Origin of the sequence: Bacteroides sp. AF34-31BH (assembly GCF_003602795.1) — a bacterium.
Lineage (GTDB): Bacteria > Bacteroidota > Bacteroidia > Bacteroidales > Bacteroidaceae > Bacteroides > Bacteroides uniformis.
In genome coordinates, this window is record NZ_QTLV01000001.1 from 12,244 (window position 1) to 127,586 (window position 115,343).

Genomic DNA, 115,343 nt, shown 5'->3' on the forward strand with positions numbered 1-115,343 from the left:
GCCAGTGGGAAAGGGATATAAAAAAATGCGGGTAGTCGGTGGACTGCCCGCAAATTAAAAATGTCAATAATTAGATTCCTTAAAAATAAGAGGAAAATAAAAGGTGTAATTAAATTACGCCTAAGTAAAGAAAAACATTCAATTATAGGGAAATATTATATGAATTAGGTAATTTTGCATATGGATTGAGGTTTGCCAAAAAACTTCTTTTATCGTTTGAAAATGACACACCGGACATACAGAAATGTACTATCAATCCAATAAACAAAGATTCTGTAATTTATATTCTGAAAATTAAGACTATGTACGAGCTTCAACAAGTAGGGGCACAGAGCTATTATATAAATTGTCCGGCTAAGATTGGCATTTATGCACAGTCGGAACGTGAAGTGTATCTGATAGACAGCGGCAACGATAAGGAGGCTGCAAAAAAGGTGCTGAAAATAGCGGATTCCAAAGGCTGGACTATTAGAGGGATTCTCAACACACACTCCAATGCCGACCATATAGGAGGTAATGCTTATGTTCAGAATAAAATTGGTTGCCCAGTATTCTGTGCTGGCATTGAAGCTGATTTCATTCGTTATCCGGTTCTTGAACCGTCATTTCTCTATGGCGGTTATCCATGCAAGGATTTGAGAAGTAAATTCCTAATGGCGAAAGAGTCCGTAGTCACAGATTTCTCCTCTCATGAATTTCCAAGTAAAATAGAGATAATTCCTCTTCCCGGACATTTCTTTGATATGGTTGGATTTCGAACTCCCGACAATACGGTATTTCTTGCCGATTGTGTAAGCAGTAGGGCAACATTGGAGAAATATGGTGTGACATTTATCTATGATGTCGCCGCCTATTTGGAAACGCTGACAAACATAGAAACTTTGAAAGCGGATATATTCATCCCTTCTCATGCTGACCCTTGCAATGATATCAGCGAACTTGCGGAAATAAACCGACAGAAGGTGTATGAGATAGAACAGATAATCAAAACAATATGTGCCACACCGAAAACAACTGATGACATTATCAGCGAGATATTCCGAATGTTTGGTCTGACAATGACTATTGAGCAATATGTGTTGGTGGGTTCTACGGTCAGGTCTTATCTGTCTTGGATGAAAGATAGAGGTGTGCTGGATTTTACTATTAATAATTCTGCACTGTTATGGCTGGATGCAGAATTATCATAATATATATAGTTGTTGCGATTGCGATAATGTTGTATTAGATGAACCATTTTCTTGATTTACGTCCAGATGTTCAGGGCAGATATTGTCTATGACGCTATTTTTCATAGTCAATCCAATTTATTCAGTTATTTTTTAGATTTCGCTATGGAAAATATACGACAAATGTAGTGTCTTCCTTTAATATAGTTATAATCTTTCTTACTGAAATATGGATATAATTACCTTTGCCTATTGAAATGATTAAAACGACTGTCCCGGCTGGGGGACTGCGTGAGAGGAAGATTTACATTTAGGAAACTGGGGAAAAGTGCCTGTTCTCTTTCGTCTTTTAGGGAACACTCCATGCGGATGGGAAAGGCAAGGGTGTTGTGAGCTTGCTTGCAATACGCTTGTGCGGGTTTCCAACGGCTCTTTTCACGAAATACAGTCAGCCATGCCACGGCACGGCTGGCGTTTCGGGGAATGTGCCAGTGGGAAAGGGATATAAAAAAATGCGGGTAGTCGGTGGACTGCCCGCAAGGTGGAAGAATGTAAAATGCTTGGATATAGATTGTTATGTAGTATTTAGTTACCGAAATCGTTACCTGTTTTGTTACCGATTGTGTTCATTATAAATCCCCGTTAGCATACTGGCGGTAATGCCGTTTTCAGGAGCGACAACAAAGGCAAATGTCTTGCGGGCGCAAGATAAGGTAACGGATTTTTTTATGCCAGCGGCGGCACAAACGTTTTGTAAATCGTAATTTATTGCCGGGAGTGGTAAAACGGGCAGAAGCTCCCCGTTTTCTTGAAGCCCCCGGTATTTTTTCAAAATGTCGTAAGGCGCATCAAGCAGTGGAAACGAGTATAGCAAGGTACTTTTAGACACATGAAAGCGCAGAAAACGTTTTTCACGGGAATGTGCCAAGATATTTTCTTTCCTAAGCCTGTTTATGTCACTGTATGCCATTCCCGTGTAGCACGAGAACAGGAAAATGTCACGGGCTTTACGCTGCCGGGACAGGGGCAGTTTCACTTTTGAAATCGCTGACAGTTCCTCACTTGTGAGGTATTCTTTACTGTATTCTATTTTAGATTGCTTAGCCATAACGCATTTATTTATTGAAAGGTGATACTTGTTGTTCGGGAAATAGCAGCCATGTTACATGGCTACCTCCTTGTAAATTTTCTCGATGCCGACAAACTTCTTGTCAAGCCCCTGCATATCGCTGCCTATCTTGCTGTTGGTGATGCGGGCGTAAATTTGCGTAGTTTCTATATTTGTGTGTCCCAGCATCTTGGACACCGTTTCAATGGGTACGCCCTTTGACAGCGTGGTGGTCGTGGCGAACGTGTGCCGGGCAAGGTGGAATGTCAGGTTCTTTTTAATACCGCAAATATCGGCAATCTCTTTCAAGTAGGCGTTTAGCTTCTGATTGCTGATTACGGGAAGTATCTTGCCGTCCGGCAGCTTGCCCTTGTACTTCTTCAAAATCATCTTGGGAATATCCAGCAAGGGGACATTCACGTCCGTGTTGGTCTTTACCCGCTTGGTGATTATCCAAAGGTTGCCGTCAAAGGACTTTTGGATATTCTCCTGCCGCAAGTTGGCAACATCGCTGTAAGCCAGACCGCAGAAACAGGAAAAGACGAACAAGTCCCTGACGTGTTCCAGCCGTTCGGAAACCATTTTCTTTTTAAGGATGATTTTTATCTCGTTCTCTGTCAGATAACCCCTGTCCACTTTTTCCAGTCGGATTTTGTAGCTGGCGAACGGGTCGCCCACCAGTATGCCGTTGTTGCGGGCAATGATGATGATGCGCTTGAAGAACTGCATGAACTTGGCGGTGGTATTGTAGCCGCACTTGCAGGCGGTACGCAGGTACAACTCAAAATCGGTAATGAACATCGGGCTTATCTCCTTTATGGATATGTCCGATACGTTGTACTTGCTGCGGATGAACTCGGCGAGGTGGCGGCGGGTCACTTCATACTTGCGGTAGGTCGCTATCGTCTTGGATATGCCCACAAGCTGCTTCACATCGTCATTGTGCTTTTGGAACAATGAAAGGATTGTTTCGTGGCTCTCGCTGTGTCCCAAGAACTCGTTCTTCACTTTCTCGGCGGTCACGTAGTTGTCACGCCGCTGCATTTCGTGGTAAATGGTGTTCAGGGAAGAACGTATGTCGTCCAAAAGGGCGTTTATCCTCCCGGCATCCCTGCCTTTGGCTTTGCCCGCAGCCGTGTTCCAGTTGTCGGGCTGGATGCTCTGTTTCGTGCTGAACTGGCAAAGTTTGCCGTCTATGGTGATGCGTGCCATAATCATAACCTCGCCGTTTTTCTTTTCAGAACCTTTCTTCAAATAAAAAAGAACCTTGAATGTCGATTTCATAACTCACTTTTTTTAGTTGCAAAATTAATTTTTACCTCTCGTTTTCGAGTTATGCAGACTGTGGACTAATCAAGTCATTATCAGGTCATTTGAGGACAAATCGTTACCGTTTTTGTCCGGTAAGGAATAGGTAACGATTTAGTAACGAAACTTTGTCTTTTACCGTACTTTTAAAGTCTTGGAAGCAGGACTTTCGGACAATAAAAAAAGCCACAAATCGTTGATTTGTAGCTTTTTGTCCGTTTGCTGACCATTTCTGTCCAGCACGTTCAGCGGAGAGACAGGGATTCGAACCCCGGGTGCCTCGCAGCACAACGGTTTTCAAGACCGCCGCAATCGACCACTCTGCCACCTCTCCAAAACTTCTTTTTCAGAAGTGCTTTTCTTTTAAAGCGGTGCAAAGATACAAATCATTTTTTATTCTACAAACTTTTCTGCACAAAAACAGAGCAATTATACCAAAATTCTTGTTTATACCCACTACGGAACGAACATAACGGCATTTAGGCTATTTGTTGAAATTTATCAAGGGCAAGACAGAGTTTTATAACTTACTGGCTATCAGTATATTTACAAAGAACCACATTCAGTATACGATTGAACCCTATTCAGTATACGACTGAATGGCATTCACTATACGACTGAATTAGGTTCAGAATACGACTGTTCCTTAAACCTACATCATTTGTAAATAATGCAGATTATTATTCGGTTCTTGTTTCAATTCATAAACCACATATAAAGAAAGTATTAACATCTCTACTCCCCCGGACATTCACTACCTAATAATAGTTATTTTATGCTGTTCAACATAAAAAGAGAAGTATCTCTTATAAAATTACGGAATTTATTCAGTATTTTTGTGCGCTCTAAAGGATAACATTATCTAACCTACTAACAAAAACAAATTTTATGGAATTGAACAAAACCTTTACCAACGGGCTTTGGAGCAAAGAAATCAATGTCAGTGATTTCGTCAGTAAAAACATCGCACCCTATACCGGAGATGCATCTTTCCTGCAGGGACCTACCGAACGTACCAAACGTATCTGGGACATCTGTCTGAAGGCTCTCGAAGAAGAAAGAAACAACAATGGCGTCCGTTCACTGGACAACACCACCGTATCTACCATCACTTCTCATAAAGCCGGGTATATTGATAAAGACAATGAACTTATTGTCGGTTTGCAGACTGACGAACTGTTGAAACGATCCATCAAACCTTTCGGAGGAATCAACGTGGTAGCAAAAGCATGCCGTGAAAACGGAGTGGAAGTGGACGATAAAGTAAAAGACATCTTCACCCATTACCGCAAAACACATAACGACGGCGTATTCGATGTATATACCGAAGAAATCCGTTCCTTCCGTTCATTGGGATTCCTGACCGGTCTTCCCGACAACTATGCTCGCGGACGTATCATCGGTGACTACCGTCGTCTGGCACTCTACGGTATCGACCGACTTGTCGAAGCCAAGCAAGAAGACTTGCGCAATCTGACAGGTCCCATGACCGAAGCCCGTATCCGTCTGCGTGAAGAAGTAGCAGAGCAAATCAAGGCCCTGAAAGACATCAAAGTGATGGGCGAATACTACGGACTCGACCTCAGCCGCCCCGCAACATCAGCGCAAGAAGCTGTGCAATGGGTATATATGGCTTATCTGGCTGCCGTGAAAGAACAAGACGGTGCTGCCATGTCATTGGGCAATGTATCTTCATTCCTCGACATCTTCATCGAGTATGATTTGGCTCACGGCAAGATTGACGAAACTTTTGCACAAGAACTGATAGACCAGTTCGTCATCAAGCTGCGCATGGTACGCCATCTGCGTATGCAGTCGTACAATGACATCTTTGCCGGAGACCCGACTTGGGTGACCGAAGCCATTGGCGGCCGTTTCAACGACGGACGTGTGAAAGTGACCAAAACCTCTTTCCGTTTTCTGCAAACCCTATACAATCTCGGTCCTTCTCCCGAACCAAACATGACGGTACTGTGGAGCCCGGAACTGCCGGAAGGTTTCAAGGATTTCTGTGCCAAAGTTTCCGTAGACACAAGCTCTATCCAATACGAGAACGATAACCTGATGCGCGAAGTACGCAACTGTGACGATTACGGTATTGCCTGCTGCGTATCTTACCAAGCCATCGGAAAGCAAATCCAGTTCTTCGGTGCACGTGCCAACCTAGCCAAGGCATTGCTGCTCGCCATCAACGGCGGACGTTGCGAAAATACCGGAACCGTCATGGTGAAAGGTATTCCCGTACTGACCGGCAACACGCTGAAATTCGAGGAAGTAATGGCCAACTACAAGAAGGTACTGACTGAAATTGCCCGCGTATACAACGAAGCCATGAACATTATCCACTACATGCACGATAAGTATTATTACGAAAAGGCTCAGATGGCATTCATCGATACCGACCCGCGCATCAATCTGGCTTACGGTGTGGCAGGACTTTCCATCGCCATCGATTCCCTCTCTGCCATCAAATATGCCAAAGTCACTGCCCGCCGTAATGACATTGGTCTGACAGAGGGTTTTGATATGGAAGGTTCTTTCCCTTGCTTTGGTAATAACGATGACCGTGTAGACCACCTCGGTGTGGATTTAGTATACTACTTCAGTGAAGAACTGAAGAAACTGCCCGTCTACAAAAATGCCCGCCCCACTCTTTCATTGCTGACCATCACATCCAACGTGATGTATGGCAAAAAGACAGGCGCTACTCCGGACGGACGCGCCAAAGGTGTTGCCTTTGCTCCGGGTGCCAATCCGATGCACGGACGTGACAAGAACGGTGCCATCGCCTCCTTGAGCTCTGTAGCCAAATTGCGTTACCGCGACTCGCAGGATGGTATCAGCAATACGTTCTCCATCGTCCCCAAATCACTGGGCCCGACACCGGAAGAACGTGTAGAGAACCTGGTAACCATGATGGACGGCTACTTCACCAAAGGTGCCCACCACTTGAACGTAAACGTACTGAACCGCGAAATGCTGGAAGATGCCATGGAACATCCCGAAAAGTATCCGCAACTCACCATCCGCGTTTCCGGCTATGCAGTGAACTTCGTGAAGTTGAGCCGCGAGCATCAGTTGGAAGTCATCAGCCGTTCATTCCACGAAAGGATGTAATATGATAAACATACACTCCTACGAAAGTATGGGAACATTCGACGGGCCGGGTCTCCGGCTCGTTGTTTTCCTGCAAGGATGTCCGTTCCGTTGTCTGTATTGTGCCAATCCGGATACGATTGATGTAAAAGGAGGCACTCCCACCACCCCAGAAGAAATCCTGCACATGGCTGTCAGCCAAAAAGCATTCTTCGGGAAAAAAGGAGGTATTACTTTCTCCGGCGGCGAGCCTACCCTGCAGGCAGAAGCGCTGATTCCCCTATTCAAGGAACTGAAGGTGAACGGCATCCATATCTGCCTGGATAGTAACGGAAGCATCTGGAATGAAAAGGTGGAAGAGCTCTTTAGCCTGACTGACCTCGTGCTGCTGGACATCAAGCAATTCAATCCCGAACGCCACCGCACGCTGACGGGACGGAGCAACGAACAGACACTCCGCACCGCTGCCTGGCTCGAAGAACATGAGCGCCCCTTCTGGCTGCGTTATGTACTGGTTCCCGGTTACAGCGATTCGGAAGAAGACATCCGCCTGCTGGGTGAAAATCTCGGCAAATACCGGCAGATACAACGGGTGGAAATACTTCCTTACCACCGTCTGGGCGTTCACAAATACGAAGTCATGGGATGGGATTACAAATTGAAAGAAGTGAAGGAAAATACTCCGGAACAACTGGAACGGGCAGAAAAACTGTTCAAAGAGTATTTCACGAATGTGATAACCAACTAAAACAGAAAAGCAAGGCTGTCCGGATATGATTCCAGACAGCCTTGCTTTTCATTTATAGGACAAGAATCCTATTCTTTCAAGTTATAGGTAATCTGCTGTACATCATCACTACTGCCACCCACCATAAAGACGAAATCACCAGGTTCTACCATATAATTCATCTCATTGTCATAGAATCCCAGTGCATCGTCAGTTATCTGAAAAGCTACAGTTTTGCTTTCACCCGCATTCAGATGAATTTTCCTGAAGCCCTTCAACTCCTTTATCGGGCGCGTAACAGACGCTACCTTATCCTGCACATACAACTGGACTACTTCCTCTCCTGCACACTTACCGGTATTAGTCACTTTTACCGACACCTCCGTATGGACGCCTGCATCCTTGCCCGGCAGCAGTTTCAAATCAGAATATCCAAAATCCGTATACGAAAGCCCATATCCGAAAGGATAGGCAGGCTCAGTGGAAGCATCGATATAGGATGCCTTATAAGTCTGTTGCAATGCGGTAGGACGACCGGTACTCTTATTCTGGTAATAAATGGGAATCTGCCCTACGTGTGCAGGAAATGTCATGGGCAATTTAGCCGAAGGATTATACTCTCCCCACAACACATTGCATATGGCATTGCCGGCCTCACTCCCCAGCCACCAAGTACACAGTACCGCATCAGCATGTTCCCTTATCTCATTGAAGATTACCGGACGCCCACACATGACAAGAGCAATGACAGGTTTTCCAGTCTTTGCCAGTTCCGACACCAGCTTCTGCTGCCCCTCGGGTATAGCTATATTCACTTTGGAAGCCTTCTCGCCACTCTGACCGAATCTCTCGCCTACCGCCACAACAATGACATCCGAAGCCTCAGCAGCCTGCAATGCTTCCTGCAGTCCGGTCAATTGATTGCTCTTCATATCATAGCCTTCAGCATAGTTCACCTCCAGTCCTTTCCGGACCAGTGCATCATACAAGGTCACCACTTTGCTCCGGTCCGTAGTGGCGGCCCAAGCGCCTGCCATATCGTATTGGGATTTTGAGAGTCCTCCTATCAAGGCTATCTTCCTCGTCTGCGCCGTCAACGGAAGTACGGATTCCCTATTCTCCAGCAATACAACGGAACGCTCGGCCATACGGAGCGAAGCATTGCGGACTTCGGGTGCATTGAGTATTCTGGCTGCTCTTTCCGGATTACAGTAGCGAAAAGGGTCCTCAAACAATCCCAACTCATATTTCTTCTCCAAAATACGCCGTACTGCATCATCAAGCACACTCTCCTTTACTTTCCCTTCTTGAACAAGCTCCTTCAGATAAGTCAAGTAGCAGGTACTTACCATCTCCATGTCCAGACCAGCATTCAGCGCTTTGGCTGCGGCATCTTTCTTGTCAGCAGCATAACGGTGGTTCACCAATTCCTCTACCGAATTATAATCGGACACAACAAATCCCTTAAATCCCCACTGCTCTCTCAATAGCCGGTTGAGCAAGAAATCATTGGCAGTACAAGGAATATTATTAAAATCATTGAAAGCACTCATCACGGTAGCTGCTCCTGCCTTTATGGCCGCCTTATAGGGAGGCATATAAAAATTGGCAAAGTGGCCCATTGACATATCCACACTATTATACTCCTTTCCTGCTATCGGTGCACCATATCCGGCAAAATGTTTCATACATGCCATGACAGTCGTCGTGTCTGCCAAATCGTCTCCTTGCAAGCCTCTGACACGCGCCTCCGCTACCCGAGAACCATAATAAGGGTCCTCACCGGCCCCTTCCATGACGCGTCCCCAACGTGCGTCCCACGAAATATCCACCATCGGGGCAAAAACCCAGTTCAAACCATCGGCGGCACTTTCCAAAGCATTGTAGCGTGCAGCTTCCTCAATCATGGCCAAATCAAAACTTGCAGCCTCGGCAAGAGGAAGCGGAAACCCGGTACGATAGCCGTGGATAACATCCAGTCCAAAAATTAAAGGAATACGCAAACGCGACTGCAGAGCAAGTTCTTGATAACGGCGTATGTCCTTTACTCCTATCACATTCAGCATAGAGCCCATTCTGCCCTGCCGTACGTATTCTTCCTTAGGAATATTTCCACCGTCGGGTCCGGTAAAATTCCCCCGGTAGGTGCATTGTGCAAGCTGGCCTATCTTTTCGTCCAGCGTCATCTGTTTCATCAAACCGGAGATAAATTTCTCCTTCTCCGTAGTCTGTGCCGAGGTAAAGGTGTTACCAAGTCCCCACAGACAAACCATCAATATTATTATCTTTTTCATAGCGCTATTCTTGTTTTGATATTTATTCTATCATAAGACAACAGTTGCCTTCAACGGCAAGTCAGCCGAAGAAGGACCTGCCAGAATCTCAAAAGCCCCCTTTTCCACTACAAACCGATGTGATTCCACATCATAGTAGGCAAAGGCTTCCTCATCCAGCAATATCCGGATGCGCTTGGTTTCCCCCTTCTTCAAGTAAACCTTATCGTAGCCTTTCAACTCCTTCAATGGACGCGGAACAGAACATTCCACATCCCGCACATATACCTGAGCCGCTTCTGCAGCATCCATCTTTCCGGTATTCTTGATGTCGAAGCTTACCGTAACCCGGTTTCCACCCGTCTTCTCAACACTCAGATTACTGTATTCAAAACTACTGTATGACAATCCATACCCAAAAGGATAGAGTGGCTGCTTTCCGTTCCGTTCATATCCCCTATAACCTACGAAAACGCCTTCGGCATACTGCACCCGTTTATGAGGTACATTGCGATTGTCATAATAATTACCATATACCGGATTATCTTCCCATTTTTCCTCGATGCTGACTGGTAGTTTGCCACTTGGCGAAAGCTTGCCCGTAATGATTTCGGCAAGGGCCTTTCCACCCTCCTGCCCCGGATACCATGCCATCAAAATAGCTTGTACACTCTGCCCCCAATTGCGGAAATCTATTCCACCTCCGGCATTCACCACCACAGCCACATTATCATGAAGTGAAGCCACTTTATTAATGAGATATTCCTGCCCGTATGACAATGCAAACGGACGGTCGAACCCTTCACCTTCTGTACTGCTGTTGAACCCGGCACATACAATAACATTCCTGGCATGCTTCAGTGAAGAGGCCAAACGCTCCTCATCCATCATTCCTGCCTGGAAACTGACAGTCGCCTCACCCACATTATCAAAATATTCAATACGCAACCGGTATATCTCCCCTGCACTGACCTGCATAAATGCACTGCGGGTACTGAATGAATGGTTCCCCCAATCTCCGGTAATCAGCTTATCGTTTACAAACAGACGGTATCCGTCATCGCCAGCCAGCTGGAACTTGACAGTTCCATCCTTGTCAGCCTTGTAAACTCCCGTCCAACGGGCAGAAAACTGATCTACCGGCATGCCGTCGAACGGTGCACCGTATTTCCAGGCATAGTCTATGGCAGGCTCTATAGCAGCCTGAAAGAGTTCTCCGGTAAGATTACGAGTATTATAATATTCGCTCTTAAAACCGTTTTGCGTAAAACTGTCATCCGTATAAATCTGTTGGGACATATCCTTATAAAGAAGGCTGTCAGACAGCAGTTCTATCTGTCTGCCGCCCTTCAACTGAACCATACCGTCATAGAGCGACACTACCGAATAAGGGGTGACAAATCCGCTTCCCCCTCCTGTGGGAATAATATCGGCATTAGGCCCGATTACCAATGTTCTACCGTTCCGGTAAGGCAACGTACCGTTATCATTTTTCAATAACACTACTCCTTCCCTCGCCAAGTCAAGTGCAATTTCCTTAGACTGTGCATTGTCTTTATCGATAGATTTATCTTCTCTCGGAGTATCAAGTGCTCCAAAAGCAATCAATGTCTGGAGTATATGCCGGACTTTGGCGTCAATGGTCTCTTCCTTCACGATACCATTCTCTATTGCCGGAATAAGAATCTCCCTGGTCATGAATTTACCGACGGGCATTTCCAAATCCAACCCTCCATTAGCGGCTCCCACACCGGAATATACAGATGTCCAGTCAGACATCAGGATACCTTTAAATCCCCACTGCTTGCGCAGTACATCAATGTTCAGCCAGCTGTTTTCGGTGGCATGCACCCCGTTCAGCGGATTATAGCTATCCATGACCGCTCCTACTCCTGCTTCCTGCACAGCTTTTCGGAACGCGGGAAAATAAATTTCCTGCAACGTGCGTTCATCCACATCCGAGCTGGCATGATGCCTGCTCCACTCCTGGTTATTGGCTGCAAAATGCTTCACCGTAGCCATGACTCCCTCTTCCTGCACTCCCAGAATATATTCTTTGGCTGTTTCGCCCGTCAGATAAGGGTCTTCACCAAAATACTCATAGTTTCGCCCGCATAGAGGAGAACGGTAGATATTGACTCCGGGCCCCAACAGAATACTTACCCCACGGGCCTTTGCATCCCGGGCCAAACCATGTCCCAGTTCTCTAGCCAACTTACGGTTCCATGTCGAAGCCGACAAGATACCACAAGGATACAGGGTACTTTGAGTATTGTTACGTATGCCTTGCGGACCATCGGCCATCCTGATTTCGGGTATGCCAAGCCGGGGCACAGCCCGGATATAAAAAGATTTGGGACCGGAAATGTAATCGATTTTTTCTTCCAGAGTCATTTGAGAAACCAACTCCCTGGCACGCTGCTCCGCCTGGGGAGTAATACACACTTGTGCTTTTGCCGTGATTGCACAACAAAGCAATAGCCCGCTTAAGGCTACTTTCTTTTTAATCTTCATTTTGTCTATTTTACTACGTGTTTGTTATATTGCCGGGCATGTCCCGACCTACTTTCTTTCTTCTCAACCAATAAAAAACCGTGTCCCTTCATCCACCAACGAAGAAACACGGCCGAAAGTTATTAAGAAAATTCTGAATCTACAAGAAAGTGAACAAAAACATGTCTGTCCTGCCATCAATAAGTAAGACGTATGCCGGCCTGCAACGTAAAGTTACACGGGTTCTCCTTGCGTATAGTCTGTATCGACGAACCGTCATCAAAGAAATAGGATACTCCCGGTTCCACATACAAGCCAACCCTATTGCTTATGTTATACTGGGCACCGACAGCACCCATGACAGAAAGCTGTACCGGTTTCACAGTCTCACTCTCAGTACCAATCTTGCCATACACACATTTTTCAATGGCACCCCCCGCCGAAACATACATCGTAAAGTTCTTTGTATCCACAAAGTTCCAGTTGGCCCGTACCGGAATGCCAATATAATGCAGCTTCTGGCTTATCTTTTCCGAGCTGCCCTCATACCTTACGTCAGAAGCAAGATAGGTATACGTCAGCCCGCTTTCCACAGAGAAACCCTTCGCCAAGTTTTTCCGCACCGAAACACCGAAACTGAGCGGTTGTTTATGGTCTATATCCGCAATTTTCTTTTCGCGTCTTTGCAGATAGGGCATACCATCCTTAAAAACCAGTTCCTGCCCGTCGGGAATAGTAACAATGCCATTGGCCGTAGAGGATAAATCTACGTTACCGCCATAAATAGGACTTCCAGGCATGTAGTCCGACATCACATTCGCTTCCCCTTCATTCGCCAATGAAAAACCTCCCGTATTTCCTACGGACAAGCCAACCGCCCATCCTTTAGTATCCCTACCAGAACTGTTTTTTTCCGGAAGATGCAGTTTGTCCCGGCCTGACGGACGATAGCGGTCTTCCCTTATTCTCTCCGGTTCCTCTGCCTGCATTGTAGTTTCATGGTCTGTATCTTCCACTACCGGTTCTTCCGCCTGCTGCCCAATACCGACAGCCTCATCTGTAGTTTCAACCGGCAACATTTCCTCCTGCTGTTCATCGCCAACCGATATTCTGATATGTTGTGCAACCAAAGGGCGACTTGCCTCCCTATTGGGTGCCGATGCATTTCCATGTGCCCGATAGGCAGGCTCTATGGAATTAGTCCGTACGGCAGGTACCGTCTGTTCCGGCAAGACGTCCGGAGCCACAGCCAAAGCAGGCACTGACGTATGCCGCATTTCATTCCCTACCGGACTCTGCAACAGCCACAGACTGACGGACGAAACCGCCACCAGCAACACAGCTGCCGCGGCCACCGCCCAGCGACGGAAAGGTATCATCCTATGCGGTCCGGTTATCGGAGCTCCGGAAACGGACAATTCCTTCTCCAACCGCTCCCATCCGGCAACCGGCAGCGGTTCGGAATAGTCTTCCAGCTTGTCCTTTATCTTTTTCAACCACAATTCATCTTCCATACGTTCCTTCATTTAATCATTTCTTTTCATCCACTCACGTACTTTTGCCGCTAAAGTCGCTTTAGCACGCGTCAACTGCGAGGCAGAGGATTTTTCATTAATTCCCAATAGTCGAGCAATCTCCTTATGGGATTTCTCTTCAAAGATATATAAGTTGAATACGGTACGATAGCCGGCAGGCAATTCACTGATAAACTGCATCAGTACCTTTTGAGGAATGACATCTATTGACGAACCTTCCGGTTCCTCATAAGCTTCGGGTGCATTCTCCAAGGCCGATGACTGATTCATCACATCATTTTTCCGCAAATACTGCAACACCGTATTCACCATTACGCGTTCCATCCATGCCCGCAGAGAACCCTCTCCCCGCCAAGTGAACTTATCGAAAGAATCAAAAAGTTTCAGAAAACCGTCATGCATCAGGTCTTGGGCAGTCTCCCGGTCACCTGCATAACGGAGGCATACGCTGAGCATGCGTCCCGCATAGCGCTCATACAGTTCTTTGCGGGCAAGATTGTCTCCTTGCCTACAGCGTTCTGCCAATTCCTGTTCTTCCATTCTCTCTTTTAACACGTGTTTACCCTATAAATGCAATCGGCGCAAAAATACTGCATCAGGCAGAGAAGAAAATCATACTTTTATTTCTTTAACAGTATACTACGCAGTATTTAGCTTTTCACCGCATTTTCTGAATACAAAAATAAGTTTTAAACAGAAAAAGAGCTAAAACCTACCACTTATGAAGAAACTGAGAATGACATTGGCAGCATCCATGCTTTTATTCCTGACTGCCATTGTATTGCAATCATGCCTGGACGATTGGGATGACAAATATGACACTTTGTTCGCCGTAGGTACGGTAAAGGTCATCGAAGGAAAAGACTACTATTTCTCACTGGACGAAGGCAGTAAACTATATCCCAGTGACACAACCTATGTTCACGACTATGCCGTAATAGACGGCCAGAGGGCTTTCATCTACTTCCGCGAACTGGAAGAGAAACTTCCAGGCTACGAATATAATGCCCAAATAAAGCACATCGAAAACATTCTGACCAAAGACATCTACTCCATGCCTGCCGAAAAGGCAGACAGTATCGGAGACGACAACATCAACGCCACGGATTTATGGATTACGGGCGAGTATCTGAACATCAAATATCAATTCTACCACAGCAACAACGAAGATAAGAAGCACATGCTGAACCTGGTCATCAATGAAGCATCCACCGGCGAAAACGACAAACCGGATTACGTCAATCTCGAATTCCGCCACAATGCCTACAATGACAGCCAGCTCACGCTGGGCACCGGACTGGCCTCCTTCAAGCTGGACAATATAGCGGAACAACTGAAAGAGAAAAAAGGGCTGAACATCCGTGTCAAAAGTCTATATGACGGTGAACGGTTCATGACCATAGACATTAAAAAAGAAAACAACTAAATCTCCTGAAAACACATCTTTCAACATCTCAATGAGAAGCGGAGTGACATTTCAATATGTTGCTCCGCTTTATTTTTCCATATCCCGCTTAAATTCATCTTTTTCTTTGTCTATCCACCGGGAAACCCCTACATTTGTAAGAATTTTCACAATAGCAAACATTAAAACGGTCCAAAGGATATGAAATACATACTGGGAACAGTAATTGCAATACTCTGCTCGTTCACCTGCACAGACACCCTATATGGAAAATCTCCCGCAACAGACGTCGACGATATTCTGATAATCAATACTTATACAGAAGCCAATCCCTGGAGTAATGATTTCATCACCTCCATTGTGAACATGGCATCACAGAACAGCCACATCGGAGTATACACCGCACACATGAAAATGCTGACACTTGACGAGGAAAATAAACTGGAGACATTCAAAGAGAGCTTGTTCAAGAGTTACAAGAACCCTAAACTTATCGTGCTTATCGGATGCGGAAGTTTCATCATGTGCGATGAACTGAACCGGCAGTGGCCCGATATCCCCATGATATTATGTGGTGAGAGGGATTATACCGGTCCTAAGGAAACAATGATACGCGAGCACGCCCTGCCCCGCACAGAGCGTATTCCCATCAGTGACCTACAGAAGAAGTACAATCTGACCTTAATGCAATCCAGTGTATACCTGAACGAGAACCTGCAACTCATGAAGCAACTCATCCCCAAAATGGATAAGGTCATGTATATAGGGGATGAAACATACATCTGCCAGCAGAACGACTATGACTTGTCCGAGATTATCCGTGAAAAGTATCCGGAGTTGGATTACCAGTTCCTTAGTGCGAAAGACATCCGAACGGACAGCCTTTTCAATATACTGAACCACGTGAATCCCCATACTACCGGAGTCATCTTTTCATCCTGGCTGTACAAGAGCTCTCCCCATGACAATATCATGAGGAGTAATTCCCACCGGGTCATCTCTACCGCCCCCATCCCTTTGTTTTCGCTAAGGGCCATCGGTATTGAAGAAGAAGGGGGGATTGTAGGCGGCTACATTTACAACAAAGAGAAATATAATGCCCGGCTACTAGAAACCATCCACAAGATATTGGATGGTACCCCGGCACGCAACATCTCGTTATACTATCCCGACGACGGAGCCCCCGTATTCAACTATAAATCCCTTCTGCAGCGTGACCTGAATCCGAAGCTATGCCCCAAGGGTACCATATTCTACAACATGCCTCCCACCTTCTGGGAGAAGTACGAATATGTCATTATCAGTATCACTGCCGCAATCATAACTCTGCTGTTCTTTTTCCAATATCTCCGCCTACAGTCACTGAGTAGAATTAAAAGATTACAGCAGCAACAACTGGACAGCAATCTCAAATACCGAAATCTGATAAACAACATGCCCATCCTATACATGTATGAGAAACTTATAAAAGATGAAAAAGGGCGCATTACTGACACCTTATATATAGATGTCAACAATTTCTTCGAAGACAGATTTATCATGCGCAAAGAGGCTGTCGGCAAGCGGGGAAGCGAATTATTTCCCGAATCCATGAACGAGTTCCTCCATTTCATGAATATTGCATTGAAGGAGAAACGTTCCGTAACTTTCCCCTATTATTACAAGAAGATAGACACTTTCTACGACATTGTAGTCAAGGCAAGCGACAATGGCGAATACATGCACGTCTTCTGCGTTGACAGCACCGAGTTGCACCACACCCAAATACAGTTGAGGTCGACAAACCGGAAACTTTCCATGGCACTCGACGTTGCCAACATCGTACCATGGAAATGGAACCTCCGGACACACACCATACTCTGCGATGTCAACAAGCCGATAGAGCTCAGCAATAATGCCGGTATCATGGACGATGAACAGCTGTCCGTACCCGACAGCCAGTATTTCTCCAAAATACACAAGGAAGACCTGGAAAAAGTGAAACAAGCCTATACAGACCTGATTGAGGGACGTATCCAGAAAGTCAAGGAGGAATACCGCGTCATCAATCATGCCGACGGACACAAACACTTCGACTGGGTGGAGGCCCAGGCCGCCGTAGAAACCTACGACGAGAACAATAAGCCGCTGACCCTGGTGGGCTCTTCGCTGGTTATCACCGAACGGAAAAAGATGGAGACGGAACTGGTTTCCGCCAAGAACCGTGCGGAAGAGTCGAATAAACTGAAATCCGCATTCCTCGCCAACATGAGCCATGAAATCCGTACGCCGCTCAATGCCATTGTGGGATTCTCCGGAATATTGGCTTCCACCGAAGAGGAGGAAGAAAAACAAGAATACGTCAGCATCATTGAGAACAACAATACTTTGCTGCTGCAACTCATCAGTGACATTCTGGACTTGTCAAAGATAGAAGCAGGCACAATGGAATTCATTGATACGGATTTTGAATTGAACAAAGTGATGAGAGAGCTGGAAAGTTCGCTCTGCCTGAAGCTATCGCCCGAAAAGAATGTCACCCTCTCCTTTGAGCCCGGACTGCCCGAATGCCACATTCATTCCGAGCGTAACCGCTTGTCTCAACTCGTCATCAATCTGGTGACCAATGCCATCAAGTTTACCCAAGAAGGCAGTATCCGTTTTGGCTACAAGCTGCAAGACGACAAGATGCTTTATTTCTACGTATCCGATACGGGATGCGGTATCCCCGAAGACAAACAAGAGAGCATATTCGGCCGCTTTGTCAAGCTCAATAATTTTGCCCAAGGCACCGGACTGGGATTATCCATCTGCCAGATGTTGGTACAGCACATGGGAGGCAATATCGGACTGACTTCCAAGCCCGGCGAAGGCTCTACCTTCTGGTTCACCCTCCCCTATGTGCCGGCAAGCCGCATCCGGCAGGCAGAAAGCAAGACCGAACCTATAAAAGTAAAAAAGCAGAAAATCACCGTCTTGGTTGCCGAAGACCATGACAGCAACTTCCGGTTGATTGAGTCCATCCTACGAAAAGACTACAATCTGATACATGCGTGGAATGGTCAGGAAGCCGTGAATATGTTCAGGGAATACGACCCGCAGCTTATTTTGATGGACATCAACATGCCGGTGATGAATGGTTACGAAGCGACCAGGGAAATACGCAAATACTCTACACAAGTCCCCATCATAGCCGTCACCGCCTTTGCCTATGCTTCTGATGAACAGCAGGTCATGGAAAACGGCTTCGACGCATATATGGCTAAACCTATCAATGCCAATCAGCTGAGGACACAAATATCAGCTATACTGAAGCAGCATATTATCTTTATGTAAAAAACATCCGGACGGAAGAAGCATGCCAACGTCCGGATGGCGAGTATCAGAATTCATTGTTCAGGCAAGTCAGCCTCAACGAACCGTTGAACGCTTCGGCAGACAATCGCGTCCTGACCTGCACCTGCACGCTGCCCTTCGGCTGGACATCAAAATAATTGTCGCTATACACACTTTCATTGTCGGCAACGGACAAGCATACGGCACGGGCAAACTTGTCTGCCGAAACCATCACTTCATATCCACCTTCAATGGAACGGACTTCAGTCTGCAAATCCACCTTCGGATAATCCATATCCTTCTGCTTGCCCAGACAGTAGTTGTTATGGTACACCCTGCCCGATTTGTCCGTATAGTCTACACGGACATATACCGTTCCTCTATCTGCCCCCTCCAGCAACTTGGCAAGCGGTGCGGAAAAACAGACACGGCTGTCATTACCGGAGATGCCGACAGACTTGCCCCAGTGATGAACCACGGTTCCGTCGAACTGGCAGACCTGAAGCTGCAGCCGGCCGGAAGTATTCTCCAAGCGGTCGGACACTGCATATACTATCAAATCATCCCCCTCCACTACCGAAGAAATCAGGATGTCATCATAGGCCTTGCGAACATAATAGTGCTGCGCCTTCCAGCGTCCGTAATAGTCACGGCTCGCCCAGGAAGCTACGGGCCAACAGTCGTTGTGCTGCCAGAAAAGCGTCCCCATATTATACGGCATCTGGCGGCGGTGCGACTCGATGGCCGTCTTGATGGCATCTCCCTGCAGCACATGGTTCATATAAAGGAATGCCCGGAAATCACGCGGTTTTTTATATTCATTCAACAGGTAAGTCTCAATCAGCCCGTTGGCATGGTCGCCACCACGCTGATGGGACATCATCACCTCGGAACGTATATCCCAGTCTTCGGGGTAAGGAGCATAACGCTTGACGGACTCGAACTCTGGAAAAGACTGAAAACCGTACTCGCTGAAAAAGCGGGATTTCTCGCTGTCATAATCAGAAATGGGTGCTTTACCATGCCAGACACTCCAATAGTGACGGTCCCCGTCAGTAGTACCGGACATCTCTCCCTCGAATGCAAAAGGAGAAGAAGGCCAATAGAAGGTTCCGGGTGCATACTCCCTGACCACCCCGGGTAAGGTGACATGATACTGCTGCCGGTACTGTGCCCAAATCTTGTCGGCATATTCCTTGTTCTGCCGTTCTATCTCGCGCTTCCAGCCCCAGCCCAGCCAGGCATCCTGGCATTCATTATTTCCACACCACAAAGCAATGCAGGCATGATTGCGCAAACGTTTCACATTGTCCACCGCCTCCTGGTGGATATTATCGAGTAGGGCGCCTTCTGCCGGATACATGCTGCAGGCAAACATGAAGTCCTGCCAAATCATGATTCCATACTCATCACACAAATCATAGAAAACATCGTTCTCATAGATACCTCCACCCCAGACGCGTAACATATTCATGTTTACACCGGCGGCATCGAGAATCGTCTTTTTATAATTCTCGGGAGTGACGCGCGGCAGGAAGTTATCCGAAGGGATGTAATTGGCTCCTTTGGCAAAAACCGGACGCCCGTTCAGCTCTATATAGAAAGTATGCCCGTCCTTATCCGGCTGATGCACCACCTTCAAAGAGCGTATGCCCACCCTTTCGGTTTTAGAGTCCAACAATTCCCCACCTGCAATGATATCCGTACGGAAACGATAAAGAAAAGGCTCCCCCAGTCCATTACTCCACCACAGCTTCGGCTTGTGAAGGACGAAATCAACGGTCACCCGATTGGTGCCTCGCTTCAAATCCGCTTGCCACTCGCCAAGCACTCTTCCAGTAACCTCATCCGTTATCGTGACCAGCACTCCGTCCATATCCTTATCGGCATCCAGCTCCACATATCCGGCAATCACGGCCCTGCCTGCACCGACTTCCTTCTGCTCGATAAACACATCGTTGATTCTCAAATCGCTCCAAGCCCTGATATACACCGGACGCCAGATGCCGGAGGTAACCAGACGCGGCCCCCAGTCCCAGCCATAATGATAACCTGCCTTACGGGCAAAAATGCTTATCTTCTTGTTGAACAAGCCCCCGTTTTCAGACTGGTCATTGGATGCCGGATACTGGTAGGGAAGTGCATCCCATTTGGGGACGTCTATCTTTATCGGCGAATGGAAGTACACCTTCAGTATATTATTCTCCTCCCTGATGTACTGCCTGATGGGGATAGACCAGCGGCGAAACATATTGTCCGCTTTCAGTATACATTCATCATTCAAATAAACGTCAGCGTAAGTATCCAGCCCCTCGAACACAAGCTCCATATTCTCTTTCCGCATCATGCCGGCAGCAAGAGTAAAGCAAGTTTCATAAACCCAGTCTTCCTTGTCAATCCATTGCAATCCCCGTTCGTTCAACCGGAAAAACGGGTCTTCAATAATCTTGTTCTGCAGTAAGTCCGTGTGGACTACTCCCGGAACTGTAGCCGGATACCAATTGGTCAGTCTCGCCTGCCGGAATTTCCAGCCTTCATGAAGGTTCTTTACCACTGTTTTTAGTTTCATACGAGTGTGTTTCATAGCTTTCTTTGACTACTCTAAATTATGGATAGACAAAAATACGACATTCAAAGGATAGTTTATAATATCTTCTTAACGAAACATGATACAATCCCGTACACACCTACCGGGTCAGCGTCGCTGCACATCTGCTGCAGTGTGACTGCAAACGTGTTGCAGCGCTACTGCATATATGCTGCAGTGACACTGCATATGTGTTGCAGCGCCACTGCAAAGCTGAATGCAGTAGTACTGCAAAAAGCATGCACTTGCTTTGCAGTGGCAATGCATTATCCCATCGCCTTATTATGAAAGGAGATGTCATCCAGCTTTCATTATCTATAATTAATTTACAAAGGCGTAGTTTCCAAGTCTTTCAAAGTAAACGGAGGACAAGCAAAAAAGGTCTACAAATCATAGATTTGTAGACCTTTACCCGCTAGTTTTTCATCTTATTCAGAACTGTTGCGGAGAGAGGGGGATTCGAACCCCCGATACCCTTTAGGGGTATACACGCTTTCCAGGCGTGCCTCTTCAACCACTCGAGCACCTCTCCTTGTTCGGGGCGCAAAAGTAAGGGAAGTTTTTGGAATTACCAAATGTTCGGGCAAATAATATTAAAAGTCCGTTCAAGCAACCAATGCCGGAACGGACTTTCAACACTCAATAAAACATACTTATCATTACCGTGATCTGACTTCCCGTCTCATGAATATGACATACGAAAGGGCAAAACAGATAACAGTAGCTGCAATCAGTCCGGTGAGCTGCGGCCACACCACCAAAAGACTCTGTCCCAATGGCAGCGGGCTGGGAATGGCCCCCTGAACCTGCTCCATAGTAAGCGGCCCTAAACTTCTGACGGAAGGCATCAGCAGCGTTGTGGTCGCCTCATTGAACAGTTCGCTAGGTGCCAGGCGCATCAGACCGAGAATAAATTTCTGGTAACTGACTATCTGATAAGGAGATGCCAGCTGCGAAGGGCTCAACGCCTTGGCAACCAGGTTGACAATCATCGTATAGAACACGCTGAAAAACAACCATACCGCCACCGAAGCCAATGCCGAGGTGGCCGCCTGACGGAAACAAAGCGAAAACAGAATGGCCAGATTCAGCCAGAATGCCACATAGAACACACTGATTATGAGAAAGAATACAATCCTCCAAAATTCTTCTGCTGTGGGAGGAATACCTATCGCTATCAACCCACAGCCCATTACGAGGAATCCCAGTACAAACAGCATTATACCTATCACAATCAATGCAGCCACGAACTTGGCATTGATAATGCAATCACGATGAACGGGCTGTGACAGCATACGGCTCAACGTCCCCTTGTTCTGTTCCGAATTTATAGCATCGAATCCCAGCGCAATCCCCAACAACGGCCCCAGAAAGTTGATAAACTGCACAAAAGAAGGCAATGTGCCGTCCGAGGCTGTGAACAACTTCAAGAAAAGGAACGAACCGTCCGGGTCATTGGGCTTGATGGCGGCACCGATGTTGGTAAGCGAGGTATAGAGTGAGCCCATGCACGTAAGCAAAATGATTCCCATCAAGATAATGAACCGCCAACTTTTCACATGGTCGGATATTTCCTTGTTGACGACTACCCAAAAAGGATAATTGACTTTATTCATGCCTTTCCCCTCCTTCCTCCATATAATGGTTATAAATATCAGACAATTCCTGATGCTTGTCCTTCAAATCAGACATATCAATCAAGGTGACCAGCTTCCCGCTGTTGAACAGTCCCACGCGGTCGCAAACTTTCTGCACCTGGTCCAGGTGGTGGGAAGAGAACAAGACGGTCAGTCCCTCCTTCCGGCTCAACTGCCTGATGAGCTCGATGAACTCCTGAACACCGGCAGGGTCTATTCCCGAAGTAGGTTCATCCAGGATTATAATTTCCGGATTTTTGATAAGCACGTCCGCCAGTCCCAATCGCTGGCGCATACCGCGCGAATATTTCCCGGTCTTCTTTTTCATCTGTCCGGCAAGCCCCACATGCTCCATCAGCTCCAGCGCCCTGACTTTCGCTTCGGCATCCGAAATGCCATTGAGACGCGCAGTATATATAAGGTTTTCCGGACCGGTCATGTCATCATAAAACCCCACATCTTCGGGCAGATAGCCTATTTTCCGCTTTACCTCGATAGGATGCCTGGTAGAGTCGATACCGCAAATCTCCACAGAGCCGGAAGTGGGTTCCGTCAGTCCCAGCATCATCAGGATGGTAGTTGACTTGCCGGCGCCGTTTGGCCCCAATAATCCGAAAATCTCCCCTTTACGAATAGTCAGGCAAATGCGGTCTACGGCAGTGAAGCGCCCATACTGCTTGGTCAAGTCTGTCAATGCAATCACTCGCTCGTCCATGCTCACCTCCTTCCATATTTACGGAACAGATAGCATACGGCACCTATGGCAACGATTATTATCAAAACGCCCACCCATCCCCATATCATCGGGGTTTTCACGGCAATGCGGAATTGGGCGTCTGTATTCACTTCAGGAGTTTTGGCCGTCATGGTAGCCACATAATCTCCGGGCAATGCCTTTTTGGATGCTTTCATGGTAGCTACGACATTGGCCGTTTCCCCCGCCTTCAGCATATCAATCTTCGAAGGCTCAAAAGACACTTCCCAGTCCACGGGCTTATTGGCAGAAAGCTGGATATCTTTCAACAATGAAGAACCGGTATTCCGGACCACCAACTCGATACGCTTCACATCTCCTGCTGTGATTTCGGTACTCAACAATCCTCTGGGCGTGGACAATTCCATCTCGTAGGAACCCGTGACAACAACTTCCAGCTCCAAGTCGGCAGAAGTCGTACCAGTAGCCGCACGTACCGGAATCTTGTAATTACCGGCTTCCACATTGGCGGGAGGGACAATCTCTATACTCACATTCTGGCTGCTGTTCGCTTCCACCTGGGCAGAAGTGGCCTGCTTATAGTTGGGCTTGAACACGACACTCCAGCCTCTGGGGGCATTGGCCATCAGCGCATACAGCTGCTGGTCGGCCGTCTGGTTTTTCAAAGTGGCATTGAAGGTAAAGGTGGACTTGGAATTGCCCTGCATATTGGGCTGGTCGGTAGTGAACTCGGTCTGGTAAGTTCCTTTCTGGGCCACGACCACCTCCAGCGGCAGTTTGGTTTCTCCGGCAAATACTGTGAAATGATAACTTCCTTTATTTACTTTTAGAGGAACTTCCACTTTCAAATTGAACGTTTTCTTTTCCTGGGGCAGTACAGAAAGCTGGCTGAGGGTCCAGCCGCCTGACTTGATTTCATGCTTCCAACTGCCCCGCAATCCGCTGACCGAGAGATTTGCATTTGTAACCCCGTCCGTGTTGTTAATCAAATCAATGCTGTAATCAATGGACGCTCCGGGCGTCACGGAAATTTTTGTGTAAGGAGTGTACAGAATTATGCTTCCAGATTCATCGGCATGTACACGATTTAAGGGAAAGGCTCCCAACAAAATAACTAACAATAAAATACAATTTGTTCTCATAGTCATAAAAAAGTTCTTATGGTTGTTTAATTATGAATATTTTCCCAATTTGTGCGTTGCAAAAATAAAAGATAGCTATATTAGTAGCTGTTAAAAGAAACAAAAGAATATAATTGCGGACACAATATACCCTGCGATGACCTGCTTTTCTTATCTTTGCGATTCCTATTGATACAAACGAATACCATACCGACATGAGAATCCCTGAAATACGCTTACAGAACCAGCAACTGTCCACTCCACTCTTCGGCCACCCGAAAGAGCTGGTCTCCTGGATGGGCGCCATGCAGGCACAAGACTATACAATGGTGAAATGGGCCGTAGGTATGCGGCTGAAGTCACCGGGAATTCAAGCCGTGGAAAAAGCCCTGCATCAAGGGGAAATACTGAGAACCCACATAATGCGTCCCACATGGCACCTGGTAGCAGCAGAAGACATTCGTTGGATGCTGAAACTCTCTGCACAACGCATCAAATCCGCCAATGATTCTTATGCAAAAGGACATGGTCTGGAAATCACGGAACAGCAATATGACAGAAGCCATACCGTACTCGGGAATATCCTCAGCGGGAAGCGAAGCCTGACGAAACAAGAGATTGCGGAACATTTTGAACGTTCGGGACTGCTTGCAGACAACTACCACATGACCCGCTTTATGTCGCGTGCCGAAGTCGAAGGTATTGTGTGCAGCGGAGAATGCCGTGGACGACAACACACCTATGCCCTTCTGGACGAAAGAGTTCCACCTACCCCCGAACTGACGAAAGAAGAAGCGCTGGCCCGTCTGGCTACAGCCTATTTCCGCAGCCATGCCCCCGCTACCCTGCAAGACTTCTCCTGGTGGTCCGGTTTGCCTTTAACGGAAGCAAGGCAATCTATTTCTCTGATAGAACCGAAACTGATGTCCGAACAATGGAACAGCCAGACATGGTACATCCATGACTCCTGCCGGACATCTGGAAAGGCAACCGGCAACCTGCACCTTCTTCCCCCCTACGACGAATACCTGATAGGATACAAGGACCGGACGGACGTCCTACCCAAAGAGGACTATTCCAAAGCTTTCACCAACAACGGATTGTTCTTTCCGGTACTTCTCTATAAGGGGCATGTAGTAGGAAATTGGAACAAGGCGTCCAAGAAAAAAGAAATCTTCCCGGAGCATTCGCTTTTCCGGAAAGACATCTGCCTGAAAGAGGAGTTGCTGAACCAGGCTAAAGAAAAGTACGTCCGATTCCTAATACATTAAAGGCGGTCATCGAAGATTTTCATTGAAGAATCTCTCTATTTTGCCGAATGGAATTACCTCTATATTGTCATACAAGTCTACATGGTTTGCACCGGGAATAATCAGCAGTTCCTTATTATCACCCTGCAACTTTTTAAAAGCATCTTCACTGAAATAACGTGAATGGGCCTTCTCACCGTGCAGCATCAACACTGCACTACGGATTTCATCACTATATGAAAGGATAGGCATATTGATGAACGAAAGCGGTGAAGTCTTGTTCCATCCGTGGTTAGAGTTGAGTGACCGCTTATGATAGCCGCGCGGTGTTTTATAATAGGCATGGTAGTCCTTCACAAATTGTGGAGCATCGGCAGGTAACGGGTCCACTACACCCCCTCCAAGAGCAAATGTACCGTTTCTATAATCCTCCGTACGCTGAGCATTAAGCTGGCGCCGCAATTCGTGCCGTGCATCGGCATTCATAGAATCGAAATAACCGTTAGCATTGACCCGGCTCATGTCGTACATGGTTGCCGTAACTGTAGCCTTGATGCGGGTATCGATAGCCGCTGCATTAAGCGCCATGCCTCCCCATCCACAAATACCGAGAATGCCGATGCGCTCTGCATCTACATCGTCACGGGTGGAAAGATAATCGACCGCTGCACTGAAATCTTCCGTATTGATGTCCGGCGAAGCCACATAACGGGGCTGGCCACTACTTTCCCCCGTATAGGATGGATCGAAAGCAATCGTCAAGAATCCACGTTCTGCCAATGTCTGCGCATACAAGCCCGAAGCTTGTTCCTTCACGGCACCAAACGGACCACTGATGGCAATGGCAGGCAATCTACCCGTCACATTCTTGGGTACATACAAATCGGCAGCAAGTGTAATGCCGTAACGGTTGTGGAAAGTTATCTTCTTATGGTTTACTTTATCACTCTGTGGAAATGTCTTGTCCCACTCCTGAATCAGATTCAAATTCTCTTCCATAAATTTATTATCATTATTAGGATTATTTTCTGTTGCAGACAAATGTCCTGCAGCACAAAGGCTAATAACCATCGCCGCACATATGTTTTTTACCATGTTCTTCATCTCTACTTCTTTAAGTTTCCGGTTGGAAATTCATTTCTTAATCCATTGCTTGACAGTTTCCCGGCTCGCCCCATTCAGCAGCCTGCCTTTTCCCCAGTTTATGCCGGGATAATTCGTCTGCAATTCCTTTTCTGCATTAGAGATACTGCTGCTTCCCGAAGTGGCGAATAGAATAATTGTTTTACCTGCAAAATCACCGCTTTCTATAAATGTATTGATTATTCTTGGAGCCAAATTCCACCAGATAGGAAAACCTATATAAATGGTATCATACTCCGCGAGACTCCCCAATTTAGAATACAATGCAGGACGTGATTTGGAATCCGACATCTCCACACTGCTGCGCGAAGCTTTGTCGTGCCAGTCCAAATCAGCAGCCGTGTACTTTTTCGCAGGCTGTATTTCGTAGAGGGTCCCATCAACAGCTTCTGCCACCAACTTGGCAGCCCTTGCCGTTGTTCCCGTTGCCGAGAAATAAGCTACCAGTGTCTTACCACCTTTTTTCTGTGCGTTAACAGTAATAGACAACAGCATAACTGCCATCATAAACAACACCAATCTTTTCATACGATATATTATTTAGTTGAAACATATAAATCCAATTGTTATAGCGATACAAAAGTAGCGGGTATTATTTATTATATAGGTATCCAGATTACTGATTATATAACCCGAATTACTGATAGATGTCCGAGAAGAGAAATAAAAAATCCCGTAAAATCAAGGTTTTACGGGATTTGTCATACTTTGAATCCTTTTTGTCTTTGGATTTCTGCGAAGAGACAGGGAACGATTAACATTTAATTTCCCTATTCATTATCAGTATCTTACCAAAAGCCTCTGCTCCTATGACACCGAATAATTCACCGCAAATATGCTGCAACTTTCTTCCTGTTACACTCTTACTTTTACAAAGGTAGTAAAAAAATGGCATAAATACAAATCAAACGCTTGATTTAACGAACATAACTTTTATAATTTTCTTCCAATAACAATTGCAATTTTAGAAAGAGGATAAAGAAACTTACCACCTATAACAGTATAAGCTATCCCCTTTTCATCACGTAACTTTTGCAAAGTTCTGCTTGATATATGCAACACGCCACATACCTGTTCACCAGTCATATAAACCTCATTGGCGATAGGAACAGGCAAATCTTGAAATTCAAGTACCTCTTTAGAACATTTCTTAAGTATTCTCATCATCATTATGTACTCTTCTGACTGCTTTGTGATTACTCCATCCATATGTTATCTTGCTTTTTGAGTTAATACTCTGACCAAATCACTCTCTTTATACATATATTTGCCACCTATAAAAGAACACGGAATAATTCCGTATTCCCTATAGCTTTGCAAAGTTCGTTTGGAGATATTCAAAGCCAAGCAAACCTCCTGGGCATCCATTCATTTTTCCTTTTCAACAATTCCAAATTTCTTTTTAACAGCTTCAATCTGTGTGAATAAATCCTCAACCTGCTGTTTTAACCGTAAATACGCATTTTTCTCAATTACAACTAACTCCATAATAAATTTGATTTATGATTTTACTATTTGTGAAGCAAAGTAAAGCACATTTCCACATCCGACAAAACTTCCGGAATCAAAGTCACCCATTGGCGTACATTGTCCCCTAAAACATACCCTGAAATATTGTCATGTCATTTCTTTCCCCATATTTACTCAAAGTAAAAACTTTCAGAATCCCGATATAAAGGTGAAAGGCACATCACCGACATCCGCCGGCAATGCGCCTTCCAACCCTCACTTGTTTTCCGTTATCCCTTATATCCTTATACTTTTACTGTTCCGTAAAACTACTTTTTCCTTTATCTCCACCTTCTGCCGTGTATCGGAAAATTGCTCGCGCAACAGTTTTCCGACCAGTTTCTTTGCTCTGTCCTGCATCTCGTCATAAACATTCCATCTGTTCCGGCCCAGTAATGCTCTTTCTATCCTTTCAAATTTCTCATAGAAACTGAAATTATCAGGATACTCATCCATCAGTCCGTCCCTCGGATAACCCTTGTCCATGATATGAAGCAAGGTCATCCGGTCATAGTTATCCACGCTCTGGAACAGGCCAAGCCCCTTCTCATTGTCCGGCAGCCGGGCATAATTCTCCCACGTGAGTGAAAGGTCATACACCTCTGTCTGTACGCTTTTAAGAGCCGATTTATCAAGGAAGGCATCCGGTGGAATCTTCTCCAATAGTAACAGGGTATCGTTATCATCATAACAGAGGTTTATCTTCCCCGCCATCAGCGAAGGCCATCCCCGAAGTTCATACACGGTCAGCGACTTTCCTTCAAAGTCCGGCTCAAAGAAACATCTCTCGATATTCTCCTCCATAAAGGCCCCATATTGGTGGTTCCCTTCATAGTTCCGGCTGAAAAGAAGCCCCCCTTATCCGTTTCAACGCCCGTATAGAACTTGTTCCCGTGCCTCAAATCATCCAGCATATCAGCCACCACTACGGGTGATAACTTTATTTCCTCCCACATTTCCGGAGTGAGCCGGCGGGTATAGGTATCATCCTTCGAGAACGGTTCTGTTTCATTTCACAGGCAATACACCACTTCCGACAGACGCTGGAATCTCTGTAACATAATCCCATGACTACATATACACTGCCGTCTTTTAGCGTTCCATTCTGTTCATTTTCCATATATCAAAGAGTTAAATGTTCATACTCTGTTTTTTCTTTTTAAACGGTATCCCCGTCTTCACTTCCGGCGGCGGGAACCGGGCATTATCCGGTCGCGCAACCGGCGGCGAGACAATCCATCGCTCATTGAGAAGCGGCGCACAGACCAGTCGCAAGTCTCCCAGCCTGTTGAACTTTCTCAGTGTGGGTGCCATGTCGCACCGCTTCGTGCAAATCCCGTATCGGAATATATCCGGTGAGGCGGTCTTGCAGTCCCCGATTTCCGCCCGAAATTTCGCGTCCAACGGTGCCACCTCATGGAGTCTTAATTCCTTTGGTTTTCGTTTCTCGTCCAAAAAGTGTACGGTCAAATCGTTCAAAAACTCTTCATGCGTTCCGACAGCCAACATATCAGCAAGCGGCTACGGCTGCATATCATGTGTGAAATCCACGAGGCTATCTGCCGCCTTCGCTATGGCGGCGAGCCCGTGGACTGACCTGCCAACCCCACACCTGAATATCCATCTTAAAAAAGTCGGGCAATCCCTATGCGGCTGCCCGGATTTTCAATATTTTTCCATACCTCTTTCACTCAATATGATTGTCTATTCATGCCAGTTCTACACATAGTCCAACACGATGGTCGAGGAAGAGAGGCCGCTCCGCATGACCATCTTATCCACCGTGATCGGAGTAATCACGTAATCATATTGACAATAGTGTGGAACCCACCCTAAGCATTCACCCTACCTGATGTAACGACCAGTATCAAGTCGATAGTACTCTCTCTGTTTTTTATCAACTCATCAACGGCTTCCCACACTTCCTCCCCCATGGCACCGATAATCGGATAGGCTTTCTTTCGGATGCGTTCCCATTGCTACTTTGCGGTATTCACTAGGGCTTACACCATAATGTTTCCTGAATACTTCCCTAAAATATTTTGCATCACTGAATCCGGTTGCATCCGCAACTTCTATTATCGTGCACCTTTCCTGGATTAGCAGGTTTGCCGCATGTTGCAGGCGGATGGAACGGATGTAGTCGGCCGGTGCGTATCCTGTCAATGTCTTGAGCTTGTTGAAGAAACTCGAACGGCTCATGTGCTGGATTTCACAGAGGGTGTCCACGTTGAAATCAGGACTGGTAATATGTTCCATAACACATTCTCTCACGGTGGCAATGAATTTCCAGTCCAATGCGTTACTGCATCCTTCAGGTAACGGGCCGGTACCAGATTTTAGTCCGGCATATGTTTTTCGGAGCAATATCCGGTTGCGCAGTATGCTCCTGATGTTCGCCTTGAGCACATTCACACTGAACGGCTTGGTTATATATGCATCGGCTCCCTTGTCCAACCCCTTGAGCATATTTTTCTCATCGCTGAGTGCCGTTAGCAGGATGACCGGAATATGAGAGGTTTCAATGTCCGACTTGATGGCTGCACATAGTTCATCACCGCCCATCTCCGGCATCATGACATCCGAAAGGATCAGGTCCGGGTTATATTCCCTTGCCACGACCAACGCGTCGCGTCCGTTTGTGCATGATTGGACGTGGTAGTCCTGTCCCAAGAGTCTCTCAATGTATCCCCGCAAGTCATCGTTGTCCTCCACTACAAGAATACGTGATGAACTTTTGCCATTTTTCATCGTTTCCATCCGCAGTTCGGCAGAACACGTTTCCGGTTGTGGCGGGGCTGCATCTTCCGTCTTTGCCACTGTTATGAAACGTGCCTTGCGCAAATGCCTGTTTCCCATGGGGAATGTAACACGTACACAGGTACCTTCCCCTTCCGTGCTTGATATAATGATCCTTCCCTTATGCAAACGTACCAGTTTGCAGACCAGCATCAGGCCGATTCCGCTTCCCGGCACTTTCTGATTAACGGCATTGCTGCCCCTGAAAAACCTTCCGCCCAGATATTTCCTCTCCCCGGCGGGAATTCCAATCCCCGTATCACTTACCTCTATGCTCCATGTATTCTGTTCAGTGTAGGCACAAACATGGACATTACCATTTCGGGGGGTATATTTCAAGGCATTTGACAATAGATTCTTCAATATGGAATCCATTTTGTCCCTGTCAAACCAGACATTCATAAAAGGGAACTTACTTTCACATGAGAGGTTGACATTTTTCTGTGACGCATATGTCCGGAAAGTTTCGCAAGTACTTTCCAGGTAGCTGTGCAGCTCATATTCGCCAACATATAATTGTGAGGTGTAAACGTCCGCCCTTTCGAAATTGATCAGGTCGGTAACCAATTGCAGGAGGTTATTCACGCTTCTCAAGGCCACTCCCACGTTATCCGTCCCTTCCTCTTTTACCTGCTGCCTTTCCACCACTTCTTCCAAAGGAGCTTTTATCAGAGTGAGGGGGGTACGGATATCATGGGCGGTATTTATGAAGAAGCGTGTCTTTTCCTCCGATAGCCTTTTTTGTCTGCGCAACATGACGATCCTAACTGCTATTGTAACGGCTGATATGGCAAGAAGTGCATATCCCGCTATGGCCCATGCGCTCGCCCATGGTGGACGGGCGACAACCACTTCAATACTTTTCTCCTCATAAACTTTGTATTTTTCTTCGTTGGATATGGCACAGATATGCAGGATGTACTTGCCTGGGGAAAGACCGGTGACCTGTATCTGCCCGTCCTGCAACGGGTGGCTCCAGCCGTTATAGGCGCCTTCCAATTTCCATGAGTACAGAATGTTTGAAGGATAATCATAGTTAATGGATATTGCTTCCAGGGAGAAGCTGCTCTGGTCATAAGCCAGTTCAAGTCTGTAATTACCGGCAATGTCCTTTTTTAACGGCGATCCTTCCTCACCAGGATAGACCGGACGTGAAGAAACGGTAAAATCCCTCAGGAGCATCTGTGAGAACTGTGGAACGGGAATCTGCAAGTCAACCGGGAATATGACGATGCCATCATTGCTTCCGAACACAAGACTGTCCCCATACTGGGTTGAAGCGCCGGCATTGAAGCATACGCTCATCAATCCTTGTTCCGCCGTCCAGTTTTGGAAAGTCCGGTCTTCATACAGGAAAGTAACTATGCTGTTTTCCGTACCGAGCAGCAAGCTGCCATCCGGTCTTGGAATGACAATATAAATGTTATCAGAGACAAGGGCACAGTTTTCCATGTGGTACTGGTGTATAAATTTATCGTTTGCACCGTCATATACAAGCAGTCCCGCTCCTCTAGTCCCCACATATAGTGTGCTGTCCGCAGCTTGGTACAAAGTACTGACATGGACTGTCTCGACCGGGAAATCTATGCGACGGTAATCTCCCCGGAGCTTGTCCAGCAGGTATAATCCCATAGTTGTACCTACCCAGATGCGTTCCGCGTCCTTTTCCAGTATGGCGGTAATGGACCCCAGTCCCGGGTAGAGTCGTATGTCACCGCTTTCAGGGTTGATGCGTTTGAGATTACAGTATCCGCCTGACCATATATCCCCTCCGGAGTCCTTTATTATGTCACTGATATATTGGTCAGGGCTTATTCCTGCCAGGGAGGAAGGTGAGATGTATTCCACCGTGCCTTTCTTCTTGTCAATCCTGTATATACCTGATGTATACCCACCTGCCCAGATAATGCCGGGTAATACCTCACAGAGGCTCAGGAAGATATTATTGTCATCGCCTTTCAAGTGCTCGGAACTGCTAAGGAAGGAAGTCCACTGACCGGTTGCGCTGTGAAGCAGGCTGATCCCGTTGCTGGTGGCGAACCACAGGTCACCCTCGCCGTCCCGGACTACATCATGGACCTGGTTATTGGCCAGCGAACTGTTGTTGCCCGGTGAATGCTTGAGCCATTTGTAACTTCTGTAACGGTCGTTGCGTATTGTAATCCCGGTAGGATAATTGGCCATCCATATCCGTCCGTCCCCGTCCACATAAATATCATTGATGTTGTTCCCGTTCATACCGTTATAATTGCTGTAGTCGGCGGTTATATAAGGCCGGGCGGAGAGAGAATCAACGTCAATCTTGTATACTCCCCTGCCTCCCGTGGCTACCAGCAGTTGCCGCTTTCCAAAGGGGGTGATTCGTTTGATTGCCACGTTCTGTAGCGGACCGTCCGCGATGATGGTTGAAGTCGTGTTCATTCCGTATGCTATAATTCCTTCCTTGAAGGTTCCTATGAACAGTTGCTTTGAATCTTCGTGGAAATAAAGCTCACTTACCGGTATACGGATACTGTCAGTATATGTTCCGGCCACAGTTTCCAGGACACCTTCCTTTTCTATGGTTTGCAGTAACCCGTTTGATGTCCCTATAAAAAAGTTTGTACTGTCGGTCTGCGTGATTGCAGTAATATCGTCCGGGGCAGGAGAATCTATTCTGTCCGTAGTACCTGCGCGGGTATCATAGCGTACAATACTGTCGCCATGGCAGAGCCAAATACGGTCATTACTATCCATATAGGTACAATTGACGGTGCCTGATGTTACGTCATCCTGCAGATCGCTAAGCTTGTAGGTCATAACAAAACGGTCACGGGCGGTGTCGTACCGGAATATGCGTCCTTTTCTACCCACAACCCACAGCCTGTGCCTGCTGTCGGTATATAGCCAGTTCAGGTTGATTTGCGGCGCCACCTCCATACTTCCGTCAAAGACGGCATAATGTTTAATCTTGCTTCCGTCATAACGGTCTATCCCTTCCTGGGTAAGGAACCACATGTACCCGTGCCCGCCTTTCTGGATGCGAAAAATTCTCCGGTTGCTTAGTCCGTCCTCTATGCCCAGGTATTTATAAATTTGACCCTTGCAGGTAGTAAAAGTGGCTATTAGTAAAGGGAACAGAAAAAGCGCCCTCTTTAAAATCTGAAAGTATGTCATTTGTAGTAAAAGTGTGTTAAGTTAAATGTTACCCGCAAAAATAATAAAAATAGTTTAAATTTAAAAAGGCAATGCAAGTTAGTCATTGCCTTTTATAATGCGGATATCAGTTGGCCCGATTTCAGAAAAGATATAACATGCTTAAAAATGACATCAACCTGTCATACTGTTTGGGGGACCGAACTTCTTACTTGATTTAATGAAATACTGTCAGATATCCACCCTTTCTTGGGTCTTCCTGCTACCGTAGGCACCTGCAATACAGCACAATACCGCTCCGGAGAGAATTGCAAGGAACGAAATCAGTGCGGACCTCGCTGCGGCATCCGTTGCCTTATCGGCAGCCACGAGTGCCTCATGCTTGATTTCTTTCCATTCCTGTGCGGCTTTCTTCAGGGTCACCTCCAGTTTGTCTATCTGTTTGCCGGCTTCCATACGTGCATTTTCCAGCAAGTTCATATATTGGTCAATAGTTTTATTTGCTTCCGCTTTTGACATATTGGTGTTGTTTGCTATAGCTTTAGCCAAATCATTCCGGTCTATATTTTTGCTGATACTTTCTGTACGTTGTTTCAACCGGTCAAGGAAACTGTCAATGCTCTCATCCGCTTGTTGTGGGGAACGTACTATTTTTTTTACGGACGCTTCCAGGTCATCCTTCACTTCCGCCAGTTGCTTCTGCAGGTAATCCGGCTGAAGTTCCTTCACATCGCTTTTTAGAAGTGCGGTACGGATATTCTGCGGTATATTCCCTTCTTTCAGGGTTGCATTAAAATCGATTTTTCCGAACAGCTCCTTTGCGTCTTCAGATAATGCGGCAACTCCGTTTCCAACGGTATCACCTGTTCCAGACAAAACGCTGCCCGTAACGGACGAGACCGCTCCAAGAGTATTCACCGTCATTTTTGCCGCACCGACAGCCAGAAAAGTTCCCAGTACCACAGCCACAATCAGTGTGGTCGCCCAGACCAGAAATCCGTGTATCATTCCGTCCATACCGGCCAGTTTCCCGGCCACAAAGCCTCCTGCAGCCATGCCGGCAACCAGAATGATAGCGGATCCGATTCCAACAGCAGTGCCGATGCCCGCAACCGGGTGATCTGATAATGGATCAAACATAAACAAACCAATACTTGAATTTAAAATAGACAGTAACACGGATATTGCCAATACAGTCATGACACCGCCGAAAACACTGCCCCAGGACACTCTACCCTTCAGTCCTGCGAAACTTAATTTTTTCATAATTGTCAGGTTTTTAATTAATACTATGATTTGTATCTCTATAAAAAAACAGCATTGAAAGAATATTTGTTTGATGAATATTTGTCATTTCAACAGATATTTGTGTTAAAAAACGCATGTATATATAAAGTTATATTTGATGCCGTTATATATAAATCCAAGAATTTGCACCTTATATATCTATGATGTGCTTTCACTGCCAATACAGGCTTCTGGCACCATCCGACTTCTTAAATAGATGTTAAATCCATTTCTATTTTTCGAACCATCCTTTTTAACGGGCTGTTTTTTAAACAAAGGTTATGACAAAGTAATTCATTAGATTATGCACAGTCATAACTACACAACAGACAGTACAACGTGTGTGACATATTTATTGTATCACTATTAATTTATTTAATTATGAAAAAATCTATCTTTGTTTTAGCACTAAGCATGAGTATTCTTACCATGCATGCGCAAAATGACCGTACGGCCCTTGAAGGCACACGCCCTGGTGACAACTGGTCTATTGAACTGAAAGCTGGTGCTGTAACCCCTTTGACTCACAGCTCCTTCTTAAAAAATGCCCGACCGGCCTTCGGATTCGGAATCGGAAAACAACTTACTCCTATATTCGGTCTAGGTATTCAAGGTATGGGATATGTAAATACCTCAGCCAGCAAAACTGCATTTGATGCTTCCGAAGTGAGCTTACTCGGTAAAGTCAACCTGATGAATCTCTTTGGAGGTTATATGGGCGAACCACGCATTTTTGAAATCGAGACTCTGACAGGTATCGGCTGGCTACATTACTATCAGAATGGCCCCGGTGATACAAATTCCTGGTCTACACGCCTTGGTCTAAACTTGAACTTCAACCTAGGTGAGGAAAAAGCATGGACACTCGGTATCAAACCAGCTATCGTATATGATATGCAAGGAGACTTCAGCAAAACTAAAAGCCGTTTCAACGCCAACAATGCCACTTTTGAACTGACTGCCGGACTGACCTACCATTTCATGTGTAGCAACGGCTCACATCATTTCACAACAGTGAAGCCTTACGACCCAGTAGAAGTAGGCGAGCTAAATAATGCAGTCAACCGTCTGCGATCACAACTGAGCGACAAGGACATGCAACTGAGCAATGCCGTACAACAGGCCAACAACTTACAAAAGGAGCTGGCAGATTGCAGAACCCAAGCTGCCAACATAGAAACCGTGGTAAAAACCAACCGCATTCCAGAATCCATCATTACCTTCAGACAAGGAAAGTCCGTGGTTGATGCTTCCCAACTGCCTAATGTGGAACGTGTAGCCATTTACATGAAAAAACATCCTGAAGCTAAAGTCGTCATCAAAGGATATGCCTCTCCCGAAGGTAACCTCGCTTTCAATGAGAAACTGGCAAAAGCACGTGCTCAAGCTGTGAAGTCCATACTTGTAAAAAAATACAAGATTAACGACACCCGCATTACCGCCGAAGGACAAGGAATCGGTGATATGTTCTCCGAACCGGACTGGAACCGTGTCAGCATTTGTACTATCGAAGAAGGCAAATAATCTACTACCGTAAACGGAAAGCAAATTTCAATAAAACGGCTTTCCCATTTCTCACTCCCCCCTTACTTCACTCCTGTTTCTCAACAGGAAGAAAGTAAGGGGGAATTAACAAAATATATTATGGACTTACATTCAGGTTTACCCTATTGGATCGTCAGAAATTCCCTATTGGACTATTTCCACCCTTTGGAGGATGATCTGTCAACAGATATCGTCATCGTAGGTTCGGGTATAACAGGCGCTTTGATGGCACACGAATTGTGTCGTGCCGGAATAGAATGTTGCGTGATTGACAAACGCAGCATCGCAACCGGAAGCTCTGCTGCAAGTACCGCTTTACTACAATATGAAATAGACGTACCCCTCTGCCGGATGGCAAAAATCATCAGCGAAGAAAATGCAGCAACCGCCTATCATGCATGCCTGCAATCCATTTCTGATATAAAGAAAGTACTAAAGGAAACAGATGTCGATGCCGGATTTGAGCAATTGCCCAGCGTCTTTTATGCCAGCTGCTCGGCAGACAACAAACTTCTGGAACAAGAATACGAAATACGGCAAAAGCATGAATTGCCGGTCAATCTGCTCAAGAAACAAGAAATCAGAAAACGATATAAGGTGAAAGTGCCCGGCAATGCCCTGGTGAATGAAACATCCGCACAGATGGATGCCTACAGAGCTGCAACCGGACTGCTCACCTATCATATGAAGGAGAACGGTCTGAAGGTCTTTACCCATACCAACATAAAGAAGTGCACTGAAACATCTGATGGCTGTATCATGATAACAGACAAAGGAAATAAAATTAAGTGCGGATATGTAATCGTAGCCACCGGATTTGAGGCCGGACAATTCCTTCCCAAAAAAATTATGGATTTGACTTCTACTTATGCACTCATATCACATCCGGTAGCCCCCGAATATCTCTGGCCGGAACATTGCCTGATCTGGGAAACAGCCGATCCATATCTTTATATCCGTACCACCGACGGAAACCGTATTATTGTAGGTGGTGAGGATGAAAAGTTCAGCGATCCAGAGCACCGTGACTCACTACTCAGAAAGAAAATCCGTATTTTGGAGAGAAAAGTCAGAAAACTATTCCCCGATATCCCTTTCAAAACAGAAATGGCATGGTGCGGTACCTTCAGTAGCACCAAAGACGGACTACCTTTCATCGGCAATTGGCCCGGCAAGGAACGAATATTTTTCGATCTGGGATATGGCGGAAACGGAATCACTTTCAGCATGATCGGAGCGCAAATAATTTGTCATAAGCTGCAAGATATTAAAGATGAACGTAGTCACGTTTTCGGCTATGATAGAATCGAAAAATATTGGTAAGACAGACAAGAAGAAAATACCTCTCTCTCTGTGCATTCTTTTAGGTACGGATTTCACGGTTTTAATTTACCCTGTGTAATCCGTGCCTAAAATATTATCATAATGACAAGTCTCATATACTTTTGACATTACCTTTGTATACTCCTATACAAACATCCCAAAACAAAAATAAATCGGTCACTTCTATCAACCAACACATTTTTATTTTGGGATATTCCTATCTATTCAGCATAAACAGCTATGTGACCATCAATACCTTTCAAGACCGGTCCCCAGCCACTGTGCCATACGAGGCTTACCATAAAAGTAATAGAACAACAATCCTACCCAACTGGTCAAAACTACCAGGATAATGGCTATTAACCTTCTTTCCGCCGGCGCATGAATACGCCATATCTCTAGAGCAGCTTTGATAGTTAAGACCAATCCTATAATCCATATTACAAATCCAATCATAATTCTTCTTTATATAAGATATTACTACTAACAGAATGATATATAAAAAAATCAATCAAGTTTTTTACTTGCTTCTTTTTTTACATCTTCATACCCTTCCTTTATTTCTGCCTTGGCCTTTTCAGCTCCTTGTTTGACATCTTTCTTCGCACCTTTCAATGCGTCCTTTACAGCATCAGCGCCATCTTGAACTTTATCGGCTACCTTATCCACTACAACTTTTCCGGTATCCTCCACTTTTTCCTTAGCTTCATCTAACAGGTCTTCCGTCTGACCGGTTATCTTATGAAAAACGTTACATACTTTTTCCTTCAATTTCTTGGCTTTTGAAGTACGTGAGAAACGATAAGCCAGAGTACCGATGACCGTACCTATTCCCAGGCCGATCCATAAACTAGAATTTCTATTTTCCATAATTAAGTTGGTTTTAAACGATTAAAATAATTAAAGTTCAATCTTCTTTCTGTTATAAGACAGAGAAGCGATCCCGATAATAATGTACCATAAAAAATACATAAACTATTTTTTAAAGCAACACACTCAGTTCTGAAATTTACATGTAAATATATAGATAGATATATCATCCGCTTATTTCCAATATAAAGGCATATCCTGCGATCCTTTATTTTATTATCACTTTACCTACCTGCGGGAACTTGAAAAGAAATAAACTATTGCCCCGATGACAGAACTGGCTATTAGCCTGACCCGCAAATCAAAACTTAGACTTTTCATGGCTGTAGATTTTAATAATGAAACAATCCTGATATTTTATCCTTTCGTAACAATGCAGGTTCAGTCAGTTACGACAATGTAATATACCACTTGCTCCTTTCTCTACAAACTGGCAATTCAAATGTAACCAACTTTAATCCCTGCCATATACTAAAAACACAGCATTAAAAAAAATGGTTCGAGGCATAAAAACGGAATTAACATCATTTTTTGCTTTATAAAAAATTGAGAAAAGCGCTCGTATATTAACATCAAAAGTCTTTGTATATGTAACAATATATAGCAAACAAATGTAAGCAAACGTTTGTTATTTCCATTAAAAGGAGATCATTCTTCTTTTAAATAAATATTTTATTAACTAAATGCCTTAATTATGAAAAAATTATTCTTGCTGGCCATGATTGCATTGGCATCTGTGGGCATAAATGCCCAAACAGTTAAAGGTGAAGGCTCTTTGATGGGCAACATCGGTTATCAAACGAACTATGAGAGGTTCGGTTTGGGAGTACAAGGACGTTACGCGATAGCGAATAATCTCCGGATTGCTCCGGATGTAACGTTCTACTTTCCTAAAGACAAAGTTACCGGACTGGATGTAAGCGTGAATTTCCATTATGTATTCAACTTTAAAGAAGACGGCCAAGGATTTTCGGTCTATCCCCTTGCAGGTATCGGCATGCAGAACAACTTCTATGGCAAAAAGAGTGTTGAGATAGACGGGAAAGAAATGGAAATGGACCGGAGCAACTCTACCAAATTCGCTTTCAATTTGGGAGGAGGTATCACATTACCCATCTCCGAACGGAGTTATCTGAATGCAGAAGCCAGGTTTATGTTTGCCAAAGATGACAATGTGGCAATCATGCTGGGATATGGATACAGATTCTAAAAAGCCAGCACGCTGATAATCTAATTGTTTTTCAAATAATAAACACCTTTATCAGGCATTTACAGTGTCATTTTACCGTTAAGTAAAATGACACTGTATCTTAAGTAACACATCGCTCACGCTCTATATTACCTGCTCTTCCATTACACAAATTCAATGCAGAATGACGGGGTCCTGGTCTACCCCATAATCTTCCGGTTTATAATATCTATCTTTGGAAGGAGTCGCCAAAAAACAACTATTTCCCAACACATCACAAATAGCAGGATACACTTTTCCTCGGGGCGTTCTCAACAGTAAGATACAATATTCGTCCTTAACAACATATCCCAGCTGGAAGGAAGTTCTATCCGGGCTTTTAAGCATCCTGCTATGTATTTCGGGTTCCCCTCCTGCAAAGAGCAAATCCAGTTCTACCACACCATCTTTTGCCAAATCCAACTTTAACAAATTACGATACGGAGAAGCAAACACAGCTCCCAAAACGTACCACTGCAAGCTATCCACTGCCTGTAAACCACCTGTTGCCTGCTCCGGTGCGGACAGCACATCACATCTTTTTTCCCTTATGCGTTGCATCAGGGAGAAATCGAAAGGACTTAACAAGTGAGAATTTCTCATTGCACAATTCACAAACGAAAAATTCCCCTCCACATCATTCTTTATAGCCTCAGGGCCGACATCAAAGATTCTATAACCCTGTTTTGCCACTTCGATGATACAGTTCGACATCTTCGCTTGAAACGGAGTCGCCGCCTTATGGTCCCGATAGAGGAAAGAAGTCCCGAAATCCGACAAATAGGAATAGAAGATGTTCTTGTCCAGCACCAACGTAGGATTCCTGTCTGCCGCAACCACAATGCCACGGTCCACCGTGTCATAATACACCTCGTTAAAAATGAAAAAGCCATCCGCTTCCACACGTATCCCTTCCGTAGAACGGAAACCTTTCAACCCCAAGTCCAGACCGCCAGTGGTGTGCATGGAGAGAATATGCAGGTTATTCAAAATATGTCCTGCCGACTTTGTCACGAGTCCATACTTCGTACTGTATATAAAGGTATTGGAAATCTTACAGTCACAGCAGGCTTGGTCTATATAGATACCATATACCTCTTCGTTGGACGAAATGCCTTGTATGGTCACATTGTCTATTTTGGTGTCACTGCTTCCCGTTCCTCTGAAGTCGTCGGTAACGCCGATGCGGATATGTGTGTTGCGCCCCTTAAACAGACTGATGTATTTCAGGGAAACCAGCTGCTTTAAACCGTTGACCATAATCCCGTTGTCCACGTTAGAACAGTCGAACATTCCTCCTTCGACATAAGAGAAGCGCCGATGAGTAACATCGGGCGTTGTCATCTCCGAATAACCGACTTTCAACAGTGCTTCCATCGGTAAATCGGTCTTTATCAGCGCATTTTTATCAAAGAGGATGTTCACGTTCTTCGTATAGTCGTAGGGAAGGACAACGGGTTCCGACAGATTATATATGCCGGCGGGGAAATACAATGTCTTCCCGTAACTTCTCGTTACAAGTTCATTCAGTTCAGAGCCTATCACAGCCCCATCGTTCCGAATGCCATGCTTAATGACAGAAACAATGTCACTTCCCTGCCCCACTCGCTTTCCCGCCCGGAGCGGCAGGAAAGCATACAGCAGAAAGCCACAAAGAATAATCAAACCATATTTCTTTTCTTTCATGATTCCATTTCTTCAGATTAAAAAAACTACTCAGCTTTGAACACCTTCGTCTGGACATCACGGCTGTTAGGACCGACCATCACTTGAAACTCACCCGGATCATACCCGTATTGCAAATCCGAATGGTAGTATTTCAAGTCCTCTTCTGTCAACGTGAACACCACTTCTCGCTTTTCCCCTTTCTTCAAGAAGATGCGCCGAAAAGCTTTCAGTTCCTTGACGGGACGTGCCACCTCAGCCATCACATCACGCAGATAGAGCTGTACGATTTCCGTACCGTCACAAGTACCGGAATTGGTGACCTCCACAGAAACCGCCAGTTCTCCGTTCTTGGGAAGGCATTCCGAACCAAGCCGTATATCGCCATACTCAAAAGTCGTATAGCTCAGCCCGAACCCGAAAGGATAAAGCGGTTCATTACTTTGGTCAATATAGTTACTCTGGTAGCGGTTGAACACCCCATCTTGCGGATCGGGGCGACTGGCACTCAAATGGTTATAGTATAACGGCATCTGTCCTACGGCACGTGGGAAACTGGTAGTGAGCTTTCCGGCAGGCACGGCGTGCCCAAACAATACATCGGCTATGGCATCGCCCGCCTCACTGCCCGCAAACCATACGTTCAGTATAGCAGGAACATGTGCCGTTTCCCAATTAAGCACCAACGGACGTCCCGTAAACAATAACAGCACCACCGGCTTTCCCGTCTTCACCAGTTCTTTCAGTAACGCTTGTTGCGCATCCGGCAGTTCCAGTTCCGTACGTGAGGCCGATTCACCCGACATATCCGCACACTCACCCAAAGCGGCAACAATCACATCCGCACGGGCAGCCACCTGCAACGCCTCCCGAAGTAATTTCCCATTGTCTCCACGCTCCAAAGGACGGAAGCCGACGGCGCCTTTCTCCATTTCCTCCTCGTAATAGATATTGCTGCCTTTGGCATGAAAGACTTCGCCCCTGCCCTTCATCGCGTCGCGCATCCCATCGAGCAAGGAACGGTGGTCGGAAGGAACACAAGTCAGACTCCACATGCCGCACATATTGTTGCGGGCATCGGCCATAGGTCCTATCAGCGCTACCTTCTTATCCACAGAAAGAGGAAGCAGACTTCCCTCGTTCTTCATCAACACGAAGGTTTCACGTGCCACCTCACGCGCTTCCTTGCGGTGCTCGGGCGTAAAGATTTCCTTCTCCGCACGTACCGTGTCGCAGTATTTGTAGGGGTCATCAAAAAGTCCCATTCTATACTTAGTCTCAAGCACCCTACGACAGGCACGGTCAATATCAGCTTCAGAAATGAGTCCTTCCTCCAATGCCGACTCCAAAGTATCCAGAAAACCGGCGGTTACCATATCCATGTCCGTTCCTGCCTTCAGAGCAAGCACGGAAGCCTCTTTCTTGTCGGCCACGCCGTAAGTTTTCATCTCTCCGATGGAATAATAATCGGTAACGACCATACCGCCAAATCCCCACTCGTTACGAAGAAGATCGGTCAGCAGCCACTTATTGGCAGTGGCAGGAATGCCATCCACAAGGTTGAACGCGCTCATCACGCTCCCCACACCCGCCTCAACGGCTGCTTTATAGGGAGCCAGATAATTGTTGTACATGCTCAATCTGCTCATGTCCACCGTATTATAATCACGTCCCGCCTCGGAAGCACCATACAGTGCAAAATGCTTGACACAGGCCAGTATTTCATTATTAGCCTTCATAGCATCGCCCTGATAGCCATGTACGTATGCCCTCGCCATCAAAGCGCCCAAGTAAGGGTCTTCACCGTTCCCCTCGGCAATGCGTCCCCAACGGGCATCGCGGCAGATATCCACCATCGGACTGAAATTCCAGCAGATTCCATCGGCACTGGCCTCAGTAGCCGCTACGCGTGTCATCCGTCGGATGGCGACAGTGTCCCAGCTACACGACATGGCAAGCGGTATGGGAAATATTGTCTCATAACCGTGTATGACATCCGCTCCTACAATCAAGGGAATCTTCAAACGGGTTTCCTCCACGGCAATACGTTGCATCTCTCTGATTTTCCGTACTCCCTTCACATTGAAGAAGCCCGTGATTTCCTGCTTCCGTATCATTTCCGTGAGTTCGCCGTTCATCACCGTACCAGTCACTAAATCGCCTCCCGAGGGCAGGTTCAACTGGCCCAGTTTCTCCCGTACAGTCATCCGGTCCATCAGTCCGGTCACAAAACCGTCCATCTCCGTGCTATCCTTTCCCCCAAACGAAGAACAAGCCTGCAGGAAGCATGCAAGCAGTACAACTGCAAAATATCCAACTTTCATATTTCTAATATTTTAATGGTTCACCTCTTCCAGATACAATATCCGACTGGCATAATCACTCATTTTATCTGCATCCATCCTATGTTCTCCGGGAATCTCCAGTCCGTGGCTCATCAGGAAAGAGCCACTCAGTACCTTTCCTTCAAAGGCAAGAGGAATATTGTCAATGCGGTTCAGCTCACGAATACGGTACTGTTTCCCCGCATCCAATCCTGCCATCCTGACACGCGGCAACTGCCGATTGACAAACTGTTCCAGCTTCCACCAATAGAAGACGGCTTTCGACTTATCTTCGCTGGCATACAACAGTGAGGCTACCCCCTGTCCGTCATACGGTGACACCAGCCGATAAAGTTCACCGAACTGCACCACCGGACGAATCTCTTTGTAAGCAGCAATCGCCTCACGGCAAAGATTCTTCTCTTCATCCGTCATATTCCGGGGTTGTATCTCCATACCGAGCCTTCCGCTCATTGCCACATCAATGCGATATTTCAAGGGCAAGCTGCGATGCGTCTGATGGTTGGGCGCAGCGCTGATATGCGCTCCCATAGCGATAGCAGGAAAGAAATAGGACGTTCCCCACTGGATATAAACGCGTTGCAAGGCATCTGTATTATCGCTGGTCCAGAATTCATCAAAATAGGGCAAATAGCCATAATTGACACGACCGCCTCCACTGGCACACGCCTGAATCGTCACATCAGGATATTTTCTACGGATACGTCGGCACACATCCTCAAATCCCTGATGATAAAGAATACTCAGATGGCTTTGCTCGTCCTTGTCCAAATGGACAGAACCGTGGTTCAGCACCGGCATATTGGCATCCCACTTGATATATTCTATTTCCGGATAACGGGCCAGCAAGGTATCCACCGTATAAAAAATGAAATCCCGCACCTGGGGGTTGGTAAGGTCAAGCACCGCCTGCGTGCCACCGCGCGCCGTAATGAAGTCTTGTCCGGGGACTTTCATCACCCAGTCGGGATGCTTCTCGTATAGTTCGCTGCGTGTGTTAATCATTTCGGGTTCAATCCAGATGCCGAAACCGATATTATGTTTCGCGGCATCACGCAATAGTCCGGCAATGCCGTCAGGCAGTTTCTTCGGGTTCACCACCCAGTCCCCCAGCCCGGCGTTGTCAATATCACGCGGATGCTTGTCGCCAAACCAGCCATCATCCATCACAAAGAGTTCGCCTCCCATCAAGGCTATGTCTGCCATCATCTGCTCCATATCCTTCTGATTAATGTCGAAATAAACACCTTCCCAACTGTTCAGCAGTATCTTGCGGGGCTTGTCTCCATTGGCCAGTTTATGTTTCCGTCCCCATTTATGGAAATTACGGCTTGCGCCGCCCAATCCCTCTTCCGAGTAGGTGAGCGCCAACGGGGGAGTACGGAATACCTCGCCTTTTTTCAGCCTGAAGGAAGCACCTTCCTCATCCATACCGGCAAAGAAGTGGTGATAATCGCCGTCATCCGTATTGATTTTCAGCCTATAGTCACCGGTATAGCAAAGGGCTGCGCCGATAGTACGCCCTGTGTTTTCCTGTGGTTTCCCGTCCAGCGAAAACATTACTTCGGCATGAGCAGTATGCGAATTGCGTACGCCATCGATATTCTTTATCAGCCTGATGCCGGGTTTTAAAGGTTCCTGAAGCAACCTTGCCTCGTTGCCCCACCCGCCGTAGAGGCTGGAAAGCCACACATCGCCTCTGCGGAGAGGAAGATAAGACGAAGCAAATTGAAGGAGCGTTACCGGAGTCTTCTCCGAATGGCTGAATTCAGTCCAGGTTTCAATCACATCCACATCCCGATATGCCTTGTAGCAGAGATTGACGTAGAAGGGATAAACACAATCCTTCAGTTTCACAAGGGTGAGCACAGCATCCGGCTCTTGCCTCACTTCCACATCCTGCACATAAAGCCGGGTGGCTATCACCCCATCGGCATGTCTGACACGGAGAGCGGATTCACCGGGCCATCCGATTCCATAAGAAGGATAAGCAACATGATGGCACGTACCTGCCACATTCATCTGCCGCAAATCATCCTCCGATAATCCGGTTCCGTAGTAGAGATACCTTAGTTCGCCTCCTACCGGAGCATCAAGCACCAATGCGAAGGAAGGGGTGGACACAACAATCTGCCCGGCGGCAGCGGGCAGTGCAGCCAACAACAGTCCTGCCAGACAGAGCCACAAAATATTTTTCAAATTTTCCATACCAATAATCTATAAACCAATTCATATCAATCAAGTCCCGAACAATGCGGCTCCCTGGCGTCACATTCAAGAAAGCATCATCGCAAAGTGTCGAATATCGCCTCGGCTATCTTTCGCATGCCTCGGTCGTCAGGGTGGGCAATAATAAACTCCTTGGTCACGGTATAAGGCTTTCCTTCCACATCATAGAGGGTATCGCCCACCTTGGGACGCGAATCATACAGACGGTCTATCCAGTCAATCGGAATAAAGGAAATACCGTGGGTACGGGCGGCATGAATAATGGCACGCTCCTTCTCGGCATCTTCCCAAAAGCAACCGGTGATGACCACCCTGCCCGCTTTCTGTTTGCAATATTCCACCAGGCGGAGAATGCCCGGACGGAACGCCTGCTTATCCTGCACATTCTCACCCAGACGAATCACGATAAGGTCTTTGCCGCGAACAGCCGAACCTATCAATGAATCAATATCGCACGTCAGATTGCGTTCCCAGTAAGCGATGTTGAGCGGGGTAACCACCGTGCCGGGATGTTCTGCGCAGAGCAGCTTCTGCAACTGGTGGCAATAGTCGTTCTCTTCCTTCGAAGCTGCCATGCCCCACTCCGAGAACCATTCGATATCAGCCTTATATTCATGCCGTGTAATGGAATTTCCCAGGCAAAGCACTTTAAGGGAAGCGCCGCCCGGTTTAGACTTCTTATTGTTTTCTCCCGAAGCGGGAAGACAGATTACGGCCATGATACAGGCCAGTAACAAATGTTTCATACTCTTGCTTGATAAAAATTAAAATTCATTCACCGTCTCTTTACCGTCCAGCCAGGCAGCCATGTTCAGCACCAGCAAGTTCCAGTTCTGGAAGCCCTTGTTGAGGATGGGCTCGCCGTTGTCGGGCATGTAATATTCGTGCAGCGCACCAAAACGCTCATAGTCGCGTCCCAGCAGCAACACGGTCTTCTCCGCCAACTCCCGGGCATCTTCCGTATAGCCGTAGCGGAGCAGTCCCCGGAAAACAAAGTAGTTGACGCATATCCATACTGGTCCTTGCCAGGAAGAAGGATTGCCGCTGGCACGCACGTCGTACATTTTCTCCAATGGAGAAAGGGAACGCACACCTGCCGCCGCATTGAACAAACGGGAATCGCGATATTGCCGTTCCACGATTTCGCGCGCCTGCTCGGGAGTGGCTATTCCTGCCCACAACGCCATGAAGCCGCTCCACACACTGAAACGTTGTATCAGGCAGTCGTAAGTACGGGGTTGTCCGGTGTGGTAATGAAAGCCCGGCGCAGCGGGCTTTTCCACCGGAAGCAGGTTAAGGTCTACACTGTAGTAGAAGCCGTCGCGAGGGTCCCAGCAATGCTTGCGGATATTTTCTTTCAGTTCCTCCGCTTCGCGGGTGAACCGATTTTCCAGATCGGGCATGCGGAGCTGTCTTGCCAGGTAAGCCATGGCAAGCAGTTCCCTATACATCAAGGCATTGAGGAAGATGGAGCCCGAGCTTCCGTGAGGACGATAGAAGGTACTGGGGTCATTGTCCACGCCAATCATTTCATCGTTTTCCCAATAGAGCAATCCGGTGGCCTTGTGGCGATGGTAGTTAAGGTACTTGCCCACAAACGTCTGCAAGTTATAAAATCCCTCACGCAGCCATTCGGCGTCACCGCCCGTCTGTTCCACTACGAAAGCAGCGTGCTGCGCCAGGACGGGTTTATGCATATTGGTCTTCCAAGGATTGATTTTCTGCAGCAACTGCCAGCGCTCTTCCGTATTGTCAAAAATGCAAATGGGAATCCATCCGTCGCCTCCGCCATAGCTGAGGAAGTTGAGAATACAGCCTTTCTCGTAGGCAATCAGTTCCTCACGGTCGTCACTGGTGCCGTTTTCCACGATGATTTGCCGCAGGGCTATGTCGCTCAGCCACGAATCCCAGTCCCACAACTGGTTGGCATACTGCCCGCTACCGGGCACGAGGAAAGGATACTTCAATGCACCGACCGGTTGCCGGTACATGCCCTTCATATTCTTATAAATATGCTGCCGGCATATCGCTTTGTATTTTTTCAGGTTGCCGGCATTCCTTTCGGGTAATTGCGCCGTCAATGAAACGCTAACCACAAGCCCGAAGCACAAAAACAGTATCTTCTTCATATATTTCAAAACACCTGTTGATTTTTCATCTTAATCCCTTCTTCTCCAAGGCTGCAATCAACTCGGCAGGCACGTCCGTCTGAATCATCCGCACAGTGGGGAATATGTCAAACAGTTCGTCAAGTTGCCTGTCATCCAGCGCATATTCGGGTATGGCCTGGTCGAGCACCCACAGCAGGCAGACGGAGGGAATCATGCCCAACTCTACCGAATCGCCCAAAGAGGGGCTTCTGCCTTCTGTGGCATACGATGTCTGTACGAAGAACGTACGCGGCAATCCCTCCAGCAACTTGTGCCCTCCTACCCAAGGATAGACGTTGGCATCCTCCACCACACCGAGCACCTCACGGGTACCCTCTTCCACGCCACTGTAGAAGAATACGGCTTCCATCATACCCGTCCGGCACACCACGTCCGCCACTTTCCCGAAGATACCTTGTCCGGTACATTTGTCGATGTCCACATACGCCCGTCCGCGTACGGCGGTCAGATACTCTTCCAATGTGGGCATCTTCTCATCGGTGGGTTTTCCGGCACGGTCTTTCAGGTTGTACTGCAGGATTTCGTCATAGGTCATGTCGGCAATCCGGCCTTGTCCGGTGGTAGTGGCGTCGATGGTCTCGTCGTGACATACCACGAGAACACCATCTTTTGTATGCCTGACGTCGCACTCCAGAATTTCAGCGCCGGCGGCCACGGCAGCCTCTATCGCACTGAGAGAATTCTCGGGAATGGTCTTGTCCTGCGTATGCGCCCGGTGGGCCATGACCCACACCTTCTTGTACGAGGGGTCTTTGAACCGCCGCATGGCAACGCTGAGCGCCGGCAAGTCGCAGACATGTATACCGGCAGTCAATGTTCCGGTTGCCGTCTGCGCCTTGATGGTGTAATCCCCCTCCTTGGCATAGGCGTGCGTCAGGAGTCCGTCGTTCCTGCCCGTTTCCACGGTTCCGTCTCCGAAATCCACCGTCATCTCCATGTCCGGAGCAACGTTGTCCAGCTTTATCTTTACTACCTCATGCAACATGGCATACTCACTTACCGATATGCGGGGTGTTTGTGTCTCTACTTCCTTTTTCGCTCCCTGGCAAGCCGTCAGAAGAACCAGCAGAAGGCCGATGCACAGATTCATTTTCTTGTTATAGCTCATATTTTATCTCTATAAAGGAATTTCTACCTGTTTTTCCATCAATATTTCCGGTAAGGTTCCGTCATCATGTGCAGGGTTTGCGGAATCCATACCTTGTAGCGGCCTTTCGGGGCCCAGTCGTTGCCCGCAGAGGCAAAGTCACAGAAGCGTACGGGCTTGGCCGTCTTGTTGGCGGCATCTTCCAGGTCGGTGCCCAGCACAGCGGGAACTTCCAACGTAATCCAGGCAAATGAACCGGACATATTCTCGTGTACTGCGGCCTGCACCACACCCCGCTCATCGCTCTTGATGACGGCACACTCATCCACATCGCCGTCGTCGAAACGGCTGTCGCGAGCAAATACCAGCGGACCGCGCACCACTGCCTGGTGGTTATGGCTCTCCACAACTTTGGTTTGAAGGTCGAATTCCAATGTCACTTCATCGCCTCGCTTCCATATACGGTCCAGGCAGAGATAACCGCCCAGGTGCAGCACTTCCTGCTCTTGCCCGTTGACAAAGGCCTTCGCCCCGTCTACCTGCGAAGGGATGCGCAAGGAGAGTTTAAAGCGTTCGTCCCTCTGCGGTTCCACTCCGATGCTTACCTTTCCGTTTACGGGATAACCGGTCTCCACCTTCAGGGCCACTGCATTCTTCCTGCCCGTCTTCACCGTAGCTTCCATCGGCACATAGAGATTGAGGAATATACCGTCTTCTTTGGTCGCCACCGCCATCTTCGGAATCAGGGCGAATCCCCGGGGACCATTGGCATTGCAGCAGTTGATGTGCATGCCGCATTGCTCCTCACCCGGCTGTCTGCGTCCTTCCAACGGACTGTACTTGGAAATCTGTCCTCCGTCGTGTTTCATCGAGGCGAACAAGGCATTGTACATCGTCCGTTCAAACTCCTCGACGTAGAGCGGATTGCCCGTGTCGCGCCACAAACGGCTGCAGAACTGCATGTAGGTGAACGTCACGCAAGTCTCCATCGTATGATAAGCCGGCAGAGTCTGCTTGTCCTTGCCTCCATACCAGCACTCGAAGGCCGCACCCGAACCGGCAATGTTTATCTCGTCGCGCCGGATACTCCCGGCCGTACGCTCGGCGGCTTCCTTGTAAAGAGGGTCGTCCAGCACACGCCCCAGTTCTATCAGACCTTCGTAGCAGGACATCATCTCGTAAGCCTTCTGCCCGTTTTCGAACGACCACCACGATGCCGGATAAGCCGAACGTCGCGATACCGGCACATCTTTCAGCGCTTTGGCTATGAGTTGCGAACTGCCCTCCCGCTCGATGCCCGCCACGATGCTTTTGGCAAAGTCGAGGTAGCGTCTCTCGCGGGTAATGTCATACAGATAGACCACCGGTTCCAGGATGGAACAACTTGCCATGCCAAAGTAATTGCCGGTACGGGCAATGTCGACGTGCTGTTCGTGCAACTGCTTCATCAGGTAATCCACCGAACGCATAGCGGTCTGCAATGCCGCCTTGTCGCCGGTCAGGCGATAGTATGCCACCAAGGCAAGTGCCGAATATTTCCTGCCCCAGATGTCCCAGTTGGTCAGCCGGGCTTCGGGACTGTAGTTGCCTATGTAGCCTTCCGGAGTCTGGGTCTGCATGAAACTCCGCACGCCGGTCTTTATCTGCTCCAGCAACGCAGGGTCCTTGCAATACTCGTAAGACGAAATGGCCCCCAGCAGCCACTTCCCAAAGAATTCGGACTGCCAAAGGCTTGTCTCCCCGCGATGACGGAAAGGCTCTACCAGATGCTCCACATCCTGCGATTTCACCCGCTGCTCGATGCAGGTATGGATGCGTCCGCCTACAAAACCGCCAATGCGGATGTCCTCTACCCTGCTCTCCTGCCCCAGAACCGGCAAAGAGGCCCAGGCACACAGTCCTAACAACAATACTCTATAATTCATCGTATATCCATATTTTGATAATATCCATAAAAAACATGCAAGTGCAAACAGTCTTTTTGTCTGAATTTATATACATGCAATCCAGCATTCCACAAACAACTAAGTATCAACCATTTACGTATTATCCTATCTCAGTCGTATACTTAGGGTATCTCAGTCGTATAGTGAGATAACCTAAGTATACGACTGAGGTACCCTCATTATACGACCTTGCCTGAAAACAATCCATCTTGTAATCTTTTTATACCTTATTCCCAAAAAAGACGAAGTGCATATAAAAAAGACAAATCTCCCCCCGCAATCTTTTCCGGAGAACAGAATACGGAAGGAGATTCTTACTGTTTGCATCCAATCATCATCCTGCCTTATCAATATCCGGGGTTTTGTTCAATCACCCCGCCCGACTCGGTAATCACTTTCGGCGGAATGGGGAACAATACCATGTGGTCCTTGGCTGCGGTACATCCGCGATTTCTGGCAAACTCGATGTATTTACCGAAGCGTATCAGGTCCTGACGACGCCAGCCTTCCATAAAGAGCTCGCGCCCTCTTTCCATCAGTAGGAATTCTTTAAACTTCTCCTTGCTGGATTGTATATCTGCCGGAATGGTATGCGTGACGCCCACACGGTCGGTAATCTGTTTCAGATAGCCCAGTGCCTTGTCCGTAGGTCCGTTCAGCTCGTTCTCTATTTCGGCCAGAGAGAGGAGTACGTCCGCATAACGGAAAGCCACGATATGCGTATTGCCACTGGCATACTTCTCCGGGGCCACCAAATACTTCACCGGAATGGCGCCCTGCTGGATACGGTCATCGCTTGCACCACCTCCTCCTGGACGGGTATAAAGTGTACCGTCCGCATCCTTATAAGAATCGGCAATCACTTCCAAACGGGCATCCGCCTTGTCATACGTGTCATAGAAATCCCATGGCATCAGATAGCCTCCCCAGCGATGAGTCGGACAAGCTTTGTGCTCGAAATTCTTGCCGAAAGTGATGCAATTGGGCGGGAAAAGATAATAAGCATACTCATTTCCGGCCAGTTCTCCACCCGGAACGGCCCATACCGTCTCATCATTCATTTCATTGGAGAAAACATCCTTATAGTCTTCAGAAAGCGTATACCCCATCGTCTTCATACTCTCGGCATAAGGTAACGCCTTGTCATATTGGTGGTCGTTCATATATGCTTTCATCAGCAGCATAGTGGCAATCCCTTTATTCACGCGACCCCAATTTTCCGTACCATTCGTTTTGTCATAAAGATACGGCAATGCCTCCTGCAAGTCGCTTACCATGCGATTGAAATAGACTTCTTTCGTAGGACGCGGCGTATAAACGATGTTGCTCAATCCCTCCGGTTCAAGCACACATGATACCGGTCCATACAAATCATAAAAGCAGAACATCAACCAAGCACGCAAAGTCTTTACCTCGGCAATCTTCTGTGCTTTTGCCGCTTCCGGCAGGCCGCCGACTTTCTCCAGCTGATCCAGAATGAATGTACAACGGGTAATATTACGGCTAATGGAGTATGTTCCGTAGGTATCCCATGCACCGGACCAATTGAATTTATAAGTCTGGTTGCTCTGGTGCATCATTTCGTCCGAAGTGAATTCCGAGTAAGCCCACCAGCCGTCACCGGAGGCGTAGATGGGCATGGTCCAACCATCGTTAGAGCCATCATACACACCACCGGAATTGGCCTTGAAATTGGCATACATGCCTATTACCAATGCATCTATGTCTTCCACCGTCTGTGGGAAGTTTGAATTTGTCAGGCTCGAAAATACTTTTTGGTCCAAGTCGCATGAGTGGAGCATCACACCCATGCACAAGGCAACCGCCCAACTGATTATCTTTTTTGTTTTCATCTCTTCTTGGTATTTTAGTTTAGAAATTAATGTTAACACCCAATACGACTGTAAACGGAATGGGGAACGGTGCGCAGTTGATTTCCATTTCCGGGTCCAGACCCTCGTAATTGGTCAGCATCAACGTATTCTGCAAATCCACGAATACGGAAGCATCCGAAGCAATCTTGTTTCTCTTCAGGAACTTCTCAGGCAGCATATAAGTCAGCTTGATATCCTTGAAACGCCAGAAGTGTACGTTCTTCAGCGTAAAGTCATGCGTACCGGTCTTGTTGTTTCCGCCAGTCACATCCGCAGCAATGCCCGGATACCAACCGGTAGGGTTGTAGGAGGTCCATACGTCTTTCACGCGTACACTGGTATTATCGTCTCCGATACCTCTGAAGTTCCAGGAGTCGTATGCTTTTTTGCCCAGCACACCATACGTATCAATATCCAGCATCCAGTTTCTGAAGCGCAGGCTGGCACCCAGACCGAAGTTGGCTTTCGGGTCCCAAGTACCCAATTTCACGATATCGCCGTCATCCATCACACCGTCACCGTTGACATCTACATACTTCAGGTTACCCGGTTTGGCATCCGGCTGAAGCACTTTGCCATTAGAGGTGTAGGCTTGTATCTCTTCCAAAGAATGGAAGATACCGTTCGTCTTCCAGCCATAAATCGGGCTGATATCATCTTTTTCATCCAACCAAGGAGAAATAGCCACTTCGGGATTGCGTTCCACCCATTTGGAACGATTGTGGGATACATTGGCATAAGCTGTCAATGTCCAGTCCTTCTTGTCTATGATAGTACCTTTCAATGCCACTTCGATACCCTTGCTTCGGGTAGAACCTACATTCTTGGCTATATTGCCCACCATGCCGGTCACAGGAAGCGGAGTGAAATTGAGCAAGTCCTTGGCTGTGCGCACGTAGTAATCTACACTACCGGTCAGACGGTCATCGAAGAATCCAAAATCGATACCGGCATTTACCGTGATGTCCGTTTCCCACTTCAAATCAGGATTACCCTGCTCCTTCTGAATAATACCCTTATGATAAACCCCGCCGAAATAGTAATAATCTCCCGACCATGCGTTGCCATACGTAGTCAGCGGATAAGTACCGCCGGTCAAGATACTTTCATTACCCGATGTACCGTAACCGGCTCTCAATTTCAGGAAACTCAAGACATCAAAGTCTTTCATGAATTTCTCTTCAGAGATAATCCATGCTGCAGAGGCACCGGGAAACCATCCCCACTTGTGATTATCGGCAAATACGGAAGAGCCGTCGTTACGGAGCGTAACTCCCAAAATGTAACGGTTCTTAAACGTATAGTTCAGACGGCCGAAGAAAGAAAGCTTGTTACGCCAAGTCTTCCACGAGCCCAAATTGGTCCTCTCAAGATCGGATGTAGAACCAATGTTGTTATTCTCATACACGTCCGTAGGGAAATTGTACCCCATCACGTTGTGAGATCTGGAAGTAGTAACGTAATATCCCGTACCCACAACTGCATTCAAGTGATGACCGTTAGCGATATCCTTGTCGAAGGTCAGATACTCTTCAATACCGTAGTTATCGTTGAATGCATTGGAGAAACCACCATAGTTATCCTCTACTTGTGCAGGCAGTTTACCTTTGGTAGAACCGAAAATCTCACGATTCTCGTCTGTCTTGTCCACACTCAACTGTACATTTGCTTTGAGCCACGGCAGGAATTTCACTTCCAGATTGGGCGAAAACATCAAACGTTTTGTCACCGTCTGGTTCTTGATATGAAACCAAGTAGCAGGGTTAGGTGTCAGAGGAGAAATAGAGGTAGTCAACTTTCCCTCCTCATCATACAGCGGCATATTTGATGGAAAGAAAATGGCTGCATTGGTCTGTACCGCTTCATTACGGTTCATCCGCGTATGTCCTGATGACGGATTGTTTGAAGACAAATGCGAATACATACTTGCCACATTCAGAGTAACGTACTTATTGAAATTGGCCTCAAAATTGAAGCGGCCGCTGAAACGCTGCAAATCACTGATTTTCAGAATAGAATTCTGATCATAGTAATTAAACGAAGCATAGAATTTAAACTTCTCCGAACCGGCATTAATGGCCACATTATGATTATGAATAAAACCGGTACGCGTAATTTCGTCCACATGGTCGTAAGTCTTTGCATTGCGTATCTCTTCAGCCGTAAACGCTTCCGCCCATCCCGATGCAGGAGCAGGTTCCGGCCCGTAAGGGAAGAAATTGCCACGATAAAGAAAATTCTCCATTCTGGAAAGGTTGACATTAGTCATATACTCTTGAGCATTAAGCACATCATAGTACTTCTTGATACCCTGCACGGAAAAAGAGCCATTGTACGAAATACGAGGCTTCCCGGCCTGACCTTTCTTAGTTGTAATCAAAATCACACCATTAGCGGCAGACGAACCGTAAATGGCAGCTGCACTGGCATCCTTCATCACGTCGATGGAAAGGATGTCATTGGGGTTCAGTGTAGCCAGCGGGCTTCGGTCGGATCCATCGTGCAAGCTCGGCAAATTTGGACCTCCGCTGGAAGCCTTGTTTCCGGTACTGCTTATCACTACCCCGTCAATGACGTAAAGCGGAGAATTCGAACCGTTGGGAGAAAGTTTTCCACGAATGTTCACACTCATTCCCGAACCGGGCTGTGCAGAGTTCTGCGTAATAGTAAGACCGGCCACCTTGCCTTGCAGCAGATTGTCGGCACTTACCGCATTGGGCGCTTCAAGCTCCTCGGACTTTACGGAAGAGATGGCACCCGTCACCGAGCGCTTCAATTGTGAACCATATCCCACAACCACCACTTCTTCCAGCAACTCGGCATCGTCCTGAAGAACGACGGTATATTCCGACTTCGAGTCTACCGGAAAAGCATATGTCTTGAAACCGATAAACGACACCTCTATCACCTGCCCTGCTCCGGCAGAAATCGTAAAGCGTCCGTCTATATCCGTTATCACACCCGACGTAGTGCCTTTCACTATCACGTTGGCACCAATGACCGGTTCACCGGTCTTGTCTTTCACCACTCCGGTCACATTCTTCTTTTGTTGTACCACTTCCGTTCCATCTGCTGGAGGATTTACTGCTTCTGCGTGTAAGCCCTGAACCGAACCGAATGAGAACAGTCCTACCATTCCCACCATCTGGAGAAAACGGCGGCCACGGTATGTTCCGTTCAGGATTGTGCTTACCAAAAGCGTTTCATGCTTTTTCATAATACGAATGTATTTAAGAATTAATTAAAAAAAATTTTGCTGCAAACTTACCTGCAAAAAAGATTAAAAAAGGATAATTGCTCTTCAAAAAAGGCAAATATCCGCTCATTCATGCGTTTTGAACAGTTTGTTTTCATCCTTCACCACCTTCACCTTTTCCCTCAACCTGCCTATCCACAAGCTTTTCCGGTGAAACCGGTTTTACCCTATGCCGCTTTCCCGATGAAACCTCTTTTCTTCGCACTTCCAATTCCCGACAACTCCAAAAACATCTGCAGTTCAAATCTGTTTCACTATAATATAACTATGTATAAATCAACAGATAATTACTGCAAAATTCTGCAATAGTTTTGCAGTAACACTGCAACCATACTTGCAGTAACGCTGCAATAGTTTTGCAGTGACGCTGCAACAGTTTTGCAGTGGCGCTGCAACTAACTTGCAGTAGCGCTGCAACCAATTTGCAATGATGCTGCAAATCGGTTACAGTGAAGTTCGCCGCCGGCAATTGACAACTCCCGAAACATAAACGCGAGAGCGAACACAGAATTAAACCGGTTTCACCGGAAAAGCCTATGAATAGAGGGATTGAAGGAAAAGGTGAAGGAAGTGAAGAATAAAAAAAACGCTTTTATTCCATTTGGTTTACTCAAGTTTCACAAGCTCACTTCCGTAGCAGACTACGAATACCTTGTCAACATAAGAAGTCGGGCTTGCGAAACTTAAAGGCAGGCTATCGTTTGCATTTTACTAAAAAAGCAATCCGAAAACGGGATTAAAAGACACCCCCTATTTACCGGTACGTTGAACCACCTCCTGATACAACCGGTCGAAAGCAGGTTTCAGATGGCAGCTTCCGGTCTTTACACCCGGCTGGAATCCGTTCTGGTTGTAAGTGGCGTCTATTTTCTTCATCAATACCTGGAGGGCCTTGGCATGAGAAGCGGCTTTCTCCAGTTCCGTCTTTTTGCCGTCACACTGTGCCGCCAACATGCACAGCACTTCTCTTCCAAATTCACCCAGCAACTTAAACTGCATCAGCCAAGGACTTATTTCCTTGATTAATGCCGGATTTTCATCGGAAGCCAGCAGCAGGTCGGCAGAAGCAATCATACGTTCGCATTCCTCGGTTACAGCCGATGCAGCGGCGACCTCCCGCTTTCCTTCGCGGCAATAAGCATCCAGCAACCGTTCCAAAGCAGGACGAATCTGTTCTGACTCTTCACGACGGAAATCATGTTCGTTCCCGCCAAGGTCGGAATTGTGTGAGGCAAAGACCTGAAGAGCTGCGGCATGGCCGGGCATCAGGTACCGGACAGCTCTTCTCCACGATGCATCACTCTTGTAGGCATCCATGTTCCAAGCATAATCGGCTATACTGAAAAGGGCGATTTTTGAAGCCTCGGCATGTTCCATAGGGTTGGATATAAAAGCACTTATATCGTCATCGATATCTGTCCCATTGCCATAGACAGCCCCCAGCAAAAGGCGGTCGCGCACATAGTCGGACACGGGGAAATTCCACCAAATGAATGCTTTGCGCTTCAACAGCGGATTGACAAACTGCATCGTAGGCTTATCAATACAAGCCACCACTTTATCGCCCGTCCACAAGATGCCTATGTCCGGATGAAGCTTGCCGCCCAGCGTCGCGAGATAACCTCCCTCGAGCTTAGTCCACAGACGGTTGTACTCCGTAGGACACATCAGCAACGGAGCAACATCCCCTTTCACTTTGACGAAGTTATGATAAATATCATTCAACAGCTCCACCTGCTTCTCCGCCGATGTCCCTTCGCCGGAAATATCATCAAAGAAAACGGCAAAGGCCCTTATCCCCAAACGATACATGCTTTCGAACTTTTCCATCAACAAATCACGGTCTTCCGTATTCCAGCGAATGTCCTTTCCCGGATGGATAGCCCAATAGAAAAGCACTTCGTTCCGCCGCGCACATTCCACCAGTTCTTTCAGCTGTTCGGCTTCCTGAGCAGGATAGGGCTTGCGCCAGTTGGGCGAACTGTGGTAAGGGTCGTCCTTAGGACCGTAAATATAGATATTCATCTTGTTGCGGCCATAGAAATCAAGCTGCGACAAGCGTGCTTCCCGGCTCCAGGGAACGCCATAGAAACCTTCCACCACACCACGGTAGGGTACGTCGGGATAATCCGTCACCTCCACCAACGGCAGTTTGGGCAATGCAATCAGTTGGACCAGCGTCTGCACACCGTAAAAAACCCCTCTACGGTCGGCACCGGCAACAACAATACCTTCCTTGTCTATCTTCAGATAATAACCCTCTGCCTGTTTAGGGATACGTGCAGCATACTTCCTCACAGACTTATCCCCCTTCATACCGATACAAACGGAAAAATCGGCAGTCACCGCAGCATCCGGAAAAAGACCGGCCAACAACTGCTCCGCCGCACTTCCCCGCAAAGTGGCTCCTACCTGCAAACTATATCTTGCAGGGATAAAAACAGAATCCTCACTTCCCACATATTTCTGCGGAGTGGGCTGGAGGTGAAAACCCTGCGCATCGGCTTCCGCCCATGAACAGAGAAACAAGATGCACAAAAGCAATACCATGTTTTTCATCAATACCATATTTTTTTAAGATTCATACTCACAGCAGAAGCACACGCAACTGCCGGATGCAAAATAAGGGCATTTTCCATGGAAAAAAGAAGAAATTCCGACCGAAAAAGGAGAATTTCCGCATCCATAAGGCAACTTCCGTGCCGATTTCAATCATCATTCGCATGTGGCGTCCCCGACGGCTTGCGCAACAGCGTATCCTGCCTTTGCGGACATCCCAGTATCGGAATACCGTCTTTGTCCCACTCCACCTTCTGCATACAGACTTCATACTTCTCTAAAGAAATGAACATATCTTCCAAGTCCTTACGCACCTTATACAGATAGTAATACTCCGTCTCGTCCGGCGAGGGTATGAAACAGACGATGCTGGGAGCATAGAGTTTATCGGTGGTGTTCGAGCTGAATACCGGAACCGGGCACTTCTTCCATGAAGCGGAATCAAGCAAATCGGCAGAAGCATCGGCCATCAGCATGCCTTCACAATAATAAGGGGTCCAACGGCCACTGGCAGCATAATAGAGCAGAATCTTGTCTTGACGAAGCGACCTGAACACCTGAGGACACTCATTCACATAAATCGGATAAGCCGTGCGGTTGCCGTCAATACCTACCCACTGGCACTCCCACTCATATTCGGGCCTCGATATCAGCACGCGCTCCGAAGACAAAGTCCAGGGATTCTCCATTTCGGCAATATAGATACACTGGTTTTCTTCATAAACCCTGCGGGAAGGCCAGCCGCACCACACCAGATACAAACGGCCGTCCTGCTGGAATACCGTAGAGAACATGGCCACATGATTCTCCTTATCGGTGTCAATGCGCCCTTTCAGCCTGAACGTACCCTTCAGCGGATCGGGCGAATCATTCTCCAGCACATAGATACAACGATTATCCAGGTTATTGTCATTCCCGGTGAAATAAACATACCATTTGGAATCAATGTAGTGCAATTCGGCATCATCTATGTTTCCGACAGAAGGATCGGCAGAACTCCACACATTCTTGAATTCTTTCTCCTTGAGCAAAGTGGCATCCTCAGCCGCACGCAGGTATATACCCGACATCCACCCCTGGATGCAATAATACATACCGTGATGAAACAAGACATGACACCCCAGAAAACCGGTAGAAATAGGATTGACATAGCACTGCAAAGAGTCTACTCCGTCCACGTTTTCAGAACGCTTTCCCGAATGGCAGGAACTGAACCACCCGACAAGCAAACAAAGAAAAGCACACTTGATTCTCACCATACGGAAATCATTTAATTTAAGGTATATATACTCAAACAGAAATATCCTGCGACTATTTCCGTTTGGCTCCAAATCTTCCAAAGCCGTCGCAAAGTAATGGATTTTATTCTTAAGAAAAAGCAGCTGAAACAAAATTCGCCTTTTTTGGTCAGTTTTTATCCTTTCATAAAGACGAATTGGAGCACCTTTGCCCAAATTCCGCACGACAGACGGAAACAACTATAATTTATAAACAACAGATTGTTATGAGAATGAAAAAATTGGCGTTAGCATGTGCTTTGGCATTAGGCCTGCAAGCCCCCTCCCTCGCCCAATGGAAACCGGCAGGCGACAGAATAAAGACGGAATGGGGAGAGAAACTGGACCCTGCCAACGTTCTGCCGGAATATCCGCGCCCGATGATGGAACGAAAAGAATGGAAAAACCTGAACGGACTGTGGGACTATGCCATCCGCCCGTGTGGAGAAGCAGAACCGAAAACCTACGACGGCGAGATATTGGTGCCCTTCGCCGTAGAATCATCGCTATCAGGAGTAGGCGTGCACTTGGAAGACAGTCAGGAATTGTGGTATACACGGCAATTTGAAGTACCTGCCGGATGGAAAGGGAAAAGAGTACTGCTGCATTTCGGTGCCGTAGACTGGAGAGCCCATGTGTGGGTGAACAACACCAGCGTAGGCAAGCACGAAGGTGGTTATACCCCTTTCTGCTTCGACATCACCGATGCACTGCAAAAAGGAAGCAACAAACTGACCGTACGTGTATGGGACCCCACCAACAATGGTCCGCAACCCGTAGGAAAACAAGCCAACCGCCCGCAAGGCATCTGGTATACAGCCGTCTCAGGCATCTGGCAGACTGTGTGGCTCGAACCGGTAAACGAAAACCATATAGCCTCCATGAAAATCACACCCGACATCGACCTCAACCGGCTGCGGATTGAAGCCCGGACCGGTGAAGGCGAATGGAAAAAAGGATACCGTCTGGAAGCGGAAGTATATGACAACGGCAAACTTGTAGCCTCGGGAGCAGCCATCCGTGGGGAGGCCATAGACATCACCATACCCGGAGAAGTAAAGCTGTGGTCGCCCGACACACCTTTCTTATATACACTCAAAGTACGTCTGAAACAAAACAGCACGGAAACGGATGCGGTGGACAGCTATGCAGCCATGAGAAAGTTCTCGTCCAAGCGCGACGCAAGCGGTGTGATGAGAATGCAACTGAACAACCGCGACCTGTTCCAGTTCGGCCCGCTGGACCAGGGCTGGTGGCCCGACGGCCTCTATACCGCCCCCACGGACGAGGCTCTGATTTACGACATACAGAAGACGAAAGACTTCGGCTTCAACATGATTCGCAAGCATGTAAAAGTGGAACCCGCACGCTGGTACGCACACTGTGACCGGATAGGCATCATCGTATGGCAAGACATGCCCAACGGCGACAAAATGCACGAATGGAACCAACGTGACTACTTCACCGGTGCCGACCTGACCCGCACTCCGCAATCGGAAGCCATTTACTTCAAGGAATGGAAAGAGATTATGGATTACCTCTACTCCTACCCCTGCATCGGCGTATGGGTACCCTTCAATGAGGGATGGGGACAGTTTAAAACAGAAGAAACAGCCAACCTGACCAAACAATATGACGGCACCCGACTGGTGAACGCTGCCAGCGGTGGCAACCATTATACATGCGGTGACATGCTGGACATACACAGCTATCCGGGTCCCGAACCGTTTCTGTATGATGCCCGACGGGCCAACGTGATAGGAGAATACGGCGGTATAGGCTATGTAGTGAAAGGGCACGTATGGGAGGCCGACCGCAACTGGGGATATATCCGGTTCAATACCTCAAAAGAAGTAACCGACGAATACGTGAAATATGCGCAAGAATTGAAGAAACTCGCCCTGAAAGGTTTCACCGGTGCGGTATATACACAGACCTCGGACGTAGAAATCGAAGTGAACGGCCTGATGACGTATGACCGTAAAGTAATTAAAGTGGACGAAAAGCGTATCAGGGAAATCAACCTGGAAATTTGCAATTCTCTCAAATAAATTCTATTTTCGCCATCACTATGAAAAGACTGTTTCTCATATTGTGCTTTCTTATCGGAATATCCGGTTATCCGGCCACTGCTGCCGAAATATTATCGGTAAGGAGGCTCAATGTGGAAAACGGTCTTTCATACAATACCGCCACTTGTTGCCTGCAAGACAGCTACGGCTTCATCTGGATCGGTACGGAAAACGGCCTGAACCGCTACGACGGCTGCAACAATCGGATATACCGCAGCAGCAACCATAAGCACTCCTTGGGCAACAGCCACATAAAAACACTTGCAGAACTAGACCAAGAGTTGTGGGTAGGAACCGAAAACGGCATCTATATCTACCGCCATGCCTCGGATGATTTCTCACACTTCGACATCACCACACAATTCGGCGTCATCATCAGCAGCGAAATACGAAAAATAGTCAAGACACACAACGGCCTCATGTGGATAGCCACCATAGGCCAAGGGCTCTTTATCTACAATCCCCAAACAAACACAATGAAACAGGATTGCGTATGGAACTCCTTCATCAACGACATCTGCGAAGACGAGGACGGCCGTGTCTATGTACTTTCGCGCCAGAAAGGATTGATGATATATGATGAAGACGGAAACCGGAAACCCGCCGACACCCCCTTGGCCGAAATTGCCGAAGGCACCGGAATAAACTTCCTGCAATGTATCGGCGGCAACCTCTGGTTCAACCAAGGCAGCAAGCTGTACTGCTACCAGAAACTGCTGGGAAAAACCGAAGTGTATGAAACAAACGGAAAACGGTTCGGAACCATCTTCTGCCTCATCAAGTATAGAGAGAAAAGCCTGCTGATAGGAACAGACAAAGGAATTTTTGCCCTGCAACTGCCACAATGCACCTTCGAAGAAATCAATCTGCCCACCAGCTTCCTGAACATCAAGCAACCGCATATCAATGACCTTATGTGCGACAACGAGGGCAACTTCTGGATAATGACCAACTACAATGGAGTGGAAATCATCAACAACCAGCTGAAACGCTTTGAATTTTATACCATTCCCACCACAAACACACAACCGGAAACCGGAAGGACTGAAATAAGAGCCTTCTATGAAGACAATCAGAAGAAAATATGGCTGGGCACCGATAAAGGCTTGTGGATATTCGACCCTGCCAGCAAGAACCTCGAAGAATACCGACCTGAAAACATGCCGCCACACCGGCCTGACATCTGCTGCCTGCTGCCAAGCAAGGAAGATCTGTGGATAGGTACTTACAAAGAGGGCATCTACAGACTGAACATGAACACCGGAAAATGGAAAAACTACCGCCACTCACAACAAACGCCACATACAATACCCAGCAACGACGTATTAAGTCTGTATCAAGGACATGATGGAACCATATACGTAGGCACAAATATCGGCCTATGCCGATACCGTGCAGAAACTGACAATTTTCTGCCTATCATCCAAGTGGGGGCAATGACAGCGGTAACGGACATTCTGGAAGATTCACATCAACACCTCTGGATAGCCACCTCAAACAGCGGGGTTTTCAAGATGATAAACCTCAATGCGGAAAGCACTGTGTGGAATCATTATAAAAAGACAAATCAGAATACCAACAGCATTATCAGCAATTCCATCACAAGTCTGTTCGAAGACAAAGACGACCGGATGTGGTTCGGCACCAATGAATCGGGCATATGCCGTTTTTCCGAAGCAACCGGACATTTCTCAACCCTTCTTCCCGGCAGCCGGACACCGCTGACCGGCAACATGGCATGTGCCATCAGGCAAGACCGCGACGGAGATTTATGGGTGTCGAGCAATAACGGTATTTACCAGATTCCCCAAGATAACCGAAAAGATATCAGGCAGTTCACGATGAACGATGGCCTGCAAAGCAATCAATTCCTGCCCAAGGCATCGCTGCTCTCTTCAGACAACAAACTCTATTTCGGCGGTATCAACGGATTCAATATCCTGACCCCCGAAGACATTAAGAACAATCCATATATTCCTCCCGTATACATCATGGAGATAGGCTTCCCCCACATGAGCGACAAGGAGGGACAAACCGACTTTGGCAATGCACTCTATATGCGGAAAGAAATACGGTTGCCGTACGAATACAACACTTTTTCCCTACGGTTCGTGGCCCTCAGCTATGAAGAGCCGCTTAAAAACCAGTACAAATACCGCCTGAAGGGTGCCGACAAAGAATGGATTGCCAATACCTCCAGCCACTCGGCGTCCTACACTCACCTGCCGCCCGGAGAATATGAATTCCAAGTGAAAGGAGCCAATAATGACGGCTTGTGGAACGACCGGACGGCTTCGCTGCGCATCATCATCACTCCCCCGTGGTGGCTGAGCATACCGGCCTACATAACTTATGCGCTGGCACTCTTTTTCATCATCGGATATATCACCTATCGCTGGAGGATGCACGTCAAACGCAAGTACCATCAAATGATGGAAGACTTCCGCATCACACAAGACAAGGAAATCTACAAACAGAAGATAAGTTTCTTCATCAATCTGGTACATGAAATACGTACCCCACTCAGTCTGATATGCCTGCCACTAGAGAAATTGCGCGACGGGAAGATAGAGGAACATGGCAAACATCTCACCCTGATTGAGAAAAACGTCAGCTATCTGCTCGAAATCACCAACCAGCTTCTTGATTTTCAAAAGATAGAGAACAAAAAAATGAAGCTCGACCTGAAAAGACATGATATAAATGCAATCATAAAAGACATCGCCGAACAATTTAAAGATGCGGCATCCATCAAAGGCCTTGAGCTCTTCGTCAGCCTACCTGCACCCGAAATGGAAGCCATAGTTGACAATGACATCATCCGTAAAATCATGGTCAACCTGATGAGCAATGCACTGAAGTATGCCGCATCAATGATTGAACTGAGCCTGAAGGAATCTGACGGGCACATTGTCATTTGTGTCAGCAACGACGGTCCCCGGATTCCCGAAGGACAAAAGGAAAAGATATTCCAAATCTTCTATCAAATACCGGATGATAAAAAACAAATGCCAGGAACCGGTATCGGACTTGCTTTCTCCAAATCACTGGCAGAATCCCACCAAGGCACTCTGTCCGTAGAGAACCTGCCGTCGAGCGGATGTTCGTTCATCCTCTCACTACCCCTGAAGAGAGCTACGGAAAAACTTCCGGAAACGGAAAGCCATCCGGAAAGCGAAGGGTTTGAACCGGACCTGCCCCAGACAAAGAACAAACGCCACACCGTGCTGATTGTAGAAGACAACATCGAATTGCAGAATGAAATACGGGAAGCACTGGAACAATGGTATAAGGTATATACTGCCGGCAACGGAAAGGAAGCGCTGGAAAAACTTGAAACGAATGATGCCACAGACGTTATCGTCAGCGACGTCATGATGCCCGAGATGGACGGTATAGAGATGTGCCGCCACATCAAGACGAACCTTACTTACTCACACATCCCCATCATCCTATTGACAGCCAAGACCAATCTGGAATCAAAGACAGAAGGCATGGAGAACGGTGCGGAGGTATATATGGAAAAGCCGTTCAGCATCAAGCAACTGCACAACCAGATAGAAAATCTGCTGAAATTGCGTTTGGCCTTCCACGAGCTGATGCTCCGTTCGGCAGGAACCACACACGAAACGCCTATATCGGAATATATTCAGTCCGAATGCGACATCACCTTCATGAAAGAGGTGGATACTGCCCTTACAAAACATCTGGACGAGGAAAGTTTCTCCGTAGACAATCTGGCCGATGCCATGAATATGAGCCGCACGAATTTCTACCGGAAATTAAAAATGCTGACCGGAATGGCTCCCAATATCTATATCAAGAACTTCAGGCTCAACCAGGCAGCCGAACTGCTTGCCCAGAACATGCGCATCAACGAAGTGATGTTGCGCGTAGGATTCATGGCCCCATCCTACTTTGCCAAATGCTTCAAAGCCAAATTCGGCAAACTGCCCAAAGAATATCAAAACACCATCAACAAGCAAGAATGAGGAATCTGCTTGTGAAAAAACAAATATACATTGATATGAAACCACTATCACAGAAGCTCCGGAAAACCGGCTTATCCCTCCTTTGGGGCACAACAGTGTGGCTGTTCTGGAGGATAGTCTATCCGGGCCACCTCCAATACCACGAGCAATACCAACTTTTTTTGTTCGACATGGAATATTGGAAAGAAAGAATCGCCATCCCCGGCGGAATGGCCGACTATATAAGCGAATTCCTGGTGCAGTTTTATTATCATACGTGGATGGGTGCCACTATGCTGGCACTCTTGTTCATAGGGCTGCAACTCCTGACATGGAAATTAGCAAAAAGACAAGGAACACCGGAAGTGTATTACCCGTTGAGTTTCCTACCGGCAATAGCCGTATGGCACTTTATGTGTGACGAAAACGCCATGTTGTCGTTTGTGGTGGCCCTGCTGATGACATTGGTTGCCAACTATTTCTACACCTTCCTGCACACCAAATGGAAACGTGCGATGTACGTGCTGGTATGTTTCCCTGTCCTTCTTTGGATGGCGGGAGCAACACATCTCATCTTTATGGGCTGGATTATCATCAGCGAACTGCACACCTGCTTCAAAAAAAGGAAATTCCTCCAAGGAATCGGAATCGTGGTAGGGATGTTCGCATTGAAAGCCACCTGCACGCTATTGATAAGCATGCAAGTGCAGAACCCCATCTACCAGCTAAGCGGATTTCTCGGCTACTACCGTTTCCCTGCGGTGATTCCCCGGATGGAAATGACAATCATCCTTCTGTTCACCGTGCTCCCCTATCTGCTGGCCCGGCTCCCCCGGACGCACAAGCATGTATCTCTATATATGGCCTTACAGAGCATGGCATTAGTAGCAATAAGTTATCCCTATATTCTTTCAAGCTGCAATTTTGATAAGGAAGAGGCAATGGAGTACAATCAATTGGCAAGAAACCGGCAGTGGAACCAAATCATAGGAAAAGCGGAAAACAAGTCCCCGGTTTCCCCGCTCAGCGTAACTTGCCTGAATCTGGCTCTGAGCAAGACCGGACAACTGGGCAACCGAATGTTCGAGTTCTACCAGAATGGGACGGAAGGCCTGATAGCCAAGTTCCAGCGAAACTTCGTCACTCCGCTTCCTACGGGCGAAGTATTATACCATCTGGGGATGATTAACGACGCACAGCGTTTTGCCTTCGAAGCCATGGAAGCCATTCCCAACTTCCGCAAAAGCGGGCGCTGCCTCAAACGGCTGGCCGAAACAAACCTGATTAACGGACAGTATGAAGTGGCGGCCAAATACCTGCGTATTTTAAGCAAGACACTGTTTTATAAAGACTGGGCAAAAAACACGATGACCTATCTATACAATGAAGAGAAAATCGACGCACACCCGGAATGGGGACGGTTGAGACAAATGCGGTATACAGAGAACTTCCTGTCCGGAAGCCACGAAACGGATATCCTGCTGGCACGCTTGTATGAACAAAACCCGCAGAACCGGACGGCTCTTGAATACCTGCTGGCATATACACTGCAAAAACGCGACCTGAAAGGCTTCATGAATTACTATCCTTCAGACGCAAATATCAATCATGAACCCATTCCGCGCAGTTACCAGGAAGCGCTGGCATATATATGGGGACAGACTCACAAGGATTTCCGGGACATACCTTGGAAACTGTCTCCGCAAGTAATGCAGGATTGCAAAGATTTCATGCGGATTTACACATCACAACCGAATGGGCGGCAAATACTGCAAACTCTGTATACCGGCACATTCTGGCATTATCTGTTATTTCAAAAATAGGATAAAGAATGAAGAAGCATTTGATTTGCATACTATCGGTATGGTTGCTGACAACCTGCAGCCATCCGGTAAACAATCCGGAGAAGACGGAAGAATGGCCGGAAATCTATCCCGACTACATAGGAGTGACAATACCCGCCACCATTGCTCCGATGAATTTCGACTACATCGGCGGAAAACACGACCGCATAGACGTAATCGTAACGGGAAGCAAATTCGGAGAAATACACGTAAATGCCCGGACAGCCTCCTTTCCGGAGGACGAATGGCACAAACTCCTGGAATCCAACAAGGGAGACAGTCTGTTGTTTACAGTATCTGTCAAGAACGAAAACAAATGGAAGCAGTACCGCCCTTTCTCCATGTATGTCAGTGACGCTCCCATAGACTATGGAGTGGTATACCGCAAAGTCATTCCGGGATATGAAGTATATAGCAAAATGGGTATTTACGAACGGAACCTTTCATCCTTTGAAGAACGCGTTTTGCTGGAAAATGCGATGGTACCGGGCATGTGCCTGAACTGCCATGCCTTCAACCGGACAAATCCCGGTCACCTAAGTCTGCATATACGCGGACAGCACGGTGCAACCCTCATGCAGATAGAGGGAAACCGCGAACTTCTGGATACCAAGACAGATTCCACACTCTCCGCTTGTGTCTATCCCTATTGGCATCCGGAAGGAAAATACATAGCCTATTCGGTAAACCGGACCACACAGTCCTTCCACACAGCCAAGGTTGAACGCATCGAAGTGATGGACATGGCCTCGGACATATTAGTATACCAACCGGAAACGCACGAACTGCTGCTTTCTCCCCTACTGCAGAAAAAAGAAGTTTTTGAAACCTTCCCCGCATTCTCGGCAGATGGAAAGAAACTGTATTTCTGCTCGGCAGCGGGTAAACCGATGCCCGAGAAATACGATGAGATACGCTATAGCCTTTGCTGCATAGACTTCAATCCGGACAACGGCACGTTCGGTGAACGGGTAGACACGCTGATAAATGCAGAAGACCTGAAAAAGAGCGTTTCCTTTCCACGTCCTTCATACGACGGGAAATACATCATGTTCACATTATCCGACTATGGGAACTTCTCCATCTGGCACAAGGAAGCAGACCTATGGCTGCTGAACCTGCAGGACGGTACCATGCACGCCATTGAAGAAGCAAACAGCACCAATACGGAAAGCTACCACAGCTGGAGCAGCAACTCACGCTGGTTCATATTCAGCAGCCGACGTGACGACGGGCTATATACCCGCCTCTATCTGGCATACATAGAACCGGACGGCCGCGTATGCAAACCTTTCATGTTGCCTCAGGAGAAACCGCTGGAATATTACGATTGGCTGATTTACTCTTACAATGTACCAGAGTTTACAAACAAACCGATACAGCCGGAACCCCGTAAGATAGAAAATGAAATCGTATCAAATAAGCGTGTAAAGGTAAAAATACGTAAATAGCGGTATTACCATTATTGACTGGAATGCAAAACAAGGGCCTCCAGTTGTCAAGCCTCACGTACTTCAACTACTTTCGTTGCTACCGCATATTCATCTGGGAAAATTTTGCTTCCCATTTCATTAGCCCATGCTTTAGTGAACTCTGCACCTGCGTAGACAATAATAGCAGAATAATAAATCCATGTAATAAAAACAACCATGAATGCCGCTGCACCATAGATAGTTCCTACATTCGCAATTCCGATGTAAAAGGATATTCCCCATTGCCCTACCAACAATAATAGCGTTGTCACTACAGCTCCAATAAAAACATCCTTACTTTTTATTTTTGCATCAGGCAGAACCTTAAAAATCAATACAAAAATAATAACTGTAACACCTATGTTTAATATTTGTCCCACAACTTTCACAATAAACCCTGCCACTTCCGGATAGCTGGCCATAAACTTATTGCTCAAGTCTCCAATAATATTGGTTATACTAAATGTTATCAGAAGCACGAAAGCAAATACCAAAATTATCGAGAATGAAAGTAACCGATTCTGAATATATTTCAGCCAACTCTTCTTTGGCACGGCCTTTATTCCCCAAATCGAATTTAAGGAACTTTGTATTTCTGCAAAAATGGTAGTAGCACCAAATATAGAAATTCCCAGGCTAACAATAGCTGCAGATGCGGAAGAGTCCGTTCTTTCTGCATTTTCTATAATTAAGCGAAGTGCCCCAATTACCTCCGCTCCCACTATCGGTTCCCACTGAATATACAACTGATTAGCCAAATCCATATGCAAAGCTACCCCAATAGTAACTAAAAGAGAAAGAAAGGGGATAATTGAAAATAGTGTCGCATAAGCTAACGATCCGCTTAATCTAGTGACACTATCATCAATAAACCCTTGTCCGGTATCCTTTACAATCTTGATTAATAAGGATAGGCTTAACTTTTTCTTTCCTATGAATTGTTCCGTCATCTCATGCTTTTTTTACCCAAACAGCAAGATTACGCGCATCCACAGAGAACTCTCCATTTCCTTCTTTATCCAAAGTTACTTCATCCGGAATACTTCCGGTAATTTCGCACCACACTTCACCCGCATGTTCTTTCCCTAAACACATCGTTTTACTTCCCGCTTCATCATTCGAGATTAAAAATACCAAGCCTGAGTTAACATGTTCCCCATCTCCTGTACGAATAAAGCCTACGGTTGATGGATGGTCGAAATAATCAACTTGATCACCATACGCATACTTTTTCCTTGCATTCAATAGAATATCTATAATTTTAGTATGTGGCGATTTTTCTCCTTTCACCCCATAATAATCACCATAGAACAAACAGGGATAACCATCCTTCAGCAGAAAAATAAGACCATATGCCAATGGCTTGAACCAATCTTCAACCTGTGATTCCAAAGAACTTCCATGCTGCGAATCATGATTATCAACAAAAGTCACAGCAAGTTCACAATGGTGCTCCACTAAAGTATTCTTCAGAATATTCCGTAAATCATAATCTTTTCCTTCTTGTGATGCCTGAAACATATTATAATGTAACGGAACATCAAACAAGTTAACTTTATGCCCTACTGCTTCCAGATAATTATCCAATGTTTCCAAGTCACCGTTCCAATATTCTCCCACAGCATAGAAGTCATCACCTCTCTCACTTCTTACCGTATCCAGAAACTGTGCAACGAACTGATCTTTCATATGCTTAATTGCATCCAAACGCATTCCATCAAGATCAAGTTCATTTGAAACCCATTTGCCCCAACGATTCAGTTCGGCGACAACCTCAGGGTGATCTAGGTCAATATCATTACATAAAAGAAAATCGTAATTGCCATTCTCTCCATCTACACCATCACTCCAGGCTTTTCCTTCTCCTTGAATCTGAAATATACCACTTCGCTTTCGAGCATCATCAAATCCAGTCCCGGAAAAATGATAATAATGCCACTTAAAATCCGAATATTTATCTTTACGTCCATGAAAGCTATATCCGGTCCATCCTTGTATTTCATAAGATTTCCCCAAAGCTTTATTTCTTTGATCAGGATCTACTTCCACCACCATAAACTTTTCCGTAAAATCACCACCTGCTTTATGATTCAAAACGACATCCAGATATACAGCAATCTTATTTTTGTGAAGTTCATCAATCATCTCCTTCAATTCATCTTTCGTCCCGTATTTAGTCCTCACAGTTCCTTTTTGTTCAAACTCACCCAAATCATACAAATCATAAGTAGCATATCCTTCATCCTGCTGTTCATCTGCTTTATATGCAGGTGGTATCCAGATCGCTGTCACACCAATTTCATGTAGATGCGACGCATCCTCTTTCAACTGTTTCCACAACTTTCCGTCATTCGTAAGATTCCACTCAAAATACTGCATCATTACTCCATTTTCCATAACTATTTAATTTAAAATTGATGAGTAACTTAACAAAATAAATAATAAGATGGTTCCCACTATAAATGTAAATTATAGTTTAGTAAGAAAAAAGTATAACACAACATCACATTAAGCATTATAAAAACGCCTCCAAGGTTTTTAACCATCTCCAATAGAGTAATAAAAATTATCTTAATGTTTCTTTTCATATATATAATTTACTTGATTATGAATAGGATTTTTCCTTTATCCGTTTGTTTTTACATCATCCAAAATCAAGGATATTCCATAAAATGTTTAATTAAAAAATTTCCAGTTATGTTAGAAAGAGAAATCTGGGGAAATACTTTAGAAGACTGGGGTATTTCCATACTTATTATTTTAGGAACAATTGTTTTGATGAAGTTAATATCATTCTTCAGCAGAAAAGTACTCAATCCATTTATCACCCGTACCAATAATCGGCTGGATGATATAATTTATTATTCTTTAGAATCGCCCGTCAAGTTTGCAATTATGTTATTAGGTATTTGGATAGCTATTCACAGGCTTGTTTCTCCGGATAGTTTTGTAAAAGTAATAGATAATGCTTACAAGATACTGATTATTCTGGATATCACATGGATATTTGCCCGATTATCCAGTAGTTTATTGCAAATCTACTGGGGACGACAATCGGATGGACAAAACAACAAAATGATGCCCATTATCAGACGGACAATACTGGTCATTGTGTGGATAATCGGTCTTGTAATGGCCTTAAGTAATATTGGAGTCAATATTGGTGCATTATTAGGTACTCTGGGTATTGGAGGTATCGCATTTGCCTTAGCAGCCCAAGACACTGTAAAAAATGTGTTCGGCGCTTTCACTATATTGACAGATAAGCCTTTCAACATAGGTGATACGATTCGCGTGGATAATATCGAAGGTACTGTGATTGATGTTGGAGTTCGAAGTACAAAAATCATGGACTACAATAAACGTATCATCACTTTCCCTAATTATAAAGTTACAGATGCTTCTATCATAAATATCTCTTCCGAACCGATGCGTCGAGTCGTCTTGAAACTTGGATTGACATACAACACAACATCCGAAAAAATGAAAGAAGCTTTAAATATACTGAAAGCCATTCCTAAAAGAATAGAAAATGTATCTTCCAAACCATCAGATACCACAGCTGTTTTTACAGAATACACAGACTCTGCACTGAATATCATGTACATATATTTTATAGAAAAACAGGGAGATATTTTAATGGTAACTTCAAATGTAAATATGGAGATTCTAGACTCATTCAATAAAGCAGGCATTGATTTCGCATTCCCAACACGAACGATTTACGTTGAAAAGGATGAATTGGCTGATTTGGCAAAAGAGAAAAAATAGTACGCACACTTTATCCTCAAATCACCCCACTAATATAAATCCAATGTAACAAAAAAAATCCCGACGGTATATAATGATTTCTATACCGCCGGGATAATACAGATACTTTTTCAATTCTATCACACTCATACCACACCAATACTCAACCCATATCTACCTTATTTACAATCATCTGAAAAAGACTCAAGTACCTTTTTCGCCATTTCAACCCGTTTCTTTAAATACATGCAGACAGTTTCCCATCGATAATAAGGAAAACGGGAAGTTGAAACAGGAAGTGTCATTTCTTTTTCATTCAAAAGAAATGACACCCATATTTCTCGAGCCTTGTCATGATAAAAAATCCACTGTACATTAGCAGCCATCGGAGCAATCTCATAATCTTTCCAATATTTAGATACAGAATCAGGAACAACAACTTTAACATCCGTTCCTTCTATACCCATTAATGCTACAAAAGGAATAACTGTCTCTGCATGAGCAAAACGAAAGTTCGCCCTGGTATCCGACTTGCCCTTTATCACTTCATCAGCTGAATGAATAAATTCTGATAGCAGAGGCCATGCAATTGCAACAGGCAACATTCGCCCAATCGGCGAAGAACTTTTACTCATATATTGTCGCAAATTCTGAGTCTGCCAGTAATTATCCCATTCACCTATTGTGAAAAGACCATCCAAATTTATCGGAGTACCTGTATCTGGTAGTATGGCAGCAATGGAGAATAAAGCCATGACAAATTCCTCTGCCTCCTTATCTGTTTCCTGTCCTGATTCCAGAAAGAAGTTTTCCATAACAGAAGCAGAAGAAATCTTTCGTCGCACAAAAGTCTCGTATATAGGACGCCAATCACCATTTTCTTTATAATCAACATAAGATTGGTTTAAATCGAAGAAACGAAGAATATCATTATATTGCTTCCCTTCATTGCGTTGTATGTGTAAAGAAGAATTAAACTCTACCATACAAGCAAGAAATGCATCCATACTATGTATACAACGGGGAACATATGTCGCAATTGCCTGCACTTTGACAGAATCACTGAATAACTGTGGATAGCGTTCTATCATACGTCTGGCAATACCCCGTTGTTCCTCCTCTCCCACTACTGATAACTTCCCCCATTGTCCGTCAAAAGTTTCCGATAGATTCTGTATTGTAGAAAGCAAGGTTACCCCTCCTGATGTTAGCCTATTTTCCCGCTGAGCCAATTCCAGAATCTCCTTCACTCTATTCAAAGCCTTTCCTGAAGTTGGAAAACGCGCTCCATGTCTTCCCAAATGGTTAACATAAAACGGAACCATACTATCCTGAAAAAAAACAAACGAGTCTTTCACAATAGGATACGGCATGGCTGTCCCCGCGTATTGTTGTATCCTATCCTGTCCCCATAAGATGGAAACGGGGCAAAACATAAAAATTCCAATTAACAATAATCCTTTCATATCATAAATCTTATATGTGTAGATTATAACGATGAAAGAAGGATTATGTTTACTTATAAACGACTCTGAGAGAATTCAATACCATAGTATGAAGGCATCTTCGGTTGTTATACATCTTCAGCCAACGGCCATCAGAAAGAACGATATATGGAGTTATATCATTTATTATCAAAATATTAAGCCACAACTTTTATCTATTACAAGTTTGAAATATTGACTGCACGGCATAGTTACTTAGCAATAAAACACTACATGGGATAAACATATAAATAGTACTAATATAGCCAGCCAGCCTATTATTAAAATGAAAATTGTTGTTAAATCCTTTTTTTACACCCAAACCATTTTCTTACACAACATGTTTTTTTTCAAAACGGGACCGATGGTTTTCCGTCTGATATGATTCCTCAAACCATCTGTCCCAACAATATTATTTTAACTAAAACTTAATATTATGTATTTTATTTGGTACATTATCATTGGAATCGTTGCCGGACTCATAGCCGGCAAGATTATGAGAGGAGGCGGTTTCGGACTTCTCATTAACCTACTCGTAGGTATTGTAGGTGGCGTATTGGGTGGCTGGGTATTCGGCTTGTTGGGAATTACTACCACAGGCCTTCTGGGTAGCCTTTTCACCTCTGTTATCGGTGCAGTCCTATTATTGTGGATCATATCCTTCTTTCGTCATCCCAAGAGAACTGATATTTAAATTTTTATTAACCTAAACCCTTTTTGATTATGGAAACTAGTAAATCTAACTTTTTGATTGGGCTGGCAATAGGTTCGGCCATCGGAGCACTTGCTCAACGTTTTTCACGTACGGCAAAAGCCAAGATGCTAAAAAAGAAAATTCATAATGCCATGGCAAAGATTGCCGATCGCGCTGAAAGCCTTACAGAAACCGTGAGAGACAAAGCACTGGATGCAAGTACCAAAACCGCCGACAAGGTTGCAGATGCGACCTTTGACGTTGCCGAAAAGGCTGACACTCTGAAAAGTAAAGTCCATGCAGCTGCTTTAGAAGCCAAAAAATAGGCTACTATAACAAACAACTAAAATTACGGGATGTATTTTCAATGCTTCCCGATCCATTTCACCTGAATTAATGATTAATGAATATGAAATGGAACAATAAATGCCAATATACTCCCGCATCCCTGCGGGAAAAGAGTTATGAAGAACTGTACACGCTATGCCTGTCCGCCTATACAGAGGGCCGTACGGATGAGAGGAATAAAAGCTTGGAAGCGTATAGACTCAGGTGCAGCTGTCTGTTCGGAAACAAATGTATGGACTCTTCCCTTTCCGTGGGAGTGCGGAAAAGGATATGCGACGGAAATTGTCATTATATAAAGAAATATATGTCTGAACTGGACAAACTGGAGGAATAAAATTCATTTTCTCCGATCCTTTCTCATTTATATCTCTACCGACAACTTTACCCTCTTGACTTGATTGGACAAACCTCTTCCGGTCTGTACATACGGCCCGGCAAGGATATTCCTATCTTTAATATACAGATGTACATCTAAAATTAACCTGAATTATTAACTTAAAAATGAATCTGTTATGTTTTACCATGTAAAAGATCTTCAGTTCAATGCCCGTGTATCACAGCCGGATCCTCGTTTTGCTCGTGTGATGCTTGAGGCATTCGGAGGGGCCAACGGTGAGTTGAAATCCGCTCTACAGTACTTTGTACAGGCATTCAGTTGCCATAACCCCTACCCTGACAAATATGACATGCTCATGGATATTGCCACTGAGGAATTCGGCCATCTTGAAATCGTAGGTGCAACCATCCAGATGCTCCTCGGACCAGTAAACGGAGAAATGAAGGATGTATTGGAAGATACTCCTCTGCGTACCATGATGGGAGGAAAAGCAGGCAAAGAGGATCTTATCCACCAAGCCTTCACCAATCCTGCGTTTCTGGTAACAGCTCCCGGTAGTCCCGTACTGACCGATAGCAACGGGAACCCATGGTGTGCCACCTATGTATCGGCCAATGCTGACCTGACAGTGGACCTGCGTTCCAACATGGCGGGTGAAGCACGTGCCAAGATAGGTTACGAAAACCTTATCCCACTTACGGATGACCCACTTGTAAAAGAAACGCTCACATTCCTTATGACTCGCGAAGTGACCCATTTTCAACAGTTTGAGGCCGCTCTGGAAACTATTCAGCCTAACTTTCCTCCGGGAGTATTCCAAACATCCCCCCGATACAGTAACCTTTATTTTAATGATTCCAAAGGAAAGGAAGCCCGCGGACCATGGAACGAAGGCAAAAGTACGAGGCTCAAAGAAGAATGGCAATATATTGAGAATCCACTGGAGGAAGTCAGAAGTACTGACGGACTACTTCAACGTAAACCTAAAGGCACCAAACGTACGGAAAAGGAAGTACGCCAGACAGATGAAAAACTAGCCAAGGAACGGAGCAGCGAGATACTCTCCCATATCCCTAAAGGAGAAATGCGTTGGTGTGAATATGGAAATGCTAAGAACGGAAACAAATAAGACTTCCAGTTCTACTATTGTTTAACTTAAAAACTAAATTTTATGACAACAAAGAACGAAAAAAAACAGATGGAAGCAAAGGGTGGCAAAAAGTGTACCCAAAGCAAAGCTAAAGAAAGTAAGCCTGCTGCTTCAAACAAAAAATCGGAAAAGAAATAACTTGATCTTCCGACAGTATGAAGTCTAAATCTTCATCCCGGTGGAGAACTGGTTTCTCCACCGGAAATCCTAAAGCATATTGTATAACAAGCAAAAATAGAGAACTATATGAAAAAGATAATGTTTATCACACTGACAATTTTATTTGCACTGTCCGCATCATCCTGTCGGGACAAAAAAGAACAGAACCGGACAGAACAGCAGATTGAAAATGCAAAAGAAAACGTAAATGACGCATTAGACAAGGCCTCTAACAAAATAGAGGATGGTGCCGACAAAGTTAAAGATGCCTGGAAAGAAACCAAGAAAGACGTGCAACAAGGTACAGAAAAGGTAAAAAAAGAAATAAAAAAGGATTATAACAAAGCTAAAGATGAAGTAAAAAAGCAGCTTGATTAAGACTGCCATATAAGCCTTTATATCTCGATTTACTATCTCTCATTTAATTTATACAGGTATGAATATTCTTGCTATTTGGGTCGTTGGAATAGTTCTGACTATAAGATGCGCCTGGGAAATAGGTTGCCTGAGAATACCGAAAGAAAAAAAACTTATGGCAATCCTGCTGGTAGTCCTTACAAGCTGGATAGGAGCATTCCTCTATACTTTCTTCTTTAAAGAGAAGGTAGGAGCATGGCTAAACAGGTAATGACGAAAACCAAATTGGTAAGATATTCGGGTGTTTAAAGTTCTAATAAGAAAAGGACAGTGCGTGATGCATAGTCCTTTTGAAAATATGGCAAAAAAAGAATACTTGGATATGTTTATTTGATACAGTTTTAAGTTGTTATTTGACTGTAAACAGATTAAAAAGAATACACATGAAGTGTACACTGCGGGGGCGTAAAATAAACTGTGTCATGCGGCGTTTTCTTCCAAGCTCATCGGTCGGGGATCGGCCAGCGCCAAGGGGGTGCACCAGCACTCCCGACGAGCGTAAAGTTACAACAATTTAAATCTGTCTCCAAACTTTATCGCTAATTGTTGTGCGATGGCCGCCCGGTTGGCTATGGGCATGGTCCATTTCTTACGTATGTTGCGGTAAGCGAGATAAACCAACTTTTCAAGGGCGGTGTCGTTAGGGAACACGCCCTTGTTTTTTGTCACTTTCCGCACTTGGCGGTGATAGCCCTCGACTGTATTCGTGGTATAAATCATACGTCGTATATCCGACGTAAACTGGAAGTATTCAGTAAGCCTTTCCCAGTTATCCTGCCAAGACTTGATAACGATAGGGTATTTCTCACCCCATTTTTCTTCCAGATTAAGAAGTCCTGTCGCAGCGGATTCCTTATTTACCGCACCATAGACATGTTTCAGATCCCTCATGAACTCTTTTTGGTGCTTGCTGCCGACATACTTGACGGAGTTACGTATCTGATGGAAAATACAGAGCTGGACAATAGTATCAGGAAACACACTTTGGATAGCATCTGGGAAGCCTTTCAATCCGTCAACACAAGCTATGAGTATGTCACAGACACCACGGGTCTGCAAGTCTGTCAATACATTCAGCCAGAAGTTAGCGCCCTCATTCTTAGAGATATACATCCCTAACAGATCCTTATGTCCCTCGCTGTCCAGAGCCAGTACATTGTAAATCGCACGGGTTACGGCACAGCCTCTCTCGTCCATTACCTTATAATGGATGGCATCCATCCAGACTATCGGATAAACGCTCTCTAGGCTACGGGAACGCCATGCCTTTATTTCCGGAAGTACACGATCGGTGATGGCGCTAATCGTCTCGGCAGACACACGATTACCCAAGTTCTCCTCCATCCAGTCACTTATCTCACGTGTGCTGTTTCCCAAAGCATAAAGTCCGATGATGCGCTCTGCAACACCTTCCGCAAGAATGGTTTCACGCTTCTTTTCCAGAACCTTTCCTTTTGCCGCACTCCAGAATTCCGGAAGAATTGTTTTCTTCACTGAAGCATCAACCCGCACTCCATTCACTGTAATTCTCATCATTATCGGAGCCTCACCGTTCCGATTCAATTTCGTCCTACGAATGTAGAACAATAGACAAAATGTTGTTCTTTCCATCTTACTTGTTTTTTAATCACAAAACTAAATTTCCAAGAGCAACAAGTAAAGACACAAAACACTGATAAACAATCAATTATTTACTTAACAGGTGTACCTAACATTGAAGGTAATCAAGTACACCGAATAGTACACCGAAAGAATGCTTTGATATGCTTATTTTTGCTATGCACCAAAAACAAAAATCCCCGTAAAGTATTAATTTACAGGGATTTTCTTTGTTTTGCAATTCTTTTCAGCGGAGAGACAGGGATTCGAACCCCGGGTGCCTCGCAGCACAACGGTTTTCAAGACCGCCGCAATCGACCACTCTGCCACCTCTCCTAAAACTTCCTTTTCGGGAAGTGCTTTCCTCTTTAAAGCGGTGCAAAGGTACAAATCATTTTTAATTCTGCAAACTTCCTTTCTCTTTTTTCATGAATTAATAGTACTTTTGCACCATGATATATCCGCAGAACTTTGAACAGAAAATAGGTTTCGACCAAATACGCCAATTGCTGAAAGAAAAATGCCTCAGTACACTTGGCGAAGAACGGGTGATGGACATGGCATTCTCCGACCACTTTGGAGAGGTAGAGGAGCGTTTGGACCAAGTCACTGAATTTGTACGCATACTCCAAGAAGAAGACAACTTCCCGGCACAATACTTTTTTGATGTACGCCCGTCACTGAAACGCATACGCGTGGAAGGCATGTATCTGGATGAACAAGAGCTCTTTGACCTACGCCGTTCACTGGAAACCATACGTGATATTGTACGTTTCCTACAGAAAAGCGACGATGATGAGGAAGAGGGCGCTTCCCCCTACCCTTGTCTGAAAAGATTGGCAGGAGACATCACCGTTTTCCCACAGCTCATAGCAAAAATAAACGGCATCCTCTCTCCTTACGGAAAAATCAAGGACAATGCCTCTACAGAGTTGGCACGCATCCGCCGGGAACTGGCAAGTACTATGGGAAGTATCTCCCGCTCACTGAACAGTATTCTACGAAATGCCCAGTCCGAGGGCGTTGTGGACAAAGATGTAACGCCCACCATGCGTGACGGCCGTCTGGTCATTCCCGTTGCACCAGCACTGAAACGGAAAATACGCGGTATTGTACACGACGAGTCGGCCAGTGGTAAAACCGTATTCATCGAGCCTGCCGAAGTAGTGGAAGCCAACAATCGCATACGAGAACTTGAAGGTGACGAACGCAGAGAAATTATCCGCATCCTGACGGACTTCTCCAACCAGCTGCGCCCCTCCATCTCCGACGTACTGCTATCATACGAGTTCCTTGCCGAAATAGACTTCATACGTGCCAAAGCATTGTTTGCCGAGCAAATATCCGGACTGAAACCGGCTCTCGAAAACAAACAACTGCTGGACTGGACAATGGCGGTACACCCACTCTTGCAACTTTCTCTCGCCAAACATGGCAAAAAAGTCGTACCGCTTGACATCGAACTGAATGAAAAGCAACGTATCCTCATTATCTCCGGTCCGAACGCAGGCGGCAAGTCTGTCTGCCTAAAGACAGTAGGCTTATTACAATACATGCTGCAATCCGGACTACTCATCCCGATGCACGAACGCAGTCATGCCGGAATATTCAGCAGCATATTCATTGACATCGGTGACGAGCAGTCCATTGAAGATGATTTGAGTACCTACTCCTCCCACCTTACGAACATGAAAATCATGATGAAAAACTGCAATGAACGGAGCCTCATCCTGATTGATGAATTCGGTGGTGGAACAGAACCCCAGATAGGAGGCGCCATCGCCGAAGCCGTATTGAAACGCTTCAACCAAAAACAGACGTTCGGTGTCATCACCACACACTACCAGAACCTGAAGCATTTTGCCGAAGACCACGAAGGTGTAGTGAATGGCGCCATGCTCTACGACCGCCATCTGATGCAGGCACTGTTCCAACTACAGATAGGCAATCCGGGCAGTTCGTTCGCTGTGGAGATTGCCCGCAAGATAGGTCTGCCGGAAGATGTCATCGCCGATGCCTCGGAAATTGTGGGCAGCGAATACATCAACGCCGATAAGTACCTGCAGGACATTGTGCGCGACAAACGCTATTGGGAAGGCAAACGCCAGACAATACGCCAGCGTGAAAAGCACATGGAAGAGACCATCGAGCGTTATCAGACCGAAATCGAAGATTTGCAGAAATCCCGGAAGGATATTCTGCGCAAAGCGAAAGAAGAGGTGGAGCAACTGATGCAGGAAGCCAATGCACGCATCGAGAACACCATACGCTCCATCAAAGAAGCCCAGGCAGAAAAAGAAAAGACACGCCAGGCCCGCCAGGAGTTGACGGACTTCCGCGAATCAATGGAAGCGCTTGCCAACAAGGAACTGGAAGAAAAAATTGCCCGCAAGATGGAAAAGCTGAAAGAAAAGCAGAACCGGAAAAAGGAAAAGAAAGCAGGCAATGGAAAAGAGAACGGACCGTCTGCCCAGGCTTTGGCAGAACAGCAGGCGCGGAAAGAAGCGGAACGCCTCGCGGCAATCGTCCCCGGCTGCAACGTCAGAATAAAGGGACAGACCTCTGTGGGCGAGGTAATGGAAGTGAACGGCAAGAATGCGATTATCGCGTTCGGCAGCATCAAGACTACCGTCAAGCTGGACAGGCTGGAACGCACCAACGCGCAGCCCAAACAAGCTGACGTGTCCGCCAAAAGCACTTTCATCAGCGTCCAGACCCAAGACAGCATGTATGAGAAGAAACTACATTTCAAGCAAGACATTGATGTCCGTGGCATGCGTGGCGACGAAGCGCTGCAAGCCGTCACCTATTTCATTGATGATGCTATCCTCGTCGGCATGTCGCGTGTGCGTATCCTTCACGGAACAGGAACGGGTATCCTGCGCACGCTTATCCGCCAATATCTGGAAACCGTTCCCGGAGTGCGCCACTTTGCCGACGAACATATACAGTTCGGCGGAGCAGGCATTACCGTAGTAGACTTGAGTTAATGGATAATTGACAGTTGATAATTAAATCATAAATCTGAAATCATAAATCTGAAATATATGAAATCAATCAAAGAACTCTACCGTATCGGTACCGGTCCATCCAGTAGCCACACTATGGGGCCGCGCAAGGCAGCTCAGATATTCCTGGAAAGGCATCCCGAAGCAGCCGCCTTCCAAGTAACCCTATACGGAAGCCTCGCCGCTACCGGCAAGGGGCACATGACCAATGTTGCCATCACCGAGACACTGCAACCCGCAGCACCGGTAGAAATAATCTGGGAGCCCAAAATATTCCTGCCCTTCCATCCCAACGGTATGAAATTCGTCTCTTTGGACAGCGAAGGCAAGGAGACCGACCAATGGACCGTATTCAGCGTCGGCGGCGGTGCCCTGGCAGAAGAGAATGATGGAGCATCATCCGTAAACACCCCGGATGTATACGAAATGAACAGTATGACCGAAATACTGCAATGGTGTGAACGTACCGGAAAAAGTTACTGGGAGTACGTCAAGGAATGCGAGGAAAGCGACATTTGGGATTACCTGCAGGAGGTATGGAAAACCATGCAGGCTGCCGTAAAACGGGGATTGGATAGTGAAGGAGTCTTGCCCGGCCCTCTGAATCTGCGCCGAAAGGCTTCTACCTATTATATACGTGCCAGTGGCTACAAGGCTTCCCTCCAGTCGCGCGGACTGGTATTTGCCTATGCCTTGGCAGTAAGTGAAGAAAATGCGTCAGGTGGGGTCATTGTCACTGCACCTACCTGCGGTTCGTGTGGCATTGTACCGGCAGTGCTCTATCATCTGCAAAAAAGCCGGGAGTTCAGCGACACACGCATACTTCGTGCCCTTGCCACAGCCGGACTGATAGGAAACATCGTGAAGACCAACGCTTCCATTTCGGGAGCGGAAGCCGGATGCCAAGCAGAGGTAGGTGTAGCATGTTCCATGGCATCAGCCGCAGCCAACCAATTGTTTGGAGGCAGTCCGGCACAAATAGAATATGCCGCCGAAATGGGATTGGAGCATCATTTGGGTATGACCTGCGACCCAGTTTGCGGACTGGTACAAATCCCGTGCATCGAACGTAATGCCTACGCCGCCGCACGCGCCTTGGATGCCAACCTTTACTCCTCCTTCACCGACGGCATGCACCGCGTGTCATTCGACAAAGTGGTGGAAGTCATGAAAGAAACCGGAAACGACCTGCCCTCCCTCTACAAAGAAACCAGCGAAGGAGGACTGGCGAAGGATTATAAGCCGATGTAGTTAAGGATAAGGGATTAAGGATTAAGGGATTAAGTTTTCAATATGATTGCACAACACTAATGTCCTTAATCCCTTATCCTTAACTCTTCTCTAATCAAGTTTTACCGGCCAATGCGTATCATCCCTATTACCGCTCACATCTTTTGTCTGTAGCAAGCCGCCTTCTTCCGAATAGAACAATTGATACTCTGCATTTCCCTTTTCAACTTCAATGACAAACTGCATAGGCACTACCGGATACTCCAAAAGAACAATCTCCTCTATCTTCCAACCGGCATACTCACTGGCGCTGAAAGAGGTCTGTACTGTTCCCGGAAGATTATTCCAAAGCAATTCGGTTTCCGTCAGTTGCCATTCCGCCTGATTATTGAACCATACATCCTTTTCCTGCCCATCCACTTTACAATCTGCAACGAAATAGCCCCCTTTCTGTTCCCATTCCACATGGATTGCGGAAGGGTATTTGGACTTCAATGCTTGTGACATTGCTTCGGGCACTTTGACATCATCCTTGTCGTCATCATCACTGCATGCACCAAGTGCCAAGGCGGCGATGAACATCATCGCCAACATTTGAATCTTTATTCTCATCATTTCTCTATAAAGTTTAGGTTAATAGTTACTGGAGAATCAATCGTCCATGCTGACGAACTTTCCCTTTTTGTTGAACTTCAAAGAGTAGTCATTACCCAATTCAATTTCCACACCGGTACGTCCGCGTTCGATTTTAGTAATAATCTCTCTCGGGAAGTTAGCCTTCACATACTCCTTTACCGGAACCGGAATCAATGCTTCGGGAACAGCGGACTTCTTGCAATCCACTTCCAACCAATTTCCTTTCTTGTCGAAGTCTATTTCCGTACGGTCTGTCAACAGCACTTCATATTTTTTAGTCTGCAATATTTCACTTTCAATCTTGATGTGTGAAATGTGCGGTTTCGAGAAATACTGGTTGATAAAATTGCGTGCCGTCAGCGGAAGCTGCTTGGCATCCTGAGTGATAACATCACCGGCAAAGGCAAACTGAACAGCTACAAGAGCCAACACAAGAATAGACAATACTTTCTTCATAATCGTTATTTTTTAATGTTACTAATAAATTTCATATCATTCACACTGCAAATAACGGTAGAGAATTAGGAAAGATTTGGGAATAACCGCAGTTAACGATAAATTTTACTTTCTTTAACCAGACGGAAGGTATGCATACCGTCCTGCCATTCATACGTGAGCCTCAATGAAGACGACAACGCAATGGAACGCGCTATGGCAAGCCCCAGTCCGGTGGAGTCCTTCTTGCCATCCATGCCATGATAGAAACGCCGGAACAACTTCTCTCCATCCAAAGGGGCATCCCCCGTATTCCTGATGACCAGAGAAGCGGGAGTAGTAAACACCTGCAACTCTCCCCCTTCCCTATTGTGCAGCAACGAGTTCTTCACCAGATTGGAAACCAGTATTTGCGCCAGCGAATGGTTGCAACGGATGATAAAAGGCTGCTCCTCCCGTTTTCGTATCAGTCTCACCTGCTTATGTTCATAGATATCCATCAGGTCGGGCAAGAGTTCATCCAATATCTCATCCACCGAAACATCTTCCATCTCGGTATACTGCCCGTTCTCTATACGGGAAAGCAACAGCAGGGACTTGTTCAGTTTTACGGCACGCCCCAGCGTGGCATATATCTCGTCCAGCTGCTCCATTTGCTGTTCCGTCATCCCTTCACTCTCAGCCAGCAGTTCCACTTTTCCCCTCACGATGGCAAGCGGTGTCTGCAACTCATGCGAGGCATTCTCGATGAACTGCTTCTGCTCCTCGTATGCCTTGTAGCTGCGGTTGCCCATATCCAATGCAGCATCGCTCAACTGGCGGAACTCCCGTATCTTCGTCGGGTTGTCCAATGGAGGCGCCTCCTTGCCGGGCTGAATGCAGTGCAGCCAGTCAAGCAACCTATGTAACGGACGGAACACTCCCTTCAGCACCAACTGGATGCCGATGGAAGTACAGATGAGAAACAACAGGAACAGCGCTCCCAGATACCAAAGCATAGCCTCCACCATGTCATCCCGCTCCAAAATGGAAATCATCAGTTTCAACTCATAATATTGCCCGTCGGGCATACGGAAAGCGGTACACATGACACGTACCGGTTCGTCTTCATCCTCCAGTTCGATATAAACCGTAGCATCATAGAACACTTGTCTGTAATGCCGCCCTTCCTCTTCGGATATAGGGGTGAACTTATAGAAAGACATCAACGAGCCTTCCGTTTCGAGTATCGAGGGGTCGTGAAGCGCACTCTCCATCAATATCTCACCGTAATTCTCCAACGTATCGTCCGTCTCATCCACCACCTCGTCAATGATTGCGTAATAGAACAGCACACCCCACACTGCCATCAACAGAAACAGCAGCAATGCAAGTTTGCGGTAGGTGTAGCTCAGCAGCTTCATCGTTCGGAGAGTTTGTAGCCGAATCCATAGACAGCCTTTAATTCTATGGTAGCCTCAGCTTGTTTCAATTTCTTACGCAGATTCTTCACTTGCGAGTAGATAAAATCCAACGAATCCGCCTGGTCTATATTGTCTCCCCACACCGACTCGGCAAGGCTCATTTTATTGATGACCCGGCCGGGGTTGACTACAAAATAATAAAGCAGGTCGAACTCCTTGCGGTTCAGCTGCAAGGGTTTTCCGTTTATCTCTACCTGCCGTTTGTCGGGGTAGAGCAAAAGATTTCCAAGGGTGACGGTCACATCTCCCTTCGCCTGCCGCCGACGTATCAATGACTTGACACGTGCATTGAGTTCTGCCAGATGGAAAGGCTTTGTAAGGTAATCGTCGGCTCCCAGTTCCAGCCCGTCCACCTTGTCGTCCAGCGAGTCTTTGGCCGAGATAATAAGCACACTGTCACTGCGGTGCAGCCGTTTCAGCTCACGCAGCAAGTCCAGACCGCTCCCGCCAGGCAACATGATATCCAGCAGAATGCAGTCGTAATCGTAGTCATTGATTTTATCCAATGCCGAAAAATAGTCGGCAGCGGTCTCTACAACAAACTTTTCTTTCAAGAGCGAAGTGCGGATGGTTTCCCGCAAATCTTGCTCATCTTCTACAATCAGGATTTTCATACCGGCAAAGATGGTCTACAAAACTGGAAACAATCTGGAAAACTATCCACTAATCAATGCTGTCTGTCTGATAGTCCTCCATCAGTTCTTCTTTTGCCATGGAGATTTTCCCGTCAGCCGTAATGGTCAGTCTGATGGGAACATAAAGGTCGGATTGCGGATAGCAGACGCTGGCCGCGTATATGATTCCTTGCGGAGTGGTCTTGTCATAGACCAGCCCCTCAAGAATAGAGTACTTCATGAACTTGGCATCCACCAACGAAGCAAAATTATCTTTGGTGAACACTTTATCCACCACCTGCTTCCCGCCGCACGTGATGCGCAAGGTGATACGGTTATCCACAAATTTCTCCCCCTGCTCGTTTTTCACTATCGGCAGAGATTCATCCGGCCGGCGCACTACAGAAGACTGATACTCTTTTCCCTTATACGTAAAGGATGTTTTTACATCGGACACCTGCATGCGCTGTGGGCCGGCAATTTCTGTACTATCCTGCATCAATACCTGCGTACCGTCTTTCTTATTCTTGTCTTGCGACGAACAAGCAGTGAAGAAAATGACCGATGCACACACTAAAATATAGACTATATTCTTCATCGTTCTGTTTTTTAGTAGTTGACCGGACAAAAATAGTACAAATTGAATGCAATAGAAAATTTATTTTCTTTTAGATTCCATTTTTGCTTTTCTATCCTGCACTTTCTTGCTGTATGCAGCATATTGTTCTTCCGTCATAATCTTCCGGAGTTGTGAATCATAAGCAATACGGGCAGTCTTCATCTCTTCACGCTTCTTTTCCATCTCCGCTTTTTTCTGCGCGCGTTGCTCATCCGTCAATTGATGGCGCTTACCATCTCTCTTATGATGCTTGTGTGCTTTGGCACGATGCATCGGCATATCTCCCATTTTCTCAACCAATGCCAGATTTGCCTCCAGCAGTTGTTGTTTCTGCATATCGTTCAAGGAGTACTCTTTCACCATCCGTTCCGTCATGCGCTCGGCACGGACTTTCGGTTCGGGCATTTTATCACTGTGGCGGGCATGTTGTGCCATTGCCATGCCACCCATCAGGAAGGCGGCCATCCATATCAGAACTATTCTTTTCATCATTTTTCTCTTTTTTTAATTAATACCTTATGTTAGTTATACCTATTGTGTTGCAACGTATCTATGACAAAAACAAAAGCGGGAAGTTTAACCGCAACTTCCCGCTTTAACATAATAAATGAGGTTGAAAAGAATATTAAGGTTCGTCCAGATACTGTACGATAAGACTCACCTGCTTCGGCATGAATGTCCGTGTCCTTACATTGTACCCGGTATGCGCCAAGGCTTCATACAGTTCGTGATTCCGTTTTATCCACCGCGTCAGGGTGCGGATGGCGCAACGTGCAGTAGCATTGGGGCAATAGAGGCATGCCAAATCTTTCTTTTTATAAGTCGTGATACGAAAGCCATTTTCTGTTTCCATAGCAGTTTGTCTGATTTTTAAATGATTGATGTAAAGATACGATATTCAAAAGGCGAAGTCAAGTATTTCAAGGAGAATATGAACCTTTTTCTGAGAAAGTTCATATTCTCCTTATTTACAGAATGTTTATCCTAACGGATTTTCTCCCTGGTCGCCATCGGAACCGCCGCCATCCGGATTTGGTTTGGAGCTACCCCCGCCAGAAACGGTGCCGTTGCCCGACCAATCCATCTTCTCTACGCTGGCGCGGGTCAGCATATCCTTAAAGTAGAAGCCCGGGGTGAAGATAATCTTGCGGCGATAAATCGTGCTTGCCTTCACATCTTCCAGCTTGTCCTGGCTCTTGGCGTTGATGCCGGGACGGAAACAGCCGAACTCACCCAGCTGTACCGAAAATCCCTTGTTGATATCCATATTCAAGGTGTCGATCAATCCGTCCAGCACCAACTTCACCACACCGCGAGGCGCCATGCCTATCTTGGAAACCTCGTCGCATAAATCCTTAAAACCTACCACACCCAAAGTTTTCATCTGCGCCACGTACTTTTCCGTTTTTGTCTCGTCAAAACCGAATACTCTCTTTTTTACTTCATAATTCAAAGCCATAGTTTTTTAATTTTAAATTGATTAATAAAAGTCGGTCTTGTTCGCTCGTCAGTCTGCAAAACCAGTTTCTTTGTGACCACGATGCAAAGATACAACGGGCAGAAAACGGGGTGGTGCTTTAACGGAGGTTTAAGGAGGTTTTCGTAGGATAAAAAAGGATATTGGAGAAAAAGAAAGGAACTGATAGACAATGACTAAGAAATTTTATTCCTTAATCATACATTGTTTTTATCCTTTACGGCATCTTTAATTGACAGCGTAAAAAAGTTCAAGTTCTTTTCTCTCTGAATTTGCGCTTGCAAACTCCAAACTCTTTTTTCCAAAAAATGGATAGTGGTAGTTTCGTGAGCCGACAGGACATAGGGCAATGCACCTTCCACATGAAATACATTGACCTTCATCTGTCTTTATGGGGTTCTCCGACGCAATGGCACGTGTCGGGCACTCTTCCTGAATAGGACGGCACGCCTACGACCAACAATTCATCGCGTCCCAATCTCAAACCGGGGGATTAAAACATTACTCGTAATGTCATGTTGGATATTATCGGCGTGCAGCTGCTTGACGATACCCTGCACGATGGCTTTGGTAGTAAATGTAGCACTGAAAAAAACAGAATGGACTTTATGTATCTCCATAAATCTTAATTTATCCGATTAAATTTCTAATAACCGTAAATTTATTGGTATCCGTTCAAGGTCAGGCAGAAGAAGTCACTGTCATCATACGGATAATCGTATTCGATGGGGAGTTCTTCTTTCTCTATTTTCTTGAATCCGGCTTTCTCATAAAACAGATGTGCTCTGTCCGTATTCTTGGGGGTGTCGAGAATGATTTGCCTCCAGCTTTTTCAATATGCGGAATAACAGCCCTTTATCCATATTGAGCTCACGGGATATGTCCTTTGCATTTCGATTCGGATGCAAATACACATCTTGAATTTTACCTCTTTCTGGCATACACCACACTCGGCCCCATCCCATGCCTCATCAGCACCCCTTCTTCTATAAACCTATTCAAATCGACAACCGCCTGCTTATAACTACGTCCTGCCAGCCGTGCATACTGGGAGCGATTGATGCAGGGATACTGCTGCAAATACTCATCCAGCAACTGCCAGCGCTGCTCCACGCCCAACGCCTCATCGGCAGACGAAGCAGGCACCGATGCCGATTGCGGACAACGCTCCAACTGCATCTTACCTTTCAAATCCTTATAGAACTCCCTGCCCAGACGGAAATTCAACCCGCGCAAAGCGATGGAGGCAGCACGAAGCTCTTTCTTGTCCGTCGCCTGGCGGGTACAACTCAAAGAGGGGGTGAAGTAACCCAGTTCGCCCAGCTCCACCGTCCAGCCATTGGCAAGGCAGTCGCGCAACTCGTCCATAAAGCCTGCCATCGCTCCTTCCAGCAGGCTGCGGCTGAGGCTGGTGAAAAGATGTACACGCTCGATAAATTCCTTGCGGTCGATGGTGCCCTTGGGGACAAAGCGGGCATAAAGGGATTGTTGCTCGCCGGTCTGGCGGACGTCGGGTTTCTCGAAAAGGTCGTAATACGCACTCATATATATTCTGTTTTTAAATGGTCCTGCAATTCCGTCATTTCTTCTTCCACGGCATTAAGGAGAAGAAATGCTATTCTTTAATCATTCTACCATGGAGAAAATATCATTCCACCACGGAAGAAAAATCGTTCCACCATGGTGGAACGATTTTTTCCACACGATGGAACGATTTAATAGTAGCATACAAATATACTAATCGAAAGGAGGAAAAACAAGAAAATTCCCATAAAAAACATATCTTTACGCTGGAAATGAAACATATAAAAAATACACACCAAACTCACTTTAGAGTCATGAAGAAAATATATCCCCAAAAATGGTTGGAACTGCATCCGTACAAGCAGACAAACAGCGTTGACCAGTACTACGTCGGCATTGCAAACGAAATCCACAAAAGACTTTACTCTTCAACGATAGCCGACGCCTTCGAAGAAGAGGAAAACATACGCTATACAAGCCTCTGCCTCGCCGCATGGTTTGAGGACGTCATCTCCCAGACCGGCATCTGGCAGGCATTCACTGCCGAGTGCCGGAAGCGATACGGAGCCTATCTGCCCTTCTACCCCATCAAAGGCGATTATTTTCCGGATGAAATCAATCTGGAGGACATACGCTTTCTGCTTTGGCACCATATACAATATCTGTGCCGGGGAATAAGCGCCATCAACCCCGAGAATCCCGGAATAGAGCAGACTGCACAAGAGATATACGGACTGCTTGCAGAGGAATACGAAACCGCTCCCGAAAATGAAAGGATGCAGGAATTTCTATACCACTCTGCCATGGGAGAAGAAGACTTCTTCCGCTACCGGGAGATACTGGATTGGTTTCACTACCAATGCTACTTCAACATCGAAAATGTCGCCCAATGCCGGGACGAAGCTGAACGGTTGCAGGATGATGAAAAGATTACTCCCGAAATGGCAGAGACCCTCATATATGCCACACGCACCTCACTGACGTTCAAAGGCCGCCGCAACCTGCTGTCGCTGACCTCACCGGAATGGCTGGCTCTCATCGGAAAAGCCCATCCCGAACATCAGCTTTGGGGCAAAGTGAAGGCACGGGAAAACAGTTGCTATCTGCTGGAGAAAGAAGACGATGAATTTCTGTACGTCAAAGATTTGTGCAGTGAGGACGAAGGCGAATTCAAGATAACCAAGAAGTCCTTGAACCTTTCGGCCATCCGTAGCCGAGAGGCAGGGAAAAGCACCCTTATCTGCGAACTGATTTATTTTGGCAACGCATGGTGGCAGTGCGGCATGCTTCTCGAAAACAAGTACGACCAGAAAATGGCAGAATATGTGGACGACTTGACGAAACAGAAAGAAAAGACGAATGAAAAGGCTACATTCCATGATTTCATAAAAGCATCCGGCGGGAAATCTTTTGTATTCTGCCAATCGCAAGAGGAAATCTCTGATTTTCTGCTGAACAAGATGGGATACGGCTTGAAAGAAGACCTGGACATACCACGCATACATACAGAAACCGGAGCCATGCTGATGGCCAACCCGCACACCGGCCTACATATCCAATTCAAGCTGTGCGAATGCATCAAATCTCCGGACAACCCCAATTATAATAAGGAGGAAGCAGAGAAAAACGCCATTATGTTCATCGTCAACCCAGACATTATCCCCTACCAATTGAGTTGCATCCTGCAAGACGAAGGCATGCTTCCGGATGCTTATCTGAACAGTTTGCAAAGAAAAGAATACGGGCAAGAGTTCATACGCAAGAATGCACACTTCCTGACTGATTATTTCCATTATCGGTGTCGGGAGAAAGACTTTGATTAGTTGAAAATGGGGGGTGAATACCACTTTTGACACATTTCCAACTACCAATTATCATAGTGCTTTCCAGAACTTCTGGAAATCCTTATACCGTCCGTAGCACACTAACTGGTCGCCGGCTTGTATCTGGTCATTTTCCGGCAGTTCGTTCAGTACATTGTGTTCCACATACGAGACGCCCAGGCAATTCTTCAAAGTCTCGGCACGTTTCAAGGCGAGCATCTTCAGGCCAAACTCCTTATCGAGATTCAATTCATTGGCATAATAGCCAATGAACTTGTCCGGAACGGTGAACTTGACTACATAATAATCCGGTGCCACGCGGAAGGTCTCCATATCGGCACCGAATTCCAGCAACTGTACCAGTCCGCGTGCGGCATCCTCCTCGGGAGTAAGAATGCGTTCCAGCTCAAAAGCCTCGAGCACGGAACGGTGGACAGCGTCAATGGCGCGGGCATAGATATGCTGCACCTTCTTCTGCTTCAGCAAAGCCACTACACGGATGGATGCACCGAAATTCTCGCCGATGGCAACAATCACCACATCCACACTGTTCAGCGGCAACACGGACAAGGCCTGCTCGTCCGTAGCGTCGATGACAAAGGCTGTGGCAATCTTTTCCTTCAGACTATCCACCCGGCCGACGCTCACGTCCGCACCTATCACTTCGTGCCCCAGTGCAGAAAGCTCTTCTGCCAGCACGTGACCATAATTCCCTAAACCGATAATAATATACTTCATCTTATTTAATTGATTATAATCTGACCACTCGGATACTGATACTTCGTATGCTTCTTCTGCTTGATGATGCCAAGCATCAGCGTAATTAGTCCCACACGCCCCACAAACATCAGCAGTGCCACCAACAGCTTGCTGTCGTCTCCCAACCGTGGGGTAAGGTTCAAACTGGCCCCCACCGTGCTCAATGCCGACACACACTCGAAGGTAATGGCCAAAAGCGACGTACCCGGCTCCAGCATACTGATGATGAAAACAAACAGCAACAAGACGCCGAACGACATCACCACCGTGGCATTGGAACGACGGATGGAATCATGTGACAGCTCACGGCCAAACACCTCTACCCGTTCCGTGCCGCGCAACACAGCCACCAGATTCAGCACCACTACCGCAAAGGCATTTACCTTGATACCGCCTGCCGTAGACTGTGAACCGCCTCCCACCCACATCAGAAACAGATATATAAGCAATGTCTGTACCCCCAAGCCTGCCAAGTCCACACTGGTAAAGCCTGCCGTACGGGGACACGTGGCATTGAAAAACGCCTGCGTCCACTTGTCGGCCACCGACATGCCGGCGAAGGCGGCATTCCACTCAAAGACAGCAATGCCCACCGTGCCCAGTACCAGCAGCAGGAAGGTGACTATCAGTACAATCTTTGTATTCAGGTTGTACAGATGGTAAAAACGCTTGCCGTCCCAATGCCACGTACGCAGAAAGTGCCACAGACGACGCAGATGGTAAAGAATAATATCCTTGAAATTCACCAGTATGGGGAAACCGATCCCCCCCAGAATAATCAGCAGAGATATATAGATGAAGAACGGGTTGTGCCCCGTCATCACCAACGGATTACCCAGATTTCCGGGCAACGTGGAGAATCCCGCATTGCAGAAAGCGGAAATGGCATGAAAAGCGGAAAAGGCCAGCTCTTCTTGAAGGTCCATCCCCATCGTCCCGTGGATGTCTCCCCAGATAGCAAGCATCCCTATTCCTTCAATCACCAGCGTAAAGGCCAGAATATAGACCAGGGTGGAGAGCAAGGAATTCAAGGAATTGGAACTCACCATGTCGCGCACCACCAACTGATTGTACAACGAGGTATTACCCATGAAGAACATGGCAAAGAAGCTCGTCAGTGTCATCACTCCCAGACCGCCTATCTGAATCAGCAGAATGATTACCACAAAACCGGTCGGGGTAAAAGTGGACGCCACATCGACAGACGTCAGCCCCGTGACGCACACCGCACTGGTGGATATGAACAGCGAGTCGACCCACGATATGCCGTTCATCGTGCAGCGCGGCAACATCAACAGCCCCGTGCCTATCATTATGATTATCAGGAAACTTGCAGCCAGAATAAGCGAAGGGTTCGTACGCCGCCCCAACAACCGTACCAGCCCGTTGGAAAGGCTGAAAAAGGAAAACACCAGCAGCAGGACAAGATGATAGGCCTTGCCATGCAGAAATTCCCAGAACTGCAAGATGGCGCCCTCCTCCTCCGGACGATGGAAAATGACCGGGATAAGGGTCAGATAGAGCAGAATGGTCAGTATCCAGGTGAGCTTACTGAAGGTGCGCCGGGTATCCTTGTATTCCAGCAAAATACGAAGGGTGACATCTACCAGAAAAACAATCCACACCCCATGGTACAAGCGTTGGAGCTGATGCGCCTCGACCTCTGAAATCGTAAAGCCATGCTCATAGACCACGCCGACAATCAGCAGGATGGAGGCCAAATAAGTGATGGAAGTCATTACTCCCACTGTCATCCGTACGTAAGGGTGAATCCATTTATTTTGATACAAAAGGAATTTATGATAAATCTTCATAAATGCATCGATTAATGAAACGCGGCAAACTTAGACAAATATACCTTGATATACAAAAAACAAAAGGAAAAAGAAATTAGTTCAAAAATAATAGCTACATTTGGGCATTGAATTATTAATAATTTTAACCACTATGAGCAACAAAAAGAAAAGATTCATTCTCCCGGAAGAGGAAATCCCACAGTACTGGTATAACATACAAGCCGATATGGTGAACAAGCCCATGCCACCGCTTCACCCCGGCACCAAGCAACCGCTGAAAGCAGAAGACTTGTATCCGATCTTTGCCGAGGAACTCTGCCGCCAGGAACTGAATCAGACCGACACGTGGATTGAAATCCCCGAAGAGGTCCGCGAAATGTACAAATACTACCGCAGCACTCCGCTGGTGCGCGCTTATGGATTGGAGAAAGCGCTCGGCACACCGGCACATATCTACTTCAAGAACGAGAGCGTCAGCCCGATGGGCTCGCACAAGCTGAACTCCGCCATCCCGCAGGCATACTATTGCAAGCAGGAGGGAGTGACTAACGTGACCACCGAAACCGGTGCCGGACAATGGGGAGCTTCCCTGGCATATGCCGCCCGCCTCTTCGGACTGGAAGCCGCTGTCTATCAGGTAAAAATCAGTTACGAGCAAAAGCCCTACCGCCGCAGCATCATGCAGACATTCGGTGCGCAGGTTACCCCGTCTCCCTCCATGTCTACCCGCGCCGGAAAAGATATACTGACCGCCCATCCCAACTATCAGGGCTCGCTGGGAACAGCCATTTCCGAAGCTATAGAGCTGGCACAGACCACTCCCAACTGCAAATATACCCTCGGCTCCGTATTGAGCCACGTGGCCCTGCACCAGACCGTCATCGGACTGGAAGCCGAAAAGCAGATGGAAATGGCGGGTGAATATCCCGACACCGTCATCGCCTGCTTCGGAGGAGGTTCCAACTTTGGCGGTATCGCCTTCCCCTTCATGCGCCACAACATCCTCGAAGGAAAGAAAACACGCTTTGTCGCCGCCGAACCTGCTTCATGTCCGAAGCTGACACGCGGCAAATTCCAATACGACTTCGGAGACGAGGCCGGATACACTCCGTTGCTGCCCATGTTTACACTGGGACACAACTTTGCCCCTGCCAATATCCATGCCGGCGGCCTACGCTATCACGGTGCAGGTGTCATCGTATCACAACTGCTGAAAGACGGTTATATGGAAGCGGTGGACATCAAGCAGCTCGAATCATTCGACGCCGGTTGTCTGTTTGCGCAAGCAGAGGGCATCATCCCCGCCCCCGAGTCCTGCCATGCCATTGCCGCCACCATCCGCGAAGCAAACAAATGCAAGGAAACGGGTGAAGAGAAGGTGATTCTGTTCAACCTTTCCGGTCACGGACTTATCGACATGGCATCCTACGACAAGTATTTGTCCGGCGATTTAGTGAATTACGAGCTGACGGATGCCGACATCCAGAAGAATCTGGACGAGATAGGCAATCTGGCTTAATAGATATTCGCCATACTGACAAGCGGTTCATAGAGTTTCTCTATGTCCTGCGAGTCCATCTCAATCTGTACCTGGTCCCCCGGAATCAAACGAGTTCCCGTGGGGACCAGATTTTTTCCATCCCGATGTACATTGATGATGGCGCAACGTTCCGGCAGGGACAGTTCGTCCACCAGTTTCCCGTCCAGATAAGAATCCGTCATAATCTCCACCGAAAGCGTATAGCGTTTCTCTTCTTTAAAATCGGGAGCATGAATCATATCTTCATAGAGGGAGACGTTGGAAGGCTTCATTTGCAGAAGTTCCGTAAAATAGTAGGTCAACCCGCCAACAACCACCGAAGGATAAAAGACTTCGAAATGTCCGGTAATCTCCGTAATCAGCACAATGGCCGTGAGCGGTGTACGGACCACGGCCACCAGAAAAGCCGACATGGAAACAAGCATGATATAACTGACATTCTCTTGCCCGATGACACCGTACCTCACTCCTACCAGACCGACAATCTGTCCCAACAACCCTCCCGTAACCAGCGTCGGAATGAAACTGCCGCCCGGCAATCCGGAAGAGACAGAGAAAACTGAAAAGACAAAATGCAGCAACATGACGGCCGTCACCCACATAATCTGCGTACTGCCGTTCTGTGCCTGGGCCAGCAGAAACTGCTCCCCGCCTCCAGTCAGATTGACCTGCATCAGCGAAATGATGTAGGCCACCAGCACCAGATAGAACATCTTGACATACGCCGGAGAATTGACTTTGGCATACACATGCCTGAAAGCATTCATGGTGGAGGAGTAGAACTTCCCGCATACGGAGACAATCACCGCCAATATCAAGAAATACTTCATCTGGACAAAGAAGGCGAAAACCGGTTCCGTTACTTCTATCAGATGGTAAGGATTCACAGGAAAGACCATGCTTGCCACGGCTCCTGCCACAACACCCGCCAGCAAGGTAGTGATGGCCGTCTTAGGGGCATCGAAGCGTTCAATGGATTCTATTACAATGAGCGAGGAAGCCAGTGGCGCTGCAAAAGCCGCAGCGAGCCCCGCTCCCGCCCCGGCTGCCAGCAACTGTTTCTGTTCGCCTTTCAGGATATGGGTCCAGCGGGATACCAGGCTACCCACATAAGAGCCTATCTGCACGGAAGGCCCTTCGCGCCCCAAAGACAACCCCGCCGAGAAGGACAGAATGCCCCCTACGAACTTGGATACCATCTCGATGAAAGGATGCCGGTAAGTGATGCGCCCGTTAATCACGCCGCGTGTCTGCGGAATACCTCCCCCGCCGATAAGCGGCATTTTCCCCACGAGCCACATGACGAAGACGAGAATGCCCCAAGAAAACAGAAAGAGTGGAATGTGCCAGTACCAGGCCGGATGCGAAGCGAAGAAACCACTGCGGAGGTGGAACAGATAATAGAGAAGATAGTGATAGGGCACAGCGACCAGTCCCGTCAGCAAACCGACGAACATGCTGACGAAATACAGCCGGGCATCCACCAGCTTCAACTTCCAGATGTGCCAGCCGCGTACTGTTTTCCAGTTCTTGACCCTCGTCCAAAGACGTTCTGCCTTATCCCATAGTTTCATAACAAAACAACTCCCGTTAACTTGCGCTTTACAACAACAAGCAACGGGAGTTGTTTTATACAGAAACATTATTTACCAAAATCTGTTCTTTACAGGATTATACTCAAATCCCACGAGCTTCAATTTTCGTACAATGTCCTCTTTCTCTACGTTCATATCCTCGCAGAGCGCGTCCAACGAAGGATAGAAATCACGCAGTTTCATGTTGATGAAGCTGTACAGCATCACCGGGTCCTCAGGTAATCTCATAGTTACAATCTTTAAATTTAAACTAATACCAGGGGCAAAATTACAATAAAAAAACAAAATAGAGATAATTTTAGTGTAGAATATACAATCTAACCACCGCAAACGATTGAGGGCCATGTTTACGGAGCTTCCGTCTGCTCTATCTTCAGGGACACCTTTTCGATAATCTTTCCAAGCTCCTCTTCCAGCGGAATCACATTGAAGTCGCCCCAGAAATCGGCGTCATACTTGAAGTCGGTTTCAGAGAAGACGGTATGCACCGGCAGCCGTTCCGCACGCGGGAAGCGCGTCACGTTTTCCCCGTCAATCCGGCAGGTCACCATCTCGAACCAGGTATACAGAGTGGGATTACTGAAGAGCATGCGTTTTCTCTTCATCTTGAAGTAAAGGTCGCCACGGATGTGGTGGACATAATAGGTACCGTTCCAGGGTTTGTATGAGACGGTATAGACAAGTTTCTCCGTTGTCAGCCTGATTTTCGGTGCCTGGCGTATCACGAAAAGCCGTGTGGCAGCCTTCACATACCGGGGATGAATTTCGAAGCGGGCACGCAGCAAGGCGCTGTTCTCCGAGTCTATATAGAGTTCTCCGCAGAACAAAGGTTCCTTTACCCCCCGTTTCTGCTCAAAATAGACGACGTTGGCAGTACGGTCGTCCACCGATACGATGTCGCCCGAAGTATAGGTATAAAGTTCCTCGCCGGATTCCAGCAAGAGGAAGTCTGGAAGATTCTTCATGATGTCCAACTGCAGACATGCTTCCACCCCGGAGCTGATTTTGGCAAGCACACTGTCCGTCTGCTCCCGGTTATCTATCTTGCTCATCTTGAGCAGTTTCACCTGGTCTTTCTGTCCGGGCTCCATCGTGGGCGATTTGTAGACCTTGAAAACCGCCTCCGTCAGGCTTTGGAACTTGTTCTTCAGTTGTACGCCTTCCCGGTAGAAGGTGGTCAGATAGACCGGAGAAGTGGAGCAGTTCCTATCCCGGTGCTCTATCATCTCGCGAAGCAGCTTTTTAGGCTCCACCAGGCGGATAAGCACTTCTTGTAAGGAAATGACTTTCGGCTCAAGGCTCAGAACATTGCTGCGTCCTTCCAAAGCAGAGGCTTCCACCGTTTGCCCCACATAACCCAGATGGGAGAAGGAGAGCATGCAGCGCCTCAACGAGTCGGGCAGGTTGAACCGGAATTCACCGTTCTGGTTGGTAATGTTACCCAGTGAGGTTCCTTGTGCGATGACCGACGCACTGACGACGGGCTCTCCCGTCTCCTTGTCCAGCAGGATTCCGGCAATGGTGGAATATGCCGGTCGGGGCGGCAGGGGTACCGTTTCTTCCATACTCTTCCTTTCTGCCGCCCGTGTTATCAATATATGGTTGCCTAATACCTTCAATTCGAGGTTCCGGCTGCCGGTTATCCTATGAATGGCCTGCCTCACGGAACACTCCTGCTTCCTGACCCTCACCACTGAGTCGTTATGGATGACCTTACTATCATAGATAAACAGATAGCCGGACTGCTCCGAGACTTTCCCCAACAGCGCATAAACCGTTCCCTTCATTCCAGGCAGCCGGACGATGCGGTCCAGCACATCGCCTCCGTCCGCTCTTGCACTGCCTGCCAGGAAGAAAATGAAGAGTGGCAAATGGAGAATGAAGCATTTCATTGAATTCATTGTTCCGACAATATCAGTCTATTGCCCTGACGTGTACACTTCAAGTCGAACGTCCAGCATATCAGCTCGGCCACAGACTCCGGGGAGTTATTCGAAAATTCGACCGTCAGCCGCCGTTTGCCCAGGGTTGGCGACGCGGCTTCTATCTGCCAGCCGGCAGACTCCTTATTGATGGCACGCAGCACATCCTCCAGGCACTCGTCCTTGAAACGGATGTTGCTGGTGTAACGGTCAAAAAGCTCCGGATTCCCCGTCTCGCTGACGAGCAGACTGCCCCCCTGCAAGATAACCGTTTCTCCCGCCTCTACAAAGACCGTCTGTTCCTCTTGTTTCAGCAGCACCTTCACCTTCCCGCGCTTCACGGACAAGCTGAAGGGGGCCCCTTCATTGCTCCTGACATTGAAAGCCGTGCCCAGCACCTCCACACGCACCCTTGCCGTCTCAATCGTAAAAGCCTGCTCGGGTTTCTTTGCCACATCGAAGAAGGCTTCACCCTGCAGGTTCACTTCCCGCTTGTCTTCCGCAAAATGTTCGGGATACTTCAGCGTGCTTTCCTGCGCCAGATATACCACCGAACCGTCTTCAAGGGTCTTGACCAGTGTGGGCTTCTCCCGGTTCTCCTCCGTCAGCAAGCTACGACTGTCCCCACCTTGTTCCGGTACGGCCCACCATGCGGCAAAACATACGATTCCGGCAATCACGGCTGCCGCAACGCTCCCCCACTTGAGGTAAAGCCTGCGGTGCATTGCCGGAGCATGTTCCGCATCTGCCGGCAGCAGGCAGTCCGTTTCGAAGCGGGCATAAAGCCGTACCCATGCCTCGTCGGTCCTTGTCTTCTTTTTATCTACTTCCATCATTGTGTCCGGATATAATTATCAATTTCGTTTCGTAAGGTTCGGAGTACCTTGGTCATTTCCGCTTCCACCGTCTTGACGGACAACGAAAGCGACAAGGCAATCTCTGCATATTTCTTCCCCTCCATGCGGTGCATCCTGAAAATCTGCTGCCGGCGCCGGGGCTGCTTGTCGAGCGTATGCCGGATGAGGGTCTGGAGTTCCTCGTACTCCAAATGCGCGTGGGGGTCGGACGAATAGCCCGGCCCGGACTCCGTACGGACAGATGCCCGATAGCGCTCCTTGACCTCCTGATGCTCACAAAACTGCACGGCTTCATTCCTCACAGAACGGTAGAGATAGCTTTTCACGGACTGGAATACTTGTAACCGCTCCCGGTTCTTCCACAGCACGTAGAACAGCTCCTCCACAATTTCCTCGGCAGACGCCGTATCACCCGTGATGCCCGCAGCATACCAGCAAAGAGGGGAATAATACCGGCGGAAGATTCCTTCGAACGCCTTTATATCGCCCTCCTTTATTCTGGCCAGTATCATCAGTTCGTCCAGCATACACGGTGTTTTTTCTCGGTTGCTCCAAATATAAGGAAAACTATCAGATAATCAATTGGATTGTTTCCGCAATTTGCTGACTGCATTCTCCAGGGATTCCGTAGGTTCTATGATATTGTAGTTCCTCCAGAAGTCTTCGTTCCAGTACTCATCCACCAGGTCGTAGAATACCTGCCTCCGTTTGAAGGTGTTCTTGTTGGAGATGCCGGAGAGAGGGCTTTCCGTCCTGTCGGTCACCACCATTTCAGAGAAAGCGGTGTAGCTGGAGGAGAACAGCCTTTTTTTCCAGTCGCATTTAAAGCGGATGACATTCCGTATATAGTTCAGGTAAGTCTTGGCCCCCTGCTGCTTGTAGGTCACCAGATAGGTGACTTCCTGCGGGCGGAACCGTAAGCCGACGGGCTTCTTATGCAGAATGGCCTCCACTGCCTTCACCCGATTTGCCATGTCCAGGCCAAACTCGGCACGTGTAAAGGAAAGCCGTTCGTAGTCTATATACAGTTTCCCGATGAACAAGGCATACATCAGGCTGACCCGCGGACGGAAGCTGACCACATACTGCATGCGGTTATCCAAATTGACGGGGTCCTCCATACGGAATTCATAATAGTCCAGATTGTCCGTGCTCAACAGCGCATCGCCATTCTTCACAATATCCAGATAAAGGGACAGATTGGGGCCTCCCACCACTTTCACAGCCAGCGTGTCACTCTGCTTTTGGCTCAGCAGGCGGCGGCCTTTCAGCAGCTGCACCTTGTCGCGGTCCACATCGCGGGAGTTATAATCCGTCTTATAGACATCCATCACTGCCTCGGACACGCTGATATAGCGGCGGCGCTTCTGCACGGTTTCCCGATAGAAGGCGGTCAGCATGTTGTCATTGCCAGAATAATTTACTGGAATTTTCTTGATGGCCTCTTCCACTATGACGCGGGGATTATTGCCATAGACCACAATCTCGCTCAAAAGATTGGGGGCCGGTATCATCCAGATGGTCAGCTCGCCCGTTTTTTCAAGTTCTTCCAGAGAGAGGTGTGTAGTGAGATAGCCGATATGGGAGACTTCCAGTCCACGGAAAGCTTCCGCTTCCGCTACTTTCAAGGAGAATGTGCCGTCGGCATTGGTCACCGTTCCGATATTGTTGCCGACAACAGAGACGTTCACGTTTTCGAGTTTCTTCCTGCTGTCCTTGTTCTTGACCGTACCGGTGATGACGAGCTCGTTCACTGCCGCGTCCTGCGCCATCAACGGGGTGATACCCGAAGATAAGAATGCAAACAAACACCCAAGTGTAAATCCTACAAAGTTTTTCATAAGGCATGTTTTTAAGGGGTTTCTATTAATAAGAGCGGTGAGGAAGATAAAACCCTATAGAATGGAGAGAAAAATACAAAAAAAGTAGCACGTTGATAATCAGAGAGAAATTTTGCCAAGACATTGCCATAGGTTTGGCAAAACTTTGCCATGCCTATGGCAAAAGTTTGCCAACGCGGTGGCAAAGTCTTGCCAATAGTAAGGCAAAAACTTGTCAAGCTGTCGGCAATAGCTTAGTTGAATTGTTGGGGCTTCCGCTGGCTCAGAATAACGTAGATGATGACCGGCGCACCGATAATGGGCGTGACGGCATTCAAGGGGATAATACCCGCTTCGCCGGGCAAGACGCAAATCAAGTTGCAAAGCAGTGCCACTGCACCGCCACTCAAGATGGTGACCGGCAATAGGGAATTGTGATTGGCTGTCCCCAATATCATGCGGGCCACATGCGGCACGGCCAGACCGATAAAAGCGACTGGGCCACAGAAGGCGGTGGTGACAGCCGTCAAGAGCCCGGTGATAATCAAAAGCCAGTTGCGCACACGGCGGATATTTACACCTAGATTTTCGGCATAGCGCTCTCCCAGCAACAAGGCGTTCAGGGGCTTTATCAACAATAATGAGCCGAACAGTCCCACAATGGTGACCAGCGCAAAGGCCGGCATCTGCTGTAGGGAAACTCCACCGAAGTTGCCCAGCCCCCATATCATATAGGACTGCACCCCCTCTGCCGTAGCAAAGAAGTTCAGCAGGGCAATGGCCGAAGAAGCGATGTAGCCTATCATGATACCCGTTATCAGCAGCATGACATTGCTCTTTATCAGCGTGGAAAAGAAAAGGATAAGTGCCATAATCAGCATGGCTCCGATAAATGCGCCAAGCAGTACGGAGAAGAAGCCGGACAGACTGAACACCCCTGCCGTGATACTGCCGCCAAACAGCAGCATGACGAAGGCCACTCCCAGACTTGCCCCGGCGTTGATGCCCAGAATGGATGGTCCTGCCAGCGGATTCTTGAAAGCCGTCTGCAACATCAGTCCGCAGACAGCCAATGCGCCACCGCAAAGCAGCGCCGTCAGCGCTTGGGGCAAACGGGATTCCCAAAGGATGAAGCTCCAGCTTGCCTTCTCCCCCTCTCCACCGAGCAGGATACGGAAAACATCGGCAGGCGGAATCGAAACCGACCCCACCAGCAGATTGCCCGCAAAAAGCAATAAGATTACTACTCCCAACCCGATACCATATTTCCAGCCTTTACTCATAGTTACATTATTTAGCACACAGAGACACGGAGGCACAGAGTTTTCTATTACTTTCACAAAAGTTCCGTATCTCTGTGTGTTCATCACTCCTTCAGTCTGCAAAAATAGCGCAAACCTCCCAAATCTCCTATTTCGGGATGCAGAATCTGTATTAGGTCGGATAACAAATAATCGGGACGGAACGGAGTCTCCTCGTAGAAAGGAACTTTCGCCGTATTACAACCATAGACATTCCGGGTCTTGAAAGCCTTAAAACCGGTGTAGCCGATATAATCCGCCTCCAAATCAGCGTAGGTCATATCGCGGTCACGGTTGTACTTCACCAGCCAGACGTCGGCATCGCCCGCCTTGTCGAAAACGGTCTCGAAAGCCAGAGGAACAGAACCGCTGTGGGTATCGTCGGCAAAAGCGTAACGCCCGCAAGCATCCTGAAAAAGCCTTCCTATAGTGCTACGCCCTCCCGGAGCGTACCATGCCGAACCACTTTTCATCTCGCTGACAATGGACAGTGAGGTGGAGGAAAGCTTTGCACGCATCTTGAGGCGCCGGTAGCAGCTATCCACCTCGGCAAACAGACTGTCGGCTTGTGGCGCAGCCCCGAAGAGCAGCCCGTAAAAACACATCCATTCGGCACGGCCCAAAGCGGAAGTTTCCATATAGTCGGCACATTCGATGATGGGAATATCCAGTTTCTCGATACGGCCATAACCACCACTGTTCTCGAACGGAGATAGAAGAATGGCATCGGGATGCAGGTCGATGATACGTTCCATATCGGGATTCATACCATCGCCGCAATCGACAATGATACCCCGACGGCAAGCCTCGTGCACGGCCGGCAGCTTAATGTACTTCAGGTCGCAAACGCCGCCGATACTACTGAACACGCCCAGATTATCCATCAACCCGCAATGTACGGAAGAGTAAATGACCGATTTGGAGAGCGGGGTACGCACCACGGTACCTTCCGGAAGATGTGCCGGGAGTTCACGGTCTTTAGGAACCAGGATATAGGTATGCAGCGTGTGCAACGTATCCCAGGGATTGCGCAGGGTGGCAAGGGTATAGTCGGGATAGGACACTAAGGTAAGGTTCTCCGCATAACGTAAGGGAATGGTGTCACCGTCGGGCAAAGCAGAGGCAGTCTTGCCCCTTCCCCCGCAGGAGAAAAGAAGCAAGACTGCGAGTATGCAGATAAGAAAGCTGTTCCTTTTCATCGACATTAATTAAAGAAAACAGCGGAATTAGGATTGACACCTCCTGCATCGAACTTTTCTATGAACGTACCGTCTTTCTTGAAACGGTAGATGGTACCGTTCGTAATGAAATCGGAAGTACTGATATAAATATCACCGTTATTGTCGTTTATTGTCAACATATGCAATGTACTCGATACAAGTTCAGCAGGAGCATCTTTCAGGAAAGAAGCATTATTCATCTGTCCCGTCTTGATGTTGTAAGTAAAGAAAGTGTTGACAGTTGTAACCGGTTTAGTACTCCAGTCCGTCATTGAATTCACCAGATACAATATATCATTATTGGCAGCCATATAAGTGGCATTGCCTATCTTGGTAACCTTGTTGCCTTTGGCCGGCTCAATCATCTGCAGCACATAGCCCTCTGCAGAAGAATAATCATCAGAAATGAGGAACACTTTGTCGTCCTCTTCCAGCATTTGTGTATTGGGATTGGAAGCCACTGTCAATGTTTCCTTTAGTGTGAATGTTCGCAAGTCTATCACTTTAACATCATTGTGATAAGTATAGTCAGCAGTACAACTATTCGAAACATAAAGCATGTCCTCACAGATTGCCACACCTTCCAGATTGTCACCAAGTCCGGTCAATTTATCCACTACCTCCAACGTTGTCGCATTGATTTTAGCCACTGCTCCTCCCCAAAAGGAAGCATAGATATACCCATCCTCAGCATCTATATAGCGAATACCAGCACTGAGGTCGTTGTCGCCTACGAACGAAACACGTTTCAACTCCACACCTGCAGCATTCAGCTTGGTCAGATAATTAGAGCCATAAACGGCTATATATATTTCATCTTCATACTCAATCATGCTCTGACCAAGGTCACCCAACTTGGCATTGTTTTGGGTCTTGTAGATATCACTGATAAAATCCGCATCCTTATTGGGTGCATAAAAGGCAAGTCCTGCATTGTTGGCCCCTTGAGAGCCTTCGTTCAGAATATAGACACGCGTCTGCGGCAGTGTCACCTTCGACCCGTCATCATCCAGAGAATCATCGTCGTCGTCACTACAAGATACCAAAGAGGCACCCAAAGCAAGCATGCAGAGCATACCGAATAATAAACTTCTTACTTTCATAATCACTGTTGTTATCGTTTATAATTATTTCTTATTGTTTATAAATGGCTGACTCAAAACTTAAAGGTCCCCGTCAGCCGCCACGAACGGCCCGGCATAGGATAATATTTTATCACGTCATACTGTTCATCGGTCAGGTTTATAATCTCAGCCTGCAACCGGAGTCGGCAACTGCCCAAAGCAAACTCATGAGAGAGGCTCATCGTATGCTCCCAATACCCCTCAATCTCATTCTCCGGAAGGTTCTGCGACAAATAGTAGCGTTTTCCCACTCCCACCACCGAGTAGCCCACATTCACCCACGGCGTTTCCACAATGGCAGACGCATTTCCGCTATGGAGAGGGGTATAAGGCAATTGGTCTTTATAGTTCTTGGCATCGGCATCGGTCAGGTCAATGGCCTTCTGCCACGTATATCCGCCCGACATAACCAGTTTTATTTTTTTTGTCAAGGGTACAGTGGCGGCCAAAGTGGCATCCACACCTGCGGCATGTACCTTGCCGTAGTTTGCCATCTTCCACGCATAGGTGGTGGGAAAAGCCACAATCTTATCCGTCACATCGTTGTAGTAACCGTCGAGCGTAAAGGAAATATAATCGAACACAGCCCATCCGGATTTGCTCCATGTGATACCGACATTATATTCGTCCGCTTTCTCGGGCCGCAGATTGCGGTTGCCCAGCCGGTAGTAATAGAGGTCATTGAAAGTGGGCAGACGGAACGTACTCTTATACATCAGCCGGAGATACAGTGACTCGTCCTGCCACGGCTGCATGCTGACCGACAGAGAAGGGGCAAAACGATGGAAATCGTCGGGAGTCGTACCCTTCTCTGTATGCTCCGACGTGGCGGTATGCACCAACGAAGCGGTGGCCGTGAGCCATCCTTGCCGATAGCGTGTATTGAAAGCACTGATAGAAGTATATCTTGTGGGGAAAGGACATTCCGGCAAGCTGTTGCGTAGCTTGTTCATCACTCCGTCCTGCGCCAACGAAAGGGTCAAAGTTTCCAGAGGACGGTAGAGAACGGTCGCGGAGATATAATACTCGTCTTGCCGGTGATTTTCCCGATAATATCCGTCGGTATATTCCTTGCCTTCATCCTTATACTTGTTCCAGCCATGATTATACTTTGCCTGCGCCTGCAAACTCCATTGGGGCGAAAAATGCTTCCTATAACGTGCCTGTACAAAAGTATTCTCATCCCAAAGTGTCTCATCGGAAAGAGGATTATAGAGTGTAACCGCCCCCGGAAGTCCCCGACGGGAATAGAAGTAGTAGCCTTTCACATCCAGTTCACCGCCATCCTTGAACGTATGATAAAGGGTGGCTTCGCCCTGCCATGAATAGATGCCGGAGTTATTACGTTTCTCTTCCGTCACATATTTGCCATTGACCAGCGTAAAAGGATAATTCCCGTCCGCCCTCATATAACCGGCATCTACCGCCACGCGTGTACGACCGCCCAACTTCTGCCACCAACGCAGCGAAGGGCTGACCATTCCGAACGAACCGCCACGCACCCGTGCCTGGAAAGCGGCATTACGCCCATCGTCAAAATGAGGCTTTTCCGTCTCTATGCCCAGCACACCGGCCGATGCATACAAGCGGGCAGACTGCAACAAGTCCTCCGACTGCCCGATGGCGAGCGAAAGCATGGAAACATTGTCCAATGAAAAACGTCCGATGTCTATCTGCCCTGCCTGACAGTTGCTCACCGCCACCCCATCATAACTGACAGCCGTATGAGCCGCCCCCATATTGCGGATGGAAACCGTTTTCAATCCTCCAATACCTCCATAGTCCTTGACATTGGCACCGGCAAAGCGCCGCACGGCATCTGCCATATTCTGTATTCCCAACCGGCTGATGTCCTGCTGTGACATAGTCTGTACGGGTACGGCAGAAGTTACTTTGTTGGGTGACCGACGTGCTGTCACTGTCACTTTCTCTATCTGATGCACTTTCCCCGTAATCGTATCTCCCCCCACCTCCTGGGCAGAGAGCCGGAGTATACTTGCACCCAATGAAACAGCACAGACCAGTAATACCTTAGTCCTTCCTGACATAGAATAAATGAAGATTATCTTAAACCATTTGCGCACTGCCCACTTTCCTCGAATGGACAATTTTTCGACTTTGTTTTGCAGGTCTTCTGACTCGTTCCCGGTACATCGCCTTCCCGTTCTTTCCGAAGAACAGTGGCACAAGTATGATACACCGAGCATGGAACTCACAGCAGCGGGACTGTTCGGGACTTTCACCCGATTCCCTTTTCATCCGCTTCTCCGGATAGAGAACGCGGAACAAAACGTGGACAAAGATAGGATAAATAAAAGAAGTTTCAGTAAACAATAAAACGAATATTACCGTTTTAACAGTCATTTTTTTAACTTTGTAACATAATAACCCCAAAATCGAGTTGCCATGAAATATAAGTTATTGGTTCTTGATGTAGATGGAACGCTACTCAATGATGAAAGAGAAATTAGTAAAAGGACATTAGCTGCTCTGCTAAAGGTCCAGCAAATGGGAGTGCGCATAGTTTTGGCATCCGGTAGGCCGACTTATGGACTGATGCCACTGGCCAAAACCCTCGAACTCGGCAATTATGGAGGGTTTGTTCTCTCCTATAACGGTTGCCAGATAATAAAAGCACAGAACGGAGAAATATTGTTTGAACGACGCATCAATCCGGAAATGCTGCCTTATCTGGAAAAGAAAGCCCGCAAGAACGGCTTTGCCATCTTCACCTACCACGATGATACCCTCATTACGGATAGTCCGGACAATGAATATATAAAGAATGAAGCCCTGCTAAACAATTTGAAGATAATCAGGGAAGATGAATTCTCTACTGCCATAGACTTCGCACCTTGCAAGTGCATGCTGGTGAGTGACAAGGAAAAAGCTCTGATAGGGCTGGAACAACATTGGGAAAAACGCCTGGCAGGTACTCTGGATGCTTTCCGTTCCGAGCCTTACTTTTTAGAGGTGGTGCCCTGCGGAGTCAATAAAGCGAATACGTTAGGCGCCCTATTAGAGCATTTGGGAGTAACACGGGAAGAAGTCATTGCCGTTGGAGATGGCGTATGCGATGTGACCATGCTCCAATTGGCCGGCATGGGGGTAGCTATGGGACATTCACAAGATTCTGTAAAGGTCTGTGCAGACTATGTGACTGCATCGAATGAAGAAGATGGAGTGGCCCTGGCCGTAGAAAAACTAATATTGGCAGAAGTGCGTGCAGCAGAGGTGCCTCTTGATTTACTGAACGAACGGGCACGACACGCATTGATGGGAAACTTGGGCATTCAATACACATACGCTTCGGATGAGCGCGTAGAAGCAACCATGCCGGTCGACTACCGTACCCGCCAACCCTTCGGCATTCTGCATGGCGGTGCCACCCTTGCCTTGGCAGAAACCGTTGCCGGGCTCGGCTCCATGATTATCTGCGAATCTGATGAGATTGTCGTGGGAATGCAAGTCAGCGGAAATCATATTTCTTCTGCACACGAAGGAGATACCGTAAGGGCAGTGGCAACCATCGTTCATAAAGGGCGTTCATCCCATGTGTGGAATGTGGACGTATTTACTTCCACCAATAAACTGGTTTCCTCTATACGGGTAGTGAATAGTGTTATAAAGAAAAGATAAAATAACTGTTATAAACTACGTAATGTAAATGCATGAAGATCAAAAGGGAACGAGGGGGTTAACCAATTCCTCGGTTTTATCCTTACCTTTGTAAACTATATTAGAGAGTTATACCCGAACAACAAAAAGAAAACGATGCAGATACGCAACAATACATTGATAACGGAATGTTCAGCTTATGATTTCAAGGAAATGTTGGGACGTAAGAAAGTGAAGTCATGGCTTAAATCCGTGTCGGCTTTTGCCAATACGGAAGCATCTTCTTTCTTCACTACATTTCTATAATCTGAATTGGGGAAAGAACGAAAGAATACCCGTAGAAGAAGTGGCCGAAAGGGTAAACAGTCCCCTCAAAAAGTATCCTGCAAACGAAGAAAGTTCGGTCGAAAAGTTCGGTGTAAATGCGAAAATGTTCGGTGTAAACGACAAAAGTTCGGAGATAAGGTTCGGAGAGAGCACAGATGCCCCTAAAAACATAGGAAAGACAGCACAGAAGATTATCGATTTCGTCATTTCCGATTCTTCTATGTCAGCCGAAACTATGGCTTACAAGATTGGTATAAGTTCTCGTGCCGTAGAAAAACAAATTGCAAAATTGCGGTCTATGGGTATCTTATCTCGTGAAGGTGCGAACTTTGGTGGCTATTGGCGCATTGTCATTAATCCTCAAACTGAAAAATAAGTATATAAGACTGACTTGAAATTCAAAAACACAAGAGGCGTGCAACTTAATGGATTACACGCCTCTTTTTTCTATAAAATCACCTATTGCAACTTACTTCACTTCCTCAAAGTCAGCATCCTGCACATTATCGCCATGCTTTGTATTATCCTGAGCACCGCCTTGTTGCCCTGCATTCATATCAGGACCAGCTTGTGCACCACCCTGAGCACCGCTCTGGGCATACATTTCAGCACTTGCAGCCTGGAATGCCGTATTCAATTCGGCCATGGCAGAGTCTACGGTAGCCAGGTCTTGAGCCTTATGGGCATCTTTCAGCTTCTGCAAAGCAGCTTCAATCGGAGCCTTCTTGTCGGCAGGGAGCTTGTCGCCGAGTTCCTTCAACTGATTTTCGGTTTGGAAAATCATAGAATCGGCCTGGTTCAGCTTGTCTACTTTCTCACGCTCTTTCTTATCTGCTTCAGCATTGGCTTCGGCTTCGGCTTTCATCTTTTCGATTTCTTCCTTGCTCAAACCGCTGGAAGCTTCGATACGGATAGCTTGTTCCTTACCGGTAGCCTTATCTTTGGCAGACACCTTCAAGATACCGTTGGCGTCGATATCGAACGTTACCTCAATCTGAGGAATACCGCGACGTGCCGGAGCAATACCTGTCAGGTTGAACTGGCCGATTGACTTGTTCTGCGCAGCCATCGGACGCTCACCCTGCAATACATGGATGGTAACCTCCGTTTGGTTGTCGGCAGCAGTAGAGAATGTCTCGCTCTTCTTGCAGGGGATGGTAGTGTTGGCATCAATCAGCTTCGTCATCACACCGCCCATAGTTTCGATACCCATAGAAAGCGGAGTAACATCCAACAATACAACGCCCTTGATTTCGTCCGTCAAAACGGCACCTTGCACGGCAGCACCTACGGCCACCACCTCATCCGGATTCACACCCTTGGAAGGAACTTTACCGAAGAAATCTTCTACCAACTTCTGTACTGCCGGAATACGTGAAGAACCACCTACAAGGATTACTTCATCGATGTCCGCATTGTTCAGACCAGCATCGCTCATAGCCTTCTTACATGGCTCCAAACAAGCTTGAATCAAGTTGTGAGCCAGAGCCTCGAACTTGGCACGGGTCAACGTCTTCACCAAGTGCTTGGGCACACCGCCTACGGGCATGATGTACGGCAAGTTGATTTCAGTGCTTGTAGAAGAGGACAGCTCTATCTTAGCCTTCTCGGCAGCTTCCTTCAGACGTTGCATAGCCATCGGGTCTTGAGTCAGGTCGGCACCTTCGTCGTTCTTGAACTCCTGAACCAGCCAGTCGATGATTACCTGGTCGAAGTCGTCACCACCCAGGTGAGTGTCACCGTTGGTTGACAATACTTCGAACACACCGCCACCGAATTCGAGGATAGAGATATCGAATGTACCACCACCAAGGTCGAATACGGCAACCTTCATGTCCTTGTGAGACTTGTCAATACCGTAAGCAAGAGCTGCGGCAGTCGGCTCGTTCACAATACGCTTCACTTCAAGACCTGCAATCTGTCCGGCTTCCTTCGTAGCCTGGCGTTGGGAGTCTGAGAAGTATGCGGGGACGGTAATTACGGCTTCTGTCACTTCTTGTCCCAGATAATCCTCGGCAGTCTTTTTCATCTTCTGCAGAATCATTGCAGAGATTTCCTGCGGAGTATAGAGACGTCCGTCGATGTCTACACGCGGAGTATTGTTGTCACCCTTTACTACTTTATAAGGCATGCGGCCGATTTCTTTCTGCACCTGGTCCCAGTTTTCGCCCATGAAACGTTTGATGGAGAAAACCGTACGGGTGGGGTTCGTGATAGCCTGACGCTTGGCAGGATCACCGATTTTACGTTCGCCACCATCAACAAATGCTACTACTGAAGGAGTGGTGCGCTTACCTTCACTGTTTGCAATTACTACAGGTTCGTTACCTTCGAATACTGCAACGCAAGAGTTTGTTGTTCCTAAGTCAATACCAATAATTTTTCCCATGATCGTTATTTTTTTATTTGTTATTATTCTGTTTCGACGTCCGCCTCAGTGGCAGACGCCAATAAAAAGACAAACGTTGTGCCAAATTGTTCAGAGCAGCCGCAGATTTATACTTGTGGCAGTTTGTCTGTCAGTTTGGCAGAATTAAAATCATTTTTTCTGTCGGAAATTACCATTTGTTAATTTCCATTCCATTCAAAAGCTCTACTTTTGTCGCCCGAATCAGAGATAATAAAACATGAACAACATTAATCATTTTCCTTGCATACCTTTAACCGTTCCTCCATGGAGGAAATATTGTTCCAGCGTGGAGAAAATATCATTCCACCACGGGGGAAATATCGTTCCACCATGGTGGAACGATTAAGGATTAGTTAACATTGGGCTTAATCGTAGCAACGGAAATGATTGGTTTTCACATATTAAAGAAATAAATAAGATGAGTATGGAAAAGATGAGAGACAGTATCGACTTCAAGAACACGGACATCAAGACATTGTTCCGCAAACTATTGCTCCCTACTGTACTGGGGATGATTTTCTCCGCACTATTCGTTATCACCGACGGCATCTTTGTCGGAAAAGGAATCGGCAGTGATGCTTTGGCGGCGGTCAACATTGTGGCACCGCTATGGTTGTTTTCTACGGGTGTGGGACTTATGTTCGGCGTCGGCGCCTCTGTGGTAGCCTCCATTCATCTGTCACACGGAAAGGTCAAGGTGGCACGCATCAATATCACGCAGTCGGTAGTCATATCTTCCTTGTTGCTGATGTGCACCTCCACCCTATTCTGTTCATTTGCCCCGCAGGTGGTAAAGCTGCTCGGAGGGTCTGAACGGCTCACGCCATTGGCTGTGGAATACATGCTTTGGTTTGTGCCTTTCTCTCTGTTCACGGCATTGCTCAATTCGGGTATGTTTTTTCTGAGGCTGGACGGTTCGCCCAACTTCGCCATGATGTGCAATGTGGTGGCTGCCGTTCTGAACATCCTATTGGATTATCTGTTCATCTTCCCCTTTGGCTGGGGAATGTTCGGTGCCGCACTGGCAAGTGCCATAGGTACCACGGTAGGTGCATTGATGATAGTATTCTATCTGATGCGCCGCCGGTGCGCACTGCGCTTCCACCCCATTAAGATGAGCCGGAAAAGCATGCAACTGATGCGCCGCAACATTGGCTATATGTGCCGATTGGGTTCCTCCGCCTTCTTGTGCGAGGTGGCGATTGCCTGCATGATGTTTGTCGGCAACCAGGTGTTCATCCATTATCTGAAGGAAGACGGAGTGGCGGCATTCAGCATTGCCTGCTATTTCTTTCCTATTATATTTATGGTATATAATGCCATTGCGCAGTCGGCGCAGCCGATTATCAGTTATAACTACGGCCTGAACGAGAGCCAACGTGTCCACCGCACCTACTTGCTGGCACTGAAAACGGCCATAGGCTGCGGTGTATGTTTTGCCCTGGTCACAATATTCTGCAGCCCTGAAATTGTCGGTATGTTCATAGACCGCAGTTATCCGGCTTATGACATAGCGGTAAAAGGGTTGCCTTTGTATGCCACCGGCTTCGTGTTCTTTGCCGTCAACATCGTATCCATCGGCTATTTCCAGAGTGTGGAGCGTGCCAAGTATGCCACAGTTATCACCCTGCTGCGTGGTTTTATCCTGCTGACAGCCTGCTTTTTCGGACTGCCCCTGCTATTGGGAGACCGGGGAATCTGGCTTGCCACTCCTCTTGCAGAAATGCTGACAACCCTCTTTATCCTCGTGATTTACATATCCGGGAAAAAGGAGCATAAAGAAAAATCCGTATCTTTAGACAAGATGGGCTGTACCCCAACATAACTTTTTCATGCAAGCATAAAAGTCCTGTCTTCGGTTTACACTATCTTTGCAGCATGGAAACTATGATAAAGAAATTCTGCAAGAAGTATAAACTACCGGAAAACACTTTGCACGAA

83 protein-coding genes, 3 tRNA genes, 2 pseudogenes and 1 riboswitch (1 of these 89 running past the window's edge) are annotated in these 115,343 nt (G+C 46.9%); of the genes and pseudogenes, 28 read left to right on the plus strand and 60 right to left on the minus strand.

All coding sequences use genetic code 11. From position 1 onward, the window contains the following. The first annotated feature begins 302 nt into the window (after positions 1 to 302). Positions 303 to 1,190, plus strand: coding sequence for an MBL fold metallo-hydrolase (locus tag DWZ67_RS00095; RefSeq protein ID WP_120138122.1), 888 nt, complete (start codon positions 303 to 305; stop codon positions 1,188 to 1,190). Between the two features lie 592 nt (positions 1,191 to 1,782). Here DWZ67_RS00095 and DWZ67_RS00105 read toward each other — a convergent pair. The 3 genes from DWZ67_RS00105 to DWZ67_RS00115 all read right to left on the minus strand — a co-directional run bounded on the left by DWZ67_RS00105 (position 1,783) and on the right by DWZ67_RS00115 (position 3,919). Then, the gene (locus tag DWZ67_RS00105) at positions 1,783 to 2,277 is read right to left on the minus strand and encodes a hypothetical protein (protein WP_120137925.1); all 495 of its coding nucleotides are present in this window, start codon (positions 2,275 to 2,277) and stop codon (positions 1,783 to 1,785) included. A 54-nt stretch (positions 2,278 to 2,331) separates the two neighbouring features. Beyond that, positions 2,332 to 3,561, minus strand: coding sequence for a site-specific integrase (locus DWZ67_RS00110; protein ID WP_120137926.1), 1,230 nt, complete (start codon positions 3,559 to 3,561; stop codon positions 2,332 to 2,334). Positions 3,562 to 3,834: 273 nt separating this feature from the next. Continuing rightward, a tRNA-Ser gene (locus DWZ67_RS00115) sits at positions 3,835 to 3,919 on the minus strand. 554 nt (positions 3,920 to 4,473) lie between these two features. On the opposite strand from DWZ67_RS00115, the gene pflB reads away from it, so the two are divergent. Both pflB and pflA read left to right on the plus strand, forming a co-directional pair. Beyond that, on the plus strand, positions 4,474 to 6,702 hold the full coding sequence (gene pflB, locus DWZ67_RS00120; RefSeq protein ID WP_120137927.1) for a formate C-acetyltransferase: 2,229 nt from the start codon (positions 4,474 to 4,476) through the stop codon (positions 6,700 to 6,702). Position 6,703: 1 nt separating this feature from the next. Continuing rightward, the gene (gene pflA / locus DWZ67_RS00125; protein ID WP_120137928.1) at positions 6,704 to 7,429 is read left to right on the plus strand and encodes a pyruvate formate-lyase-activating protein; all 726 of its coding nucleotides are present in this window, start codon (positions 6,704 to 6,706) and stop codon (positions 7,427 to 7,429) included. Positions 7,430 to 7,497: 68 nt separating this feature from the next. Here the strand turns inward: pflA and DWZ67_RS00130 are convergent, their stop codons facing one another. The 4 genes from DWZ67_RS00130 to DWZ67_RS00145 all read right to left on the minus strand — a co-directional run bounded on the left by DWZ67_RS00130 (position 7,498) and on the right by DWZ67_RS00145 (position 14,249). After that, positions 7,498 to 9,702: a glycoside hydrolase family 3 N-terminal domain-containing protein gene (locus DWZ67_RS00130; RefSeq protein ID WP_120137929.1), complete on the minus strand. Its 2,205-nt coding sequence runs from the start codon at positions 9,700 to 9,702 to the stop codon at positions 7,498 to 7,500. A gap of 30 nt (positions 9,703 to 9,732) precedes the next feature. After that, the gene (locus DWZ67_RS00135; protein WP_120137930.1) at positions 9,733 to 12,195 is read right to left on the minus strand and encodes a beta-glucosidase; all 2,463 of its coding nucleotides are present in this window, start codon (positions 12,193 to 12,195) and stop codon (positions 9,733 to 9,735) included. 176 nt (positions 12,196 to 12,371) lie between these two features. Then, positions 12,372 to 13,688 carry a porin family protein gene (locus DWZ67_RS00140; RefSeq protein ID WP_394811634.1) on the minus strand — a complete coding sequence of 439 codons (1,317 nt, stop codon included), beginning with the start codon at positions 13,686 to 13,688 and terminating at the stop codon, positions 12,372 to 12,374. 12 nt (positions 13,689 to 13,700) lie between these two features. Beyond that, positions 13,701 to 14,249 (minus strand): RNA polymerase sigma factor, encoded by a 549-nt coding sequence (locus tag DWZ67_RS00145; RefSeq protein ID WP_005831669.1) that lies wholly within the window; start codon positions 14,247 to 14,249, stop codon positions 13,701 to 13,703. 181 nt (positions 14,250 to 14,430) lie between these two features. Here DWZ67_RS00145 and DWZ67_RS00150 point away from each other — a divergent pair, with 181 nt between their 5' ends. Then, positions 14,431 to 15,135 (plus strand): NigD-like protein, encoded by a 705-nt coding sequence (locus DWZ67_RS00150; RefSeq protein ID WP_005832500.1) that lies wholly within the window; start codon positions 14,431 to 14,433, stop codon positions 15,133 to 15,135. Between the two features lie 180 nt (positions 15,136 to 15,315). Further along, a complete protein-coding gene (locus DWZ67_RS00155; protein ID WP_120137931.1) occupies positions 15,316 to 18,429 on the plus strand; it encodes an ATP-binding protein in 3,114 nt (1,037 codons plus the stop codon). Positions 18,430 to 18,475: 46 nt separating this feature from the next. On the opposite strand, the gene DWZ67_RS00160 is transcribed toward DWZ67_RS00155, so the two are convergent. From DWZ67_RS00160 to DWZ67_RS00180, 5 genes are all read right to left on the minus strand, one after another. Next, positions 18,476 to 21,013, minus strand: coding sequence for a beta-mannosidase (locus DWZ67_RS00160; RefSeq protein ID WP_120137932.1), 2,538 nt, complete (start codon positions 21,011 to 21,013; stop codon positions 18,476 to 18,478). Positions 21,014 to 21,460: 447 nt separating this feature from the next. Then, positions 21,461 to 21,548, minus strand: a tRNA-Ser gene (locus DWZ67_RS00165). Between the two features lie 127 nt (positions 21,549 to 21,675). Further along, complete coding sequence (locus tag DWZ67_RS00170; RefSeq protein ID WP_008664980.1) at positions 21,676 to 22,632, minus strand: ABC transporter permease; 957 nt, start codon at positions 22,630 to 22,632, stop codon at positions 21,676 to 21,678. Next, on the minus strand, positions 22,625 to 23,368 hold the full coding sequence (locus DWZ67_RS00175) for an ABC transporter ATP-binding protein (protein ID WP_034522675.1): 744 nt from the start codon (positions 23,366 to 23,368) through the stop codon (positions 22,625 to 22,627). The genes DWZ67_RS00170 and DWZ67_RS00175 overlap by 8 nt, the downstream gene beginning before the upstream one ends. Positions 23,369 to 23,370: 2 nt before the next feature. After that, the gene (locus DWZ67_RS00180; RefSeq protein WP_120137933.1) at positions 23,371 to 24,516 is read right to left on the minus strand and encodes an NEW3 domain-containing protein; all 1,146 of its coding nucleotides are present in this window, start codon (positions 24,514 to 24,516) and stop codon (positions 23,371 to 23,373) included. 188 nt (positions 24,517 to 24,704) lie between these two features. On the opposite strand from DWZ67_RS00180, the gene DWZ67_RS00190 reads away from it, so the two are divergent. Beyond that, entirely contained in the window at positions 24,705 to 25,760 is a 1,056-nt protein-coding gene (locus DWZ67_RS00190) for a winged helix DNA-binding domain-containing protein (protein ID WP_120137934.1), read from the plus strand. Between the two features lie 6 nt (positions 25,761 to 25,766). Here the strand turns inward: DWZ67_RS00190 and DWZ67_RS00195 are convergent, their stop codons facing one another. From DWZ67_RS00195 to DWZ67_RS00235, 7 genes and pseudogenes are all read right to left on the minus strand, one after another. Beyond that, a complete protein-coding gene (locus DWZ67_RS00195) occupies positions 25,767 to 26,843 on the minus strand; it encodes an alpha/beta hydrolase (RefSeq protein ID WP_120137935.1) in 1,077 nt (358 codons plus the stop codon). A 30-nt stretch (positions 26,844 to 26,873) separates the two neighbouring features. Then, a complete protein-coding gene (locus tag DWZ67_RS00200; protein ID WP_120137936.1) occupies positions 26,874 to 27,410 on the minus strand; it encodes a flavodoxin in 537 nt (178 codons plus the stop codon). 405 nt (positions 27,411 to 27,815) lie between these two features. Beyond that, the gene (locus tag DWZ67_RS00205) at positions 27,816 to 28,091 is read right to left on the minus strand and encodes a helix-turn-helix domain-containing protein (protein WP_227212685.1); all 276 of its coding nucleotides are present in this window, start codon (positions 28,089 to 28,091) and stop codon (positions 27,816 to 27,818) included. A 3-nt stretch (positions 28,092 to 28,094) separates the two neighbouring features. Further along, complete coding sequence (locus DWZ67_RS00210; RefSeq protein WP_016272734.1) at positions 28,095 to 28,250, minus strand: helix-turn-helix domain-containing protein; 156 nt, start codon at positions 28,248 to 28,250, stop codon at positions 28,095 to 28,097. A 378-nt stretch (positions 28,251 to 28,628) separates the two neighbouring features. Continuing rightward, positions 28,629 to 29,347: pseudogene (locus tag DWZ67_RS00215) on the minus strand (DUF6047 family protein). 949 nt (positions 29,348 to 30,296) lie between these two features. After that, positions 30,297 to 34,346, minus strand: a complete 4,050-nt coding sequence (locus DWZ67_RS00230; protein WP_120137937.1) for a response regulator — start codon at positions 34,344 to 34,346, stop codon at positions 30,297 to 30,299. 210 nt (positions 34,347 to 34,556) lie between these two features. Beyond that, a complete protein-coding gene (locus DWZ67_RS00235; RefSeq protein ID WP_120137938.1) occupies positions 34,557 to 35,591 on the minus strand; it encodes a hypothetical protein in 1,035 nt (344 codons plus the stop codon). Between the two features lie 402 nt (positions 35,592 to 35,993). On the opposite strand from DWZ67_RS00235, the gene DWZ67_RS00240 reads away from it, so the two are divergent. Together DWZ67_RS00240 and DWZ67_RS00245 are read left to right on the plus strand one after the other, a co-directional pair. After that, complete coding sequence (locus tag DWZ67_RS00240) at positions 35,994 to 37,136, plus strand: OmpA family protein (protein ID WP_016272741.1); 1,143 nt, start codon at positions 35,994 to 35,996, stop codon at positions 37,134 to 37,136. 120 nt (positions 37,137 to 37,256) lie between these two features. Further along, on the plus strand, positions 37,257 to 38,480 hold the full coding sequence (locus DWZ67_RS00245; RefSeq protein WP_120137939.1) for an NAD(P)/FAD-dependent oxidoreductase: 1,224 nt from the start codon (positions 37,257 to 37,259) through the stop codon (positions 38,478 to 38,480). A gap of 249 nt (positions 38,481 to 38,729) precedes the next feature. On the opposite strand, the gene DWZ67_RS20325 is transcribed toward DWZ67_RS00245, so the two are convergent. Together DWZ67_RS20325 and DWZ67_RS00255 are read right to left on the minus strand one after the other, a co-directional pair. After that, positions 38,730 to 38,936, minus strand: coding sequence for a hypothetical protein (locus DWZ67_RS20325; protein WP_007665878.1), 207 nt, complete (start codon positions 38,934 to 38,936; stop codon positions 38,730 to 38,732). Between the two features lie 51 nt (positions 38,937 to 38,987). Then, the gene (locus tag DWZ67_RS00255) at positions 38,988 to 39,350 is read right to left on the minus strand and encodes a YtxH domain-containing protein (protein WP_120137940.1); all 363 of its coding nucleotides are present in this window, start codon (positions 39,348 to 39,350) and stop codon (positions 38,988 to 38,990) included. Positions 39,351 to 40,044: 694 nt separating this feature from the next. Here DWZ67_RS00255 and DWZ67_RS00260 point away from each other — a divergent pair. After that, a complete protein-coding gene (locus DWZ67_RS00260) occupies positions 40,045 to 40,560 on the plus strand; it encodes an outer membrane protein (RefSeq protein WP_016272745.1) in 516 nt (171 codons plus the stop codon). 153 nt (positions 40,561 to 40,713) lie between these two features. On the opposite strand, the gene DWZ67_RS00265 is transcribed toward DWZ67_RS00260, so the two are convergent. The 11 genes from DWZ67_RS00265 to DWZ67_RS00315 form a co-directional block, all read right to left on the minus strand. Continuing rightward, positions 40,714 to 42,264 carry a right-handed parallel beta-helix repeat-containing protein gene (locus DWZ67_RS00265; RefSeq protein WP_057089093.1) on the minus strand — a complete coding sequence of 517 codons (1,551 nt, stop codon included), beginning with the start codon at positions 42,262 to 42,264 and terminating at the stop codon, positions 40,714 to 40,716. A gap of 26 nt (positions 42,265 to 42,290) precedes the next feature. Beyond that, positions 42,291 to 44,567: a beta-glucosidase BglX gene (gene bglX, locus DWZ67_RS00270; RefSeq protein ID WP_120137941.1), complete on the minus strand. Its 2,277-nt coding sequence runs from the start codon at positions 44,565 to 44,567 to the stop codon at positions 42,291 to 42,293. Between the two features lie 12 nt (positions 44,568 to 44,579). Further along, positions 44,580 to 46,796, minus strand: a complete 2,217-nt coding sequence (locus DWZ67_RS00275; RefSeq protein ID WP_120137942.1) for an alpha-galactosidase — start codon at positions 46,794 to 46,796, stop codon at positions 44,580 to 44,582. A gap of 77 nt (positions 46,797 to 46,873) precedes the next feature. Further along, the gene (locus tag DWZ67_RS00280; RefSeq protein WP_120137943.1) at positions 46,874 to 47,563 is read right to left on the minus strand and encodes an SGNH/GDSL hydrolase family protein; all 690 of its coding nucleotides are present in this window, start codon (positions 47,561 to 47,563) and stop codon (positions 46,874 to 46,876) included. 18 nt (positions 47,564 to 47,581) lie between these two features. Then, positions 47,582 to 48,946, minus strand: a complete 1,365-nt coding sequence (locus tag DWZ67_RS00285) for an MGH1-like glycoside hydrolase domain-containing protein (RefSeq protein WP_120137944.1) — start codon at positions 48,944 to 48,946, stop codon at positions 47,582 to 47,584. Positions 48,947 to 48,971: 25 nt separating this feature from the next. Then, positions 48,972 to 50,096 carry a glycerophosphodiester phosphodiesterase family protein gene (locus tag DWZ67_RS00290; RefSeq protein ID WP_243635127.1) on the minus strand — a complete coding sequence of 375 codons (1,125 nt, stop codon included), beginning with the start codon at positions 50,094 to 50,096 and terminating at the stop codon, positions 48,972 to 48,974. 38 nt (positions 50,097 to 50,134) lie between these two features. Then, positions 50,135 to 52,000, minus strand: coding sequence for a beta-L-arabinofuranosidase domain-containing protein (locus DWZ67_RS00295; protein WP_044467518.1), 1,866 nt, complete (start codon positions 51,998 to 52,000; stop codon positions 50,135 to 50,137). 368 nt (positions 52,001 to 52,368) lie between these two features. Further along, positions 52,369 to 53,874: a RagB/SusD family nutrient uptake outer membrane protein gene (locus DWZ67_RS00300; protein WP_044467427.1), complete on the minus strand. Its 1,506-nt coding sequence runs from the start codon at positions 53,872 to 53,874 to the stop codon at positions 52,369 to 52,371. 19 nt (positions 53,875 to 53,893) lie between these two features. Next, positions 53,894 to 57,112, minus strand: coding sequence for a SusC/RagA family TonB-linked outer membrane protein (locus tag DWZ67_RS00305; protein ID WP_120137945.1), 3,219 nt, complete (start codon positions 57,110 to 57,112; stop codon positions 53,894 to 53,896). Positions 57,113 to 57,901: 789 nt separating this feature from the next. Next, a complete protein-coding gene (locus DWZ67_RS00310; RefSeq protein ID WP_120138124.1) occupies positions 57,902 to 59,710 on the minus strand; it encodes a beta-N-acetylhexosaminidase family protein in 1,809 nt (602 codons plus the stop codon). A 149-nt stretch (positions 59,711 to 59,859) separates the two neighbouring features. Beyond that, on the minus strand, positions 59,860 to 60,969 hold the full coding sequence (locus DWZ67_RS00315) for a glycoside hydrolase family 43 protein (protein ID WP_120138125.1): 1,110 nt from the start codon (positions 60,967 to 60,969) through the stop codon (positions 59,860 to 59,862). A 251-nt stretch (positions 60,970 to 61,220) separates the two neighbouring features. Here DWZ67_RS00315 and DWZ67_RS00320 point away from each other — a divergent pair, with 251 nt between their 5' ends. Genes DWZ67_RS00320 through DWZ67_RS00335 form a run of 4 tightly spaced genes read left to right on the plus strand, consistent with a single transcriptional unit; the run spans position 61,221 to position 70,325 of the window. Next, positions 61,221 to 63,038, plus strand: coding sequence for a glycoside hydrolase family 2 protein (locus tag DWZ67_RS00320; RefSeq protein WP_165852449.1), 1,818 nt, complete (start codon positions 61,221 to 61,223; stop codon positions 63,036 to 63,038). A gap of 20 nt (positions 63,039 to 63,058) precedes the next feature. Beyond that, positions 63,059 to 67,051 carry a hybrid sensor histidine kinase/response regulator transcription factor gene (locus DWZ67_RS00325; protein ID WP_133302931.1) on the plus strand — a complete coding sequence of 1,331 codons (3,993 nt, stop codon included), beginning with the start codon at positions 63,059 to 63,061 and terminating at the stop codon, positions 67,049 to 67,051. 35 nt (positions 67,052 to 67,086) lie between these two features. Then, the gene (locus DWZ67_RS00330) at positions 67,087 to 68,853 is read left to right on the plus strand and encodes a DUF6057 family protein (RefSeq protein ID WP_016272760.1); all 1,767 of its coding nucleotides are present in this window, start codon (positions 67,087 to 67,089) and stop codon (positions 68,851 to 68,853) included. Between the two features lie 8 nt (positions 68,854 to 68,861). Then, the gene (locus DWZ67_RS00335; protein WP_120137948.1) at positions 68,862 to 70,325 is read left to right on the plus strand and encodes a TolB family protein; all 1,464 of its coding nucleotides are present in this window, start codon (positions 68,862 to 68,864) and stop codon (positions 70,323 to 70,325) included. A gap of 47 nt (positions 70,326 to 70,372) precedes the next feature. On the opposite strand, the gene DWZ67_RS00340 is transcribed toward DWZ67_RS00335, so the two are convergent. Both DWZ67_RS00340 and DWZ67_RS00345 read right to left on the minus strand, forming a co-directional pair. Beyond that, positions 70,373 to 71,296, minus strand: a complete 924-nt coding sequence (locus DWZ67_RS00340) for a YihY/virulence factor BrkB family protein (RefSeq protein WP_117749002.1) — start codon at positions 71,294 to 71,296, stop codon at positions 70,373 to 70,375. A gap of 1 nt (position 71,297) precedes the next feature. Next, entirely contained in the window at positions 71,298 to 72,743 is a 1,446-nt protein-coding gene (locus DWZ67_RS00345; protein WP_044469252.1) for an alpha-amylase, read from the minus strand. A gap of 300 nt (positions 72,744 to 73,043) precedes the next feature. On the opposite strand from DWZ67_RS00345, the gene DWZ67_RS00350 reads away from it, so the two are divergent. After that, positions 73,044 to 74,117, plus strand: coding sequence for a mechanosensitive ion channel family protein (locus tag DWZ67_RS00350; protein WP_016272765.1), 1,074 nt, complete (start codon positions 73,044 to 73,046; stop codon positions 74,115 to 74,117). Positions 74,118 to 74,275: 158 nt separating this feature from the next. Here DWZ67_RS00350 and DWZ67_RS00355 read toward each other — a convergent pair whose 3' ends face one another. Further along, complete coding sequence (locus tag DWZ67_RS00355; RefSeq protein WP_057281702.1) at positions 74,276 to 75,562, minus strand: histidine-type phosphatase; 1,287 nt, start codon at positions 75,560 to 75,562, stop codon at positions 74,276 to 74,278. Between the two features lie 454 nt (positions 75,563 to 76,016). Between DWZ67_RS00355 and DWZ67_RS00360 the strand changes: the two genes are divergently transcribed. From DWZ67_RS00360 to DWZ67_RS00385, 6 genes are all read left to right on the plus strand, one after another. Beyond that, positions 76,017 to 76,274 (plus strand): GlsB/YeaQ/YmgE family stress response membrane protein, encoded by a 258-nt coding sequence (locus DWZ67_RS00360; protein ID WP_007665893.1) that lies wholly within the window; start codon positions 76,017 to 76,019, stop codon positions 76,272 to 76,274. A gap of 29 nt (positions 76,275 to 76,303) precedes the next feature. After that, a complete protein-coding gene (locus DWZ67_RS00365; protein ID WP_016272767.1) occupies positions 76,304 to 76,600 on the plus strand; it encodes a YtxH domain-containing protein in 297 nt (98 codons plus the stop codon). An 83-nt stretch (positions 76,601 to 76,683) separates the two neighbouring features. Then, positions 76,684 to 76,956, plus strand: coding sequence for a hypothetical protein (locus DWZ67_RS00370; RefSeq protein WP_016272768.1), 273 nt, complete (start codon positions 76,684 to 76,686; stop codon positions 76,954 to 76,956). Positions 76,957 to 77,134: 178 nt separating this feature from the next. Then, positions 77,135 to 78,088, plus strand: coding sequence for a manganese catalase family protein (locus DWZ67_RS00375; RefSeq protein ID WP_007665899.1), 954 nt, complete (start codon positions 77,135 to 77,137; stop codon positions 78,086 to 78,088). Between the two features lie 267 nt (positions 78,089 to 78,355). After that, entirely contained in the window at positions 78,356 to 78,646 is a 291-nt protein-coding gene (locus DWZ67_RS00380) for a hypothetical protein (RefSeq protein WP_016272770.1), read from the plus strand. Positions 78,647 to 78,704: 58 nt separating this feature from the next. Continuing rightward, on the plus strand, positions 78,705 to 78,896 hold the full coding sequence (locus DWZ67_RS00385) for a hypothetical protein (protein ID WP_016272771.1): 192 nt from the start codon (positions 78,705 to 78,707) through the stop codon (positions 78,894 to 78,896). 293 nt (positions 78,897 to 79,189) lie between these two features. Here DWZ67_RS00385 and DWZ67_RS00395 read toward each other — a convergent pair whose 3' ends face one another. Together DWZ67_RS00395 and DWZ67_RS00400 are read right to left on the minus strand one after the other, a co-directional pair. Continuing rightward, positions 79,190 to 80,296: an IS256 family transposase gene (locus DWZ67_RS00395; RefSeq protein WP_016272772.1), complete on the minus strand. Its 1,107-nt coding sequence runs from the start codon at positions 80,294 to 80,296 to the stop codon at positions 79,190 to 79,192. Between the two features lie 239 nt (positions 80,297 to 80,535). Further along, a tRNA-Ser gene (locus DWZ67_RS00400) sits at positions 80,536 to 80,620 on the minus strand. A gap of 116 nt (positions 80,621 to 80,736) precedes the next feature. Between DWZ67_RS00400 and DWZ67_RS00405 the strand changes: the two genes are divergently transcribed. Both DWZ67_RS00405 and DWZ67_RS00410 read left to right on the plus strand, forming a co-directional pair. Next, positions 80,737 to 83,274 carry an endonuclease MutS2 gene (locus tag DWZ67_RS00405; RefSeq protein WP_120137949.1) on the plus strand — a complete coding sequence of 846 codons (2,538 nt, stop codon included), beginning with the start codon at positions 80,737 to 80,739 and terminating at the stop codon, positions 83,272 to 83,274. Positions 83,275 to 83,331: 57 nt separating this feature from the next. Next, entirely contained in the window at positions 83,332 to 84,543 is a 1,212-nt protein-coding gene (locus tag DWZ67_RS00410; protein WP_005831694.1) for an L-serine ammonia-lyase, read from the plus strand. Positions 84,544 to 84,633: 90 nt separating this feature from the next. Here DWZ67_RS00410 and DWZ67_RS00415 read toward each other — a convergent pair whose 3' ends face one another. From DWZ67_RS00415 to DWZ67_RS00470, 10 genes are all read right to left on the minus strand, one after another. Then, positions 84,634 to 85,137, minus strand: coding sequence for a PepSY-like domain-containing protein (locus tag DWZ67_RS00415; protein ID WP_009038162.1), 504 nt, complete (start codon positions 85,135 to 85,137; stop codon positions 84,634 to 84,636). Between the two features lie 36 nt (positions 85,138 to 85,173). Then, the gene (locus tag DWZ67_RS00420) at positions 85,174 to 85,614 is read right to left on the minus strand and encodes a PepSY-like domain-containing protein (protein WP_005832634.1); all 441 of its coding nucleotides are present in this window, start codon (positions 85,612 to 85,614) and stop codon (positions 85,174 to 85,176) included. Positions 85,615 to 85,706: 92 nt separating this feature from the next. Beyond that, complete coding sequence (locus DWZ67_RS00425; protein ID WP_120137950.1) at positions 85,707 to 86,996, minus strand: sensor histidine kinase; 1,290 nt, start codon at positions 86,994 to 86,996, stop codon at positions 85,707 to 85,709. Continuing rightward, positions 86,993 to 87,670 carry a response regulator transcription factor gene (locus DWZ67_RS00430; RefSeq protein ID WP_016272776.1) on the minus strand — a complete coding sequence of 226 codons (678 nt, stop codon included), beginning with the start codon at positions 87,668 to 87,670 and terminating at the stop codon, positions 86,993 to 86,995. The genes DWZ67_RS00425 and DWZ67_RS00430 overlap by 4 nt, the downstream gene beginning before the upstream one ends. Before the next feature lie 49 nt (positions 87,671 to 87,719). Beyond that, entirely contained in the window at positions 87,720 to 88,268 is a 549-nt protein-coding gene (locus tag DWZ67_RS00435) for a DUF4738 domain-containing protein (RefSeq protein ID WP_005831701.1), read from the minus strand. Positions 88,269 to 88,328: 60 nt separating this feature from the next. Continuing rightward, positions 88,329 to 88,778, minus strand: coding sequence for a DUF4890 domain-containing protein (locus tag DWZ67_RS00440; protein ID WP_165852451.1), 450 nt, complete (start codon positions 88,776 to 88,778; stop codon positions 88,329 to 88,331). Between the two features lie 136 nt (positions 88,779 to 88,914). Beyond that, positions 88,915 to 89,142, minus strand: coding sequence for a DUF4248 domain-containing protein (locus tag DWZ67_RS00445; protein ID WP_005831704.1), 228 nt, complete (start codon positions 89,140 to 89,142; stop codon positions 88,915 to 88,917). Positions 89,143 to 89,268: 126 nt separating this feature from the next. Then, the gene (locus tag DWZ67_RS00450; RefSeq protein WP_009038158.1) at positions 89,269 to 89,748 is read right to left on the minus strand and encodes an HU family DNA-binding protein; all 480 of its coding nucleotides are present in this window, start codon (positions 89,746 to 89,748) and stop codon (positions 89,269 to 89,271) included. Between the two features lie 246 nt (positions 89,749 to 89,994). After that, positions 89,995 to 90,204 carry a 4Fe-4S binding protein gene (locus DWZ67_RS20640; protein WP_120138126.1) on the minus strand — a complete coding sequence of 70 codons (210 nt, stop codon included), beginning with the start codon at positions 90,202 to 90,204 and terminating at the stop codon, positions 89,995 to 89,997. Between the two features lie 486 nt (positions 90,205 to 90,690). After that, the gene (locus tag DWZ67_RS00470) at positions 90,691 to 91,311 is read right to left on the minus strand and encodes a DsbA family protein (RefSeq protein ID WP_120137952.1); all 621 of its coding nucleotides are present in this window, start codon (positions 91,309 to 91,311) and stop codon (positions 90,691 to 90,693) included. A 293-nt stretch (positions 91,312 to 91,604) separates the two neighbouring features. On the opposite strand from DWZ67_RS00470, the gene DWZ67_RS00475 reads away from it, so the two are divergent. Further along, positions 91,605 to 93,113: a DUF3843 family protein gene (locus DWZ67_RS00475; RefSeq protein WP_243635128.1), complete on the plus strand. Its 1,509-nt coding sequence runs from the start codon at positions 91,605 to 91,607 to the stop codon at positions 93,111 to 93,113. A gap of 51 nt (positions 93,114 to 93,164) precedes the next feature. On the opposite strand, the gene DWZ67_RS00480 is transcribed toward DWZ67_RS00475, so the two are convergent. Further along, positions 93,165 to 93,851 (minus strand): potassium channel family protein, encoded by a 687-nt coding sequence (locus tag DWZ67_RS00480; RefSeq protein WP_005831720.1) that lies wholly within the window; start codon positions 93,849 to 93,851, stop codon positions 93,165 to 93,167. 5 nt (positions 93,852 to 93,856) lie between these two features. After that, positions 93,857 to 95,686: a TrkH family potassium uptake protein gene (locus tag DWZ67_RS00485; protein ID WP_120137954.1), complete on the minus strand. Its 1,830-nt coding sequence runs from the start codon at positions 95,684 to 95,686 to the stop codon at positions 93,857 to 93,859. A gap of 133 nt (positions 95,687 to 95,819) precedes the next feature. Here DWZ67_RS00485 and DWZ67_RS00490 point away from each other — a divergent pair, with 133 nt between their 5' ends. Continuing rightward, entirely contained in the window at positions 95,820 to 97,187 is a 1,368-nt protein-coding gene (locus DWZ67_RS00490) for a TrpB-like pyridoxal phosphate-dependent enzyme (protein WP_005831725.1), read from the plus strand. Here DWZ67_RS00490 and DWZ67_RS00495 read toward each other — a convergent pair. The 10 genes from DWZ67_RS00495 to DWZ67_RS00540 form a co-directional block, all read right to left on the minus strand. Then, the gene (locus DWZ67_RS00495; RefSeq protein ID WP_120137955.1) at positions 97,184 to 98,782 is read right to left on the minus strand and encodes a ClC family H(+)/Cl(-) exchange transporter; all 1,599 of its coding nucleotides are present in this window, start codon (positions 98,780 to 98,782) and stop codon (positions 97,184 to 97,186) included. The genes DWZ67_RS00490 and DWZ67_RS00495 overlap by 4 nt on opposite strands. 72 nt (positions 98,783 to 98,854) lie before the next feature. Then, positions 98,855 to 99,031: a DUF4250 domain-containing protein gene (locus DWZ67_RS00500; RefSeq protein ID WP_057089723.1), complete on the minus strand. Its 177-nt coding sequence runs from the start codon at positions 99,029 to 99,031 to the stop codon at positions 98,855 to 98,857. Positions 99,032 to 99,150: 119 nt separating this feature from the next. Further along, positions 99,151 to 100,704 (minus strand): carboxypeptidase-like regulatory domain-containing protein, encoded by a 1,554-nt coding sequence (locus DWZ67_RS00505; RefSeq protein WP_120137956.1) that lies wholly within the window; start codon positions 100,702 to 100,704, stop codon positions 99,151 to 99,153. Then, on the minus strand, positions 100,701 to 101,561 hold the full coding sequence (locus DWZ67_RS00510) for a FecR family protein (RefSeq protein ID WP_120137957.1): 861 nt from the start codon (positions 101,559 to 101,561) through the stop codon (positions 100,701 to 100,703). Before DWZ67_RS00510 ends, DWZ67_RS00505 begins: the two co-directional genes overlap by 4 nt. Next, positions 101,558 to 102,109, minus strand: coding sequence for an RNA polymerase sigma-70 factor (locus DWZ67_RS00515; RefSeq protein ID WP_009038152.1), 552 nt, complete (start codon positions 102,107 to 102,109; stop codon positions 101,558 to 101,560). Before DWZ67_RS00515 ends, DWZ67_RS00510 begins: the two co-directional genes overlap by 4 nt. Positions 102,110 to 102,160: 51 nt before the next feature. Continuing rightward, positions 102,161 to 103,423, minus strand: coding sequence for a carboxypeptidase-like regulatory domain-containing protein (locus DWZ67_RS00520; RefSeq protein ID WP_120137958.1), 1,263 nt, complete (start codon positions 103,421 to 103,423; stop codon positions 102,161 to 102,163). Positions 103,424 to 103,656: 233 nt separating this feature from the next. Further along, the gene (locus DWZ67_RS00525; protein ID WP_016272786.1) at positions 103,657 to 104,685 is read right to left on the minus strand and encodes an iron ABC transporter permease; all 1,029 of its coding nucleotides are present in this window, start codon (positions 104,683 to 104,685) and stop codon (positions 103,657 to 103,659) included. 83 nt (positions 104,686 to 104,768) lie between these two features. Further along, positions 104,769 to 105,902, minus strand: coding sequence for an ABC transporter substrate-binding protein (locus DWZ67_RS00530; protein WP_044468140.1), 1,134 nt, complete (start codon positions 105,900 to 105,902; stop codon positions 104,769 to 104,771). A gap of 5 nt (positions 105,903 to 105,907) precedes the next feature. After that, the gene (locus DWZ67_RS00535) at positions 105,908 to 107,026 is read right to left on the minus strand and encodes a YncE family protein (protein ID WP_016272788.1); all 1,119 of its coding nucleotides are present in this window, start codon (positions 107,024 to 107,026) and stop codon (positions 105,908 to 105,910) included. Between the two features lie 53 nt (positions 107,027 to 107,079). Continuing rightward, on the minus strand, positions 107,080 to 109,095 hold the full coding sequence (locus DWZ67_RS00540) for a TonB-dependent receptor plug domain-containing protein (protein WP_120138127.1): 2,016 nt from the start codon (positions 109,093 to 109,095) through the stop codon (positions 107,080 to 107,082). Positions 109,096 to 109,153: 58 nt separating this feature from the next. After that, a riboswitch (cobalamin riboswitch) is annotated at positions 109,154 to 109,353 on the minus strand. A gap of 100 nt (positions 109,354 to 109,453) precedes the next feature. Here DWZ67_RS00540 and DWZ67_RS00545 point away from each other — a divergent pair. Next, positions 109,454 to 110,686 carry a Cof-type HAD-IIB family hydrolase gene (locus tag DWZ67_RS00545; RefSeq protein ID WP_005832678.1) on the plus strand — a complete coding sequence of 411 codons (1,233 nt, stop codon included), beginning with the start codon at positions 109,454 to 109,456 and terminating at the stop codon, positions 110,684 to 110,686. Between the two features lie 246 nt (positions 110,687 to 110,932). Beyond that, positions 110,933 to 111,368, plus strand: a pseudogene (locus DWZ67_RS00550) (HTH domain-containing protein); the annotation flags it as partial. A gap of 93 nt (positions 111,369 to 111,461) precedes the next feature. Here the strand turns inward: DWZ67_RS00550 and dnaK are convergent. Continuing rightward, positions 111,462 to 113,381 (minus strand): molecular chaperone DnaK, encoded by a 1,920-nt coding sequence (gene dnaK, locus DWZ67_RS00555; RefSeq protein WP_005831748.1) that lies wholly within the window; start codon positions 113,379 to 113,381, stop codon positions 111,462 to 111,464. Between the two features lie 445 nt (positions 113,382 to 113,826). Here dnaK and DWZ67_RS00560 point away from each other — a divergent pair, with 445 nt between their 5' ends. Together DWZ67_RS00560 and DWZ67_RS00565 are read left to right on the plus strand one after the other, a co-directional pair. After that, positions 113,827 to 115,227 (plus strand): MATE family efflux transporter, encoded by a 1,401-nt coding sequence (locus tag DWZ67_RS00560; RefSeq protein WP_120138128.1) that lies wholly within the window; start codon positions 113,827 to 113,829, stop codon positions 115,225 to 115,227. Between the two features lie 53 nt (positions 115,228 to 115,280). Beyond that, positions 115,281 to 115,343, plus strand: the 5' end (the start) of a protein-coding gene (locus DWZ67_RS00565; RefSeq protein ID WP_005831755.1) for a Crp/Fnr family transcriptional regulator. It continues 513 nt past the right edge of the window; only the first 63 of its 576 coding nucleotides appear in the window; its start codon is at positions 115,281 to 115,283; its stop codon lies off the right edge, out of view.

Bases quoted from the DNA above. Each gene is read 5' to 3' on its own strand.
- DWZ67_RS00095 (WP_120138122.1), top strand. From the start codon at position 303: ATGTACGAGCTTCAACAAGTAGGGGCACAGAGCTATTATATAAATTGT.
- DWZ67_RS00105 (WP_120137925.1), bottom strand. From the start codon at position 2,277: ATGGCTAAGCAATCTAAAATAGAATACAGTAAAGAATACCTCACAAGT.
- DWZ67_RS00110 (WP_120137926.1), bottom strand. From the start codon at position 3,561: ATGAAATCGACATTCAAGGTTCTTTTTTATTTGAAGAAAGGTTCTGAA.
- pflB (WP_120137927.1), top strand. From the start codon at position 4,474: ATGGAATTGAACAAAACCTTTACCAACGGGCTTTGGAGCAAAGAAATC.
- pflA (WP_120137928.1), top strand. From the start codon at position 6,704: ATGATAAACATACACTCCTACGAAAGTATGGGAACATTCGACGGGCCG.
- DWZ67_RS00130 (WP_120137929.1), bottom strand. From the start codon at position 9,702: ATGAAAAAGATAATAATATTGATGGTTTGTCTGTGGGGACTTGGTAAC.
- DWZ67_RS00135 (WP_120137930.1), bottom strand. From the start codon at position 12,195: ATGAAGATTAAAAAGAAAGTAGCCTTAAGCGGGCTATTGCTTTGTTGT.
- DWZ67_RS00140 (WP_394811634.1), bottom strand. From the start codon at position 13,688: ATGGAAGATGAATTGTGGTTGAAAAAGATAAAGGACAAGCTGGAAGAC.
- DWZ67_RS00145 (WP_005831669.1), bottom strand. From the start codon at position 14,249: ATGGAAGAACAGGAATTGGCAGAACGCTGTAGGCAAGGAGACAATCTT.
- DWZ67_RS00150 (WP_005832500.1), top strand. From the start codon at position 14,431: ATGAAGAAACTGAGAATGACATTGGCAGCATCCATGCTTTTATTCCTG.
- DWZ67_RS00155 (WP_120137931.1), top strand. From the start codon at position 15,316: ATGAAATACATACTGGGAACAGTAATTGCAATACTCTGCTCGTTCACC.
- DWZ67_RS00160 (WP_120137932.1), bottom strand. From the start codon at position 21,013: ATGAAACACACTCGTATGAAACTAAAAACAGTGGTAAAGAACCTTCAT.
- DWZ67_RS00170 (WP_008664980.1), bottom strand. From the start codon at position 22,632: ATGAATAAAGTCAATTATCCTTTTTGGGTAGTCGTCAACAAGGAAATA.
- DWZ67_RS00175 (WP_034522675.1), bottom strand. From the start codon at position 23,368: ATGGACGAGCGAGTGATTGCATTGACAGACTTGACCAAGCAGTATGGG.
- DWZ67_RS00180 (WP_120137933.1), bottom strand. From the start codon at position 24,516: ATGACTATGAGAACAAATTGTATTTTATTGTTAGTTATTTTGTTGGGA.
- DWZ67_RS00190 (WP_120137934.1), top strand. From the start codon at position 24,705: ATGAGAATCCCTGAAATACGCTTACAGAACCAGCAACTGTCCACTCCA.
- DWZ67_RS00195 (WP_120137935.1), bottom strand. From the start codon at position 26,843: ATGAAGAACATGGTAAAAAACATATGTGCGGCGATGGTTATTAGCCTT.
- DWZ67_RS00200 (WP_120137936.1), bottom strand. From the start codon at position 27,410: ATGAAAAGATTGGTGTTGTTTATGATGGCAGTTATGCTGTTGTCTATT.
- DWZ67_RS00205 (WP_227212685.1), bottom strand. From the start codon at position 28,091: ATGGATGGAGTAATCACAAAGCAGTCAGAAGAGTACATAATGATGATG.
- DWZ67_RS00210 (WP_016272734.1), bottom strand. From the start codon at position 28,250: ATGGATGCCCAGGAGGTTTGCTTGGCTTTGAATATCTCCAAACGAACT.
- DWZ67_RS00230 (WP_120137937.1), bottom strand. From the start codon at position 34,346: ATGACATACTTTCAGATTTTAAAGAGGGCGCTTTTTCTGTTCCCTTTA.
- DWZ67_RS00235 (WP_120137938.1), bottom strand. From the start codon at position 35,591: ATGAAAAAATTAAGTTTCGCAGGACTGAAGGGTAGAGTGTCCTGGGGC.
- DWZ67_RS00240 (WP_016272741.1), top strand. From the start codon at position 35,994: ATGAAAAAATCTATCTTTGTTTTAGCACTAAGCATGAGTATTCTTACC.
- DWZ67_RS00245 (WP_120137939.1), top strand. From the start codon at position 37,257: ATGGACTTACATTCAGGTTTACCCTATTGGATCGTCAGAAATTCCCTA.
- DWZ67_RS20325 (WP_007665878.1), bottom strand. From the start codon at position 38,936: ATGATTGGATTTGTAATATGGATTATAGGATTGGTCTTAACTATCAAA.
- DWZ67_RS00255 (WP_120137940.1), bottom strand. From the start codon at position 39,350: ATGGAAAATAGAAATTCTAGTTTATGGATCGGCCTGGGAATAGGTACG.
- DWZ67_RS00260 (WP_016272745.1), top strand. From the start codon at position 40,045: ATGAAAAAATTATTCTTGCTGGCCATGATTGCATTGGCATCTGTGGGC.
- DWZ67_RS00265 (WP_057089093.1), bottom strand. From the start codon at position 42,264: ATGAAAGAAAAGAAATATGGTTTGATTATTCTTTGTGGCTTTCTGCTG.
- bglX (WP_120137941.1), bottom strand. From the start codon at position 44,567: ATGAAAGTTGGATATTTTGCAGTTGTACTGCTTGCATGCTTCCTGCAG.
- DWZ67_RS00275 (WP_120137942.1), bottom strand. From the start codon at position 46,796: ATGGAAAATTTGAAAAATATTTTGTGGCTCTGTCTGGCAGGACTGTTG.
- DWZ67_RS00280 (WP_120137943.1), bottom strand. From the start codon at position 47,563: ATGAAACATTTGTTACTGGCCTGTATCATGGCCGTAATCTGTCTTCCC.
- DWZ67_RS00285 (WP_120137944.1), bottom strand. From the start codon at position 48,946: ATGAAGAAGATACTGTTTTTGTGCTTCGGGCTTGTGGTTAGCGTTTCA.
- DWZ67_RS00290 (WP_243635127.1), bottom strand. From the start codon at position 50,096: ATGAGCTATAACAAGAAAATGAATCTGTGCATCGGCCTTCTGCTGGTT.
- DWZ67_RS00295 (WP_044467518.1), bottom strand. From the start codon at position 52,000: ATGAATTATAGAGTATTGTTGTTAGGACTGTGTGCCTGGGCCTCTTTG.
- DWZ67_RS00300 (WP_044467427.1), bottom strand. From the start codon at position 53,874: ATGAAAACAAAAAAGATAATCAGTTGGGCGGTTGCCTTGTGCATGGGT.
- DWZ67_RS00305 (WP_120137945.1), bottom strand. From the start codon at position 57,112: ATGAAAAAGCATGAAACGCTTTTGGTAAGCACAATCCTGAACGGAACA.
- DWZ67_RS00310 (WP_120138124.1), bottom strand. From the start codon at position 59,710: ATGAAAAACATGGTATTGCTTTTGTGCATCTTGTTTCTCTGTTCATGG.
- DWZ67_RS00315 (WP_120138125.1), bottom strand. From the start codon at position 60,969: ATGGTGAGAATCAAGTGTGCTTTTCTTTGTTTGCTTGTCGGGTGGTTC.
- DWZ67_RS00320 (WP_165852449.1), top strand. From the start codon at position 61,221: ATGAAAAAATTGGCGTTAGCATGTGCTTTGGCATTAGGCCTGCAAGCC.
- DWZ67_RS00325 (WP_133302931.1), top strand. From the start codon at position 63,059: ATGAAAAGACTGTTTCTCATATTGTGCTTTCTTATCGGAATATCCGGT.
- DWZ67_RS00330 (WP_016272760.1), top strand. From the start codon at position 67,087: ATGAAACCACTATCACAGAAGCTCCGGAAAACCGGCTTATCCCTCCTT.
- DWZ67_RS00335 (WP_120137948.1), top strand. From the start codon at position 68,862: ATGAAGAAGCATTTGATTTGCATACTATCGGTATGGTTGCTGACAACC.
- DWZ67_RS00340 (WP_117749002.1), bottom strand. From the start codon at position 71,296: ATGACGGAACAATTCATAGGAAAGAAAAAGTTAAGCCTATCCTTATTA.
- DWZ67_RS00345 (WP_044469252.1), bottom strand. From the start codon at position 72,743: ATGGAAAATGGAGTAATGATGCAGTATTTTGAGTGGAATCTTACGAAT.
- DWZ67_RS00350 (WP_016272765.1), top strand. From the start codon at position 73,044: ATGTTAGAAAGAGAAATCTGGGGAAATACTTTAGAAGACTGGGGTATT.
- DWZ67_RS00355 (WP_057281702.1), bottom strand. From the start codon at position 75,562: ATGAAAGGATTATTGTTAATTGGAATTTTTATGTTTTGCCCCGTTTCC.
- DWZ67_RS00360 (WP_007665893.1), top strand. From the start codon at position 76,017: ATGTATTTTATTTGGTACATTATCATTGGAATCGTTGCCGGACTCATA.
- DWZ67_RS00365 (WP_016272767.1), top strand. From the start codon at position 76,304: ATGGAAACTAGTAAATCTAACTTTTTGATTGGGCTGGCAATAGGTTCG.
- DWZ67_RS00370 (WP_016272768.1), top strand. From the start codon at position 76,684: ATGAAATGGAACAATAAATGCCAATATACTCCCGCATCCCTGCGGGAA.
- DWZ67_RS00375 (WP_007665899.1), top strand. From the start codon at position 77,135: ATGTTTTACCATGTAAAAGATCTTCAGTTCAATGCCCGTGTATCACAG.
- DWZ67_RS00380 (WP_016272770.1), top strand. From the start codon at position 78,356: ATGAAAAAGATAATGTTTATCACACTGACAATTTTATTTGCACTGTCC.
- DWZ67_RS00385 (WP_016272771.1), top strand. From the start codon at position 78,705: ATGAATATTCTTGCTATTTGGGTCGTTGGAATAGTTCTGACTATAAGA.
- DWZ67_RS00395 (WP_016272772.1), bottom strand. From the start codon at position 80,296: ATGGAAAGAACAACATTTTGTCTATTGTTCTACATTCGTAGGACGAAA.
- DWZ67_RS00405 (WP_120137949.1), top strand. From the start codon at position 80,737: ATGATATATCCGCAGAACTTTGAACAGAAAATAGGTTTCGACCAAATA.
- DWZ67_RS00410 (WP_005831694.1), top strand. From the start codon at position 83,332: ATGAAATCAATCAAAGAACTCTACCGTATCGGTACCGGTCCATCCAGT.
- DWZ67_RS00415 (WP_009038162.1), bottom strand. From the start codon at position 85,137: ATGATGAGAATAAAGATTCAAATGTTGGCGATGATGTTCATCGCCGCC.
- DWZ67_RS00420 (WP_005832634.1), bottom strand. From the start codon at position 85,614: ATGAAGAAAGTATTGTCTATTCTTGTGTTGGCTCTTGTAGCTGTTCAG.
- DWZ67_RS00425 (WP_120137950.1), bottom strand. From the start codon at position 86,996: ATGAAGCTGCTGAGCTACACCTACCGCAAACTTGCATTGCTGCTGTTT.
- DWZ67_RS00430 (WP_016272776.1), bottom strand. From the start codon at position 87,670: ATGAAAATCCTGATTGTAGAAGATGAGCAAGATTTGCGGGAAACCATC.
- DWZ67_RS00435 (WP_005831701.1), bottom strand. From the start codon at position 88,268: ATGAAGAATATAGTCTATATTTTAGTGTGTGCATCGGTCATTTTCTTC.
- DWZ67_RS00440 (WP_165852451.1), bottom strand. From the start codon at position 88,778: ATGAAAAGAATAGTTCTGATATGGATGGCCGCCTTCCTGATGGGTGGC.
- DWZ67_RS00445 (WP_005831704.1), bottom strand. From the start codon at position 89,142: ATGGAAACAGAAAATGGCTTTCGTATCACGACTTATAAAAAGAAAGAT.
- DWZ67_RS00450 (WP_009038158.1), bottom strand. From the start codon at position 89,748: ATGGCTTTGAATTATGAAGTAAAAAAGAGAGTATTCGGTTTTGACGAG.
- DWZ67_RS00470 (WP_120137952.1), bottom strand. From the start codon at position 91,311: ATGAGTGCGTATTACGACCTTTTCGAGAAACCCGACGTCCGCCAGACC.
- DWZ67_RS00475 (WP_243635128.1), top strand. From the start codon at position 91,605: ATGAAGAAAATATATCCCCAAAAATGGTTGGAACTGCATCCGTACAAG.
- DWZ67_RS00480 (WP_005831720.1), bottom strand. From the start codon at position 93,851: ATGAAGTATATTATTATCGGTTTAGGGAATTATGGTCACGTGCTGGCA.
- DWZ67_RS00485 (WP_120137954.1), bottom strand. From the start codon at position 95,686: ATGAAGATTTATCATAAATTCCTTTTGTATCAAAATAAATGGATTCAC.
- DWZ67_RS00490 (WP_005831725.1), top strand. From the start codon at position 95,820: ATGAGCAACAAAAAGAAAAGATTCATTCTCCCGGAAGAGGAAATCCCA.
- DWZ67_RS00495 (WP_120137955.1), bottom strand. From the start codon at position 98,782: ATGAAACTATGGGATAAGGCAGAACGTCTTTGGACGAGGGTCAAGAAC.
- DWZ67_RS00500 (WP_057089723.1), bottom strand. From the start codon at position 99,031: ATGAGATTACCTGAGGACCCGGTGATGCTGTACAGCTTCATCAACATG.
- DWZ67_RS00505 (WP_120137956.1), bottom strand. From the start codon at position 100,704: ATGAATTCAATGAAATGCTTCATTCTCCATTTGCCACTCTTCATTTTC.
- DWZ67_RS00510 (WP_120137957.1), bottom strand. From the start codon at position 101,561: ATGATGGAAGTAGATAAAAAGAAGACAAGGACCGACGAGGCATGGGTA.
- DWZ67_RS00515 (WP_009038152.1), bottom strand. From the start codon at position 102,109: ATGCTGGACGAACTGATGATACTGGCCAGAATAAAGGAGGGCGATATA.
- DWZ67_RS00520 (WP_120137958.1), bottom strand. From the start codon at position 103,423: ATGAAAAACTTTGTAGGATTTACACTTGGGTGTTTGTTTGCATTCTTA.
- DWZ67_RS00525 (WP_016272786.1), bottom strand. From the start codon at position 104,685: ATGAGTAAAGGCTGGAAATATGGTATCGGGTTGGGAGTAGTAATCTTA.
- DWZ67_RS00530 (WP_044468140.1), bottom strand. From the start codon at position 105,902: ATGAAAAGGAACAGCTTTCTTATCTGCATACTCGCAGTCTTGCTTCTT.
- DWZ67_RS00535 (WP_016272788.1), bottom strand. From the start codon at position 107,026: ATGAAAGTAAGAAGTTTATTATTCGGTATGCTCTGCATGCTTGCTTTG.
- DWZ67_RS00540 (WP_120138127.1), bottom strand. From the start codon at position 109,095: ATGTCAGGAAGGACTAAGGTATTACTGGTCTGTGCTGTTTCATTGGGT.
- DWZ67_RS00545 (WP_005832678.1), top strand. From the start codon at position 109,454: ATGAAATATAAGTTATTGGTTCTTGATGTAGATGGAACGCTACTCAAT.
- dnaK (WP_005831748.1), bottom strand. From the start codon at position 113,381: ATGGGAAAAATTATTGGTATTGACTTAGGAACAACAAACTCTTGCGTT.
- DWZ67_RS00560 (WP_120138128.1), top strand. From the start codon at position 113,827: ATGGAAAAGATGAGAGACAGTATCGACTTCAAGAACACGGACATCAAG.